General features: G+C 69.9%; 109 protein-coding genes and 5 tRNA genes (1 of these 114 running past the window's edge). 56 read left to right on the plus strand and 58 right to left on the minus strand.

Translation table 11 applies throughout. The features are described from left to right. The 6 genes from FJ694_RS08680 to clpB form a co-directional block, all read left to right on the plus strand. Positions 1-805 (plus strand): hypothetical protein (locus FJ694_RS08680; RefSeq protein ID WP_157266160.1); only part of this gene is annotated, 805 nt, incomplete at its 5' end. A 427-nt stretch (positions 806-1,232) separates the two neighbouring features. Next, on the plus strand, positions 1,233-3,068 hold the full coding sequence (locus tag FJ694_RS08685; RefSeq protein ID WP_157266162.1) for a serine/threonine-protein kinase: 1,836 nt from the start codon (positions 1,233-1,235) through the stop codon (positions 3,066-3,068). A 73-nt stretch (positions 3,069-3,141) separates the two neighbouring features. Next, positions 3,142-3,636 carry a molybdenum cofactor biosynthesis protein MoaE gene (locus FJ694_RS08690; protein WP_157266164.1) on the plus strand — a complete coding sequence of 165 codons (495 nt, stop codon included), beginning with the start codon at positions 3,142-3,144 and terminating at the stop codon, positions 3,634-3,636. A gap of 89 nt (positions 3,637-3,725) precedes the next feature. Continuing rightward, a complete protein-coding gene (locus FJ694_RS08695; RefSeq protein WP_198320775.1) occupies positions 3,726-4,223 on the plus strand; it encodes a flavin reductase family protein in 498 nt (165 codons plus the stop codon). A gap of 51 nt (positions 4,224-4,274) precedes the next feature. Then, on the plus strand, positions 4,275-5,537 hold the full coding sequence (locus FJ694_RS08700) for an acyl-CoA dehydrogenase family protein (protein WP_157266166.1): 1,263 nt from the start codon (positions 4,275-4,277) through the stop codon (positions 5,535-5,537). A 134-nt stretch (positions 5,538-5,671) separates the two neighbouring features. Next, on the plus strand, positions 5,672-8,266 hold the full coding sequence (gene clpB, locus FJ694_RS08705; protein WP_157266168.1) for an ATP-dependent chaperone ClpB: 2,595 nt from the start codon (positions 5,672-5,674) through the stop codon (positions 8,264-8,266). A gap of 57 nt (positions 8,267-8,323) precedes the next feature. Here clpB and FJ694_RS08710 read toward each other — a convergent pair whose 3' ends face one another. Beyond that, positions 8,324-8,755, minus strand: a complete 432-nt coding sequence (locus tag FJ694_RS08710) for a DUF29 domain-containing protein (protein WP_157266170.1) — start codon at positions 8,753-8,755, stop codon at positions 8,324-8,326. 214 nt (positions 8,756-8,969) lie between these two features. Here FJ694_RS08710 and nadB point away from each other — a divergent pair, with 214 nt between their 5' ends. The 4 genes from nadB (at position 8,970) to FJ694_RS08730 (ending at position 12,254) form a co-directional block, all read left to right on the plus strand. Beyond that, positions 8,970-10,580, plus strand: coding sequence for an L-aspartate oxidase (gene nadB / locus FJ694_RS08715; protein WP_157266172.1), 1,611 nt, complete (start codon positions 8,970-8,972; stop codon positions 10,578-10,580). A gap of 14 nt (positions 10,581-10,594) precedes the next feature. Then, on the plus strand, positions 10,595-10,945 hold the full coding sequence (locus FJ694_RS08720; protein ID WP_157266174.1) for a hypothetical protein: 351 nt from the start codon (positions 10,595-10,597) through the stop codon (positions 10,943-10,945). Between the two features lie 639 nt (positions 10,946-11,584). Continuing rightward, positions 11,585-11,923: a hypothetical protein gene (locus FJ694_RS08725; RefSeq protein ID WP_157266176.1), complete on the plus strand. Its 339-nt coding sequence runs from the start codon at positions 11,585-11,587 to the stop codon at positions 11,921-11,923. Between the two features lie 28 nt (positions 11,924-11,951). Next, a complete protein-coding gene (locus FJ694_RS08730) occupies positions 11,952-12,254 on the plus strand; it encodes a hypothetical protein (protein WP_157266178.1) in 303 nt (100 codons plus the stop codon). Positions 12,255-12,555: 301 nt separating this feature from the next. On the opposite strand, the gene FJ694_RS08735 is transcribed toward FJ694_RS08730, so the two are convergent. The 4 genes from FJ694_RS08735 to nadA all read right to left on the minus strand — a co-directional run bounded on the left by FJ694_RS08735 (position 12,556) and on the right by nadA (position 15,223). Further along, positions 12,556-13,212, minus strand: coding sequence for a two pore domain potassium channel family protein (locus FJ694_RS08735; protein WP_157266180.1), 657 nt, complete (start codon positions 13,210-13,212; stop codon positions 12,556-12,558). A 73-nt stretch (positions 13,213-13,285) separates the two neighbouring features. Then, positions 13,286-13,708 carry a type II toxin-antitoxin system VapC family toxin gene (locus tag FJ694_RS08740; protein ID WP_157266182.1) on the minus strand — a complete coding sequence of 141 codons (423 nt, stop codon included), beginning with the start codon at positions 13,706-13,708 and terminating at the stop codon, positions 13,286-13,288. 5 nt (positions 13,709-13,713) lie between these two features. After that, positions 13,714-13,971, minus strand: coding sequence for a type II toxin-antitoxin system Phd/YefM family antitoxin (locus tag FJ694_RS08745; RefSeq protein ID WP_157266184.1), 258 nt, complete (start codon positions 13,969-13,971; stop codon positions 13,714-13,716). 136 nt (positions 13,972-14,107) lie between these two features. Further along, positions 14,108-15,223, minus strand: coding sequence for a quinolinate synthase NadA (gene nadA, locus FJ694_RS08750; protein ID WP_157266186.1), 1,116 nt, complete (start codon positions 15,221-15,223; stop codon positions 14,108-14,110). Between the two features lie 148 nt (positions 15,224-15,371). Between nadA and FJ694_RS08755 the strand changes: the two genes are divergently transcribed. Both FJ694_RS08755 and FJ694_RS08760 read left to right on the plus strand, forming a co-directional pair. Next, a complete protein-coding gene (locus FJ694_RS08755; protein ID WP_157266188.1) occupies positions 15,372-16,652 on the plus strand; it encodes an MFS transporter in 1,281 nt (426 codons plus the stop codon). After that, entirely contained in the window at positions 16,649-18,364 is a 1,716-nt protein-coding gene (locus FJ694_RS08760) for a thiamine pyrophosphate-binding protein (RefSeq protein WP_157266190.1), read from the plus strand. The genes FJ694_RS08755 and FJ694_RS08760 overlap by 4 nt, the downstream gene beginning before the upstream one ends. Before the next feature lie 83 nt (positions 18,365-18,447). Here the strand turns inward: FJ694_RS08760 and FJ694_RS08765 are convergent, their stop codons facing one another. Then, positions 18,448-18,816, minus strand: coding sequence for a hypothetical protein (locus tag FJ694_RS08765; protein ID WP_157266192.1), 369 nt, complete (start codon positions 18,814-18,816; stop codon positions 18,448-18,450). Positions 18,817-18,983: 167 nt separating this feature from the next. Between FJ694_RS08765 and rraA the strand changes: the two genes are divergently transcribed. The 3 genes from rraA to soxZ all read left to right on the plus strand — a co-directional run bounded on the left by rraA (position 18,984) and on the right by soxZ (position 20,159). Next, positions 18,984-19,493 (plus strand): ribonuclease E activity regulator RraA, encoded by a 510-nt coding sequence (rraA, locus tag FJ694_RS08770; RefSeq protein ID WP_157266194.1) that lies wholly within the window; start codon positions 18,984-18,986, stop codon positions 19,491-19,493. Between the two features lie 58 nt (positions 19,494-19,551). After that, positions 19,552-19,628 (plus strand) — tRNA-Pro (locus tag FJ694_RS08775). 222 nt (positions 19,629-19,850) lie between these two features. Then, on the plus strand, positions 19,851-20,159 hold the full coding sequence (gene soxZ / locus FJ694_RS08780; RefSeq protein WP_157266196.1) for a thiosulfate oxidation carrier complex protein SoxZ: 309 nt from the start codon (positions 19,851-19,853) through the stop codon (positions 20,157-20,159). A 22-nt stretch (positions 20,160-20,181) separates the two neighbouring features. Here soxZ and FJ694_RS08785 read toward each other — a convergent pair whose 3' ends face one another. The 3 genes from FJ694_RS08785 to FJ694_RS08795 form a co-directional block, all read right to left on the minus strand. After that, positions 20,182-21,795: an MFS transporter gene (locus FJ694_RS08785; protein ID WP_232539960.1), complete on the minus strand. Its 1,614-nt coding sequence runs from the start codon at positions 21,793-21,795 to the stop codon at positions 20,182-20,184. Between the two features lie 329 nt (positions 21,796-22,124). Then, positions 22,125-22,201 (minus strand) — tRNA-Arg (locus tag FJ694_RS08790). A 120-nt stretch (positions 22,202-22,321) separates the two neighbouring features. Beyond that, on the minus strand, positions 22,322-23,014 hold the full coding sequence (locus tag FJ694_RS08795; protein WP_157266200.1) for a glutathione binding-like protein: 693 nt from the start codon (positions 23,012-23,014) through the stop codon (positions 22,322-22,324). 49 nt (positions 23,015-23,063) lie between these two features. Between FJ694_RS08795 and FJ694_RS08800 the strand changes: the two genes are divergently transcribed. Together FJ694_RS08800 and FJ694_RS08805 are read left to right on the plus strand one after the other, a co-directional pair. Next, positions 23,064-23,792 (plus strand): hypothetical protein, encoded by a 729-nt coding sequence (locus tag FJ694_RS08800; RefSeq protein WP_157266202.1) that lies wholly within the window; start codon positions 23,064-23,066, stop codon positions 23,790-23,792. An 89-nt stretch (positions 23,793-23,881) separates the two neighbouring features. After that, positions 23,882-24,919 carry a hypothetical protein gene (locus FJ694_RS08805; RefSeq protein WP_157266204.1) on the plus strand — a complete coding sequence of 346 codons (1,038 nt, stop codon included), beginning with the start codon at positions 23,882-23,884 and terminating at the stop codon, positions 24,917-24,919. A 33-nt stretch (positions 24,920-24,952) separates the two neighbouring features. On the opposite strand, the gene FJ694_RS08810 is transcribed toward FJ694_RS08805, so the two are convergent. The 5 genes from FJ694_RS08810 to lptF are packed head-to-tail and all read right to left on the minus strand — an operon-like array spanning position 24,953 to position 29,745. Further along, complete coding sequence (locus FJ694_RS08810) at positions 24,953-26,131, minus strand: pyridoxal phosphate-dependent aminotransferase (RefSeq protein WP_157266206.1); 1,179 nt, start codon at positions 26,129-26,131, stop codon at positions 24,953-24,955. Positions 26,132-26,175: 44 nt separating this feature from the next. Beyond that, complete coding sequence (locus tag FJ694_RS08815) at positions 26,176-27,120, minus strand: CysB family HTH-type transcriptional regulator (protein WP_157266208.1); 945 nt, start codon at positions 27,118-27,120, stop codon at positions 26,176-26,178. Further along, the gene (locus FJ694_RS08820) at positions 27,117-27,527 is read right to left on the minus strand and encodes a sirohydrochlorin chelatase (RefSeq protein ID WP_157266210.1); all 411 of its coding nucleotides are present in this window, start codon (positions 27,525-27,527) and stop codon (positions 27,117-27,119) included. Before FJ694_RS08820 ends, FJ694_RS08815 begins: the two co-directional genes overlap by 4 nt. Then, on the minus strand, positions 27,524-28,639 hold the full coding sequence (gene lptG, locus FJ694_RS08825; RefSeq protein WP_157266212.1) for an LPS export ABC transporter permease LptG: 1,116 nt from the start codon (positions 28,637-28,639) through the stop codon (positions 27,524-27,526). The genes FJ694_RS08820 and lptG overlap by 4 nt, the downstream gene beginning before the upstream one ends. Further along, the gene (gene lptF / locus FJ694_RS08830) at positions 28,636-29,745 is read right to left on the minus strand and encodes an LPS export ABC transporter permease LptF (protein ID WP_157266214.1); all 1,110 of its coding nucleotides are present in this window, start codon (positions 29,743-29,745) and stop codon (positions 28,636-28,638) included. The genes lptG and lptF overlap by 4 nt, the downstream gene beginning before the upstream one ends. Before the next feature lie 27 nt (positions 29,746-29,772). On the opposite strand from lptF, the gene FJ694_RS08835 reads away from it, so the two are divergent. The 5 genes from FJ694_RS08835 to FJ694_RS08855 all read left to right on the plus strand — a co-directional run bounded on the left by FJ694_RS08835 (position 29,773) and on the right by FJ694_RS08855 (position 34,950). After that, positions 29,773-31,248, plus strand: a complete 1,476-nt coding sequence (locus FJ694_RS08835) for a leucyl aminopeptidase (protein ID WP_157266216.1) — start codon at positions 29,773-29,775, stop codon at positions 31,246-31,248. A gap of 47 nt (positions 31,249-31,295) precedes the next feature. Then, positions 31,296-31,736, plus strand: coding sequence for a DNA polymerase III subunit chi (locus FJ694_RS08840; protein ID WP_232539961.1), 441 nt, complete (start codon positions 31,296-31,298; stop codon positions 31,734-31,736). Positions 31,737-31,882: 146 nt separating this feature from the next. Continuing rightward, positions 31,883-33,025 (plus strand): branched-chain amino acid ABC transporter substrate-binding protein, encoded by a 1,143-nt coding sequence (locus tag FJ694_RS08845; protein WP_157266218.1) that lies wholly within the window; start codon positions 31,883-31,885, stop codon positions 33,023-33,025. A 140-nt stretch (positions 33,026-33,165) separates the two neighbouring features. Further along, a complete protein-coding gene (locus tag FJ694_RS08850; protein ID WP_157266220.1) occupies positions 33,166-33,480 on the plus strand; it encodes a hypothetical protein in 315 nt (104 codons plus the stop codon). Positions 33,481-33,576: 96 nt separating this feature from the next. After that, positions 33,577-34,950 (plus strand): hypothetical protein, encoded by a 1,374-nt coding sequence (locus FJ694_RS08855; RefSeq protein WP_232539962.1) that lies wholly within the window; start codon positions 33,577-33,579, stop codon positions 34,948-34,950. On the opposite strand, the gene FJ694_RS08860 is transcribed toward FJ694_RS08855, so the two are convergent. The 6 genes from FJ694_RS08860 to aptA are packed head-to-tail and all read right to left on the minus strand — an operon-like array spanning position 34,947 to position 42,795. Further along, entirely contained in the window at positions 34,947-36,293 is a 1,347-nt protein-coding gene (locus FJ694_RS08860) for a glutamine synthetase family protein (protein ID WP_157266222.1), read from the minus strand. The two genes, FJ694_RS08855 and FJ694_RS08860, sit on opposite strands and share 4 nt — an antisense overlap. Continuing rightward, positions 36,290-37,795 (minus strand): aldehyde dehydrogenase, encoded by a 1,506-nt coding sequence (locus FJ694_RS08865; RefSeq protein WP_157266223.1) that lies wholly within the window; start codon positions 37,793-37,795, stop codon positions 36,290-36,292. Before FJ694_RS08865 ends, FJ694_RS08860 begins: the two co-directional genes overlap by 4 nt. A gap of 52 nt (positions 37,796-37,847) precedes the next feature. After that, positions 37,848-39,281: an aspartate aminotransferase family protein gene (locus tag FJ694_RS08870; protein ID WP_157266225.1), complete on the minus strand. Its 1,434-nt coding sequence runs from the start codon at positions 39,279-39,281 to the stop codon at positions 37,848-37,850. Positions 39,282-39,310: 29 nt separating this feature from the next. After that, positions 39,311-40,678: a glutamine synthetase family protein gene (locus tag FJ694_RS08875; RefSeq protein WP_157266226.1), complete on the minus strand. Its 1,368-nt coding sequence runs from the start codon at positions 40,676-40,678 to the stop codon at positions 39,311-39,313. 3 nt (positions 40,679-40,681) lie between these two features. Further along, the gene (locus FJ694_RS08880) at positions 40,682-41,461 is read right to left on the minus strand and encodes a gamma-glutamyl-gamma-aminobutyrate hydrolase family protein (RefSeq protein WP_157266227.1); all 780 of its coding nucleotides are present in this window, start codon (positions 41,459-41,461) and stop codon (positions 40,682-40,684) included. Beyond that, positions 41,458-42,795, minus strand: coding sequence for an omega-aminotransferase AptA (aptA, locus tag FJ694_RS08885; protein WP_157266228.1), 1,338 nt, complete (start codon positions 42,793-42,795; stop codon positions 41,458-41,460). Before aptA ends, FJ694_RS08880 begins: the two co-directional genes overlap by 4 nt. Before the next feature lie 300 nt (positions 42,796-43,095). Between aptA and FJ694_RS08890 the strand changes: the two genes are divergently transcribed. The 9 genes from FJ694_RS08890 (at position 43,096) to FJ694_RS08930 (ending at position 51,854) form a co-directional block, all read left to right on the plus strand. After that, a complete protein-coding gene (locus tag FJ694_RS08890; protein ID WP_157266229.1) occupies positions 43,096-44,127 on the plus strand; it encodes an AAA family ATPase in 1,032 nt (343 codons plus the stop codon). A gap of 44 nt (positions 44,128-44,171) precedes the next feature. Beyond that, positions 44,172-45,032, plus strand: a complete 861-nt coding sequence (locus FJ694_RS08895) for a DUF58 domain-containing protein (protein WP_157266230.1) — start codon at positions 44,172-44,174, stop codon at positions 45,030-45,032. Next, on the plus strand, positions 44,995-45,951 hold the full coding sequence (locus tag FJ694_RS08900) for a nonribosomal peptide synthetase MxaA (protein ID WP_157266231.1): 957 nt from the start codon (positions 44,995-44,997) through the stop codon (positions 45,949-45,951). The genes FJ694_RS08895 and FJ694_RS08900 overlap by 38 nt, the downstream gene beginning before the upstream one ends. Beyond that, positions 45,948-46,976, plus strand: coding sequence for a vWA domain-containing protein (locus FJ694_RS08905; protein ID WP_157266232.1), 1,029 nt, complete (start codon positions 45,948-45,950; stop codon positions 46,974-46,976). The genes FJ694_RS08900 and FJ694_RS08905 overlap by 4 nt, the downstream gene beginning before the upstream one ends. Next, positions 46,973-47,539: an MxaK protein gene (locus tag FJ694_RS08910; RefSeq protein ID WP_157266233.1), complete on the plus strand. Its 567-nt coding sequence runs from the start codon at positions 46,973-46,975 to the stop codon at positions 47,537-47,539. The genes FJ694_RS08905 and FJ694_RS08910 overlap by 4 nt, the downstream gene beginning before the upstream one ends. Beyond that, positions 47,536-48,540, plus strand: coding sequence for a vWA domain-containing protein (locus tag FJ694_RS08915; protein WP_157266234.1), 1,005 nt, complete (start codon positions 47,536-47,538; stop codon positions 48,538-48,540). The genes FJ694_RS08910 and FJ694_RS08915 overlap by 4 nt, the downstream gene beginning before the upstream one ends. Before the next feature lie 320 nt (positions 48,541-48,860). Beyond that, the gene (gene aceA / locus FJ694_RS08920; RefSeq protein ID WP_157266235.1) at positions 48,861-50,177 is read left to right on the plus strand and encodes an isocitrate lyase; all 1,317 of its coding nucleotides are present in this window, start codon (positions 48,861-48,863) and stop codon (positions 50,175-50,177) included. A gap of 239 nt (positions 50,178-50,416) precedes the next feature. After that, positions 50,417-51,328, plus strand: a complete 912-nt coding sequence (locus FJ694_RS08925) for an alpha/beta hydrolase (protein WP_157266306.1) — start codon at positions 50,417-50,419, stop codon at positions 51,326-51,328. A gap of 40 nt (positions 51,329-51,368) precedes the next feature. Further along, positions 51,369-51,854 (plus strand): GNAT family N-acetyltransferase, encoded by a 486-nt coding sequence (locus FJ694_RS08930; RefSeq protein ID WP_157266236.1) that lies wholly within the window; start codon positions 51,369-51,371, stop codon positions 51,852-51,854. A 15-nt stretch (positions 51,855-51,869) separates the two neighbouring features. Here the strand turns inward: FJ694_RS08930 and FJ694_RS08935 are convergent, their stop codons facing one another. From FJ694_RS08935 to ygfZ, 3 genes are read right to left on the minus strand one after another with little or no spacing between them, the layout of a single operon-like run. Continuing rightward, positions 51,870-52,679: an NRDE family protein gene (locus tag FJ694_RS08935; protein WP_157266237.1), complete on the minus strand. Its 810-nt coding sequence runs from the start codon at positions 52,677-52,679 to the stop codon at positions 51,870-51,872. Then, positions 52,670-52,999: a DUF4936 family protein gene (locus FJ694_RS08940; protein WP_157266238.1), complete on the minus strand. Its 330-nt coding sequence runs from the start codon at positions 52,997-52,999 to the stop codon at positions 52,670-52,672. Before FJ694_RS08940 ends, FJ694_RS08935 begins: the two co-directional genes overlap by 10 nt. Next, a complete protein-coding gene (gene ygfZ / locus FJ694_RS08945) occupies positions 52,989-53,921 on the minus strand; it encodes a CAF17-like 4Fe-4S cluster assembly/insertion protein YgfZ (protein WP_157266239.1) in 933 nt (310 codons plus the stop codon). The genes FJ694_RS08940 and ygfZ overlap by 11 nt, the downstream gene beginning before the upstream one ends. Before the next feature lie 48 nt (positions 53,922-53,969). On the opposite strand from ygfZ, the gene mltG reads away from it, so the two are divergent. The 7 genes from mltG (at position 53,970) to FJ694_RS08980 (ending at position 59,769) form a co-directional block, all read left to right on the plus strand. Further along, entirely contained in the window at positions 53,970-54,983 is a 1,014-nt protein-coding gene (gene mltG / locus FJ694_RS08950) for an endolytic transglycosylase MltG (RefSeq protein WP_157266240.1), read from the plus strand. A gap of 23 nt (positions 54,984-55,006) precedes the next feature. After that, positions 55,007-55,618 carry a dTMP kinase gene (tmk, locus tag FJ694_RS08955; protein WP_157266241.1) on the plus strand — a complete coding sequence of 204 codons (612 nt, stop codon included), beginning with the start codon at positions 55,007-55,009 and terminating at the stop codon, positions 55,616-55,618. Continuing rightward, the gene (locus FJ694_RS08960; RefSeq protein ID WP_232539963.1) at positions 55,615-56,640 is read left to right on the plus strand and encodes a DNA polymerase III delta subunit-related protein; all 1,026 of its coding nucleotides are present in this window, start codon (positions 55,615-55,617) and stop codon (positions 56,638-56,640) included. The genes tmk and FJ694_RS08960 overlap by 4 nt, the downstream gene beginning before the upstream one ends. Beyond that, complete coding sequence (locus tag FJ694_RS08965; protein WP_157266242.1) at positions 56,640-57,011, plus strand: PilZ domain-containing protein; 372 nt, start codon at positions 56,640-56,642, stop codon at positions 57,009-57,011. The genes FJ694_RS08960 and FJ694_RS08965 overlap by 1 nt, the downstream gene beginning before the upstream one ends. Positions 57,012-57,058: 47 nt before the next feature. Beyond that, positions 57,059-57,844 (plus strand): TatD family hydrolase, encoded by a 786-nt coding sequence (locus FJ694_RS08970; RefSeq protein ID WP_157266243.1) that lies wholly within the window; start codon positions 57,059-57,061, stop codon positions 57,842-57,844. Positions 57,845-57,867: 23 nt separating this feature from the next. Further along, the gene (locus FJ694_RS08975) at positions 57,868-58,527 is read left to right on the plus strand and encodes an ankyrin repeat domain-containing protein (protein ID WP_232539964.1); all 660 of its coding nucleotides are present in this window, start codon (positions 57,868-57,870) and stop codon (positions 58,525-58,527) included. 222 nt (positions 58,528-58,749) lie between these two features. Then, complete coding sequence (locus tag FJ694_RS08980) at positions 58,750-59,769, plus strand: DUF72 domain-containing protein (RefSeq protein ID WP_157266244.1); 1,020 nt, start codon at positions 58,750-58,752, stop codon at positions 59,767-59,769. Positions 59,770-59,913: 144 nt separating this feature from the next. Here the strand turns inward: FJ694_RS08980 and FJ694_RS08985 are convergent. The 6 genes from FJ694_RS08985 to cysS form a co-directional block, all read right to left on the minus strand. After that, a tRNA-Ser gene (locus FJ694_RS08985) sits at positions 59,914-60,006 on the minus strand. Positions 60,007-60,081: 75 nt separating this feature from the next. Next, positions 60,082-61,359, minus strand: a complete 1,278-nt coding sequence (locus tag FJ694_RS08990) for an aspartate kinase (protein WP_157266245.1) — start codon at positions 61,357-61,359, stop codon at positions 60,082-60,084. Positions 61,360-61,418: 59 nt separating this feature from the next. Then, positions 61,419-62,750 carry a tRNA lysidine(34) synthetase TilS gene (tilS, locus tag FJ694_RS08995; RefSeq protein ID WP_157266246.1) on the minus strand — a complete coding sequence of 444 codons (1,332 nt, stop codon included), beginning with the start codon at positions 62,748-62,750 and terminating at the stop codon, positions 61,419-61,421. After that, positions 62,719-63,690 carry an acetyl-CoA carboxylase carboxyltransferase subunit alpha gene (locus tag FJ694_RS09000; protein ID WP_157266247.1) on the minus strand — a complete coding sequence of 324 codons (972 nt, stop codon included), beginning with the start codon at positions 63,688-63,690 and terminating at the stop codon, positions 62,719-62,721. Before FJ694_RS09000 ends, tilS begins: the two co-directional genes overlap by 32 nt. Positions 63,691-63,719: 29 nt before the next feature. Further along, on the minus strand, positions 63,720-64,370 hold the full coding sequence (locus FJ694_RS09005; protein WP_157266248.1) for a DNA-3-methyladenine glycosylase family protein: 651 nt from the start codon (positions 64,368-64,370) through the stop codon (positions 63,720-63,722). Further along, positions 64,371-65,750 (minus strand): cysteine--tRNA ligase, encoded by a 1,380-nt coding sequence (gene cysS, locus FJ694_RS09010; protein ID WP_157266309.1) that lies wholly within the window; start codon positions 65,748-65,750, stop codon positions 64,371-64,373. 185 nt (positions 65,751-65,935) lie between these two features. Between cysS and FJ694_RS09015 the strand changes: the two genes are divergently transcribed. From FJ694_RS09015 to FJ694_RS09030, 4 genes are all read left to right on the plus strand, one after another. Beyond that, positions 65,936-66,454, plus strand: a complete 519-nt coding sequence (locus tag FJ694_RS09015) for a peptidylprolyl isomerase (protein ID WP_375140205.1) — start codon at positions 65,936-65,938, stop codon at positions 66,452-66,454. 2 nt (positions 66,455-66,456) lie between these two features. Next, positions 66,457-66,957 (plus strand): peptidylprolyl isomerase, encoded by a 501-nt coding sequence (locus tag FJ694_RS09020; protein WP_157266250.1) that lies wholly within the window; start codon positions 66,457-66,459, stop codon positions 66,955-66,957. Between the two features lie 77 nt (positions 66,958-67,034). Next, a complete protein-coding gene (locus FJ694_RS09025) occupies positions 67,035-67,754 on the plus strand; it encodes a UDP-2,3-diacylglucosamine diphosphatase (protein ID WP_375140206.1) in 720 nt (239 codons plus the stop codon). Between the two features lie 4 nt (positions 67,755-67,758). Then, positions 67,759-68,556 (plus strand): M90 family metallopeptidase, encoded by a 798-nt coding sequence (locus FJ694_RS09030; protein WP_157266251.1) that lies wholly within the window; start codon positions 67,759-67,761, stop codon positions 68,554-68,556. Positions 68,557-68,570: 14 nt separating this feature from the next. Here FJ694_RS09030 and clpA read toward each other — a convergent pair whose 3' ends face one another. Next, positions 68,571-70,877 (minus strand): ATP-dependent Clp protease ATP-binding subunit ClpA, encoded by a 2,307-nt coding sequence (clpA, locus tag FJ694_RS09035; RefSeq protein WP_157266252.1) that lies wholly within the window; start codon positions 70,875-70,877, stop codon positions 68,571-68,573. Further along, the gene (gene clpS, locus FJ694_RS09040; RefSeq protein ID WP_157266253.1) at positions 70,874-71,224 is read right to left on the minus strand and encodes an ATP-dependent Clp protease adapter ClpS; all 351 of its coding nucleotides are present in this window, start codon (positions 71,222-71,224) and stop codon (positions 70,874-70,876) included. The genes clpA and clpS overlap by 4 nt, the downstream gene beginning before the upstream one ends. A gap of 190 nt (positions 71,225-71,414) precedes the next feature. Here clpS and FJ694_RS09045 point away from each other — a divergent pair, with 190 nt between their 5' ends. The 3 genes from FJ694_RS09045 (at position 71,415) to FJ694_RS09055 (ending at position 73,337) form a co-directional block, all read left to right on the plus strand. Then, positions 71,415-71,657, plus strand: a complete 243-nt coding sequence (locus FJ694_RS09045; protein WP_157266254.1) for a cold-shock protein — start codon at positions 71,415-71,417, stop codon at positions 71,655-71,657. 172 nt (positions 71,658-71,829) lie between these two features. After that, the gene (aat, locus tag FJ694_RS09050) at positions 71,830-72,600 is read left to right on the plus strand and encodes a leucyl/phenylalanyl-tRNA--protein transferase (RefSeq protein ID WP_157266255.1); all 771 of its coding nucleotides are present in this window, start codon (positions 71,830-71,832) and stop codon (positions 72,598-72,600) included. Further along, on the plus strand, positions 72,597-73,337 hold the full coding sequence (locus tag FJ694_RS09055) for an arginyltransferase (RefSeq protein WP_157266256.1): 741 nt from the start codon (positions 72,597-72,599) through the stop codon (positions 73,335-73,337). The genes aat and FJ694_RS09055 overlap by 4 nt, the downstream gene beginning before the upstream one ends. 156 nt (positions 73,338-73,493) lie before the next feature. Here FJ694_RS09055 and FJ694_RS09060 read toward each other — a convergent pair whose 3' ends face one another. From FJ694_RS09060 to FJ694_RS09095, 8 genes are all read right to left on the minus strand, one after another. Then, on the minus strand, positions 73,494-74,108 hold the full coding sequence (locus FJ694_RS09060; RefSeq protein WP_157266257.1) for a LysE family translocator: 615 nt from the start codon (positions 74,106-74,108) through the stop codon (positions 73,494-73,496). 44 nt (positions 74,109-74,152) lie between these two features. Then, entirely contained in the window at positions 74,153-74,596 is a 444-nt protein-coding gene (locus tag FJ694_RS09065; protein ID WP_157266258.1) for a MaoC family dehydratase, read from the minus strand. Continuing rightward, positions 74,593-76,140, minus strand: a complete 1,548-nt coding sequence (locus FJ694_RS09070; RefSeq protein ID WP_157266259.1) for a 3-hydroxyacyl-CoA dehydrogenase — start codon at positions 76,138-76,140, stop codon at positions 74,593-74,595. The genes FJ694_RS09065 and FJ694_RS09070 overlap by 4 nt, the downstream gene beginning before the upstream one ends. A 21-nt stretch (positions 76,141-76,161) precedes the next feature. Then, positions 76,162-76,941 carry an enoyl-CoA hydratase-related protein gene (locus FJ694_RS09075; protein ID WP_157266260.1) on the minus strand — a complete coding sequence of 260 codons (780 nt, stop codon included), beginning with the start codon at positions 76,939-76,941 and terminating at the stop codon, positions 76,162-76,164. Position 76,942: 1 nt separating this feature from the next. Then, a complete protein-coding gene (gene boxA / locus FJ694_RS09080; protein ID WP_157266261.1) occupies positions 76,943-78,184 on the minus strand; it encodes a benzoyl-CoA 2,3-epoxidase subunit BoxA in 1,242 nt (413 codons plus the stop codon). Positions 78,185-78,198: 14 nt separating this feature from the next. Next, on the minus strand, positions 78,199-79,638 hold the full coding sequence (boxB, locus tag FJ694_RS09085; RefSeq protein WP_157266262.1) for a benzoyl-CoA 2,3-epoxidase subunit BoxB: 1,440 nt from the start codon (positions 79,636-79,638) through the stop codon (positions 78,199-78,201). A gap of 160 nt (positions 79,639-79,798) precedes the next feature. Further along, positions 79,799-81,469, minus strand: coding sequence for a 2,3-epoxybenzoyl-CoA dihydrolase (boxC, locus tag FJ694_RS09090; protein WP_157266263.1), 1,671 nt, complete (start codon positions 81,467-81,469; stop codon positions 79,799-79,801). Positions 81,470-81,619: 150 nt separating this feature from the next. Continuing rightward, positions 81,620-82,522 (minus strand): helix-turn-helix transcriptional regulator, encoded by a 903-nt coding sequence (locus tag FJ694_RS09095; protein WP_157266264.1) that lies wholly within the window; start codon positions 82,520-82,522, stop codon positions 81,620-81,622. A gap of 132 nt (positions 82,523-82,654) precedes the next feature. Between FJ694_RS09095 and FJ694_RS09100 the strand changes: the two genes are divergently transcribed. From FJ694_RS09100 to FJ694_RS09135, 8 genes are all read left to right on the plus strand, one after another. Further along, entirely contained in the window at positions 82,655-83,155 is a 501-nt protein-coding gene (locus FJ694_RS09100; protein ID WP_157266265.1) for a 4-hydroxylaminobenzoate lyase, read from the plus strand. Positions 83,156-83,247: 92 nt separating this feature from the next. Further along, positions 83,248-84,816 (plus strand): benzoate-CoA ligase family protein, encoded by a 1,569-nt coding sequence (locus tag FJ694_RS09105; protein WP_157266266.1) that lies wholly within the window; start codon positions 83,248-83,250, stop codon positions 84,814-84,816. After that, on the plus strand, positions 84,813-85,634 hold the full coding sequence (locus FJ694_RS09110) for an alpha/beta fold hydrolase (protein ID WP_157266267.1): 822 nt from the start codon (positions 84,813-84,815) through the stop codon (positions 85,632-85,634). Before FJ694_RS09105 ends, FJ694_RS09110 begins: the two co-directional genes overlap by 4 nt. Then, complete coding sequence (locus tag FJ694_RS09115) at positions 85,631-86,797, plus strand: ABC transporter substrate-binding protein (protein WP_157266268.1); 1,167 nt, start codon at positions 85,631-85,633, stop codon at positions 86,795-86,797. The genes FJ694_RS09110 and FJ694_RS09115 overlap by 4 nt, the downstream gene beginning before the upstream one ends. Positions 86,798-86,892: 95 nt before the next feature. Continuing rightward, positions 86,893-87,774, plus strand: a complete 882-nt coding sequence (locus FJ694_RS09120; protein ID WP_157266269.1) for a branched-chain amino acid ABC transporter permease — start codon at positions 86,893-86,895, stop codon at positions 87,772-87,774. Positions 87,775-87,790: 16 nt separating this feature from the next. Then, complete coding sequence (locus FJ694_RS09125; protein ID WP_157266270.1) at positions 87,791-88,813, plus strand: branched-chain amino acid ABC transporter permease; 1,023 nt, start codon at positions 87,791-87,793, stop codon at positions 88,811-88,813. Next, a complete protein-coding gene (locus FJ694_RS09130; protein WP_232539965.1) occupies positions 88,810-89,586 on the plus strand; it encodes an ABC transporter ATP-binding protein in 777 nt (258 codons plus the stop codon). The genes FJ694_RS09125 and FJ694_RS09130 overlap by 4 nt, the downstream gene beginning before the upstream one ends. Continuing rightward, complete coding sequence (locus FJ694_RS09135) at positions 89,586-90,314, plus strand: ABC transporter ATP-binding protein (RefSeq protein ID WP_157266271.1); 729 nt, start codon at positions 89,586-89,588, stop codon at positions 90,312-90,314. Before FJ694_RS09130 ends, FJ694_RS09135 begins: the two co-directional genes overlap by 1 nt. A 14-nt stretch (positions 90,315-90,328) precedes the next feature. Here the strand turns inward: FJ694_RS09135 and FJ694_RS09140 are convergent, their stop codons facing one another. The 5 genes from FJ694_RS09140 to FJ694_RS09160 form a co-directional block, all read right to left on the minus strand. Further along, positions 90,329-90,742, minus strand: a complete 414-nt coding sequence (locus FJ694_RS09140) for a putative toxin-antitoxin system toxin component, PIN family (RefSeq protein WP_157266272.1) — start codon at positions 90,740-90,742, stop codon at positions 90,329-90,331. Beyond that, on the minus strand, positions 90,742-91,014 hold the full coding sequence (locus FJ694_RS09145) for a type II toxin-antitoxin system prevent-host-death family antitoxin (protein ID WP_157266273.1): 273 nt from the start codon (positions 91,012-91,014) through the stop codon (positions 90,742-90,744). The genes FJ694_RS09140 and FJ694_RS09145 overlap by 1 nt, the downstream gene beginning before the upstream one ends. 53 nt (positions 91,015-91,067) lie before the next feature. After that, entirely contained in the window at positions 91,068-92,222 is a 1,155-nt protein-coding gene (locus FJ694_RS09150; protein WP_157266274.1) for a PepSY-associated TM helix domain-containing protein, read from the minus strand. Next, positions 92,222-94,294, minus strand: a complete 2,073-nt coding sequence (locus FJ694_RS09155; protein WP_157266275.1) for a TonB-dependent receptor — start codon at positions 94,292-94,294, stop codon at positions 92,222-92,224. The genes FJ694_RS09150 and FJ694_RS09155 overlap by 1 nt, the downstream gene beginning before the upstream one ends. 189 nt (positions 94,295-94,483) lie before the next feature. Further along, complete coding sequence (locus tag FJ694_RS09160; protein ID WP_157266276.1) at positions 94,484-95,014, minus strand: hypothetical protein; 531 nt, start codon at positions 95,012-95,014, stop codon at positions 94,484-94,486. 503 nt (positions 95,015-95,517) lie between these two features. Between FJ694_RS09160 and FJ694_RS09165 the strand changes: the two genes are divergently transcribed. After that, positions 95,518-96,666: a mechanosensitive ion channel family protein gene (locus FJ694_RS09165; protein ID WP_157266277.1), complete on the plus strand. Its 1,149-nt coding sequence runs from the start codon at positions 95,518-95,520 to the stop codon at positions 96,664-96,666. Between the two features lie 176 nt (positions 96,667-96,842). Next, positions 96,843-97,628, plus strand: a complete 786-nt coding sequence (locus FJ694_RS09170) for a DNA/RNA non-specific endonuclease (protein WP_157266278.1) — start codon at positions 96,843-96,845, stop codon at positions 97,626-97,628. A gap of 9 nt (positions 97,629-97,637) precedes the next feature. On the opposite strand, the gene hppD is transcribed toward FJ694_RS09170, so the two are convergent. From hppD to FJ694_RS09195, 5 genes are all read right to left on the minus strand, one after another. Then, a complete protein-coding gene (hppD, locus tag FJ694_RS09175) occupies positions 97,638-98,729 on the minus strand; it encodes a 4-hydroxyphenylpyruvate dioxygenase (RefSeq protein ID WP_157266279.1) in 1,092 nt (363 codons plus the stop codon). An 11-nt stretch (positions 98,730-98,740) separates the two neighbouring features. Continuing rightward, entirely contained in the window at positions 98,741-99,973 is a 1,233-nt protein-coding gene (locus FJ694_RS09180) for a Glu/Leu/Phe/Val dehydrogenase dimerization domain-containing protein (protein WP_157266280.1), read from the minus strand. A gap of 41 nt (positions 99,974-100,014) precedes the next feature. Further along, positions 100,015-100,809, minus strand: coding sequence for an ABC transporter ATP-binding protein (locus FJ694_RS09185; protein WP_157266281.1), 795 nt, complete (start codon positions 100,807-100,809; stop codon positions 100,015-100,017). Continuing rightward, complete coding sequence (locus FJ694_RS09190) at positions 100,809-101,750, minus strand: ABC transporter permease (protein ID WP_157266282.1); 942 nt, start codon at positions 101,748-101,750, stop codon at positions 100,809-100,811. The genes FJ694_RS09185 and FJ694_RS09190 overlap by 1 nt, the downstream gene beginning before the upstream one ends. Before the next feature lie 241 nt (positions 101,751-101,991). Next, the gene (locus FJ694_RS09195) at positions 101,992-102,993 is read right to left on the minus strand and encodes an ABC transporter substrate-binding protein (protein WP_157266283.1); all 1,002 of its coding nucleotides are present in this window, start codon (positions 102,991-102,993) and stop codon (positions 101,992-101,994) included. Between the two features lie 174 nt (positions 102,994-103,167). On the opposite strand from FJ694_RS09195, the gene FJ694_RS09200 reads away from it, so the two are divergent. After that, positions 103,168-103,641: an Lrp/AsnC family transcriptional regulator gene (locus FJ694_RS09200; RefSeq protein ID WP_157266284.1), complete on the plus strand. Its 474-nt coding sequence runs from the start codon at positions 103,168-103,170 to the stop codon at positions 103,639-103,641. Between the two features lie 157 nt (positions 103,642-103,798). Here the strand turns inward: FJ694_RS09200 and FJ694_RS09205 are convergent. The 9 genes from FJ694_RS09205 to infC form a co-directional block, all read right to left on the minus strand. Beyond that, positions 103,799-103,875 (minus strand) — tRNA-Pro (locus FJ694_RS09205). Between the two features lie 223 nt (positions 103,876-104,098). After that, positions 104,099-104,175, minus strand: a tRNA-Pro gene (locus tag FJ694_RS09210). Between the two features lie 32 nt (positions 104,176-104,207). Continuing rightward, positions 104,208-104,711: a MerR family transcriptional regulator gene (locus FJ694_RS09215; protein WP_157266285.1), complete on the minus strand. Its 504-nt coding sequence runs from the start codon at positions 104,709-104,711 to the stop codon at positions 104,208-104,210. 91 nt (positions 104,712-104,802) lie between these two features. Beyond that, positions 104,803-105,165 carry an integration host factor subunit alpha gene (locus FJ694_RS09220; protein WP_157266286.1) on the minus strand — a complete coding sequence of 121 codons (363 nt, stop codon included), beginning with the start codon at positions 105,163-105,165 and terminating at the stop codon, positions 104,803-104,805. 21 nt (positions 105,166-105,186) lie between these two features. After that, positions 105,187-107,610, minus strand: coding sequence for a phenylalanine--tRNA ligase subunit beta (pheT, locus tag FJ694_RS09225; RefSeq protein ID WP_157266287.1), 2,424 nt, complete (start codon positions 107,608-107,610; stop codon positions 105,187-105,189). Between the two features lie 15 nt (positions 107,611-107,625). Beyond that, on the minus strand, positions 107,626-108,669 hold the full coding sequence (pheS, locus tag FJ694_RS09230) for a phenylalanine--tRNA ligase subunit alpha (protein WP_157266288.1): 1,044 nt from the start codon (positions 108,667-108,669) through the stop codon (positions 107,626-107,628). A gap of 137 nt (positions 108,670-108,806) precedes the next feature. After that, a complete protein-coding gene (gene rplT / locus FJ694_RS09235) occupies positions 108,807-109,163 on the minus strand; it encodes a 50S ribosomal protein L20 (RefSeq protein ID WP_157266289.1) in 357 nt (118 codons plus the stop codon). A 25-nt stretch (positions 109,164-109,188) separates the two neighbouring features. Next, entirely contained in the window at positions 109,189-109,392 is a 204-nt protein-coding gene (rpmI, locus tag FJ694_RS09240; RefSeq protein WP_157266290.1) for a 50S ribosomal protein L35, read from the minus strand. 168 nt (positions 109,393-109,560) lie between these two features. Then, positions 109,561-110,090 carry the 3' portion of a translation initiation factor IF-3 gene (infC, locus tag FJ694_RS09245; protein ID WP_157266315.1) on the minus strand. Its footprint extends 19 nt past the window's final position, so only the last 530 of its 549 coding nucleotides appear in the window; the start codon falls outside the window, past its right edge; it ends in the stop codon at positions 109,561-109,563.

Consider the following 110,090-nt stretch of genomic DNA (forward strand, 5'->3'; position numbering starts at 1 on the left):
CGCCGCGGGGCGGGCGGAGGCGGGCGCGGCGGCGGCGGCCGGGCCGGCCGGCTTCGCGCCGGCCTTTGCTGCGGCGGGCGCGATGGCGATGCCCCACCCGCGCGATGCCTTCACGCTGCCGGCGCTGCCGCGCCGCGGAGGCGATCACCTGCGCCCGATGCTGCTGGGGCTGCTGCTGGGCCTGGCCTGCGCCGCCACCGGCTGGTGGGTGCGCGGCCTGTGGCTCCAGGAACAGGAGCGCCACCGGGTGGACCAGCTGCTCGCCGGCGCCGCCGTCCCGTCATCCAGCGTGTTGCCGGGCTGGAGCGTGGACACGGCGGTGCCACTGTCCGGGCCGGATGCCGGTGCGGAGCCCGTGCAGCCGCAGCCGGCAGTGGCGCAGGCCGAGCCGGTGGTTGAAGCCTCGGCGCTGCCGCCGGAGCCTCCCGCCGTGCCCGCCGCGGCCGAGCCGCAACCACCGGTGGCGGTGGCCAGCACCGCGGCGCCGGCGGCCGCGGTCGCGGTGGCGGCGGTATCGGCCGCGACAGCCGCGACGGCTGCGCCAAACCAGGCCGCGGCGCGGCCCGCGCGTGCCGAGGCCGCACCGCGCCGCGGCGGAGCGGGATCGCGGCCCGTGGCTGCCGCCGCCAGCCCGGCCCGTCCTGCTGGCGCGCTGCGCGTGGGCGCCGGCGCGCCGCGCGCCGCCTGCAGCGCCCACGCCAAGTACGCGCTGCTGCAGTGCATGCAGCAGCAGTGCAGCCAGGCGGCCTGGCGACGCCACCCACAGTGCCAGCGGCTGATGCGCAACAACGAGATCAGCTCCTGAGGCGCGGACGCGCGCAGGAAAGGTCGAACGGGGCGTCGGCCGGGAGCTGATGCGGCAAGCCTGCTGCTTCTTCATCCCTGCGCAGGCGCGTTGATGTCCGGGGAAGACTCGACGCATCGCATCCCGTCAGCCACGATGCTTCGCACCCCAATCCGTCATCCCGGCTTCCGCCGGAATGACGAAACAGTGGGCGGGATGCCCGTGCTGTCGGGATGGCGGGATGCCGGTCGTTCCCCGCTTTCCCCAGCCAGCCCCGTGCGCCTTCGCGGAAATGACGGGCCGAGATGCGCGGCATCCCGACCGTCCGGCGGCGGGAAGCGGGCACCAGGGGCGGCACGGTCGCTGACCCCGGGAGCCTTCCGGCCCAGCCGCATCCTGACACCACTTGCAACCCCCGACCCCCGGCCGTGGCGGCCATAGTCGGGCCATGACCCCCTTTTCGAGCGAGGACCTGCCGTCCCCGGCGCCGGTGCGCGCGGTCGGCACGGTGCTGGCGGGCTGCCGTATCGAGGCCGTGCTGCACGCCGGGCCGGTGTGCACCGTCTACCAGGCCGGCGACGCGGTGGGCGCCGCCCGCCTGGCGCTCAAGGAGTACGCCCCGGCTGCCTTGTGCGTGCGCGACGCAGACGGCACGCCGCGCCTGCGCGACCCCGACGACGCGGCGGCCCGCGCCGCCTTCGAGACCGGCCGCGCCGCCTGCCTGGAGGAGCTGCGGCTGCTGTCGCGGTTGCGCCTGCCGGGCCTGGTGACCGTGCTGCAGGCCAGCGAGACCGAGGGCAGCCTGTGCGGCGTGATGCCGCTGCTGCCCGGCGTGACGCTGGACCGGCTGCCCCCGGCGCGCAGCGACGACGAAGTGCGCGAGCTGCTGCTGGCGCTGCTGGAGCCGCTGGCGCAGCTGCATGCCGCCGGCCTGGTGCACGGCGGCCTGCACGCGCGGCAACTGGTGTGGGCGCCCGGCCAGCGCCCGGTGCTGCTGGGCTTTCAATCCGCCGCGCGGGCATTGCGGCAGGCCGATGCCTTCCTGGATGCCGCGCCCGAAGTGCGCCCCGAGGGCGCGCACCTGCCGCGCGGACCCTGGACCGACCTGCACGCGCTGGCCTGCACCGTGCTGCGCCACACCACCAGCGGAGCCTGGGATGGCTCCACCACCACCGCCGCCGACGTGGCCCTGGCGCTGGAGCGCGCGCTGCCCGCGCCGGGCGGGCGCACGCGCCAGCGGCTGGTGCAGGCGCTGCAGGCCTGCCTGCGGCCGTCGCCCACCGAGCGGCCGGCCGGCGCGGTGGCGCTGCGCGCGCTGCTGGGCGACGCGCCCACGGCGGCGCCCTCGGTGCAGCCTCCGCACCCCGCCTTGCGCCGCACCGAGGCCGCGGCGGGATCCGCAGCGGCGGGCCTGGGCCCGGCTGCGGGCGCGCCGGCCCGGCCCGGCGCGGGCCGCGCGGCGCAGGCGCCACCGTCATCCGCTGCGGCGGGCATGCCGGCTTCCGGCCAGGACCCGGCACTGGCCGAGCGGCCCGGCGCCGCGGACGAGACCGCCGCGCCACGGGCGCCGCCGGCGCCCGTCGGCGCCCGGGACGTTGGCCGCGACCCGTTCCCGGCCGAGGCGCCCGACCGCCTGCCGGCGCTGTCCCGGCCGCGCGCCGGGCTGCGCGCCGCGCTGCTGGGCCTGCCGCTGCTGGCGCTGCTGGGCTATGGGGCGTGGTGGCTGCAGGAGCGCTGGCAGGCCGGGCAGGAGCAGGAGCGCGTCGGCCGGCTGCTGGCCCAGGCGGCCAGCCCGGCTTCCGCGCCCGCGCCGGTGCCGCCGCGGCAGCTGCCAATGCCGCCGGTCGAGGTGCTGCCCGATCCGCAAGCGCCGCGCGTGGCGCGGCCCGAGGCGCCGGCGCCGGGTGGCCTGGCCGGCGCGAGGCCGCCTGCGACGCTGCTGGGTGCGGGTGCGGGTGCGGGTGCGGGCACGGGCACGGGCACGGGCACGGCCGAGGTCGGGCCCGACGGTGCCGCGCCCGCCGTGGCGCCGCCCTCGGTCACCGGCCTGGGCGCGGCGACGCCTTCCGCGGCTCCGGAAGCGCCGGCCACGCCGCCCGCGCGGCAGCCGAAGGCAGCATCCCGCTCCGATGCGCCGCCGCCACCGGCGGCCGCGGCCGCGCCGGCCACGCCGCTGGCGGCCTGCGTCGCGCAGCCGAAATCGGTGCTGGAGCGCTGCATGCGCCAGCAGTGCGCGCGGCCGGCGTGGCGCGGCCACGTGCAGTGCGAGCGCTGGCTGGAGTGAGGCCGCGCGCCAGCCCGCCGCGGGCCGCAACCCCCTTCGGAGGGCCCCCCGAAGGCGGTGCGACAATTCCCGGATGAGCAGCCCGTCCTCCCCCCGCGTCCTGATCCAGACCGATGACTTCGACCTCGGCGCCGAGGTGCAGCGCCTGCGCGAGGGCGACGCCGGCGTGGGCGCGGTGGTCAGCTTCGTGGGCACGGTGCGCGAGCGCAGCGATGGCGCCGGCGTGAGCCTGATGGAGCTGGAGCACTACCCCGGCATGACCGAGAGCGCCATCGAGGCCATGATCGACGCGGCCCTGGAGCGCTTCGACATCCGCGCCGCGCGGGTGATCCACCGCGTCGGGGCGCTCAAGCCGCTGGACCAGATCGTGTTCGTGGCCGTCACGTCCGCGCACCGCGGCCAGGCCTTCCAGGCCTGCGAGTTCCTGATGGACTACCTCAAGACCCAGGCCCCGTTCTGGAAGAAGGAGCACACGCCGCAGGGCGCGCGCTGGGTCGATGCGCGCGTGACCGACGACGAGGCGCTGGCGCGCTGGGGCATCGCCGCGGGCAACGCGGCGTCGGCCTGAGGACGGTGGTTGCACGCGTGACTTCCCCTACCGCTTCCGCGCCTGCCACACCGGCCGCCGAGCTGCCGGGCACGCCGCTGCAGGCCGAGCTGCAGGGCGCCGTGGACATCACGCCGCAGGCGCTGCGCGGCGCGCTGGGCCGCTTCGCCACCGGCGTGACGCTCATCACCTGCGTGGACGCCGACGGCGCGCGCGTGGGGCTGACGGCCAATTCCTTCAGCGCGCTGTCGCTGGAGCCGCCGCTGGTGCTGTGGTCGCTGCGCCGCGCCAGCGCGAGTCTTGCGGCCTTCGAGCACAGCAGCCACTTCGCCATCAACGTGCTGGCGGAGGGGCAGATCGGGCTGTCGCGGCGCTTTGCCAGCGGCAAGGAGCCCGACAAGTTCGGTGAAGGCCTGTGGAGCGCGGGCCTGGGCGGCGTGCCGGTGCTGGCCGGCTGCACGGCGGTGTTCGAGTGCGAGCGCGTGTCGGCGCAGGTGGCGGGCGACCACGTGCTCTTCATCGGCCGCGTGCTGCGCCTGGCCGACGCGGCGCTGCCGCCGCTGCTGTTCCACGGCGGGCGCTACCACCTGCTGGGCGAGATTCTTTGATGCGGATGCCGCGCGCCGCTCGCAGGGCCGGGCGCGGCGTGGAGGGCATGCATGGACGGGATTTGCGGCGCGGCTGACGCGCACATCGCGGGCGACGCCTCGCGCCTCACCGCCGCGCAGCGCGCCTGGGTGGCGCGCGCGGCCGATCTGGGCCCGCGCTTCGCCGCGCGCGCGGCGGTGCACGACGCGCAGGCCAGCTTCCCCCGGGAAAACTTCGCCGAGCTGCACGACGCCGGGCTGCTGGGGCTGGCGGTGACCACGGCGCGCGGCGGGCAGGGCGCCGACCTGCTGGGCTGCGCGCTGGTGGCGGCGGAGCTCGGCCGCTGGTGCGGCGCCACGGCGCTGTGCTTCAGCCTGCACGTCAGCACCACGCTGTGGAGCGGCTTTGTGGCCGAGTCGCTGGCCATGACCGGCGCGCAGCGCGACGCGCACGAGGCGGCGCGGGCGCGGCACGAGGCCGGCATCGTGGAGGGCGGCCAGCTCTGGGCGCAGACCTTCTCCGAGGGTGGCGCGGCGGACGTGGGCAAGGCGCCCTGGTCCACGCAGGCGCGGCGCGTGGACGGCGGCTACCTGGTCAGCGGGCGCAAGGTGTTCGCCTCGATGGCCGGCGAGGCCGACTTCCACGGCCTGCTGTGCACGCTGCAGCGCCCGGCCGCGACGCAGGCCGACGCGCTGTTCCTGGCCGTGCCGCGCGAGGCGCCGGGCCTGCGCGTGAGCGGCGAGTGGAACCCGCTGGGCATGCGCGGCACGGTCAGCCGCACGCTGGAGTTCCACGACGTGTTCGTGCCGGAGGCCGACCGGCTGCTGCCCGAAGGGCTGTATGCCCAAGCCGCGGCGCGCTGGCCGGCGATGTTCCTGATGAACAGCCCGGCCTACCTCGGCATCGCGCAGGCGGCGCACGACTTCACCGTGTGCTGGTTGCGCGGCGAGGTGCCGGGGCTCACGTCGGTGCAGCGGCGCATGTACCCGACCAAGCAGTTCGCCGTGGCGCAGATGCGGCTGAAGCTGGAGCAGATGCGCGCGCTGCTGTTCGACGCGCTCTCCGGTGCCGGGCCGGACCCGGACCGGCACGCCCGGCTGCGGCTGCTGGCGGCGCAGCACACGGTGGTGGAGCAGGCGGCGGAGATTTGCCAGCTGGCGCTGCGCACCTGCGGCGGCCAGGCGCTCACGCGCGCGCTGCCGCTGGAGCGGCTGCTGCGCGACGCGCGCTGCGGCGCGGTGATGCTGCCGTGGACGGCCGAGCTGTGCCTCGACCAGCTCGGCCGCGACAGCCTGTACTGGGCGGGCGAAAGCGAAGAAGAGATCGACGGGTAGGCGGCGCGCCGCGCCTGCCGGCATGGCGCCTGCCGCTCGTCCCGGCGCAAGGGCGCATCGCGTAAAGCCCTTCTGGCGCCCTTGAAATCGGGGGCCGCCGCCCAAACTCGATGCGCAACGGAGGATCGACATCCATGCGACTCGACAAGCTCACCACCGCTTTCCAGCAAGCCCTGGCCGAGGCCCAGAGCCTCGCCGTCACCAACGACAACCCGTACATCGAGCCCGCGCACCTGCTCGCGGCCATGCTGGCGCAGCCCGACGGCCCGAAGGCGCTGCTGGACCGCGCCGGCGCCAACACCGCCGGCCTCAAGACCGCCATGGACACGGCGGTGCGCAACCTGCCGCAGGTGCAGGGCGGCGGCGGCCAGGTGCAGCCCGGGCGCGACATCGTCTCGCTGCTGCAGGCCGCGGAGAAGGAAGCCAGCAAGCGCGGCGACCAGTTCATCGCGAGTGAAATGTTCCTGCTGGCGCTGTCCGACTCCAAGACCGACCTCGGCGCCGTGGTGCGCGGCCACGGCCTGACGCGCAAGGCGCTCGAAGCCGCCATCGAGGCGGTGCGCGGCGGCGCCAAGGTGGACTCGGCCGAGGCCGAAGGGCAGCGCGAGGCGCTCAAGAAGTACACGCTCGACCTGACCGAGCGTGCGCGCCAGGGCAAGCTCGACCCGGTGATCGGCCGCGACGACGAGATCCGCCGCGCCATCCAGGTGCTGCAGCGCCGCAGCAAGAACAACCCGGTGCTCATCGGCGAGCCCGGCGTGGGCAAGACCGCCATCGTCGAGGGGCTGGCGCAGCGCATCGTCAACGGCGAGGTGCCCGAGACCCTGAAGGACAAGCGCGTGCTGGTGCTGGACATGGCGGGCCTGCTGGCCGGCGCCAAGTACCGCGGCGAGTTCGAGGAGCGGCTCAAGGCCGTGCTCAAGGAGGTCTCGCAGGACGAGGGCCGCATCATCCTGTTCATCGACGAGCTGCACACGATGGTGGGCGCGGGCAAGGCTGAGGGCGCCATCGACGCCGGCAACATGCTCAAGCCGGCGCTGGCGCGCGGCGAGCTGCACTGCATCGGCGCCACCACGCTCGACGAGTACCGCAAGTACATCGAGAAGGACGCCGCGCTGGAGCGCCGCTTCCAGAAGGTGCTGGTGGAGGAGCCGTCGGTCGAGGCCACCATCGCCATCCTGCGCGGCCTGCAGGAGAAGTACGAGGTGCACCACGGCGTGGAGATCACCGACCCGGCCATCGTGGCCGCGGCCGAGCTCTCCAACCGCTACATCACCGACCGCTTCCTGCCCGACAAGGCGATCGACCTGATCGACGAGGCCGCGGCCAAGATCAAGATCGAGATCGACTCCAAGCCCGAGGCCATGGACCGGCTCGACCGCCGGCTCATCCAGCTCAAGATCGAGCGCGAGGCGGTCAAGAAGGAGAAGGACGAGGCCTCGCAGCGCCGCCTGGGGCTGATCGAGGACGAGATCGCGCGCCTGGAGCGCGAGTACGCCGACCTCGACGAGCTGTGGAAGAGCGAGAAGGCCACCGCGCAAGGGTCGGCCCAGGTCAAGGAGGAGATCGACAAGATCCGCTTCCAGATCGAGGAGCTCAAGCGCAAGGGCGACTTCAACAAGGTGGCGGAGCTGCAGTACGGCAAGCTGCCCGAGCTGGAGAAGCGGCTGAAGGAAGCGCAGGCCAAGGAGGCCGGCAAGGCCGCCGGCACCGGGCCGCAGCTGCTGCGCACCATGGTCGGCGCCGAGGAGATCGCCGACGTGGTGTCGCGCGCCACGGGCATCCCGGTGTCCAAGCTGATGCAGGGCGAGCGCGACAAGCTGCTGCAGATGGAGGACAAGCTGCACGAGCGCGTGGTGGGCCAGGACGAGGCCATCCGCGCCGTGGCCGACGCCATCCGGCGCTCGCGCGCCGGCCTGTCGGACCCGAACCGGCCGCTGGGCAGCTTCCTGTTCCTGGGCCCCACCGGCGTGGGCAAGACCGAGCTGTGCAAGGCGCTGGCGACGTTCCTGTTCGACAGCGCGGACCACATGGTGCGCATCGACATGAGCGAGTTCATGGAGAAGCACTCGGTGAGCCGGCTCATCGGCGCGCCGCCGGGCTACGTGGGCTATGACGAGGGCGGCTACCTGACGGAGGCCGTGCGCCGCAAGCCCTACAGCGTGATCCTGCTCGACGAGGTGGAGAAGGCGCACCCGGACGTGTTCAACGTGCTGCTGCAGGTGCTCGACGACGGCAGGCTGACCGACGGCCAGGGCCGCACGGTGGACTTCAAGAACGCCGTGATCGTGATGACCAGCAACCTGGGCTCGCACCTGATCATGCAGATGGCGGGGCAGGATGCCGGGCTGATCCGCGAGGCGGTGTGGGACGAGGTCAAGTCGCACTTCCGGCCCGAGTTCCTGAACCGCATCGACGAGACGGTGGTGTTCCATGCGCTGGACCAGAAGCACATCGAGTCGATCGCCAGGATCCAGCTGCGCGTGCTGGAGCAGCGGCTGGAGAAGATGGAGATGAAGCTCGACGTCTCGCCGGCGGCGCTGGCCGAGATCGCCAAGGTGGGGTTCGACCCGGTGTTCGGCGCGCGGCCGCTCAAGCGCGCGATCCAGCAGCGCATCGAGAACCCGGTGGCCAAGCTGATCCTGGAAGGCCGCTTCGGGCCGAAGGACGTGATCCCGGTGGACGTGAGCGAGGCCGGGGATTTCAGCTTCGGGCGGACGGTGCACTGACAACCAGGCACCGACACAGACAGGCCGGCCGGCGGGGTGACCCGCCGGCCGGCTTTTTCATTGCGGGAGCCAGCCCTCGGCGAGCACTTCGTCCTGCCAGGACCAGGGGCAGTTTTCAGGGAAGGCGTCCAGGCCGGTTTCCTGTTGGGCGAAGCGCACGGCATCCACCCACATTTCGTCCTGCCAATCCGGGTCGCTAAGCATGGGGCGCAAGCTGGGTGTTTTGTCCAGCCGCCGCTGGATGAGCCGCCGCTGGTCCCGGATGGTGCGCAGCCAGCTATTGCCGCGCCGCTGGGGCTGGTAGGCCCATTTCAGAAGGTGCGAAAGCAGCAGCGCCATGCGGCTGGCCAGTTCGTTTTGCTCACTCTTGCCCACGTCTTCGATCTCGTCAGCAATGCGCTCGATGTCCAGCAGGTCAAAGCGGCCTGCCCGCAGCAACTGCGCCTGTTCGTTGGCCCAAGCCACGATGTCCTTGTCGTAGGACTTCACAACACATCTCCTTTGCTGGAGGGGTCAGCGTACACCAGCGAACGCAAGCCCCTGAATGAAGAGGCTGCCGCTCCCGTTACGAGCGGCGAAGGCGGGTGCCGCAAGGCCGTGACCGGCGTTGCATCTGCACTCGGCATGACGTGTGGGTTGTGCTAACGGGCCTGCCCCGGCCGGTTCGTAGAATCGACCCTCCCTGCAATACCCGTTTCGTGTGATGAACCCCAATTTCGATGCCTCGTCGTCCGCCCCTGTAGTCATCGTGGGCGCCGGCCTGGCGGGCCTGTCGGTGGCGCTGCACCTGGCGGCCACGCGGCCGGTGGTGGTGCTGGCCAAGCGCGACGTGCACGAGGCGGCCACGGCCTGGGCGCAGGGCGGCATCGTCGGCGTGCTGGGCAAGGACGACAGCATCGAGAGCCACGTGCACGACACGCAGGAGGCCGGCGCCGGCCTGGTGGACGAGCACACCGCGCGCTTCATCGCCGAGAACAGCGCCCGCGCCATCGAGTGGCTGGTGGAGCAGGGCGTGCCCTTCACGCCCGACTCCGAAGGGCCGCTGGGCCTGCACCTGACGCGCGAGGGCGGCCACGCGGTGCGGCGCATCGCGCACGCGGCCGACGCCACGGGGCAGGCCATCCACGACGCACTGCTGGCGCAGATCCGGCGCCATCCCAACATCACGCTGCGCGAGCGCTGGATGGCGCTGGACCTGGTGACCTCGCGGCACCTCAAGCGCGACGAGCCCACCCGCTGCTACGGCATCTACGCCCTGGACATCGACGCCCAGCGCGTGGAGACGCTGGCGGCTTCGGCCATCGTGCTGGCCACCGGCGGCGTGGGCAAGGTGTACCGCTACACCAGCAACCCCGAGACGGCCACCGGCGACGGCATCGCCATGGCGTGGCGGGCCGGCTGCCGGGTGGGGAACATGGAGTTCATCCAGTTTCACCCGACCTGCCTGTACCACCCGCAGGACCGCACCTTCCTGATCACGGAGGCGCTGCGCGGCGAGGGCGGCCACCTGAAGCTGCCCGACGGCACGCGCTTCATGGCGGCGCACGACGCGCGGCTGGAACTGGCGCCGCGCGACGTGGTGGCGCGCGCCATCGACTTCGAGATGAAGAAGCATGGCCTGGACCATGTCTGGCTGGACGCGACGCACCTGGGCGCCGATTTCCTCAAGGAGCATTTCCCGACCATCCACGCCCGGCTCCTCAGCCTGGGCATCGACATCACCAGGCAGCCGATTCCCGTGGTGCCCGCGGCGCACTACACCTGCGGCGGCGTGGTGACCGACCTGGAAGGCCGCACCGACATTCCCGGCTTGTATGCCGTGGGTGAGACCACGTACACGGGTTTGCACGGCGCGAACCGGCTGGCGAGCAATTCGCTGCTGGAATGCGTGGTGGTGGGGCGCACCTGCGCCGAGCGCATCGAGCAGGACGCGCCCAAGGACGTGCCGCAATTGCCGGCCTGGGACGAGAGCAAGGTGGACAACGCCGACGAGCAGGTCGTGATCAGCCACAACTGGGACGAATTGCGGCTGGTGATGTGGAATTACGTCGGCATCGTGCGCACGAATAAACGGCTGGAGCGGGCGCTGCACCGCATCCACTTATTGCGCCAGGAAATCGACGAGTATTACGCGCATTTCCGGGTGTCGCGCGATTTGCTGGAGCTTCGCAATCTCGTGGAGTGCGCGGAACTCATCGTCCGCTCCGCGCTGAAGCGGCATGAGTCGCGCGGGCTACATTTCTCGCGGGATTATCCTTATACGCTGCCGGTGAGCTTTCCTACGGTGTTGATTGGGGATCATCGGACAAAGTGAAGGGTGCGCCAGGCATGGCTACGCGTCAAAAAGTCGCCGAAGTATTGATTGGGCTTGGGCGCGCAGCATCTTTCCTGGTTCTGGTGTTTTATCCCGGCTTGCTGATTGCCGGCGTGATGTCGCTGGGTGCGGGTTATGGCGGGTTGGTGCAATGCTATCGCAGTGTATTTGGCGCCTTTATTTGCACCGGGTTGATTTACCCTGTGTTGTACTTTGCGGGATATTGGGCTTCCAAGGCATTGATGGCAAGGCAACGGTATGTCGAGGCCGTTGTGTCGGTGTGGGGCATCTTTCTGGTATTCATGACGCTGCTGTTTGCGTCAGAGGTCGGCGACTCGTTGCTACGGAATTTGTTGAGAGGGTGAAAATCCTGTCTCATGGCCGAGAAATTGCCTGATTCAAAGGCCACTCATGCGTGAGCGAGCAAGGCCCGGATGGCACCGGCCAGCGCGGCACTCCGGTATTCGTGGATTCCGGCTTTCGCCGGAATGACGGGCCGGGGTGCGAGGCGTCGTGGCTGACGGGTTGCCAATATTTATGTTTTTGAGTGGCGAGATTGCGCGATGCGGATTGGGAATTCGGGGAACACGCGCTGTGGTTTGGGGGAAACGGCACATTGATTGCAATGCGCGCGCAACAACGCAGCCCGTGAGAATCAATGTCGTCATGCCCGCGCACGCGGGCATCCAAGTTTGGCCGTCCGGCAGGACGGCGGCTTTGCCCCATGAGCAAATGCTCGCGCGGGCCCCGGCAGGCCGGCCTGGCGGCCGGTGAAAGCATGGATGCCCGCGTGCGCGGGCATGACGAAGCAGAGGGCGGAGCAACTTGGCGGCGGAATGCCGACCCATCATCCTTCTCTCCGGACAGCTGCGAGTTCCAACCTGAATGACGGCGTTTTCATTGACGGCCGACAGGGTTCTCAAGCGGTTAGAGCAAGTCCTCTGGCATCCCAAGACGGAGGGACGCTACATTGCCAACACGAGTTGCCCACCGGTCGAATCACCATGGCTCAAAGGAAACCCCGCTTCAACCCGATTGCCCGCAACCTGTCGGCGTCCCTGCCTGCCGTGGATGTCGTCTGGTACACGCGGGAGGAATGGGGCAAGGTCAAGGCCAGCGCCGTGGACGCTGAGGTGTTTGAAGCCACTTACGACGAATGGCTGGCCATGGCGGAGGAGGCGGTCCAGGAATGGAAAATCGCAGGCCTGAACATTGAGAAAGTGCTTGTGAAGGCCGACGAGTTCGCTGCCTGGTGCATCGTGCACGGCAAGCCGAACAATGGGGCGTCACGCTCGGAATTCGTGGTCCAGCAAAGTCAGAAGCGGGCGTCACCGCAGGCTTGACGGCATTCGTCAACAAGAGTTTGAGCCGGTGGAACTGGCCCTCATCGTCATCCTCGGCGGCCTGTCCTGGTGGCTGATGCGCCCGCTGCGGGACTGGTACGTGGTGGAAATCCGCCGCGGGATGGAATGCGCCGGCCGGCAGGTATTCACGCAAATGGAAGCCGCCGAGCAGTCCTGGGTCGAATCCATTCAGGTCCTGCGCCAGGGTGACGATGTTTGCGAGATATCCCTTTGGCACATCGAGGCGCGCAGCCGCCGGCAGGCCTTGAGCGGAAAGTTGCCTGAAGGGCGAGAAGCGGTACTGCTGAAACGGGAAATTACTCAGAACTGATTTGCCATGGCGCCGCTGGCTTGGCGGACAGATTCCCTTGTCCCTGGTATTGAGAATGCCGGCGCACGTCCGTTGCTTGCGGCCACCCACTCAAGGTGTGTCTGTATCCGTTCCGGCCGTGTGAGCCGTGTGCCCGTGCCCAGGCCTGTGTCCCAGGCTGTGCCTGTGGTGTATCCGTGGTGTATTCGGGCTGTGTCTGTATCTGTGTCACGTGTCTCGCGCCCTGTGACGCTGTGTCAAATCCTGATAGACACACGCTGCCCCGTGTCTCGCGCCCCGGGGTTTCCAGCCGATCCGCAAATCATTTCCTCGGCATGATCGTGAACCCGATCAGCCGCGCCACCACGGTGGCCAGATAAAGCACCCCGGTCATCATTTCCACACTGGCAATGGCGCGCGCATGCGCCGACACGGCGACCACGTTGCCCATGCCGGTGCTAGAGAGCAGCGCGAAACTCAGGTGGTTCAATTCCGACCAGGTTCTGGCGACCGAGCCCGGGTCGGTCGAAAAGGCATGCGGCTGCAGCGACTGCACCAGCACGAACAGGTGCGTGAAGGCCCAGGCGAACAGGGTGAAGGTGGCGGCCGCGGCGAATAGCTCATCGCTGGTGGTACGGTAATCCGCCATCATGTAGGCGATCAGGCTGCCGGCGGCGTAGAAATAGAAGATGGCTTCCAGCGCGGAGGACCAGGGCAGCAAGTGGGGCATGTCCAGGGTCATCTGCAATATCAGCAGCACGACCGCCGGCGCGCCGATGAGCAAGCTCACGCCCGTGAGCCCCGGCGTGCGCCGCACCATGCGCGTGGTCAAAATCAGCACGAAAATGCCGAATATGTTGACGATGGCGTGGCTGTAGCGGGATTCCTCGATGAAGGGCGCGAGCAATATCCCCAATATCTGGACGATCAGCAGTATGGCGGAGGGGTGACGGCGGGTGCGGACCAGGAAGCGTTTCATCACGTGTCGCTTTCCATGAGTTCGCCGAAATGCGAACCAACGATCGACATGCCGTGCAGTTGAAACCCGCGTTTCACGGCGTGTCGCCGGCAGCAACCTGGAAGGGGTTGAGCAACGGTAGGCCGAAGCCGGAGAAGTCGGCAATATTGCGGGTCACGATCGTCAGTCCATGAATCTGTGCCGTGGCCGCGATCATGGCGTCTTCGTACAGCGTATCGGAGCGCCGGTGCATCAATCGCGCCCAAGCCCGGAATGCGGTGCCGTCCATGGGCAGGACGTTGTAGGACGCCGAAATACGTTCAAGCCAGTTCTCCAGGACGGCCGCCTTGACCGGGTCTTGCGTGCGCGTCTTCTCGATTCCGGCCTGGATTTCACCCAGAGTCACGGCAGAAAGGTGCAGGGCGCTGTCTGGCGTGGCTTGAACCCAGGCAACGACCGCACCATGGGGCTTTGGCTTTCGAAGTTCGGACACGACGTTGGTGTCGAGCAGGTACATGCCGATTACTCCGCCGGTTCCACCGGCCGTCGGCGCGCCATGCCGCGGGCGGGCAATTCAAGATCCGCTCGTCCTTCGTCCGACAACAGCAACTCCTTGAGCGACGGACGCGCCGCTGCTTGGAGCCGCCGCCATTCCTCTACTGGAACCAGCACGGCGGCTTCCGCTCCGCGCTTGGTCACCATCTGAGGCCCTTCAGTGATGCACGCTTCCAGGAATTCGCTGAAGCGAGCCTTGGCGTCTTGAACCGGCCATGAGTGCATGTTCAGCTCCTTCTGACTAGTGAGCTGACCAGTTTACCGGGCCTGCTGTTCTGCTTGTTCCGGGGACTTTCCAACGCAAAACGCCCGGATCGGCAAGCCGACCCGGGCGTTCGTCACGGCGCAAGACGCTGAACTGTCAGGCCGCCCCGATGTTCTTGACAAAGCCCCCGCGCTGCGGCTGTGCCAGCGCGTGCGGGTTCTTCGCCACGAAATCCAGCATGCGCTCGATGCAGCCCGCGGCCTGGGAGCGCACCGGCTCCGGCACGTGGATCTCACCCGTGCCTTTTTCCAGGCAGTCGATCACGCCCTGCAGCGCGTTCATCGCCATCCACGGGCAGTGCGCGCAGCTCTTGCAGGTGGCGCTGTTGCCGGCGGTGGGCGCTTCCAGCAGCGTCTTGGTGGGGGCGAGCTGGCGCATGCGGTGCAGGATGCCGTTGTCGGTGGCGACGATGAAGGTCTGCTCCGCCCCCTCCAGCACCGCCTTCAGCAGCTGCGAGGTGCTGCCCACCACGTCGGCCAGCGCCACCACGCTCTTGGGCGACTCGGGGTGCACCAGCACCACGGCGTCCGGGTGCTCCTGCTTCAGCAGTTCCAGCTCGATGCCCTTGAACTCGTCGTGCACGATGCACTCGCCGCTCCACATCAGCATGTCGGCGCCGGTCTGCTCCTGGATGTACCGCCCAAGGTGCCGGTCCGGCGCCCACAGGATCTTCTCGCCCTGGCTCTTCAGGTGCTCGACGATCGCCAGCGCGCAGGAGCTGGTCACCATCCAGTCGGCGCGCGCCTTCACCGCGGCGCTGGTGTTGGCATAGACCACCACCTTGCGGTCCGGGTGCGCGTCGCAGAAGCGGGCGAAGTCGTCGGGCGGGCAGCCCAGGTCGAGCGAGCAGGTGGCGTCCAGGTCGGGCATCAGCACGCGCTTGTCCGGCGAGAGGATCTTGGCGCTCTCGCCCATGAAGCGCACGCCGGCGACGACCAGCGTCTTGCTCGCGTGGTCGCGGCCGAAGCGGGCCATCTCCAGCGAGTCGGCGACGCAGCCGCCGGTCTCCAGCGCCAGGTCCTGGAGATCGCCGTCCACGTAGTAGTGCGCCACCAGCACGGCGTCGTGCGCCTTGAGCAGCTCGGCCACGCGCGCCTTGCGCTCCTGGCGCTGCGCGGGCGTCAACGCTTCGGGCACCTTGGCCCAGGCATGGGCGACGCAGCTCGCGCCGCTGGCGTCCTGGCGGGTGTAGTCGAAAAGCACCTGGTCCATGGATCTACTCTGCAGTCTCGGGCGCGCGGCCCAGGGTTCGGGGATTGAAATTCGGGGGGCGATGGTAGCCCACGCTGCGGGACGCCACGTCCGCGCGGGAAGCCGTCCCCGCCGACGGGCGCGCTTTGGCGCCGATACCATCCCATAAATGAATTCCATAAGCTCCGAAGTCAAGGTGGCACCGCCTTCGGCGCAGCGCCACAGCGACGTGCGCACCATTTCCCTGGTCGGCCTGGCGCACGGCAGCTCGCATTTCTGCCACCTGCTGCTGCCGCCGCTGTTCCCCTTCTTCATCCGGGACTTCGGCCTCACCTACGCCGAGCTGGGCCTGGCGGTGACGCTGTTCTTCGCCATCTCGGGCATCGGGCAGGCGCTCTCGGGCTTCGTGGTGGACCGCGTCGGCGCGCGGCCCATCCTGTTCGCCGCGCTGGGCTGCTTCATCGCCTCGGCACTGACCGCGGCCTCGGCCCAGGGCTACGCCGGGCTGCTGGTGGCGGCGGCGCTCGCCGGCCTGGGCAACGCGCCGTTCCACCCGGTGGACTTCACGATCCTGAACAAGCGCGTCTCCTCGCCCAGGCTGGGCCACGCCTTCTCGGTGCACGGCATCAGCGGCAACCTGGGCTGGGCCACGGCGCCGGTGTTCCTGCTGGGCCTGACCGAGCTGACCGGCTCCTGGCGCTGGGCCCAGGTCGGCGCCGCGGCGGTGGTCGCGTGCGTGATGGGGCTGTTGTGGTGGCAGCGCGAGGCCATCGACGACCGCCTCGGCGCCTGGAGCCACGAGAAGGCGGCGGCCAAGCCCGGCGCGGCGCCGGTCAAGGAAGAGCACCCGCTGGCCTTCCTGAAGCTGCCCTCGGTGTGGCTGTGCTTCTCGTTCTTCTTCTGGTCCACCTGCGCGCTGAGCGCGATCCAGAGCTTCGCCAGCCCGGCGCTGCACGAGATGACGGGGCTGCCGCTGTCCAGGACGGCGCTGGTGGTCACGGGCTTCATGCTGTCCGGGGCGCTGGGCATGGTCATCGGCGGCTTCCTGGTGGCGCGCGTGGAGCGGCTGGAGAAGACGATCGCCTTCTGCCTGGTGGTGGCCGCGGCCATGCTGGCGCTGGTCAGCACGGGCATGGTTCAGGGCTATGCCGCGCTGGCGCTGGTGGCCGCCGCCGGCCTGGGCGTAGGCCTGGCCGGACCCTCGCGCGACATGCTCATCAAGCGCGCCGCGCCGCCCGGCGCGACGGGGCGGGTCTACGGCACGGTCTATTCCGGGCTGGACCTCGGCTTCACGCTGGCCGCGCCGGTGTTCGGCTGGCTGATGGACCACCACATGCACGCCGCGGTGTTCCAGGGCGCGTCGCTGGCGCTGCTGGCCGGGGTGGCCTCGGCCGCGGCAGTGGGCGTGCGCATCGCGCCGCGGCGCGCCGCCACGGGGGCGGCGGCGTGAGCGCGGCGGCGCGTCCGGGCGGCCACCTGCTGGTCGAGGCACTGATCGCGCAGGGCGTGGACACCGTCTTCGGCGTGCCGGGCGAGAGCTTTCTCGCGGCGCTGGACGGCTTCCACGAGCACGGCGACGCGATCCGCTTCATTGCCTGCCGCCACGAGGGCGGGGCGGCCTTCATGGCCGAGGCGCAAGGCAAGCTGACCGGGCGGCCGGGCGTGTGCTTCGTGACACGCGGCCCCGGCGCCAGCAATGCCGCCATCGGCGTGCACACCGCATTCCAGGACAGCACGCCGCTGCTGCTGCTCATCGGCCAGGTGGCGCGGGACCAGCGCGACCGCGAGGCCTTCCAGGAGCTGGACTACCGCCAGGTGTTCGGCCCCGGCACGCTGGGCATGGCCAAGTGGGTCGCGGAAGTCGAGGACGCGGACCGGCTGCCTGAATACATTGCCCGCGCATTCCACGTCGCGATGCAGGGGCGGCCCGGCCCGGTGGTGCTGGCGCTGCCGGAGGACGTGCTCAGCGGCCCCGCCAGCGCCCCGGTGCTGCCGCGCGTGAAGCCGGCCGAGGCCTGGCCCGCGCCGGGCGCCTTGCGCGACCTGCGTGCGCTGCTGGTGCGGGCGCAGCGGCCGCTGGTGATTGCCGGGGGCAGCGGCTGGACGGCGGAGTCGGCGCTGGCGCTGCAGCGCTTCGCCGAGAACTGGAAATTGCCGGTGGGCTGCGCCTTCCGGTTCCAGGACACCTTTGACAACCGGCATCCGAACTACGCCGGCGACGTGGGCATCGGCATCAACCCGCGGCTGGCGCAGCGCGTGCGCGACGCGGACCTGCTCATTGCCGTGGGCCCGCGCCTGGGCGAGATGACCACCGGCGGCTACGCGCTGATCGAGGCGCCGCGGCCGCGGCAGCAGCTCGTGCACCTGCACCCGGGCGCGGAGGAGCTGGGCCGCGTCTATGCGGCGGACCTGCTGCTGCAGTGCTCGCTGGCGGCCGCGGGCAAGGCGCTGGAGGCGCTGACCGCGCCGCCGCAGGTGCCGTGGGAGGCCTGGACCGCGTCGGCGCGCGCCGATTACGAGGCGAACCGGGTGCCGCACGCGGTGGAGCCGCTGGACATGGCGCAGGTGGTGCTGGCCATCGAGCGGCTGGCGCCGGAAGACAGCCTGTTCACCAACGGCGCGGGCAACTACAGCGGCTGGCTGCACCGCTACCTGCGCTATCGCGGGCTGCACGAACATGGCCGCACCCAGCTCGCACCCACGGCCGGCGCGATGGGCTATGGCCTGCCGGCGGCGGTGGCGGCGGCGCTGCTGTATCCGCAGCGCACGGCCATCAACCTGGCCGGCGACGGCGACTTCCTGATGACCGGCCAGGAGCTGGCCACGGCCGTGGCCCATGGCGCGAACCGGGGCGCCGGGCGGCTGGTCAGCATCGTGGTGGACAACGGCACCTACGGCACGATCCGCATGCACCAGGAGCGGCACTACCCGGGGCGCGTCAGCGGCAGCGACCTGTTCAATCCCGATTTCGCCGCGCTGGCGCGCAGCTACGGCTGGCGCGCGGCGCGCGTGGAGCGCACGGCCGAGTTCGAGCCGGCGTTTGCCGAGGCGCTGTCGGAAGGCCCGCCGATGCTGCTGCACCTCAGGCTCGACACCGAGGTCAGCACCAGCCGGGCAACGCTGGCGCAGATCCGGGACGCGGCGCTCAAGGCCCGGGGCTGAGCCCCATGCACCATGAAAAACGGCCGCTCGCGCGGCCGTTCTGAGCTTCTCCGGCCGGGGCGGCCGGTGTCAGCGGGGGAGGCTTATTCCTCGCGGCGTTGCTGCTGGGAACGGTCCTGTTGTTGGGAGCGGTCCTGTTGCGAGCCCGACTGCTGCCCACGCTGGCTGGACTGGTCCTGCTGCCCCTGGCGCTGGCTGGACTGGTCCTGCTGGCCGCTGCGCTGGCCGCCTTGCGTCTGCGCCTGCTGGCCGCCCTGGGTGGACTGGTCCATCTGGCCCTTGCCGCTTTGCTGCTGGCTGCCCTGCTGGCCGCCCTGCAATCCGGACTGCGATTGCTGACCCGACTGGCCCGACTGGCTCTGCTGCCCTTGGCGCTGGCCCTGCTGGCCTTGCTGGCCCTGCTGGTTGCCTTGCTGGTTCTGCTGGCTCTGGTTGCGGTCTTGGCTGGTCATGTCGACTCCTTATCAGTCATCGGCCGGCGAGATTGCCGACGAGGAGCTTTCGGCAAGCGGAATGCCCGCGAACGCGGGGCATGCGCGGCCGTCCCGGCACTCGACTCCAGGATGGCACCCCCATGCTAGGCTGCCCCGCAACCTGACCAGCCCCGGGAGGAGCCCCGATGAACGACCCTGAAAAGACCTACGTCACCTGCGACATCTGCGACGAGCTCAAGGCCCAGGCCGGCAGCGACGCGCTGCGCGTGCTGCCGCCGGTGTTCCGCGATTTCGGCGCTCGCACCGCCTTCGCCGGCGAGGTCGTGACGGTGAAGTGCTTCGAGGACAACACGCTGGTCAAGGCCGCCTGCGACAGCCCGGGCCACGGCCGGGTGCTGGTGGTGGACGGCGGTGGCTCGCTGCGCCGCGCGCTGCTGGGCGGCAACCTGGGCCGCGCCGCGGAGAAGAACGGCTGGGCCGGGGTGCTCATCGACGGCTGCGTGCGCGACGTGGCCGAGCTCGGCACCTACGCCCTGGGCATCCGCGCGCTGGCCGCCATGCCGCTGCCCACCGAGAAGCGCAACGAGGGCCAGCGCGACGTGCCGGTGACGATCCAGGGCGTGCCGGTGCGCCCGGGCGACTGGCTCGTGGCCGACGCCGACGGCACGCTGATCCTGGGCCAGCGCCCGCGCTGAGGCCTGCACGCCGCCGCGGCCGCGAAAGCGCCGCGCGCCCGGCTACAATGTCCCTCTTCGGGGTGTAGCGCAGCCTGGTAGCGCAACTGCTTTGGGAGCAGTGGGTCGGATGTTCGAATCATCTCACCCCGACCACAATTTCCTCAATCAAATCAATGCCTTGGCAAACTTTCCGCAAAAAGTTTCCAAGGCATTTTGATTTTCCGGGCATGCCGTTTTCACGGCCCCTCGGCCCGCACCAAAGTGGGATGGACGAGTTGCTCGACGGGCGGCGTGGCGCGTTGCGCAGCGGTGCGAAGTGCGCGTGATTCAGGGCGGCTGCGCCGCCTGAAGCCGCGAACCGGAACGGAAGACGCCGTGGGACAACCCAGCCGCATGCGCGCCGTCGAGAACGCCGGCGTGGTCGGTCTGCGCCTGCTGATGAGCCACGTCATGGAAAGCGGCCAGCGCCGTGACGCGTCCGGCGCGCTGGTGCCGGCGCACCACGTCGAGCGCGTCGAGGTCGAGTGCGGCGGCCGCCCGGTGCTGCAGGCGCGGCTGGGGCCCTCGGTGTCGCGCGACCCCTACCTGCAGCTGCGCTTTCGCGGCGCGAAGGGCGAGCGCGTGGTGGTGCGCTGGGTGGACAACCGCGGCGACACGCGCAGCGACGAAGGGGTGGTCGGCTGAAGCCGGCCCCCGGATCCGCCGCTCAATCCGGCAGCGTCTCGCCCACGTAGCGCCTCACGCGCGGCGGCTGGTCGCCGCGGTGGAAGGCCATGCGGCGCGCGCGCAGCTGCATGTCGGCGGCGGTGATGCGGTCGATGCGGCGCTGATGCTCGACCCAGGACTCGTCCACGAAGTACTCGACGTGGCGGCGCGGGTCGGTGCTGTCGTGCAGCAGGCCCCAGCTCAGGGCGCCCTGGCGCAGCCGGGCGCGACGGCTGTCGCGCATGACGAGGGCGAACTCGGCGGCATCCTTCTCGTCCACGAAGTACTCGATGGTCACCATCACCGGGCCGGCTTCGGGCGGGATCTCGAAGGCCGGCGGCGGGTCGATGGTGATGGCATGCGGCGTCAGGTCCTCGGGCGGCAGCGCCTCCAGGCGCTGGCGGCGCAGCAGCAGCACCATCAGCACGGCCGTGGCGGCCGCCGCCAGCAGCGCGGTGCGCACGCTGGAGTGGCTGGCGACGTAGCCCCACAGCGCCGCGCCCACCGCGTTGCCGGCCATCAGGAACATCTGGTAGATCGACATGCCGCGCGCGCGCACCCAGTTGGGCAGCGTCATCTGCGCGGTGATGGTCAGCGAGTTGGCCACCGAGATCCACGCCGCGCCGGCCAGCACCATGGTCGGCGCCGCCACCCACACGTTGGGCGCCAGCGCCACGCCCACCATGGCCGCGGCGTTGATGAGCGTGCCGTACTCGACGAGCTGGTCGCGGTCCCAGCGCGCGCGCAGCTGCGGCAGCGCCAGCGCCGCGGCGATGGCGCCCGCGCCCATGCACGCCAGCAGCAGCGTGAAGGTGCCCGCGCCGCCGCCTTCCAGGCGCTGCGCCAGCAGCGGCAGCAGCGCGATCAGCGCCGTGGCCTGCAGGAAGAACACGAACACGCGCACCAGCACGATGCGCATGCCCGGCGACTGGCGCACGTGCTGCACGCCCACGCGCATGGCGCCCACGAAGCGCTCGCCCGGCAGCGCGGAGTGGCGCGGCTCATAGCGCCAGCGCCACACCAGCACGCTGGCCACCAGCGACAGCACGGCATTCAGCGCGAACACCCAGGCGCTGCCCAGGCTGGCGATGATCGCGCCCGCGGCGATGGGCCCGGCGATGCGCGAGGCGTTCATGGCCACGCCGTTGAGCGCCAGCGCCGCGCTGAGCTCGCGCTTGCCCACCAGCTCCGGCACGATCGCGGCGAACACCGGCCAGCGCATGGCCAGCCCGATGCCGTTGACGAACACCAGCACCAGCAGCAGCGGCGCCGACAGCATCCCGGCCAGCGACACCGCGGCCAGCACCAGGCCCACGGCCGCCACCCAGAGCTGCGTGAACATGAACCAGCGGCGGCGGTTGACGATGTCGGCCAGCGCGCCGCTGGGCAGGCCCAGCAGGAACACCGGCAGCGTCGAGGCCGACTGCACCAGCGCCACCATGGCCGGATCGGTGGACAGCGTGGTCATGACCCAGGCCGCGGCCACGTCGTTCATCCACATGCACACGTTGGCCGTGAGCCAGGCGCTCCACAGCATGCGGAACACGGGGATGCGGAAGGGAGCCAGGGCGCCGGAAGGGGCGGCGTCGGAGGGAGCGGGGGGAGCGGAAGACATGGACTGCGACCAGATCGGTATCCTGCTCACTGTACGCATCCACAGTGAGCAAAACGATGGGATACGCTCGCAAGGAAGACCTGTACCGCGCTCAGATCGCCCGCTGGATACGGATCAAGATCAAGGCTATCGAGTACAAGGGCGGTGTTTGCAGGCACTGCGGCGGCCGGTTTCCTTATCCGGCCATGCAATTCCATCACCGAAATCCTGGCGAGAAGGATGTGAACTGGAACAAGCTGCGACTTCGGGCCTGGGGCCGAATCACAGCCGAACTCGACAAATGCGACCTGCTGTGCGCCAACTGTCACGCCATCGTCCACTCTGCCGAGTGGCCCGTCCGGCAGGACTCGAACCTGCAACCCCCGGCTTAGAAGGCCGGTGCACTATCCGGTTGTGCTACGGACGGATGGAAGGTTTCGCCGGGACACCATGACTTGCGGTTGGGCGGCTTGAACTGCCGAAGCCGTGCATGGCAAGCGAAGTCCTGGATTGTAAGCAGTGGCAGCGCAGTCTCGGTTGCACGCTGTCAATGCTTGGCGTATTGCGTGGCGCCGAAGAGCGTCTCGCGCGCCTTGTCGTCCATCTGCGGCTTGCGCCGGTCGGCCAGCACCTCGACGCCGCGCTGCACCGCAGGGCGGGCGGCGATCTCGTCGAACCAGCCCTTGAGGTGGGGATAGTCGTTCCAGTCGATGCCCTGGTTCTTCCACGAGCGCAGCCACGGGAAGACGGCGATGTCGGCGATCGTGTACTCGTCGCCGGCGATGTAGCGGTGCCGCGCGATCTGGCGGTCCATCACACCGTAGAGGCGCCTGGCCTCGTTGGTGTAGCGGTTGACCGCGTATTCGATCTTCTCCGGCGCGTAGATGCGGAAGTGGTGCGCCTGGCCCAGCATCGGGCCCACGCCGCCCATCTGGAACATCAGCCACTGCAGCGTCTCGTACTTGCCGCGCACGTCCTGCGGCAGGAACTTGCCGGTCTTGCCGGCCAGGTACAGCAGGATGGCACCGGACTCGAACAGCGACATGGGTTGGCCGTCCGGGCCGTCCGGATCGACGATGGCCGGGATCTTGTTGTTGGGGCTGATGGCGAGGAACTCGGGGCCGAACTGGTCGCCTGCGCCGATGTCCACGGCATGCGCGCGGTAGGGCAGGCCGCACTCTTCGAGCATGACGTGGACCTTGTGGCCGTTGGGCGTGGGCCACGAATACACTTCGATCATCTCTGCTGTCTCCTCGCGTCACCGGGCGCCCCATTGTGCGCCAGCCCTCATGCTCGACGCCTTCAAGCAATGGTTCTCACGCCGCGCCGGCTTGCCGGGCGAGCGCGCCCTGGCCGACTGGGCGCAGGCGCAGGGACACCACTTCAAGCGCAGCCGCGACGCCGACGGCTTCATCGTCGAGGCGCAGGACCGCGCCTGGCGGCTTGAATGGGGCCCGTCGCAGCGGCGCTACATCCAGGGCCAGGAGCTGCGGCTGCGGGCCAACCTCACGGGTGCCACCGGGCTGCAGTTGCTGGTGCTCACGCGCGGCCTGCTGGAGCGGCTGGAAAGGGAAGTGTTCGAGCAGTACACGCAGGGGCTGCAGACGCGCGTGGACCTGGCCACGCCCGACGAGATGCGCTGGCTGGTGCTGCATCCGAAGCTGCAGTCGTCGGAGCTGCAGGCGCTGCGCGGGCACTTCGGCGCCGTGGGCCAGCCGCTGCCGGCGCTGGCAAGCTGGGTCGGCGGAGCGCTGGCGCCGGCGCTCACGGAACTGGTCGCCGCGCGCGACACGCCACCGCCGCCGTTGATGCTCATCGTGCAGCGCGAGCGGCTGACGCTGCGCACCGCGCTGCCCCGGGCCGAGCCCGAAGCCGTCGCGGCGCGGCTGGGGCTGTTCGAGACGGCGCGCCGCGAGGCGCAGCGCGTGGCCTCGCAATGGGGACAGCCGGGCACGGAAGACCCGGCCTCCACGCTCTGGCCGCACTCGGCCGACGGTCCCGACACCCCCGCGCGCTGAAGGCCGACTCGCAACGCTGACTCCCGCCTTTCATCGGGGAACCCCGTGCTAGAGTGGGTTTTCGTCTGCGGACTTGCCCGGAGGGAGGGATGTCCAGAAACATGCTGTTGCTGAGCTTGGCCGCCGCTTGCTGCATGGCTGTGGCCGTGCCCAGGAGCGAAGCTGCCGGCGCAGCCTCGGCCGAGGCCGAGGAAGCCGCCGAAGCGGCCCCGGGCCAGGCCACCGGAAAACTCCAGCAGCGCCTGCGCAGCCTGGAAGAACGCGTGCTGCAGTTGCAGCAACAGTCGCGGCTGGACCAGGAAGCCCTGGAGCAGGGCCGGCGCCGCCAGGCCGAGCTCGAAGTCGCCTCGCATGCCTTGCCCTGGTTGCTGGGGCTGCTGGTGGCGCTGGCGGCGGTCGCCGTCGGGCTGGCGTGGCGCGTGCAGGCCCTGTCGCAAAAGCGCCGCGACGTGTGGTGGGACACCTCCGCGCCGCTGGAGCTCGACGCGCCGCGCGAGGAGGTCGAGGCGCCCGTCACCGCCGCGGTCGTGTTCAACGAGCCTGCGCAGCCCGACCCGGCGCGGCGCGTGGCGATGCCGCTGGTTTCGGCCGTGCTGCCGGTGGACGAGCAGATCGCGCTGTCGCTGCAGGTGGCGCGGCTGCTTGCGCAGGCGCAGGACGACAAGGCCATCGAGCTGCTGCAGTCGCGCCTGGAGGCCGGTGCCCGCACCCCGTGGCTGCTGCTCAAGCTGCTCATGCTCTACCAGCGCAGCGGCCAGCGCGCCGCTTTCGACCGGCTGGCGCGCCAAGTGGCGGTGCGCTTCAGCTGTACCGTGCCGGTGTGGGATGCGCCGCCGTCGCCCGGGCTCGAAGGCGAGCCGCAACTGCTGCAGCAGCTGCAGCAGGCGTGGGAGTCGCCGGTGGATGCCCTGCAGATGCTGGGTCGGTTGCTGCTGCAACCACGTGCGCTGCCGTCGCTGGCGGCCTGCGAGGACCTGCTGCTGCTGTACCGCGTCGCCCATGAGCGGCACCGACAGGAACTCTCCGCCGAGATCGACCTGCCGCTGCCGCTGGCGCCCGACGAGGGCCGGCCGGCGCAACCGCTGCCCGCCGTGTCGGGTCGCGTCGCGCTGCAGCCCGCGCCCTGACCCTCAGTGGGCCGGCGCTGAGTCAGCGCCGGCTCAGAGCCGGGCCAGGCGCTGCAGCGCCAGTTGCAGCGTCTCGTCCTTCTTGGCGAAACAGAAGCGCACCACGCGCTGCTCGAAGCCCTCGGCATAGAAGGCCGACAGCGGGATTGCCGCCACGCCGACCTCCGTGGTCAGGAAGCGGCAGAACTCCGCTTCGGGCAGGTCGCTCAAGCCTGAGTAGTCCACGCACTGGAAGTAGCTGCCCTCGGTCTGCAGCGGGCGCAGCTTCGTGGCGCGCAGGCCCTCGCGGAACAGGTCGCGCTTGCGCTGGTAGAAGGCACCGAGCTCCAGGTACGGCGCCGGATCGGCCATGTAGCGCGCCAGCCCGTGCTGCATCGGCGTGTTGACCGTGAAGACGTTGAACTGGTGCACCTTGCGGAATTCCGCCGTGAGCGGCGCGGGCGCGGCCACGAAGCCGACCTTCCAGCCCGTGACGTGGTAGGTCTTTCCGAAGCTGGAGACGATGAAGGCACGTGCCGCGAGCTCGGGCACGGCCGCCGCGCTCACGTGCGCGCGATCGTCATAGACCATGTGCTCGTAGACCTCATCGCTCAGCAGCAGCGTGTCGGTCGGGCGCAGCAGCTCGGCCAGCCGCTGCATCTCCTCGCGCGTCCAGACGCTGGCGCCGGGGTTGTGCGGCGTGTTGATGATCAGCAGCCGCGTGCGCGGCGTCAGCGCCGCGGCGATCTTGTCGAAGTCCGGCCGGAAGCTGCCCGGCGTCAGCGGCACGCGCACCACGGTGCCGCCGGCGAGCTCGATGTTGGGCCCGTAGCTGTCGTAGCAGGGCTCCAGCACGATCACCTCGTCGCCCGGATGCACGCAGCACAGGATGGCGGTGAGGATGGCCTGCGTGGCGCCGGCGGTGACGGTGATCTCGCCGTCCGCGTCGTAGCGGCCGCCGTAGAGCGCGGCGATCTTGGCCGCGATGGCCTGGCGCAGCGCCGGCACGCCGGCCATGGGCGGGTACTGGTTGAGCCCGGCGCGCATGGCGTCGGTGACGGCGTCCACCAGGCGTGGGTCGCCCTCGAAGTCCGGAAAGCCCTGGCCCAGGTTCACTGCGCCGCGCTCCTGCGCCAGCGCCGACATCACGGTGAAGATGGTGGTGCCGACTTGCGGCAGCCGGCTGCGCAGCGCCGGCGTGCGCGGCGCTGCGCTCGGGGAAGGGTTCTGCATGGGAGCGGCTTCCAGTGAAGGGGAGGGGTCGGGCAGCGCGGCGCTCAGAGGTCGTAGTCCTCGCCGTCGCCGGCCATGGCGCGGCCGATGAGGCTGCGCGTGAGCCGGTCCGACAGCAGCTCGGCGAAGGTGAAGACGAAGTTGCGCAGGTAAGCGCCGCGCTTGAAAGCCACGCGCGAGACGTTCATGCCGAAGAGGTGGCCGGCCGGGCGCGCCACGAGGTCGCCGCCGGGCGGGTCGTCGCGCACCGCCATCTCCGCCAGGATGCCCACGCCCAGCCCCAGCCGCACGTAGGTCTTGATCACGTCGGAGTCGATGGCTTCCAGCACGATCTCGGGATGCAGCCGCCGCTGCGCGAAGGCCTGGTCGATGCGCTTGCGCCCGGTGAAGGCCGGCTGGTAGGACACCAGCGGCTCGCGCGCGAGCTGCTCCAGCGTCGGACGCTCCACGCTGGCCAGCGGATGCGAGGCCGGCACCACGATCACGTGCTGCCATTCGTAGCAGGGCAGCGTCACCAGGTCACCGAACTCGGAGAGCGACTCGGTGGCCAGCCCGATGTCGGCGCTGTCGTCGAGCAGCATCTGCGCCACCTGCTCGGGCGTGCCCTGGTGCAGGCTGACGCTGACCTTGGGATGGCGCTTGCGCAGCAGCGCCACCGGCTCGGGCAGAACGTAGCGCGCCTGGGTGTGCGTGGTGGCGATCGACAGCCGCCCCGCGTCCTGCTTGCCGAACTCCTCGCCGATGCGCTTGAGGTTGCCTACCTCGCGCAGGATGATCTCCACCGACTGCAGCACCTGCTGCCCGGGCTCGGTAATGCGCTTCAGCCGCTTGCCGTGGCGGGCGAAGATGTCCACGCCCAGTTCCTCCTCGAGCTCCAGGATGGCCTTGCTGATGCCCGGCTGCGAGGTATGCAGCGCCTTGGCGGTCTCGGTGAGGTTGAGGCCGCGACGCACGGCCTCCTGGACGAAGCGGAACTGGTGCAGGTTCACGGCTGGCTCGCCTCCGGGTCTGGGTCCGACAGCAGGGCCAGCGCAGCGCCGGCCATGGCCTGCACCACGGCGGGCAGTTCGCCCACGGCCGGGTGCAGCTCGAAGCGCACGCCCGCATGCTCGGCGCGCAGGGCGTCGAGCAGCCGCGGCAGGTCCTTGCGCACGTGGCCGCCGGCGCCCAGGAACAGCGGCAGCACCTCCACACGGGTGCAGCCCTCGGCCACCAGCTGCGCCGCCGCAGGCGCGATGCCGGGCTGCATGAACTCCAGGAAAGCCAGCCGCAGCGGCGTCCGCGGACGTTGCGCACGCACCGACTGGGCCACGGCTTCGAAGGGCCGCGCCCACTCGGGGTCGCGCGCGCCGTGGGCAAACAGCAGCAGGCCGCGGATGTCGGCGTCGTCGTTCATCGGTAACGTACCAGCCAGGTGAAGGCCGCCAGTGACAGCAGCAGGTAGAAGATGCTGGGCGCCGCGGCGGTGAGCCAGGGCGTCCAGTCGCGCAGCAGGCCGAGGTGTCCGGCCACGTTGTTGAGCAGCACGAAGCTGATGCCGAGCATGATGCCGCCGAAGACCTTGTAGCTGAGCCCGCCGGCGCGGGCATGCAGGTAGGCGAAAGGCAGCGCCAGCGCCACCATCACCAGGCAGGCGAACGGGTACAGCGCCTTGCGCCAGAAGCGAATGGCATGGCGCTGCGCCGCCTGCTCCTGCGTGGACAGGTGGGCCGTGTAGCGCCACAGCTCCAGCGTGCTCATGGTGTCGATGGGCAGCACCGCGGCAGCCACCACCGCCGGGTCCAGCGTGCTGCTCCAGCGCAGCTCGGACAGCTGTTGCACCTGCACCCGGACCTGCGCGGCCGGGGCGTCGGCCGCCGGCCACACGGTGCGCTGCACGTCCTGCAGCGTCCAGGTGTCCGACTGGTCGATGCGCGCGCGCGCCGCGGCAATGCGCTCCAGCAGCCGGCCCTGCGCGTCGAACTCGAAGATGCGCACGCCCTGCAGCGTGCCGTCGGACCCCAGGCGCTGCACGTTGAGCGAGATCTGGTGCGGCCCCTGCGGCGTGCTGCGGCGCTCGCGCAGCCACGCGCCGGTGCTGCCGAGGCTGCGCCCGCCGCTGGCCAGCGACTTCACGAGCACGCTCTGGCGCTCTGCGGCCGGCGCGATGAAGTCGCCCACCACGAAGGTGAACGCGGCAAAGGCCACGCCCAGCAGCACCAGCAGCGACAGTGCCCGCCCCGGCCCGAGGCCGCCGGTGCGCAGGATCGTGAACTCGCTGGACTGCGCCAGCCGCGCCATCGAGAAGATCGTGCCGATCAGCACCGCGATGGGCAGCAGCTCGTAGAGATGCCCGGGCATCTGCAGCAGCGTTGACAGCAGCGCCATCCCCAGCGTGTAGCCGTGGCGGCCCACGTCCTCGAGCTCCTCGACGAAGTCGATGAAGAAGAAAAGCGCCAGGAACGCCAGCGCCACGAACGAAACCGCCACGACGATGTCGCGGTAGAGCAGCCGCCGCACCGTCTTCATGAGCGTTGTCCTGAGCGACGGCCGAACAGGCGCAGCATCGGCGCGGTGTGGCCCTTCTCGCGCCACCACAGCAGCGCCAGCGCCAGCGCCGCCACGCTGCCGTGCAGGCCCAGCAGCGCGCCGAGCAGGGTGGTGCGGCCGCTGCCGACCCAGGCCTGCGAGAGGTTGATGAGGTTGTAGTACACGACGAAGCCGAGCAGCGCGAAGAGCAGGTTCCAGTTGCTGGCGCGACGCGGGTTGGCCGCCGACAGCCCGATGCCCAGCAGCACCAGGTTGCCCGCGCCCAGCAGCAGCCCGAAGCGCCAGGACAGCTCGGCCTGCTGGCGCGGCCAGGGCTGGCGCAACAGCTCGATGGTGCGCTGCGTCCTGGGCGAGCGCTCCTGGGCCTTGCCGGCCGCCTGCTCGTCCACCGTCACCCGGTAGCTGTCGAAGCGCGAGAGCGAGAGCTCGCCGGTCTCGCGGTTGGTCTCGTTGCGCTGCCCATCCTGCAGCACGAGCACGCGGCGCTGCTCTTCGTTCTCGACATGGCCGCTGTGCGCCGCCACCACGGTTTCGTGCCGGGCATCGTTGGACAGCACGAACACGTTACGCGCGCGCGTGGCGTCGTTGTCCGCATCGCGCTCGACGAAGAACACCCGGCTGCCGTCGCGCGACACCTGGAACATGCCCGGCGCCACGCGCGAGAGGTCGCTGCGCTGCTGGTAGCGTTCGCGCAGCTCGGCGCTCTGGCGGTTGCCCCAAGGCCACACCACCAGCACCAGCAGCCCGATCACCAGCAGCATCGGCCAGCTCGTCACCAGCACCGGGCGCACGAAGCGCGACAGCCCCACGCCGCTGGCGAACCAGATCGTCATTTCGCTGTCGCGGTACATGCGTCCCAGCGTGGATACCACCGCAATGAACAGCGACAGCGCCAGCATCGTGGGCAGGTGGCCCAGGGCCGTGTAGCCCAGCAGCAGCACCACGTCCTGGGGCGCCACCGAGCCCCCGGCGGCAAGCCCCAGGGTGCGGATCAGCATCATGGTCAGCACGATGGTCAGGATCACGACCAGCGTCGCGCCGAAGCTGCGCGCCAACTCTCGGCGCACGGTGGTATGGAATAACATCAGGCAATCAACGAACTTGCCGTCATTATGGACTTGCGTTCCCTCGTTCCCGGCGCTGCCGGAATGGCCGGTGTGGCCGCCGATGCATTGGTGCTGGTGGTGGCCGGCAGCGAGCCGCAGGCACTGGAGCCGGCGCTGGCGGGGCTGCTGGCCGAGAGCGTGAAAGCCGGCGATTTCGAGTTCAAGCCCGGGCGCAGCCTGTACCTGCACCGGCCTGCCGGGCTGAAGGCGCCGCGCCTGGTGCTGGCCGCTGCGGCCGATGCCTCGCCCAAGGCTTTCAAGACCGCGCTGGCCACGGCTCTGTCCGGCCTCAAATCCCTGGGCGTGCGCCACGCCGCCGTGGCGCTGGCCGCGCCTGCCGCGGCCGATGGCGTGCCGGCTCTCGACGACCGTCATGCCGAGGCGCTGGCCGCGGCCGTGGCCGATGCCACCTACGTCTACCGCCACACCAAGCCCAGCGCGCCCGAAGGCGCCAAGCTGCAGCGCGTGACGCTGCTGTGCGACAAGGCCAACGCCAGCGTGGTCAAGCGGGGCCTGGCGCGCGGCCAGGGCATCGCCGACGGCGTGACGCTGGCACGCGAGTGTGCCAACCGCCCGGGCAACTTCTGCACGCCCACCTTCCTGGCCGAGCAGGCGCAGGCGCTGGGGGCGCAGTACGGCTTCAAGATCGAGGTGCTGGGCCGCAAGGAGGTCGAGAAGCTCGGCATGGGCGCCTTCATCGGCGTGGCCCAGGGCTCGGAGGAGCCGCTGCGCTTCATCGTGCTGCGCTACGAAGGCGCGCCGCGCACGTCCGCGCCGCTGGTGCTCGTGGGCAAGGGCATCACCTTCGACAGCGGCGGCATCTCCATCAAGCCCGCGGCCGAGATGGACGAGATGAAGTACGACATGGGCGGTGCCGCCAGCGTGCTGGGTACCTTCAAGGCGCTGGGCGAGATCAAGCCCAAGGTCAACGTGGTCGGGCTCATCGCCGCCTGCGAGAACCTGCCCAGCGGTCGTGCCACCAAGCCCGGCGACGTGCTGCGCTCGATGTCGGGCCAGACCATCGAGGTGCTCAACACCGACGCCGAAGGGCGCCTGGTGCTGTGCGACGCGCTGACCTATGCCGAGCGCTTCAAGCCCGCGGCGGTGGTGGACATCGCCACGCTCACCGGTGCCTGCGTCATCGCCCTGGGCGCGCAGCGCTCGGGCCTCTTCAGCCCCGACGAGGAACTGGCCGCCCGGCTGCTGCAGGCCGGCGAGGCCGCGCTCGACCCGGCCTGGCGCATGCCCATGGACGACGAGTACGACGAGGCGCTCAAAAGCAACTTCGCCGACGTGGCCAACGTCGGCCCGCGCGGCGGCGGCGCCATCACGGCCGCGATGTTCCTCAAGCGCTTCACCAAGGCCTACCGCTGGGCGCACCTGGACATCGCCGGCACGGCCTGGAAGGGTGGCGCGGCCAAGGGCGCCACCGGCCGCCCGGTGCCGCTGCTCACGCATTTCGTGCTGGCCCACGCGCGTTGAGCGCCGTCCTCAGCACAAGCGCGCCGCGTGCAAGGGAAGGCCGGGCCATGGCGCTGACGGAAGTGGCATTCCACACCGGTGTGGACGACAGGATCGGCTACTGCTGCCGGCTCCTGCGCAAGGGCTACCGGCAGCAGGCGCGCATGGTGGTCGCAGGTGATCCTGAGGCGCTGGCACGGCTGGACCAGGCGCTGTGGGTCTTCGACGAGCGCTCCTTCATTCCGCACCGCCGCCTGCGTGCGGGTGAGGCCGTGCCCGCAGCGCTCAAGCGCACGCCGATCTGGCTGATCGAGCCCGGTGCCGAGCCGCCGCAGTTGGGCGTGCTGCTGAACCTGGGGCCCGAGGTGGTGCCGGGCTTCGAGCGCTACCAGCGTCTGATAGAAGTGGTGGGTTTGGACGAGGCCGACCGCGGCGCCGCGCGCCGGCGCTGGCGCGCCTACGAGGCGCAGGGACTGCGCATCACTCACCACGCCCAGGAGGGCGGTTAAGCGTTTTTTGGTGGCGCTGCCGATCCTGGTTTGTGCTGAGTCTGAGAATCGCTTTGCTGTCAACCGTCACCCTCCTTATTTGCGTTATCGTTATTCCTGCTGAAACTGTTACCGGTTTCTTTTTTTAACCCCCTCGGAGATACCGAATGCGATTCCAGATCAACGCCGCTCTTGCCGCTGCCGCGGTGCTGTTTGCCGGTGGCGTCAGCGCCCAGGAACTGGTGGTCAGGATCGGCCATGTGGGCCCGACCAGCGGTCCGATTGCCCACCTGGGCAAGGACAACGAAATGGGCGCGCGCATGGCGGTGGACGAGCTCAACGCCAAGGGCGTGACCATCGGCGGCAAGAAGGCCAGGTTCGAGCTGCTGGCCGAGGACGACGCGGCCGATCCGAAGCAGGGCACCGCCGCGGCGCAGAAGCTGGTGGACAGCAAGGTTCTGGGCGTGGTGGGTCACCTCAACTCGGGCACCACCATCCCGGCTTCCAAGATCTACAGCGACGCCGGCATCCCGCAGATCAGCCCCTCGGCCACCAACCCGAAGTACACCAAGCAGGGCTTCAAGACCACGTTCCGCGTCGTGGCCAACGACGAGCACCTGGGCGGCACGCTGGGCAAGTACGCCGTGACGCAGCTCAAGGGCAAGAGCATCGCCGTCATCGACGACCGCACCGCCTATGGCCAGGGCGTGGCCGACGAGTTCGAGAAGGGCGTCAAGTCCGCCGGCGGCAAGACCGTGGGCCGCGAGTTCACCAACGACAAGGCCACGGACTTCACCGCCATCCTGACCAGCATCAAGGCCAAGAAGCCCGACATCGTCTTCTTCGGCGGCATGGACGCCGTGGCCGGCCCGATGCTGCGCCAGATGAAGCAACTGGGCATCAACGCCAAGCTCATGGGCGGCGACGGCATCTGCACCGGCGAGTTGCCCAAGCTGGCCGCGGGCTCCATGGCCGACGAGCAGGTGGTGTGCGCCGAGGCCGGTGGCGTCGAAGGCGAGCAGAAGGCCGGCATGGACAAGTTCAAGGCCGACTTCAAGAAGAAGTTCAACGCCGACGTGCAGATCTACGCGCCCTACGTGTACGACGCCGTGATGGTGATGGCCGATGCCATGGTCAAGGCCGGCTCGCCCGAGCCGGCCAAGTACCTGCCGGTGCTGGCCAAGACCAACGGCTACAAGGGCGTGACGGGCACGATCGCCTTCGACGAGAAGGGCGACATCAAGAACGGCGCCCTGACCATGTACACCTACAAGGGCGGCAACCGCCAGCAGATCGCCGTGGTGCGCTGATCCCGGCAGCATCCCCCGCGACCGAAAGCGCCCGCAGCCGCGGGCGCTTTTTCTTTGCGGCATGGACCTTGCCGGAAACGCGGTTGCAGGCCGTGGAACGCCGTGAAAGCATCGGTGCAGCCGTTGGCCGGGGGGATTCCATGGCTTTGCGCACCTTGCTCTACCGCTACTTCTTCTTCGGCTGGCTGTTCCGCGACGCCAGCAGCGGCACCGCGCTGGAACGCGCCGCCGCCTGGCGTCACAACCGCAGCCAGGCGCGCTGGCTGCCGACCTACATGCGGCGCTGGTGCTTTTGCGGGCTGCTGCTGTATGGCCTGGGCGTGGTGGCGGAAAGCGTGCTGGGCGCGCCGCTGCTGTCCTCGCTGTTCTACGTCACCGGGCTGATGAGCGTGCCGGGCAATGCCGTGATGGCCGCCGCCTGGATCGGCTTCAAGGCCTTGTCGGGACCTTTCTGAACCTGAATGGCCCGGTGGCGGGCAGGATGCGCTGCCGTGCCGTCTCCAACATCTCCAATCTCCCCGCCGTCTCCGCTTTCACTCTCGATTGACGCGTTGCTGCGTGCCGCACTGCAACAGGCACCGCGCCGCTACCGCATGCCGCCGCTGCCCGCCGACGCCGGCGCCGCCGAGGCGGCCGGCCCGGAAGCCGTGATCGCCTTCACCTTGGCCGCGGCTGACGCTGGCACGGTGCCCGCCGATGATGGCGTCGCGCGCCTGTTCACCTCGGCGCTGGCCGCGCTGATCCGCTCGGCGCTGGACCCGCTCGATGGCGACCCCACTTTCCAGGCGCAAGTGCTTGCAGCCGGGGACGCTCGCGTGGCCGAGTACTTGCACCTGGCCGCGCAGGCCACGGGCGACGCCCGCACGGTGCGCGCTGCCGTCAATGCCTGGGCCCATCCCGGCAAGCTGCAGGGGCAACCGCCCGGTGCCCGGCCCGATGCGCTGGCGCCACTGCACCGCCTCGCCGCATCCGGCGCCTGGACAACGCTGCAGCAGGCACTCGATGACCTGCTGGCCGAGGGCTGGCTCGAAGACGGCCCCCTGCGCGATGCGCTGTCGGCGCTGCGGGACAGCCCGGCGCTGGCACGGCTGGCTCAAGCCGAGGCCTTGCTCGCGCTGGACGGCGTGCAGCGCTACCGGGCCCTGTGCGAGCGTGCCGGCCCCTCGGCCGGCAGCGCCGCGGCGGCGCAGCAGGGCCGGGCTTCGGCGCGCCTGGGTGCGGCGGCTGAAAGATCGACGGTGCAGGCACTGCTTGCGATGGCCGAGCTGATCCATCGTGCCGCCCCGGCGCTGCCTCGGCTCCACGTCGCGCAGGGGCTGCTCACGCCGCGCGGCTTTCCGGGGGTGAACGGGCGGGCCAAGGACGAGTGGGACGTGGCCCTGCTGCGCGAGGTCGGCCCGGACGGCGCCCGGGACGTCATGCTGCTGCTGGAAGTCAAGGCCGCGCCCGCGGCCGCCGCGTCCGACTACCCGCGCCTGCTGCGTGGCCTGCAGCGGCTGGCGCTGGCGCAGACGCAGGAGCGCTATGCCTTCGCCTGCGTTGGCGGCGAGACGCTGCTGCGCGGCGCCTCGCTGCGCGAGCTGGCGCCGCAGGGCGACGCGCTGCCGCCGCAAGTCCTCTACGCCTGCACGGCGCCGGCCGAGCCGCGCACGCCGCTGCTCAATCCCGTGGCCCGGGCGATGCTGCTGGCCGAGCCCGCGTGCATCGCTTTCGCCGCGAAGCTGGCCCGTGGCGCCGCGCCGCAGCCCGCCGAACTGGCCGCCTTGTGGGAAGAACTGCCGCGCGAGCCGCGCCTGCGCCCGGTGCTGCGCCAGTACGACACGGCCCGACGCGCGCGCGAGGCCATGCTGCATCCGGATGAGCTGCTCGCCGCCGCCGCCGTCGCGCTGCTGCCGCAGGCGCGGCAGCCCGAGCCGCTGCCCTAGAAGGCGTCCGCGTAGCGCTGCAGCTCCCAGGCGCTCACGTGCCGGGTGTACTCGGCCCATTCCTGGCGTTTCAGCCGCGCGAACTCGCGCACCAGCGCCGGGCTCAGCGCCTTGACCAGCACCTCGTCGGTCTCCAGCGCGTCCAAGGCCTGCGCCAGGCTGTGCGGCAGGGTGCGCAGGCCCAGCTCGGCCAGCGCCTGCGGCGCAGCGTCGAGCAGGTCGATGTCCACGTCCGGGCCGGGATCGAGGCGCCGCTCGATGCCGTCCAGGCCCGCCGCCACCAGCCCGGCGAGCATCAGGTACGGGTTGGCGCTGGCGTCGGGCAGCCGCCACTCGAAGCGCCCGTGCAGCGTGCGCACCAGCGCCGTGCGGTTGTCCACTCCCTGCGCCACGTACTTCGGGGCATAGCCCGGGCCGGAGAGGGTGGAGCGCAGACGCTTGTACGAGTTCACCGTGGGCGCGGCCAGCGCGCACAGCGCCTCGCTGTGCGCCAGCACGCCGCCGACGAAATGCCGGCCCAGCGCCGACAGCGGCCGGGTGCGGTCCACCGCGCCGTCGGGCAGGTGCGGCGTGAACAGGCTCACCGCGTCCACGCCTTCGCCTTCCCACAGCGACACGTGCACGTGCATGTCGCTGCCGGCCTGGTCGGCGAAGGGCTTGGGCATGAGCGAGAACAGCATGCCGTGCTGCTGCGCGATGGCATGCGCCGCCTGCTTGAACAGCATGTGCTGGTCGGCACAGGACAGCGCATCGGTGTGGCCGAAGTTGACCTCGTACTGCCCGGGCGCCTCGGCATGCTCCAGCTGCATCACGTCCAGCCCGCAATGCTCCAGCGCCTGGCGCAGCTCGTGCAGGTAGCCGGCCTGGCGCGGCAGCGTCTTGAGGTCGTAGCTGGGCTGGTCCAGCCGCTCCAGCGCGTCGGCGGGCACGAAGCTCCCGCCCTCGCGGCGCAGCAGGAAGAACTCCGGCTCCAGCCCGACGCGCACGGTCCAGCCCTGGTCGCGCAGCGGCGCCAGCGCGCGGCGCAGCGCCTGGCGCGGATCGGCGTCGAAGGGCTCGCCGGCCACGAAGCCGTCGGCCACGATGCGCGCCACGCCTGGCAGCCAGGGCAGGGCGACGATCGAGCTGGCCTGCCCGCGCGCGTGGTAGCGCGCCCGGGCGCCCGTGCGCGGCAGCGCGCTGCCCCAGACCGCCGGGCCGGCGAAGCCGGCCCCGTCGGTGAGCACGTCGTCCAGGTGCGCCAGCGGCACGAACTTGCCGCGCGCCGCGCCGTGCAGGTCGGCGAACTGCACCAGCAGCGTGTGGATGCCCTGCTTCTTCAGCCGCTCGCGCAGGTCTCTCATGGGTTCGCTCCGTCGATGCGCAGCCAGGTGGTCTTGAGCTCGGTGTACTTGTCGAAGGCGTGCAGGGATTTGTCCCGCCCGTTGCCGCTTTGCTTGAAGCCGCCGAAGGGCACGGTGATGTCGTCCTCGTCGTACTGGTTGACGTGCACGGTGCCGGCGCGCAGCGCGCGCGCCACGCGGTGCGCGCGGCTGAGGTGGTCGCTCCAGACGCTGGCCTGCAGCCCGTAGCTCGTGGCGTTGGCGATGCGCACGGCCTCCGTTTCGTCGCGAAAGCGCAGCACCGCCTGCACCGGCCCGAAGATCTCCTCCTGCGCGATGCGCATGCCGCCGTCCACGCCGTCGAAGAGCGTGGGCTCGACGTAATGGCCGCCGCTGTCCGGCCGCGCCTGGCGCCCGCCGGCCAGCAGCCGCGCGCCCTCCGACTGCCCGGACTCGATGTAGCCCAGCACCGTGCGCAGCTGCACGTCGTCCACGATCGCGCCCATGGTCGTGCCCGGCTGCAGCGGGTCGCCCGGTGCCCAGCGCGGCAGCTGCGCCGCCAGCAGCTCGACGAAGCGCTCGGCAATGTCGGCATGCACCAGCACGCGCGAGGGCGCGTTGCAGCTCTCGCCCTGGTTGAAGTACATGCTGCCCGCCGCGGTGGCGGCGGCGCGCGCCAGGTCGCCGCAGTCGGGAAAGACGATGAAGGCCGACTTGCCGCCCAGCTCGTTGAACACGCGCTTCAAATTGCTGCGCCCGGCGTACTCCAGCATGCGTCGGCCGGTGCGGGTCGAGCCGGTGAAGCCGATGGCGTCCACGTCCATGTGCAGCGCCAGCGCCTCGCCGGCCTCGCAGCCGTAGCCCGGCACGACGTTGAACACCCCCGGCGGAAGCCCGGCCTCCAGCGCCAGCTCGGCCAGCCGCAGCGCGGTGAAGGGCGACTTCTCGCTGGGCTTGAGCACCAGCGAGTTGCCCATGGCCAGCGCCGGCGCGATCTTCCAGGCCGCCATGATCATCGGGTAGTTCCAGGGCACGATCGCCCCGACCACGCCGACGGGCTCGCGCGTGATCAGCGCCAGCGCCGTCTCGGCCGTCGGCGCCACCTCGTCGTAGCGTTTATCAAGTGCCTCGGCGTACCAGGCGATGCAGCGCGCGGTGGCGGGCACGTCCACGCTGAGCGCAGCGCCGATGGGCTTGCCCATGTCCAGCGTTTCCAGCAGCGCCAGCTCCTCGCGCGCGGCCAGCACCTTCTCGGCGAAGCGCTGCAACACCTTCTTGCGCGCCGCGGGCGGCTGGGCGGCCCAGCGCCGGTCCTCGAAGGCGGTGCGCGCGGCATGCACCGCCGCGTCGATGTCCGGCGCGCGCCCGCGCGCCACCGCGCCCAGCAGCCGGCCATCCACGGGCGATGATTTGTCATAACACACGCTGTCTGCGGCATCGACGCGCCGGCCGTCGATGACGCAGCGACCGTCGGGCCGCAGGTCGGCGGCGCGCGCATGCCAGTCGGGAGCGGGGCGGTTCATGCGGCAATCCTCGTGAGCAAGGGTGCGGGAAAGCGCCGTGCCGGCAGCCAGGTCAGAGCCAGCCCTCGCGCCGCGCGTCGGCCAGCGTCAGGTCCAGGCAGCGCAGGATCAGCGCGCCCATCTCGTCGAGCTGCGCGCGGGTGATGACCAGCGGCGGCGCGACGATCATGCGCTGCCCCACGGCGCGCATGATCAGCCCGTTGGCGAAGCAGTGGCCGCGGCAGACCATGGCGATGTCCACCTCCGGCGCGAAAGGCTCGTTCGTGGCCTGGTCCTTCACCAGCGTCAGCGCGCCCATCAGCCCGCAGCTCTGGACTTCGCCCACCAGCGGATGCTCCTGCAGCCGGCGGTAGATCGCCGCCAGGTACGGGCCGGTGTCGTCGCGCACGCGCTCGACCAGGCCGAGCTGGCGCACCAGGCCCAGGTTGGCCACGCCCACGGCGCAGGCTACCGGGTGGCCGGAGTAGGTGTAGCCGTGCGCGAACTCGCCCCCGCGCTCGATGAGCGCCTGCGCCACGCGCTCGCCCACCAGCACGCCGCCCAGCGGCACGTAGCCGCTGGTCACGCCCTTGGCGAAGGTGATCAGGTCGGGCCGGCTGCCGAAGCGCTCGCAGCCGAACCAGTGGCCGGTGCGGCCGAAACCGGTGATGACCTCGTCGCTGACCAGCAGGACGCCGTAGCGGTCGCAGATGCGCTGGACCTCGGGCCAGTAGGTCTCCGACGGCACGATCACGCCGCCCGCGCCCTGCACCGGCTCGCCGATGAAGGCCGCCACGTTCTCGGCGCCGATCTCCAGGATCTTGTCCTCCAGCCACTTTGCCGCCTGCAGCCCGAAGTCCTCGCGCGACAGCCCCAGCGCGCGGCCATGCTCCCACCAGTGCGGCTGGTCGATGTGCACGATGCCGGGAATCGGCAAGCCCCCCTGCTCGTGCATGCCCGGCATGCCGCCCAGCGAGGCGCCGGCCATGGTCGAGCCGTGGTAGCCGTTCCAGCGGCTGATGATCACCTGGCGCTGCGGTTGCCCCATCACCGCCCAGTAGCGCCGCACCATGCGCACCACCGTGTCGTTGCTCTCCGAGCCGGAGCTGGCGAAGAACACGTGCTGGAACTGCGGCGGCGACAGCTCGGCCAGCAGCTCGGCGAGCTCGATGGCCGGCGGCGTGCTGGTCTGGAAGAAGGCGTTGTAGAAGGGCAGCTCCTGCAGCTGGCGGGTGGCCGCGTCGATGAGCGGCTGCTGCCCGTAGCCCACGTTCACGCACCACAGCCCGGACATGGCGTCCAGGATGCGGTGCCCTTCGCTGTCCCAGAGGTAGATGCCTTCGCCGCGGGTGACGATGCGCGCGCCGCGCGCGGCCAGCGCTTTGAAGTCGGTGAAGGGATGCAGGAAATGGGCCGCGTCGGCGGCCTGCCAGTCCCGGGTGCTGCGGCCGCGGAACGTCGGCCCGGCCGAGGCGTCGGTGGCAGTGGCGGCGTTGGTGACGGTCATGGGCGCTCCTCCGTGTTGTAGGTGTGGCTTCAGACGTGCAGCAGCAGGTGCTCGCGCTCCCAGGGCGAGATCACCTTCATGAATTCCGCGAACTCGGTTTCCTTGACCTCGGTGTAGACGGTGACGAAGGACTCGCCCAGCACCTCGGCCAGCGCCCCTTCGGCGCGCAGCTTCTCCAGCGCCTCGCCCAGGCTGCGCGGCAGCGCGTACTCGCCGAGATACGCATCGCCCTTGCATTCGGGCGAGGGCTCGATGCGGTTCTTGAGGCCCAGCCAGCCGCAGGCCAGCGTGGCCGCCAGCGCCACGTAGGGGTTGGCGTCGGCGCCGACGACGCGGTTTTCGACGCGCCGCGCCGCCGGCGGCGCCACCGGCGAGCGGATGCCCACGGTGCGGTTGTCGGTGCCCCACTGGATGTTGATGGGCGCGGCCGTGAAGCGCGCCAGGCGCCGGTAGCTGTTGACGTAGGGCGCGAACAGCGCCATTGCCGCCGGGATGTAGCGCTGCAGCCCGCCGATGTACCAGTAGAACTCGCGGCTGGGCGTGCCGTCGGGATTGCTGAAGATGTTCTGGCCCGTCTCCTTGCGCAGCACGCTCTGGTGGATGTGCATGGCGCTGCCGGGTTCGCCGGCGATGGGCTTGGCCATGAAGGTGGCGAACATGTCGTGGCGCATGGCCGCCTCGCGCACCGTGCGCTTGAAGAAGAACACTTCGTCGGCCAGCCCCAGCGGATGGGCGTGGAAGAAGTTGATCTCCATCTGGCCCGCGCCGATCTCGTGGATCAGCGTGTCCACGTTGAGCTCCATCTTCTCGCAGTAGTCGTAGACGTCCTCGAACAGCGGGTCGAACTCGTTGACCGCGTCGATCGAATAGGCCTGGCGCGAGGTCTCGGCGCGGCCGCTGCGCCCGATGGGCGGCTTCAGCGGCATGTCCGGGTCGGTGTTGCGCGCCACGAGGTAGAACTCCAGTTCCGGCGCCACCACCGGCTCCAGCCCGGCGTCGCTGTAGAGCTCGCACACCCGGCGCAGCACCGAGCGCGGCGCGAAGGGCACCAGCCGCCCGTCGCGGTCGAAGCAGTCGTGGATGACCTGCGCGGTCGGGTCGGTGGCCCAGGGCACGATGCGCACCGTGGCCGGGTCCGGGCGCAGGTGCATGTCGCGGTCGGTGGGGGTGATGACGTCGTAGTAGGGGCCTTCCTCCGGGAACTCGCCCGTCACCCCCATCGCCACCACGATTTCCGGGAGCCGCATCCCGCGGTCCTCGGTGAACTTCTCGCGCGGCAGGATCTTTCCCCTTGCCACGCCGGTGAGGTCAGGGACCAGGCACTCGATCTCGGTGACGCGGTGCTGGTCCAGCCAGTGTTCCAGGTCGCTGTACGTGAACGCTCTTCTTTCGACCATAGGCTATTCCTCCTGTCTGTCGTAGCGGCGCACCGCGCGCTGCGCGCAGGCGAGTCCGAAAGCCCGCAGCAGCTGCATCGACACCGGGTTGTCCCGGGCGCGCCACTCCGGATGCCATTGCACGCCCAGCGCGAATTCCATGCCAGGCACCGAAAAGGCTTCGATCAGTCCGTCCGGCGCCCGCGCTTCCACGCGCAGCCCTGGCGCGAGCCGGTTCACCGCCTGGCCGTGCACCGAGTTGACGCGGAAGCGCTCCTCGCGCACCACCGCCGCCAGCAGCCCGCCGGGCTCGACGCGCACCTCGTGCGCCGGGGCGTACTGCGCCTGTGCCGTCTCGCCCTGGCCGCGGTGGTCGAGGTGGCCGGGCAGCGTCTGCACCGCCTGGTGCAAGCTGCCGCCCAGCGCCACGTTGAGCTCCTGCGCGCCGCGGCAGATGGCCAGCAGCGGCAGCCGCCGCGCCAGCAGCTTCGGAATGAAGGGCAGCGTCCAGGCGTCGCGCGCCGCGTCCAGCGGTAGCGCCGCGTCGCGCACCGCCTCGCCGAAATGGCTCGGGTGCACGTTGGACGGCGAGCCGGTGAGCAGCACGCCGTCGGCCAGACCCAGCAGGGCGTCGAGCTCGCCGGCCGAGGCGTCGGGCACCACCAGCGGCAGCGCGCCGGCCAGCCGCACGGCGGCCACGTACTTGGCCCCGGCCACGTGGAAGGGGTGCTCGCCCAGCACCCGGTTGCATGCCGGCACGAGCACGACCGGCGGGCGGGTTTTGAGAGGGGTATCGGCAGTCATGCCGCGCGGCGCAGGGCGCCGGCCAGCGTGTCCACGATGCGGTCGATGTGGGCCTTCTCGATGATGAGCGGCGGCGACAGCGCGATGGTGTCGCCCGTGGTGCGGATCAGCACGCCTTGCTCCCAGCAGTCCAGGAACACGCCGAAGGCGCGCTTGGCCGGCGCGTCGGGCAGCGGCGCCAGCTCGATGCCGCCGACCAGCCCGACGTTGCGCACGTCCACCACGTGCGGCATGTCCTTGAGCGAATGCAGCGCGCGCCCGAAATACTCGTGCAGCTCGGAAGCGCGGGTCAGCAGCCGTTCTTCCTCGTAGGTTTGCAGCGTGGCCAGCGCGGCGGCGCAGGCCAGCGGGTGCGCTGAGTACGTGTAGCCGTGCGGGAACTCGATCAGCTGCTCGGGCCCGTGCATGAAGGCGTCGTGGATGGCGCGTTTCGCGAACACCGCGCCCATGGGCACGCAGCCGTTGGTCAGGCCCTTGGCCACCGTCATCAGGTCGGGCGTGACGCCGAAGGTCTGCGCTCCGAAGGGGTTGCCGGTGCGGCCGAAGCCGGTGATGACCTCGTCGAAGATGAGCAGGATGCCGTGCTTGTCGCAGATCTCGCGCAGCCGCTGCAGGTAGCCCACGGGCGGCAGCAGCACGCCGGTGGAGCCGGCCACGGGCTCGACGATCACCGCCGCGATGGTGCTCGGGTCGTGCAGCGCGCACAGCCGCTCCAGGTCGTCGGCCAGCTCCGCGCCGTGCGCGGGCTGCCCGAAGCTGAAGGCATTGCGCGCCGGGTCGTGGGTGTGGCGCAGGTGGTCCACGCCGGAGAGCAGCGTGCCGAACAGCTTCCGGTTGCCGACGATCCCGCCCACCGAGATGCCACCGAAGTTCACGCCGTGATAGCCGCGCTCGCGGCCGATGAGCCGGGTGCGGCTGCCCTCGCCGCGCACGCGGTGGTAGGCCAGCGCCATCTTCAACGCCGTCTCCACCGACTCCGAGCCGGAGTTGGTGAAGAACACCCGGTCCAGCCCGGGCGGCGTCAGCTTCACGAGCTCCTCGGCCAGCTCGAAGGCCTGCGGATGGCCCATCTGGAAGGGCGGGGCGTAGTCGAGCGTGGCGGCCTGCTCGGCGATGGCCTTGACGATGCGCGGCCGCGCATGGCCGGCATTGACGCACCACAGCCCGGCCACGCCGTCGAGCACCTGCCGGCCTTCGGGCGTCCAGTAGTGCATCCCTTCGGCGCGGGCCAGCATGCGCGGCGCCTGCTTGAACTGCCGGTTGGCGGTGAAGGGCATCCAGTGGGCGTCGAGCGACGCGCTGGCGAGGGTGTCGGTGGTGCGGTCGATGGTCATGGGCTTCTCAACGAACGTGCGCGGCGCGCGCAGCCGCGGGCCGTTCCAGTCTAGTCCCGGGCCCGACGGTGCCGCTGGCGGGTGGTCGCTTCGGGCTTGGTCGCACCGGGGCCGCCCCGCACAGCCGCGCGCCCTTGCGGCAAGCTGGCAGGTTTGATGGTGGGCCTGTGGCGTGACGCACAGCTTGCGCCTGCTCAAGCGCTTACCCTGACCCGGCCGCGGCCCCACGGTGCCGGTTGCGCGGGAATCCGCGGGCGCCGAGGCGTTCAAGGCAGTCGAAGAACGAACGAGGAGACGGCGATGGCGGTGGACGCGGGCTGGCTGGCGGCGCAGCGCGAGCTGGCGCTGGCGATCGAGCGCGAGGTCGGCCGCGTGGTGGTGGGCCAGGCGCGCGCCATCCGGCTGGTCAACACGGCCGTGTTCGCGCGCGGCCACGTGCTGCTGCAGGGCGACGTGGGCGTGGGCAAGACCACGCTGCTGCGCGCCTTCGCGCGCGTGCTGGGCGGCGCCTTCGCGCGGGTGGAGGGCAGCATCGACCTGATGCCGGCGGACCTCGTCTACCACACCCACATCGCCGCCGACGGCCGCCCGGCCGTGGACCCGGGCCCGCTGATCGCGCACGGCGAGGATTTGTCCGTGTTCTTCTTCAACGAGATCAACCGCGCCCGCCCGCAGGTGCACTCGCTGCTGCTGCGCGCCATGGCCGAGCGCAGCCTCTCGGCCTTCAACCGCGAGTTCCGCTTGCCGCATTTGCTGGTGTTCGCCGACCGCAACCGCGTTGAGCGCGAGGAAACCTTCGAGCTGGCCGTGGCGGCGCGCGACCGCTTCCTGATGGAAGTCACGCTCGACACGCCCGCAGGTGACGACGACCGCGCCGCGCTGGTGTTCGACCCGCGCTTCCACGACACCGACGCGCTGGTGGACACGTTGCCCGCGGCGCTGGTGCCGCACCGCGAGCTGGGCGCGCTGTCGGCCGCCCTCCAGAACCACATACAGGCTGCGCCCGCGCTGCAGCGCTACGCGCTGGCGCTGTGGCGCGCCACCGAGCGGCCGGCGGACGCCGGCGTGCGGCTGGCGCAGGCGCTGGAGCTGGACGTGTCGCAGCTGGTGCTCGCCGGCGCCAGCCCGCGCGGCATGAGCATGCTGCTGCGCGCCGCGCGCGTGGCGGCCTGGCTCGACGGGCGTGGCCATCTCGTCCCGGAAGACATCCAGGCGGTGTTCGAGGCCGTCCTGGGCCACCGGCTGGTGCTGCAGCCGGTGTACGAGCTGCGCCGCGCGGCGCTGGTGCCGGCGCTCACGGCCGCCATCCTGCAGGCCGTGCCGGCGCCCTGAATCGACCTGAGCCGTCCCGAAGCGCCATGGACGCCGCAGAGCCCGTGAATCCCCTGGAAAGCGTGCCGGCCGAGTTTTTCTACCGGCTGCCCGGCCCGGCCCAGGGGCAGCGCCCGGGCAGCCACCGCGCGGCGGGCGGGGAGGGCGGGCTGGAGTTCCGCGGCCATGCCGACTGGCTGCACGCGCCGGACGCGCGCCGGCTCGACATCCGCGCCACGCTGCGCGACCCCTTCCAGCGCTGGCAGGTGCGGCTGCACAGCCCGCCGCGCGCGCAGACCGTCTGGCTCGTCGCCGACGTCTCCGGCTCCCTGGCCTTCGGCGCGCCGCGGCGCAAGCTCGACGTGCTGGCCGACTTCGCCGCGTCGCTGGCCTGGAGCGCCTGGCGCGCGGGCGACGCCTTCGGCTGCGCCGCCTGCGACGACCGGCTGCGCGAGGACCTGTTTCACGCGCCGGCGCGCCAGGCCGGGCGGGCGCTGGCACTGGCAGCCCGGCTGCGCGCGCTGCACCCGGTCGGCCAGGGCAGCCGCGCGCTGCCGTCCGCGGCGCAGTGGCTGGGCCGCGCCCGCGCGCTGGTCTTCCTGGCCTCGGACTTCCACGTGCCGCTCGACGAGCTGCGGCAGTGGCTGGATGCCTTTGCCGCGCACTGGCTGGTGCCGGTGGTGCTGTGGGACGCCCGGGAGTTCGATCCGCAAGCCACCCCGGGCCTGCTGCCGCTGGTGGACGCCGAAAGCGGCGGCCGGCGCCTGCTGTGGTGGCGCCCGTCCCTGCGTGAGCGCTTCATCCGCTCCGGACAGGAGCGGCGCGCGGCGCTGCAGGCCTGCTTTGCCCAGGCGCGGCTGCGGCCGCTGTTCATCGAGGGGACCTTCGATGCCGATGCCGTCACGCGCCACTTCCTGCAAGGCTGAGGCGCCGCTGCCGTGGCTGCTTGGGCTGGCGCTGCTGGCCGCCACCGCGCCCGCGGCGGCCCAGGCGGCGCCGGTGGTGCAGTGGCGCGAGGACGCGCCGCGCACCTACGGCCACCAGATCGGCGACCTGGTGGAGCGCCGCGCCGCGGTCCGCGTGCCGCCGGGGCTGCGGCTGGATGCCGCCTCGCTGCCGGTGCCGCGCCCGGGTGCCTCGGTCGAGCTGCGCGAGGCCTGCTGGGAAGCGCCGCCCTGGTGGCGGCCCGGCGGCGAATCGACGCTGCTGCTGCGCTACCAGGTGCTGCGCTCGCCACCGGAGCCGGCGCTGCTGGAGCTGCCGCCGGTGCTGCTGCGCTTCGAAGGTGGAGAGCGTCCGCAGCAGCTGCGCCTGGACGGCGTGCCGATCCTGGTGTCGCCGCTGGTGCCGGAACCGGCGCCCGAGCGCCGCGGCTTCGGCGCGCTGCAGCCGGACGTGCCGCCGCCGCTGATCGACACGCAGGCGCTTGGGACCCGGCTGGCCCTGGAAAGCGGGACCGCGCTGGCATTGCTGGGCGTGCTGGCCTGGCGGCGCCTCGTCGTGCCGCGCCGCCGCGGCCTGCCGCCGTTTGAAGAAGCCTGGCAAGGGCTGCGCCGCCTGCCCGATACGCCTCAGGACGCGGCGGCCTGGCGCCAGGGCCTGACGCTGCTGCACCGGGCGCTGGACCGTAGCGCCGGGCAGCGGCTGTTCGCGCCCGGACTGGACGCCTTTCTCCTGCGCCGCCCGGAACTCGCACCGCTGCACGCGGACCTGGAGCGCTTCTTCGAGCAGTCCCGCGCAGCCTTCTTCGCACCCGGCGACACGCCGGCCGGCGACCTCGCCTGGCTGAAAGCGCTGTGCCGCCGGGCACGCGACCTGGACGCCGCCCGGAGCCGCGCGCCATGAGCCTGGCCCTGGCGCAACCGCTGTGGCTGCTGCTGTTGCCGCTGGCGCTGCTGCCATGGCGGCGGCCGGGCGAGCGGCCCGTGCTGCACGGCGCGCTGGCGCTGCTGCCGCCGGACCGCGCCGGGGACATCGTGGCGCTGCTGTTGCGCGTGCTGGGCTCGGTGGCGATCGCCGCGCCGGTGCTGGCGCTGGCCGGGCTGTCGCAGGGGGAACGCGTGGTGCAGCGCGTGGGCCGCGGCGCCGAGATCGTGCTGCTGCTGGATCGCAGCGGCAGCATGGACCAGGGTTTCGGCGGCAACCGCAATGGCGGCGGCGAGGGCGCGCGCAACGGCGGTCTCACGGGCGAAGGCGGCCGCGGCCGGCCCAAGCGCCAGGTGGCGCGCGAGGTGCTGTCAAATTTCGTGGCGCAGCGCCCGCAGGACCGCTTCGCGCTGGTCGCCTTCAGCACCCTGCCCATGCCGGTGCTCGGATTCACCACGCGAACCGAGGCGTTGCAGGCCGCCATTGCCGCCGGCAGCCTCGGCCGCGGCCTGGGCGAAACCGACATCGGGCAGGCGGTGATGGCGGGGCTCGACCAGTTCGCGCAGCGCCCCTATGCCGGTGCGCGCATCCTGCTGCTGGTTTCCGACGGCGGCGACCACGTCGAGCCGGCACTGGGCGAACGCATCGTGCAGCGCATGCGCCGCGAGCGGGTGCTGCTGTACTGGCTGTACCTGCGCTCCTCCGGCAGTCCGGGGCTGCTGCCGCCGCCGGGCAGCGATCCGGACGCCGGGTCGAACGTGCCGGAGGTGTTCCTGCACCGCTTCCTCGGCACGCTGGGCGCGCAGTACCAGGCCTACGAGGTCGGCGACCCGGCGGCGCTGCAGCGTGCCGTGGCCGACGTGGGGCGCCAGGCCGACCTGCCCAGCGCTTTCGAGGAGCGGCTGCCGCCGCGCCCGCTGGACACGGCCTGCCTGGCGGTGGCGCTGGGCGCGGCTTTGCTGCTTTGGGGGGCGCAATGCGCGCAGCGGATGCGGTGGGCATGAGGTCCGTGCTGCGGCGGTGGGCGCTGCCGCTGTTGCTCGCCGGGATGCTGCTGGCGCTGGCGCTGGATGCCGCGGCGCTGTGGCGCGCCCTGGGTTGGAACCGGGCCATCGAACAGGGCAGCGTCATCGCCGCGGCCGGGCCGCGCGCAATGGAAGATCCGGACAGCCTCCCGGCCGAAGTGCGCTTCGCCATGGCCGCCGAGCGCGCGGCCGGCGGGCAGGGCGACGCGGCGCTGGACGGCTGGCGCGCCCTGCAGGCCGAGCCCACGCCGCTGGGCCGGGCCGCGCGCTTCAATGCCGCGAGTGAACTGCTGCGCCAGGCCGAGCGGCTGCGTGCCGGGCAGCAGCCCGGGCAGGCCATCGCCCTGGTCGAGCTGGCCAAGGAGAGCCTGCGCGAGCTGCTGCGCCAGGAGCCCGGCCACTGGGCCGCGCGCTACAACCTGGAGCGCGCGCAGCGGCTGCAGCCCGACGCCGACGAGGCCGAAGCTGCGCCGGCCGCGCCGCCGCGCGATGCCGAGCGCGCGGCGACGACCATGCGCGGCGTGGGCCAGGGCCTGCCGTGAAAGGCGTGTCCGGGCTGAGGGCCCTGTCCGTGTGGGAACGCGTGCGCCGCCTGCTGCCCGGATCCGGCCGCCGCGCCTTGCCCGCCGCGGTGCTGCTGCTGGCCCTGGCCTTGAACAACGTACACGTTTCTCTCGTGCGGCCTCAGCTCGCGACCGTGGTGGTGCTCGACGTCACGCAGAGCATGGACGTCATCGACGTGCGGCTCGACGGTCGCCCGGTTTCGCGCTTGGCGCTGGCGCGGTCGGCGCTGCACGAGGCGCTGGGGCGGCTGCCCTGCGGCTCGCGCATCGGGCTGGGCACGTTCACCGAGCACCGCAGCGTGCTGCTGCTGGCGCCGCTTGAGGTGTGCGCGAACCTGCAGGAGCTGCGCGGGGCGCTCGCGCGCATCGACGGCCGCATGGCCTGGAGCGGCAACAGCGAGGTGGCCAAGGGCCTCAACGGCGCGCTGCGCCTGGCGCGCGCGCTGCCGGACGAGCCGGGGCTGGTGTTCGTCACCGACGGCCACGAGGCGCCGCCGCTCAATCCGCGCTACCGCCCGCCCATGGACCGCGAGGCGCAGGACGCCAGGGGCTGGCTGGTCGGGGTGGGCGGCGCGGCGCTGTCGCCCATCCCGCGCAGCGACCCGGAAGGGCGGCCGCTGGGCTTCTGGGGGGCGGCGGAGGTGCTGCAGGCCGATCCCTACAGCCGCGGGCGCAGCGGCAGTGTCGAAGGGGAGCAGATGGTGGAGGACGCCGCCCGTGCGCCGCCGCCCGACCTAGGCGCCACGCCCGGGCGCGAGCACCTGTCCTCGCTGCGCGAGCCCTACCTGCAGCGGCTGGCGCAGGAGACCGGGTTGCGCTACGCGCGGCTGGACGGCGCCGACGCGCTGGCGGCGCTGCTGCGCGACCCGGCGCTGGCGCAGCCGCGTCGGCAGGCCGTGTCGTTGCGGCCGCTACTGGCACTGCTGGCGCTGGCGCTGCTCGCGTCGCGGTACCTGGGCCGGCATCGGCCTGAAGGTTGAGCCCGTGCCGGTCTGGTGCGCCGGCGACGCTGCTCGAACACGGTATGGCCGAGCCCATCGCAGCGGGCAGGGCAGACGCCTTCGCACGGTGAAAAACGGCATTTCGCATCGTGAAGTGGAGCCTTGATGCAATGCAGCAATTCTTCCCATTACAGAAAATGGCTTATCGCATTGCGAGATGAAGAGCGCAAGTTGTTGATTTGTTTGGAGAAAAAATGTTGTCTTATATAAGACATAAGTCATGGGACTGACCGCTTTTGCCTTTAGGCTTTAGCCATCGATTCGCCACTTTTGTTTCCCCCCAAGCAAGGAGAAAGAAGATGACCAAGCTGACCCGTGAACAGCAGATCGCCGCCCTGGAGAAGGACTGGGTCGAGAACCCGCGCTGGAAGCTCGTGAAGCGCGGCTACAGCGCTGCCGACGTGGTGCGCCTGCGCGGCAGCATGCAGCCCGAGTACACGCTGGCGCAGGAAGGCGCGCGCAAGCTGTGGGAGAAGGTCAACGGTGGCGCCAAGAAGGGCTACGTCAACGCCTTCGGCGCGATCACCGCCGGCCAAGCGATGCAGCAGGCCAAGGCCGGCCTGGAGGCCGTGTACCTGTCGGGCTGGCAGGTCGCCGCCGATGGCAACACCTCCGAGACCATGTACCCCGACCAGTCGCTGTACGCGTACGACTCGGTGCCGACGATGGTTCGCCGCATCAACAACACCTTCAAGCGTGCCGACGAGATCCAGTGGTCGCGCGGCATCAACCCGGGCGACGAGAACTTCGTCGACTACTTCCTGCCCATCGTGGCGGATGCTGAAGCCGGCTTCGGCGGCGTGCTCAACGCCTTCGAGCTGATGAAGAACATGATCGCCGCGGGTGCCGCCGGCGTGCACTTCGAGGACCAGCTCGCCGCCGTCAAGAAGTGCGGCCACATGGGTGGCAAGGTGCTGGTGCCGACGCAGGAAGCGGTCGAGAAGCTGATCGCCGCGCGCTTCGCCGCCGACGTGATGGGCGTGCCCACCATCGTGCTGGCGCGCACCGACGCCGAGGCCGCCAACCTGATCACGAGCGACCACGACGCCAACGACAAGCCGTTCCTGACCGGCGAGCGCACCCAGGAAGGCTTCTACCGCGTCAAGAACGGCCTGGAGCAGGCCATCAGCCGCGGCGTGGCCTACGCGCCCTACGCCGACCTGGTGTGGTGCGAGACCGGCGTGCCCGACATCGGCTTCGCCCGCGAGTTCGCGCAGGCCGTGCATGCCGCCTGCCCGGGCAAGCTGCTGAGCTACAACTGCTCGCCCTCGTTCAACTGGAGGAAGAACCTGGACGACAAGCAGATCGCCTCGTTCCAGGAAGAGCTGTCGGCGCTGGGCTACAAGTACCAGTTCATCACGCTGGCGGGCATCCACATCAACTGGTTCAACACCTTCCAGTTCGCCCACGCCTACGCCCGCGGCGAAGGCATGAAGCACTACGTCAACATGGTCCAGGAGCCGGAGTTCCAGGCGCGCGAGCAGGGCTACACCTTCGTGTCGCACCAGCAGGAAGTGGGCGCGGGCTACTTCGACGACGTGACCACCGTGATCCAGGGCGGCTCCTCCAGCGTCAAGGCGCTGACCGGTTCCACCGAGGAAGAGCAGTTCCATTGATTCACTGAACCGCTTGGGGTGTGGACGGCCGGCGCACCAGGGCCGGCCCTTCAGTGAGTCCATGCGGCGGTGACCGCCACCGCATGCCGCCCGACGGTCCTACCCGGACCGTCGGGCTTTTTGCTTTCCGGGGCGCCTGCGGCGGCAGGGCAGGGCGCGCGGGCATACTCGCCGCCCGTCGCTTTTCCCTGGCTTTCCCGGACGGTTCCCGCTTGAGCTCACACCTTTTGACGCCGCAGATGGCCGGCCTGCTCTCGCGCATCTCGCGCGTGAAGACCGCGCCGCTGCACACCATGTCCCCGGCCGAGGCGCGCGCGGCCTACACGCTGCGCGCCGAGGTGCTGGACCCGCCGCGCGCGCCGCTGGCGCGGGTGCAGGACTTCACGATCCCCGCCGCCGACGGCACGCCGCTGCCGGCGCGCCTCTATGCCCCGTCGCACGAGCGGCTGCCGCTGCTGCTGTACCTGCACGGCGGCGGCTTCGTCATCGGCAACCTGGAGACGCACGACAGCCTGTGCCGGCAGCTCAGCGCTCGCAGCGGCGGGGCGGTGGTAGCGCTGGACTACCGGCTCGCGCCCGAGCACCGCTTCCCGACCGCGGTGGACGACGCCTGGGCGGCCATGCACTGGCTAGCCGCGCATGCCGGCACCGCGCTCGGCCTCGACGCCTCGCGCCTGGCCGTGGGCGGCGACAGTGCCGGGGGCACGCTCTCGGCCGCGTGCGCGCTGCATGCGCGCGACGTGGGGTTGCGGCTGGCGCTGCAGCTGCTGATCACGCCCGGCACCACGGCGCATGCCGACACGCCCAGCCACAAGCTCTTCGCCAACGGCTTCGTGCTGGACGCGGCGGCCATCGCCTGGTTCTTCGACCACTACATCGACCATCGGCATCGCCGCGACTGGCGCTTCGCGCCGCTGGAGGCGGAAGTGGACGACGTGGCGCCGGCCTGCCTGATCCTGGCCGAGTGCGACCCGCTGGTGGACGAGGGCCTGGCCTATGCCGACAAGCTGCGCGCCGCCGGCGTGCCGGTCAAGCTGGAGCTCTATCGCGGGCTCACGCACGACTTCATCAAGATGGGCCGGGCCATTCCGCAGGCCAGGGAAGCGCAGCAGGCCGCAGCCGAGGCGCTGCGCGAGGCCTGGGGCCTTTGAGGCCGGAAAACAGTGTCCAAGTTGCCTTGAAACAACGTACATGAATATCCCTGAACAGATTTTCCCTTCGGACCCAACACGGCTCCGCACCGGCAGCTGGCAGGAGCTGGGGCCTGCGGCGCAGTCGGTACGCCACGCCGTGTTCGTCGAGGAGCAGCGCATCCCGGCCGAGCTGGAGCGCGACCCGGCGGATGCCGGCTGCCTGCACGCCGTCGCCTTCGATGCGCAAGGGCGGCCCGTCGGCACCGGCCGGCTGCTGCCGCAGCCCGGCGGGGTGCTGAAGCTCGGCCGGCTGGCGGTGCTGAAAGCCTGGCGCGGCCGCGGCGTGGGCCAGGCGCTGCTGCGGGCGTTGCTGGACGCGGCCCGCGCCCAGGGCGCGCGCGAGGTGATGCTGCATGCGCAGCAGTCGGCGGCCAGCTTCTACCTGCCGGCGGGATTCGAGGCGCGGGGCGAGGAGTTCATGGAAGCGGGCATCCCGCACATCGAGATGGCACTGGCGCTGCGGCCGGGGCAGGGCGACGCCTGATCCGGGACTTCGGCTTCAGGGCGCGGCGCAGGCGTCCGCCACGTTCAGCGCGGCCGGTACGGCCGGCCAGCGCGGCAACCGCACGCGGGTTCGGAAGGGTTCCCGCGCGTGCGTCAGCTCGACCACCGTCAGCCGGCCGCCCGCGCGCTCGCGCACCAGCACCGTCGAGCAGCGCGTGGCGTAGTGCGGCTCGCTGATGAACACGGGAGACAAGTAGCGCTCCACCTCCAGCGCCACGCCGGTGCTGGGCAGGTGCTCGTCCGGGGCGCGGGTGCGGTCGGCCAGCGCCAGCAGCAGGTCGTCGATCAGCGCGTCGGCGCCGTCGTGGCGGCGCAGGGCGTCGTGCAGGGACTGCTTGAGCCGCTCGGTCTTGGGCCAGGGCGTGTCCAGCGCGGCGTTGGACAGGCCGTGGATGCCGGGCGGCAGCGCATGCGGCGCGGGGTGGTCGGTGCCGGTCCAGAAGAACTCGCCACTGGTGAGATCGGCGGCGATCAGGTTGAAGGGGTTGTGGCCGGCGGCCGTCAGCGCGGCGCAGAAGCCGGCGGCGTCGGCCCCGCCGTGCAGCCATTGCGGGACGATCTCGCCGCGCGAGGGCGCGTCCGGCCGCACCGCGCCGGGCCGGCGCATGTTGGTGAGCATGGCCAGGCGGCCGGCGGGCGTGAGACCCATCCAGGTGCCGCCGGCGCGCAGGTCGCGGCCGGCGAGGGTGCCGTCGCTCCAGCGGTGCAGCTCGGCGGCGGGTCGATCCAGGAACTCGTCGCGATTCGCGGCGATGACGAGGTCGAAGCGCGGGTGGGCGTCCCGCGCCAGCGCGATCAGGCACATGCTTCGAAGACTTCCACGTGGCGCGGGCCGGCGAGCCACGGTGCCAGGAGCGCGTCGGCCGCCTGCGCGATGCGCTCCTGCAATGCGGCGTCGATGCCGCCGGGAGACTCGTAGATCTCCATCAGCGTGCGCTGGCCGGTGGCCGGATCGGCCTCCGGGCGCTGCAGCAGGGTGCCGCGCAGGCCGGGATGGGATTGCGCCAGCCCTGCCTGCAAGGTGCGCACGGTGCGGACGCAGGCGTCCAGGTCCGGTGCGGCGACGCGGTAATACACGAACAGCTGGCGCCCGCCCGGGGCGCCGGGGGCGGTGTCAGGCGGCATCCAGCGGCACGTCGTAGGGCAGCGCCGCGCGCTGCAGCGCCGGGCCGTCGGGGCTGCGCAGGTGCAGCGAGGCGGCGTCCAGCGCCGCGAGCTTGAGCTCCACCAGCGCCGCGGTGCGGCCCTGCAGCGTGGCGGCGTCCACGACCCTGCCGGAGGGCTGCGACGGGTCGTCGCCGGCGGCGAACACTTCCTGGCCCGGGGCGGCCTCGGCCTGCGCGTCGAACAGGAAGGCGCGGCGCTTGGTGGTGCCGCGGTACTGGCTGCGCGCCACGACTTCCTGGCCGGGATAGCAGCCCTTCTTGAAGTTCACGCCTTCGAGCAGCTCCAGGTTCACCATCTGCGGCACGAACTGCTCGACGGTAGCGGCGGTCACGCGCGGCAGGGCGCTCTTCACTTCCAGCCAGCGCCAGGCCTCTTCGGACAGCGCGGGCAGCTCCGGCGCCTGGGCGGCGGCCAGCAGCCAGCGCGGCACGCCGTCCACGTCGGGCAGGCGGATCGCTTCCGCGTCGCGCACGCGCGCGCGCTGCCAGGTCTGGGTCGGTGCGGCCTCGCCCAGCCAGGCGGCGGCGCTCGCGCCGGCCAGGCCGTACAGGCGCAGGTCGGCGGCCTCGGCGAGCTTGCACTTGGCGCGCAGCACGAACATGGACAGGCGCTTCACGGTCGGGGCCAGCACGTCGGCGCTGCAGGCCAGCAGCACCTCGTCCGGGGCGGGGCGCCAGATGATGAAGCTGGCCAGGAGCCGGCCCTTGGCGCTGCAGTAGCCGGCCAGGCGCGCGGCGGCGGCGTCGAGGGATTTCACGTCCTGCGTGAGCTGGCCGTGCAGGAAAGTCGCGGCATCCTCGCCGCTCGCACGCACCAGGCCCCAGTGCGTCAAAGGCGCGGCGCCGTCGAAGGAACCTGCCTGAATGAGGGTGTCGGTCATCCGGCCATTATGATCAGCGGCTTTGCCCGGGGCGGTACTGGTGTGGTGATGAAGCGGATCTTGCTGGCCCTCGCGCTGCTGCTGGCCGTGGCCGGATTGGGTGCGGCGGGCACGGTGTGGTGGTGGCTGCAGCGGCCGCTGCCGCTGGCCTTGCCTTCGGTGGAACTGTCCATCGAGCCGGGCACCGCGCCGCGCCGGGTGGCCGAGGAGTGGGTCTACGCCGGTGTGCAGACGAATCCGCAATTCCTCTATCACTGGTTCCGCTGGTCCGGCCAGGACCGGCAGATCCGCGCCGGCAGCTACGAGGTCGAACGCGGCGTCACCCCGCGCCAGCTGCTCGACAAGATGGTGCGCGGCGACGAAGCGCTGGAGAGCGTGCGCTTCATCGAGGGCTGGACCTTCAGGCAGGTGCGTGCCGAGCTGGCCCGCGCCAATGCGCTGAAACCCGCCACGGCTGCGCTCAGCGACGCGGAGCTGATGGCCGCGCTGGGCCTGCCGGGCGTGGCGCCGGAAGGGCGCTTCTTTCCGGACACCTACGCCTACAGCCGCGGCGTGAGCGACCTGACGGTGCTCAAGCGCGCGCAGGCGGCGATGCAGCGGCGGCTCGAAGCGGTCTGGGCCGAGCGCCCGGCCGACACGCCGCTGCGCCGCATCGACGACCTGCTGACGCTGGCCTCCATCGTCGAGAAGGAGACGGGGCGGGAGTCCGACCGGCCCAAGGTGGCGGCGGTGTTCCTGAACCGGCTGCGCGTGGGCATGCCGCTGCAGACCGACCCGACCGTGATCTACGGCCTGGGAGAGCGCTTCGACGGCAACCTGCGCAAGCACCACCTGCTCGAAGACACGCCCTTCAACACCTACACCCGGCCCGGGCTGCCGCCCACGCCGATCGCGATGCCGGGCCTGGCCTCGCTGCGCGCGGTGGTCAAGCCGGACTCAACCAGGGCGCTGTACTTCGTCGCGCGCGGCGACGGCAGCAGCGTCTTCAGCGACAACCTCGCGGACCATAACCGCGCGGTCAACCAGTACCAGCGCGCGCCCCGCGGCGCGAGCGCGCCCTGACACTTCCTTCATCCGAGTCCCACGTGAATCCTGCTTTCATCACCTTCGAAGGCATCGACGGCGCCGGCAAGAGCTCGCACATCGAGGCGCTGGCCCAGTGGCTGCGCGCACGCGGCCGCGAGGTGCAGCTCACGCGCGAGCCCGGTGGCACGGCGCTGGCCGAGCGGCTGCGCGAGCTGCTGCTGCACGAGGCCATGGACCCGCTCACCGAGAGCCTGCTGGTGTTCGCCGCGCGCCGCGACCACCTGCGCCAGTGCATCGAGCCGGCCCTGGCGTGCGGCGCCACGGTGCTGTGCGACCGCTTCACGGACGCCACCTTCGCCTACCAGGGCGGCGGGCGCGGCTTCAACCTGGACGTGCTGGGCCGGCTGGAGAGCTGGGTACAGGAAGGGCGCCAGCCCGACGTCACCCTCTGGTTCGACCTGCCGCCGGACGTCGCGGCGCAGCGCCGCGCCGCGGCGCGGGCGGCGGACCGCTTCGAGAGCGAGGACGAGCGCTTCTTCAGTCGCGTGCGCGCTGGCTATGCGGCGCGCGCGGCCGCGGCGCCGGGGCGTTTCATCCAGATTGACGCGGATCAGCCGCGCGAGGCGGTGTGGGCGCAGATCGAGCGTTCGCTCCTGGAGCGCGGCTGGTGAGCGCGCCGTCGCTGCCCTGGCTGGACGCGCCGCTGCAGCGGGCCCTGCAGCAGCGCGCGCATGCGCTGCTGATTCACGGCCCGGCGGGGGTCGGGCAGTACGAGTTCGGCTTCGCGCTGGCCAGGGCGCTGCTGTGCGAGGCGGGCGAGGGCACGCAGCGGCCTTGCGGTCGCTGCACCGCCTGCCACCTGATGGACACGCACGGGCACCCGGACTTCAAGCTGCTGCTGCCCGAAGCGCTGCGCGAGCCGCTGGGCTGGCAGGACGAGGAAGCGCGCAAGAAGGATGCGAAGCCCAGCAAGTGGATCCGCATCGAGGACGTGCGCCAGGCCATCGACTGGACGCACCAGAGCCTGTCGCGCGGCATGGCCAAGGTGCTGCTGATCCACCCGGCCACCGCCATGCAGGAGGCCAGCGCCAACGCGCTGCTCAAGACGCTGGAGGAGCCTGCGCCGCAGGTGCGGCTGCTGCTGACCGCCACCGACCCGGAGCTGCTGCTGCCCACCATCCGCAGCCGCTGCCAGCGCCTGGCGCTGCCGTTGCCGCCGCGCGAGGCCGCGCTGGAATGGCTGCGCGAGCGTGGCCTGGCCCAGCCGGCGGTGCTGCTGGACGCCGCGGGCGGACGGCCGCTGGAGGCGCAGGCGCTGGCGGGCGAGGGCATCGACGCGGCCGCCTGGACCGCGCTGCCGCAGCGGCTGCGCCAGGGCGACGCCACGGCCGTGGCGCAGTGGCCGCTGCCGCGGCTGCTGGAGACGCTCTTGAAACTGTGTCACGACCTGATGGCGGTGGCCGCCGGCGGGGCGCCGCGTTACTTCCCCGCCGACTCGCTGCTGCCCGGCGCGGCTTTGCCGGCACTGGCTCAATGGTCGCGGGAGCTGACGCAGCTCTCGCGCCATGACGAGCACCCGTGGAATGCGTCGCTGCTGGCGGAGTCGCTGGTGGCGCAGGTTGCGGCGCTGTGGCCGGCAGCCAAGTCCGGGACCGGCGCCGGCCGCGCCCGCGTCACTACACTCGGTCGGTGATGAACACCACACCTGCTTCCGACCCGGGCGCGTCGCAGCCGACGCGGGTGCAACTCTCGTTCGAGGACCAGGCGGCGCTGTATGGCGCCTACATCCCGCTGTTCGGCGAGGGTGGCCTGTTCGTTGCCACGCCGCGCGAGCACCGGCTGGGCGATGCCTTCGAGCTGGTCCTGGCATTGCCGGGCGAGAGCGAGCTCCTGGCCGTGTCGGGCAAGGTGGCCTGGATCACGCCGGCGCACGCGCCGGGTGGGCGTCCGCAGGGCGTGGGCGTGGCCTTCGCGGGCGACGTGGCCTCGCGCGCTCTCAAGGCGCGCATCGAGGACATCCTCGGCGCCACGCTGGCCTCGGCGCGGCCGACGCAGGTTTTCTGACCTTCTGATTCCTTCGCCGGGCGTGCCCGGCTTGCCGGTTGATTGCGATGTACGTCGATTCCCACTGCCACCTGAGTTTTCCCGAGCTGCAGGCGCGGCTGCCCGAGATCCGCGCCGCCATGGCGGCCGCCCAGGTCGATCGTGCGCTGTGCATCTGCACCACGCTGGAGGAGTTCGAATCCGTGCACGCGCTGGCGATGGCGCACGACAACTTCTGGGCCAGCGTGGGCGTGCACCCGGACAACGAGGACGTGCTGGAGCCCAGCGTCGGCACGCTGTGCGAGTGGGCGGCGCGGCCGCGCGTGGTGGGCATCGGCGAGACGGGACTCGATTACTACCGTCTCAATGGGCGAACCGTCGAGGACATGGAATGGCAGCGCGAGCGCTTTCGGGTGCACATCCGCGCGGCGCGCGCCACCCATAAGCCGCTGATCATCCACACCCGCAGCGCCAGCGACGACACGCTGGCGATCCTGCGCGAGGAGGGCGGCGAGCAGGCCGGCGGCGTCTTTCACTGCTTCACCGAGACCGCGGCCGTGGCGCGCGCGGCGCTGGACCTGGGTTTTCACGTCTCGTTCTCCGGCATCCTGACGTTTCGCAACGCGGCGGACCTGCGCGAGGTCGCCAGGTTCGTGCCGATGGACCGGCTGCTGATCGAGACCGACAGCCCGTACCTGGCGCCCGTGCCGTACCGAGGCAAGGTCAACCAGCCGGCCTACGTGCCGCATGTCGCGGCGCAGCTGGCCGAGCTGCGGGGCTGCAGCGCCGAGGACATCGGCCGCGCCACCAGTGCCAATTTCGAGCGGCTGTTCAAGGTGACGGAGGCGGCGTGAGCCAGGCGCTTCGAAAGGTCCGTTTGGCGGAACCAGGTGCTGGCCGGCGCCGTTGCCTGGGTGCCGGACTCGCTGCCGGCCTGTGGCTGCTGGCCGGCCCGGCGCGGGCCGGCATCTACGAAGATTTCTTCAAGGCGGTCGAGCGCGACGACGGGCTGACCGTCGCGCGGCTGCTCAAGCGCGGCTTCGACCCGAACTCCCGGGACGAGCATGGGCAGCCGGCGCTGACGCTGGCGTTCAAGGAGGATGCGCTCAAGGCCGCCGAGGCGCTGTGGGCGCATCCGCAACTCGACCTGGAGGCGACCAACAGCGCCGATGAGACGCCGCTGATGATGGCGGCGCTGCGCGGTCACGTGGCCTGGATGCAGCGGCTGCTGCAGCGCGGCGCGCGCGTGCACCGCGAGGGCTGGGCGCCGATCCACTATGCGGCGACCTGTCCGGAGCCCGAGCCGGTGGAAGTCATGCTCAAGGCCGGCGCGCCGGTGAATGCGCTCAGCACGAACGGCAGCACGCCGCTGATGATGGCCGCCGGCTACGGCGCCATCGACGCCGCGAGATTTCTGTTGCGCCACGGTGCTGACGCCAAGGCACGCAATCAGCGGCAACTCACGGCGGCGGATTTCGCGCGCACGGCAGGGCGGGACGGTCTGGCGGCAGAGCTGGACGCGGCGGCGCGGCGCTGAGTCGCTGCTGGATCGAAGCGGGAGCAAGGATGGGATGAGGCTGGATCTCCTGGCCTCGCCGTGTCCAGGTCGTTGCGCCTCAATGCGTATTATGTGAAATCAGATGGAGAGGATGCTCTGCTCTTTCCGGATGTGACCTGTCCTGAAGTTGGCTGGTCCCGGGTCTGGGCCTCTTTCCTGCCGTGAACGCGGCATGTGTGTTTCGGTTGCTAGGCTTGGCTCATGAAGCATTCGGCCTCCACGCTCCAGCCCCTGTTGTTCGACGACGTGCCGTTGCCGCCAAAGGCAACGGTCCAGCCGGCGGTGCCCGACGCCGAGTGGCTGGCCTTGTCGCAGCAGCTCGACGCGCGCTGGGGTGGCCGGCTGCGGCTGGGGACCTCGTCGTGGAATTTCAGCGGCTGGTCCGGGCTGGTGTGGGCGCAGGCCTATCCGGAGGCGCGGCTGTCGCGCGAAGGCCTCCCGGCCTATGCGGCGCATCCGCTGCTGCGTACCGTGAGCCTGGACCGGGCCTTCTACCGGCCACTGGAAGCGGCCGCTTTCGCGGCGCTGGCGGCGCAGGTGCCGGCGGACTTCCGCTTCGTCGTCAAGGCGGCATCGGTGGTCAGCGACGCCGTGCAGCGTGATGGCGGCGGCCGCGCCGAGCGCAGTAATCCGCTGTTCCTCGATCCGCAAGTGTCCCTGGAGCAATGCCTGCGGCCCGCCATCGAGGGCTTGAAGGACAAGCTGGGCGTGCTGGTGTTCCAGCTCTCGCCGCTGCCGGCCGCATGGCTGCACGATCCGCGGCGGCTGCAGGCGCAACTGGAGCGGCTATGGCAGACGCTGTTGCCCGAATTGCCGGCGGGCAGCCGCCTGGCGCTGGAACTGCGTGACCCGGAGCTGCTGCAGCCCTGGCTGGCGGCACAGCTGAAGGCTTTCGGGGTGCGCTATTGCCTGGGACTGCACGACCGCATGCCGGCCATCGAGCAGCAGCTACCGATGCTGCGAGCCACCTGGCCCGGTGACCTGGTCTGCCGCTGGAACCTGCAACTCGGCCAGAGCTATGCGAGTGCCAAGGACCGGTGGGCGCCTTTCGACAAGCTCGTTGCGCCGGACCTGCCGACGCGCCAGGCGCTGGTGCGCGTGCTGGCTGGCACGCTGGGCGCCGGTCATGGCGCCTACGTCACCATCAACAACAAGGCCGAGGGCTGCGCGCCCTGCTCCGTGCTGGAGCTGGCCCGTGCGCTGGCAGCCGTGCCGTCTTGAGCTCGATTCGTTGACTTGAATTGAAGCGCCCTGCCCGCAGCGGATCTGGCGCGGCGCCGGCGCAGGCTTCATGGCCAGCACTGATTCGAGCCTCAAAAGCAAAAAGACCGAAGGCCCTTTCGGATCCTTCGGTCTTTTGCGTCTTGGCGGAGTCGGAGGGATTCGAACCCTCGATGCAGGTTTTGCCCGCATACTCCCTTAGCAGGGGAGCACCTTCGGCCACTCGGTCACGACTCCAGCGAAGCTCAGATTCTAGCAAGGTTTTTTTGCCGTTTCCAGCGCCTTGCGAATCTTTTTTTATCAGATTTCTTGTCAGGCCGCGGCGGCGGGTTCCTGGTCCAGTTCGAAGGCACGGTGCAGCGCGCGCACGGCGAGCTCCATGTACTTCTCATCGATCACCACGCTGGTCTTGATCTCGCTGGTCGTGATCATCTGGATGTTGATACCCTCGTCGCTGAGCGCGCGGAACATCTTGCTGGCCACGCCGGCATGGCTGCGCATGCCGATGCCCACGATGCTGACCTTGCAGATCTTGGTGTCACCCATGATCTGCGCCGCGCCGGTCTGGGGTACGACCTGGCTTTGCAGCAGGTCCACCGTGCGCTGGTAATCGTTGCGGTGCACGGTGAAGGAGAAGTCGGTCTTCCCGTCGTGCGACACGTTCTGGATGATCACGTCGACGTCGATGTTGGCCTCGGCCACGGCGCCCAGGATCTGGTAAGCGATGCCGGGCTTGTCGGGCACGCCCATGACGGTGATCTTGGCCTCGTCGCGGTTGAACGCGATGCCGGAGACAACGGCTTGTTCCATCTTTTCGTCTTCCTCGAAGGTGATCAGGGTGCCGGAGCTGGCTTCCTCTTCGATATCAATATCCCAGGGCGTGAAGCTGGAGAGCACGCGCAGCGGCACGCGGTACTTGCCGGCGAACTCCACCGAGCGGATCTGCAGCACCTTGGAGCCCAGGCTCGCCATCTCCAGCATCTCTTCGAAGCTGACGGTGGAAAGCCGCCGCGCTTCGGCCACGACGCGCGGGTCGGTGGTGTAGACGCCGTCGACGTCCGTGTAGATCAGGCACTCGTCAGCCTTGAGCGCCGCCGCTACCGCCACTGCAGAGGTGTCGGAGCCGCCACGGCCCAACGTCGTGATGTGACCGTCAGAGTCGATGCCCTGGAAGCCGGTGATGATCACCACGCGGCCCGCAGCCAGATCGGCACGCACGCGCGCGTCGTCGATGCTCTGGATGCGCGCCTTGGTGTAGGCCGAGTCGGTCTGCACCGGCACTTGCCAGCCGGTGTAGCTGATGGCCTCGCAGCCTTCGGCCTGCAGCGCGATGGCCAGCAGGCCCACCGACACCTGCTCGCCAGTAGCGGCGATCATGTCGAGCTCGCGCAGCAGCGCCGAGGTGCTCTGCTTGGGCGAGAGCTCCTTGGCCAGGCCCAGCAGCCGGTTGGTTTCGCCGCTCATCGCGGAAGGGACGACCACCATCTGGTGGCCGGCGCGTGCCCACTTGGCCACGCGCTTGGCGACGTTGCGGATGCGCTCGGTAGAGCCCATCGACGTACCGCCGTACTTGTGAACGATCAATGCCATGGTGTGTGAAACAGGCCCGGGTTTGCCGCGAGGCTCCAGCGGCCCGCGAACCCGGGATTCTAGCCGGGCGTATCGGGCACCCATTCCAGGGCGAGTTGCGGCGTGCCCGGCGGCGCCTGGTGGCGCGCGTCGATGCCCAATCCGGGCACGAACAGCAATTGCTCGCCCCGCCACAACAGTGGCCCACCACGCCGCCATGCGGGCACGCCCAGGGCTTGGTACTGCTTCTTGAGGCTGCGCGGCATGCCGCGCGTGCTCAGCTGGAACTGCTCGCCGCCGCTGCGCGCGCGCGGCTCGCAGCCGCGCAGTTGCGCAGGCGCCACACCGCCTTCGTCCACGGCCCGGACCTGCAGGCTGCCGCCCCAGGCGTCGAGACGATGGCAGCCGGGCTCATCCAGTAGCGGCAAGGTGCACGGCACCTGGCCGGTCGCCACGCCAGGATCTGGGCGCGGTTCACAGCGCAACCGGCCGCGGTAGCGCAGTAGCACATGCCCGCCGGCCGGCCATCGTGCGGGTGCTTTGCCGGGCAGTTCGTCAACGAGGCGTTCGACCAGCGATTGCGCCGGCCCGCGGCTCGTGCGCAGGCGCAGCCAATGTCGCAGCAGGTTCGCCCGCCGCGACGGTGACAGGGCCGCCAGTGCCTCCAGGCACAGCTCATCACCCTGCTCCACGCGAGCCAGGTCCAGTGCCGCCAGGTCGTCCAAACATTCGCGCGCCTGCTGCGCCTGACGCGCCGCCGCGGCCAGCGCCGGCTCGGCCTGCTCAAAAGCCGAGCACAGCGCCGGCATCACCGCGTGGCGCAGCCGGTTGCGGGCAAAGCCGTGGTCGTCGTTGCTCGGGTCCTGCACGAAGGTCAGACCGTGGGTCTGCACATAGGCCTCGATGGCTTCACGCGGCTTGTCCAGCCAGGGTCGCACCCAGAGGATGCCGTCGCGCAACGCCTGCTGCGGCATAGCCGCCAGCCCCGCCACGCCGCCGCCGCGCAGGGCTTGCAAGATGAAGGTTTCAGCTTGGTCGCGGCGGTGATGCGCCAGGAGCACCAGGCGCGTCCCGCCGGCGCGTGCCATGCGTGTCAGCGCCGTGTAGCGCTCGCGCCGGGCCCAGGCCTCGACGCTGTCGCCGCGTCCAGGCCGGCCGTCGAGGTGGCACCAGTCGAATTGCACTGGCAGCCCCAGCGCCGCCCAGTCGCGGCACTGGCGCTGCAGCCGCTCGACCCATCCGTCGGCCTCGGGCAGCAGTCCGTGGTGCACGTGCAGCGCAAGCACGCGCAAGCCCTGCGCGCGGGCGGCGCGGGCCGTGGCGTGCAGCAGCGCGGTGGAGTCGCGGCCGCCGCTGGCGGCGACGGCGACGCAGGGGACGTCAGCGCTCGGTGGTGTCGGCGAAGCGTCCATAGGACTGCAACCGCTCGTAGCGACGCTGCAGCAGTTCGCGCGGCTTGAGGTCCACCACCTGGCGCAGCGCGTCGTTGAGCGCGCGCTTGAGCGTGGCAGCCATGTGGCGCGGGTCGCGATGCGCGCCGCCCACGGGCTCGCTGACGATCTTGTCGATCAGCCCCAGCGCCTTGAGCCGGTGCGCCGTGATGCCCAGCGCCTCGGCGGCGTCGGAGGCGCGCTCGGCCGTCTTCCACAGGATCGAGGCGCAACCCTCCGGCGAGATCACGGAGTAGACCGAGAACTGCAGCATCAGCACCTGGTCGGCCACGCTGATGGCCAGTGCGCCGCCGGAGCCGCCTTCGCCGATGATCGTGGTGACGATCGGCACCTCCAGCTGCGCCATTTCGAAGATGTTGCGGCCGATGGCCTCGGACTGGCCGCGCTCCTCGGCGCCAATGCCCGGATACGCGCCCGGCGTGTCCACGAAGGTGAACACCGGCAGCCCGAACTTTTCGGCCAGCTTCATCAGCCGCAGCGCCTTGCGGTAGCCCTCGGGGCGGCTCATGCCGAAGTTGCGCGCGGCGCGCTCCTTGGTGTCGCGGCCTTTCTGGTGGCCGAGCACCATGCAGGCCTGGCCGTTGAAACGCGCCAGGCCGCCGACGATCGACTGGTCGTCGGCGTAATGCCGGTCGCCATGCAGTTCCTGGAAGTCGCTGAAGATTTCGTTGATGTAGTCGAGCGTGTAGGGACGCTGCGGGTGGCGGGCGATCTGCGTGACCTGCCACGGCGAGAGGTTGGCGTAGATGTCCTTGGTCAGCTGCAGGCTCTTCTTCTGCAGCCGCTCGATTTCCTCGGAGATGTCCACGGCGGACTCGGTCTGCACGTAGCGCAGTTCTTCGATCTTGCCTTCCAGCTCGGCAACGGACTGTTCGAATTCGAGGAAGTGTTTCTTGCTCATGAAAGGTTTTCCTTGCCGGAGAGCGTCAATCAGTATTCAACGGGCACGGGGTCGAGGCTGCGCCACAGGTACCAGGTGGCCACCGAGCGGTACGGCGTCCAGGCATCGCCCACTTCGCGCGCTTCCGCCCGGGATACCGGCTCGCCGCTGAAATAGTTGAGGCTGATGCCGCGCAGCAGTCCCACGTCGTCCAGCGGCAGCACGTTCGGGCGCATCAGGTGGAAGATCAGGAACATCTCGGCCGTCCAGCGACCGATGCCGCGCACGGCCACCAGTTCCTCGATGATGGCCTCGTCGTCCATCTGTTGCCACTGGCGCACGTGCACCGTGCCGTTGCTGAAGTGCGTGGCCAGGTCGCGCAGGTATTCCACCTTGCGTGCCGACAGGCCGGCCTCCCGCATGGCGGGCACCTCCAGAGCCAGTACCGCTGCAGGCTGCAGCCGCGTGGCGCGGCCGCCGGCCACGACTGCAAAGCGTTCCCACACCGCCTGCGCCGCGCGCACCGAGATCTGTTGCCCGACGATGGAGCGCGCCAGCGTGGTGAAGGCGTCGCCGCGGCACTGCAGCCGCGCCTCGCCAAATTGCGGGATGAGCTTGCGCATCACCCGGTCGCGCTTGGCGAGGTGCTTACAGGCCTCGTCCCAATAGGCGGGCGTGACCACGGCGGCCGGACGCACCATTCAGGCTTTCACCCAGGTCGTGCCCTGCGGCGAGTCCTGCAGCACGATGCCACGCTCGGCCAGGTCGCGGCGGATGGCGTCCGCCGCGGCGAAGTCGCGCGCCTTCTTGGCCGCTGCGCGCTCGCCGATCAAACGTTCGATCTCGGCCTCGTCGAGCGTGCCGCCGCCCTGCAGGAACGCACGTGGCGGCTGCTGCAGCAGCCCCAGCGTGGCGCCCAGCGCCTTGAGCAGAGCCGCCGCTTCGGCCGAACGGCTGCGGTTGACCTCGCCGGCCAGCTCGAACAGCACCGCCACGGCGCCGGGCGTGTTGAAATCCTCGTCCATCGCGGCACGGAAAGCCGCGGCCTGGGGCTGCGTCCAGTCGATACGCTCCAGCGCCGGTACGTCCCCCACGCTGGACAACGCGGTGTAGAGCCGGCGCAGCGCCTGGCGGGCGTCTTCGAGGTTGGCGTCGCTGAAATTGAACGGGCTGCGGTAGTGCGTGCGCAGCATGAAGAAGCGCACCGTCTCGCCGTCAAAGCTCTTGAGGACGTCGCGGATGGTGAAAAAGTTGCCCAGCGACTTCGACATCTTCTCGTTGTCCACGTTCAGGAAGCCGTTGTGCATCCAGACGTTGACAAAGGGCTGACCGGTAGCGCCCTCGCTTTGCGCAATCTCGTTCTCGTGATGCGGGAACTGCAGGTCCATGCCGCCGCCGTGGATGTCGAAGTGCTCGCCGAGCAGCGCGCAGCTCATAGCCGAGCACTCGATGTGCCAACCTGGGCGGCCGGGGCCGAAGTCGCTGTCGTACTTGGCATCGGCCGGCTCTTCCGGCTTGGCGGCCTTCCACAGCACGAAGTCCAGCGGGTCTTCCTTGCCTTCGAGCACTGCCACGCGCTCGCCGGCGCGCAGCTCGTCCAGGGACTTGCCCGAGAGCTTGCCGTAGCCGGGGAACTTGCGCACCGCGAAGTTGACGTCGCCGCCGGGGGCACGGTAGGCCAGGCCCTTGGCCTCCAGCTGCCCGATCATGTGCAGCATCTGCGGCACGTATTCGGTGGCGCGCGGCTCGTGCGTCGGTGGCTCGATGCCGATGGCGCCGATGTCCTGGCGCATGGCGGCGATCATCTCGTCGGTGAGCTGGCGGATCGTGATGCCGCGCTCCAGCGCGCGGCGGATGATCTTGTCGTCGATGTCGGTGATGTTGCGCACGTAAGTCACGTCGAACCCGCTGGCGCGCAGCCAGCGGCTCACGACATCGAAGGCCATCATCATGCGCGCGTGCCCGACGTGGCACAGGTCATAGATGGTCATGCCACACACGTACATGCGCACGCGGCGGGGTTCGATGGGCGTGAAGGGCTCAACCTGTCGGGTGAGCGTGTTGTAGATGCGAAGGGTCATCGACGGGAGGGCGACAGCAGGCGCCAAGGAGAGAACGCTCCTGGCACAACCCGCCCGGCAGGCGCCGGCCGGGAAACGGGCGCCGGGGGCTTCAGTAGAATGGGTCAGTATAGCCAAGGACACGCCCCACCCCCATGAGACGACTCTCCGCCCTCGCCGCTCTGGTCACTGCTTCTACCCTATGCATGACCTTGCCGGCCGCATGGGCCCAGAAGGTGAAGCTGCAGACCACGATGGGTGACATCGTGATCGAGCTGACGCCGGAGAAGGCGCCCAAGACGGTGGACAACTTTCTGCAGTACGTGCGCGCCGGCCACTACGACGGCACGGTCTTCCACCGTGTCATTCCGAGCTTCATGATCCAGGGTGGCGGCATGCAGCCCGACCTGAAGGAAAAGCCCACCCGCGCGCCCATCCCGCTGGAAAGCCGCAACGGCCTGTCCAATGTGCGCGGCAGCGTCGCCATGGCACGGACCATGGTGCCCGACTCGGCCACGGCGCAGTTCTTCATCAACACCGTGGACAACACGTTCCTCGATCAGGCCAACTCCCGGGACGGCCACGGCTACGCCGTGTTCGGCAAGGTGGTGTCGGGCATGGAGGTCGTGGACAAGATCCGGCAGGTGCCCACGGGCAACAAGGGCCCGCATGCAGACGTGCCGCTGCAGCCCGTGCTCATCAACAAAGCAACCGTAGAGAAGTGAACATGACCAAGACCGTCGAAATGACCACCAACGCCGGCACGATCCGCATCGAGCTCGACGACGCCAAGGCGCCCGCCACGGTGGAAAATTTTCTGAGCTACGTGCGCGCGGGCCACTACGACGGCACCGTGTTCCACCGCGTCATCCCCAACTTCATGATTCAGGGCGGCGGTTTCGAGCCCGGCATGAAGCAGAAGCCCACCGGCGCGCCGATCAGCAACGAGAGCGCCAATGGCCTGCGCAATGAGAAGTACACGATCGCCATGGCACGCACCAGCGCACCGCATTCGGCTACGGCACAGTTCTTCATCAACACCAAGGGCAATCGCTTCCTGGACAAGGACAGCTCGCAGGACGGGTGGGGCTACGCCGTGTTCGGCAAGGTCGTCTCGGGCACCGAGGTCGTGGACGCCATCGAACGCGTGGCCACAGGCAACCGCGGCGGCCATGGCGACGTGCCGGTGCAGGACGTCGTCATCGAGCGCGTGACCGAGGTCGCCTGATCAACGCGGGCACCATCGCGGCCGCCGGCGCGCTGCCGGCGCCGCAGGTCCTCACCGCCCCGGCGCACTGGGACTGCATCGACTTCGTCAGCGACCTGCATCTGGACGCAACGCGCCCGCGAACCTTCCAGGCGTGGATTGACTATCTCGCCGCGACGCCGGCGCAGGCGCTGTTCATCCTGGGAGACCTGTTCGAAGCCTGGGTGGGGGACGATTGCGCATCCCAGCCTGGCTTCGAGGCAAATGCCATCCGGGCGCTGCGTGAGGCGTCCCGGCAGCGCTGGATCGGTTTCATGCCAGGCAACCGGGACTTCCTGCTGGGCTCCGAGTTGCTGGGCGCCTGTGGCGTGGCGCTGCTCGACGATCCGACTGTGCTCCAGGCCCATGGCCGCCGCGTGCTGCTGTCGCATGGCGACCAGTTGTGCCTAGCCGACGTCGAGTACCTGCACTTTCGCGCCCAGGTCCGCCAGCCCGCTTGGCAGGCCGATTTCCTGACCCGCTCCTTGAGAGAACGGTTGGATCTGGCCCGGGCCATGCGCCACGCCAGCCGCCAGCATCAGAGCGACCCGGTTGTTTGGGCCGATGTCGATCCGGCAGCGGCGCTAGCTTGGATGCGCGAGACTCAGTGCAGCGACCTGGTGCATGGTCACACGCATCGCCCGGGACGGCATGAGCTGGCGCCTGGTTTGCAACGCCTGGTGTTGAGCGATTGGGAAGTCGACGGGCCGGGAGATGCCCGGGCCCAGGCGCTGCGATTGAGCCGCACCGGCTTCGAACCCATGAATTTGGGCGTTTGAAGACGTGCTCGGCTGGCTTCGTCAATCGCTGCAGCAGCGGCGGGAAGCGCGTGCCCTAGAGCGCCGCCCTATTCCGGATACCCTGTGGCAACTCACACTCCGGCGATTCCCCTTTCTGTCCCTACGCAGCGATGCCGACCTGCTGGCGCTGCGGCGGCTGTGCAGCCTGTTCCTGGACAGCAAGGAGTTTCACGGCGTTGATGGGTTCGAGTTGCGCAACGACATTGTCGTGGCCGTGGCTGCGCAGGCCTGCCTGCCGGTGCTCAAGCTTGGCATCTCCTGCTACGAAGGATTTGTGGGCATCGTCATGCATGCCGACTCGGTAGTGGCGCCACGAGAGCTTCGCGACGAGGCCGGCGTGGTTCATGTATACGACGAGGTTTTGGCCGGTGAAGCAGTCGGGGGCGGGCCTGTGATGCTCAGTTGGAACGATGTCTACGGCACAGCGCCAGCAGCACAAGGCCAGCCAGCCTACAACGTCGTCATCCACGAATTTGCTCATGTACTGGATATGCGTGACGGCGTCGCCGATGGCGTGCCGTTGCTGCCAGATGCTCAGACCCAGGTTCGCTGGCGCGACGTGTTTGAGCCGGAGTTCAAACAGTTCTGCCGTTGGGTGGATCGCGGCGTGGAAACCGCCATTGACCCTTACGGCTGCGAAGGTCCGGAAGAGTTTTTCGCCGTGGCTAGTGAGGCCTTTTTCGTCACGCCACTGGCGCTAAAAGAACAACAGCCGGCGATGTACCGGCTGTTGATGTCGTACTACCTGCAGGACCCAGCGGACCACGCCCACCGGGGCTGAATTTCAACGCATCGTCAGGAGGTCGTAGCCGGTTCGGCCCGCGGCCGGTCGCTCTTGCGCGGCTCGATCTGCAACTGCACCTCTTCCTTATCGTCGAGGTCTACGGTCAAGCGACCGCCCTCGACGAGTCGGCCAAAGAGCAGTTCGTCAGCCAGGGCGCGGCGGATCATGTCCTGGATCAGGCGCTGCATCGGGCGCGCGCCCATGAGCGGATCGAAGCCCTTCTTCGCCAAGTGTTTACGGAGGGAGTCGGTAAAAGTGACTTCCACCTTCTTCTCGGCGAGTTGACTCTCCAACTGCAACAGGAACTTGTCCACCACACGCAGGATGATTTCCTCGTCCAGGGCGCGGAAACTGACTGTGGCATCCAAGCGGTTGCGGAACTCAGGCGTAAACAGGCGCTTGATGTCGGCCATCTCGTCGCCGCTTTCGCGCCGGGTTGTGAAGCCGATGGTTGCCTTGTTCATCGTCTCGGCACCCGCATTGGTCGTCATGATGATGATGACGTTGCGGAAATCCGCCTTGCGCCCATTGTTGTCGGTCAGCGTGCCATGGTCCATGACCTGCAACAGCACGTTGAAGACGTCAGGATGCGCCTTCTCAATCTCGTCGAGCAGCAGCACCGCGTGCGGCTTCTGGGTCACAGCCTCGGTCAGGAGACCGCCCTGATCAAAACCGACATAGCCTGGAGGCGCGCCAATGAGGCGGCTCACCGCATGGCGCTCCATGTATTCGGACATGTCAAAGCGAATCAGCTCGATGCCCAGGATGAACGCAAGCTGCTTGGCTACCTCAGTTTTGCCCACGCCGGTCGGACCGCTGAATAGGAACGAGCCGATCGGCTTGTCGGGTTTACCCAGGCCGGAGCGTGCCATTTTGATGGCCGCAGCCAGCGCATCAATGGCTGGGTCCTGGCCGAACACCACGCTCTTGAGATCACGATCCAGTGTCTTGAGCTTGCTACGATCGTCGCTCGACACCGAAGCCGGCGGGATGCGGGCGATCTTGGAGACGATCTCTTCTACCTCAGTGCGCGTGATTGTCTTCTTCTGCTTACTCTTGGGCAGGATTCGCTGCGCTGCGCCGGCCTCGTCAATCACGTCAATGGCCTTATCAGGCAGGTGCCGGTCATTGATGTACTTTGCCGATAACTCTGCAGCCGCCTGCAGGGCACCCAACGCGTACTTCACGCTGTGGTGTTCCTCGAAACGGGACTTCAGGCCCTTGAGGATTTCCACCGTCTGTTCCACCGACGGCTCGACCACGTCCACCTTCTGGAAACGCCGCGACAGCGCCGCATCCTTCTCGAAGATGCCGCGGTACTCGCTAAAGGTGGTGGCGCCGATGCACTTCATTGCCCCGGAACTCAGCGCCGGCTTGAGCAGGTTGCTGGCATCTAGAGTACCGCCCGACGCGGCGCCCGCACCGATCAGGGTATGGATTTCGTCGATGAACAGGATGGCGTGCGGCTGGTCCTTGAGTTGCTTGAGCACGCCCTTGAGCCGCTGTTCAAAGTCGCCGCGATACTTGGTACCTGCCAGGAGTGCACCCATGTCAAGCGCGTATACCGTCGAGCTCGCCAGCACCTCCGGTACATCACCCTGCGTAATGCGCCACGCTAGGCCTTCGGCGATGGCGGTCTTGCCGACGCCGGCTTCGCCAACCAACAGCGGATTGTTCTTGCGGCGCCGGCACAGCACCTGGATGACCCGCTCGACTTCGCCTTCCCGGCCGATAAGGGGATCAATCTTGCCAGCGCTGGCCAGCGCATTCAGGTTCTGCGTGAACTGATCCAGCGGGGAGCCCTTGCCCTCGCCGGCCTCTTCCTTTTCCGATTCGTTGCTACTGCTGTTGTCGTTGGAACGGGTCGGCTCAGGTGGATCTGACTTCTTGATCCCGTGTGCGATGAAGTTAACCACGTCCAGTCGTGTCACGCCCTGCTGGTGGAGGTAGTACACCGCGTGCGAGTCCTTTTCGCCAAAAATGGCGACGAGCACGTTGGCTCCGGTAACTTCCTTCTTGCCGCTGCCCGTGCTTTGCACATGCATGATGGCCCGCTGGATCACGCGCTGGAAGCCTAGCGTGGGCTGAGTATCGACCTCGTCTGTACCGCCTACCGTCGGCGTGTTCTCCTTGATGAACGCCGAGAGGCTCTTGCGCAGGTCATCGATGTTGGCGGCGCAGGCACGCAGCACTTCAGCTGCAGAAGGGTTGTCGAGCAATGCCATGAGCAGGTGCTCTACGGTGATGAATTCATGCCGCTGCTGGCGCGCTTCCACGAACGCCATGTGCAGGCTAACTTCCAGTTCTTGCGCGATCATGCGGCCTCCATAATGCACTGCAACGGGTGACCAGAGCGGCGTGCCGCTGCCAGTACGAGTTCAACCTTGGTAGCCGCTACGTCTTTGGTGTAAACACCACAAACGGCCCGACCTTCATGGTGGATCTTCAACATGAGGTGCGTGGCGGTCTCCAGGTCGCGCTTGAAGTACTCCTGTAACACCATCACCACGAACTCCATTGGGGTGTAGTCGTCGTTGAGCAAGACGACTTGGTACAAGCGAGGCGGACGGGTGCGCGCCGTCTTGCGCTCCGCCACCACGGCGCCGTCGTCGCGCCCAGGTACAACAGGGGCTCGTGAAGGGAGCTTGGGAGGTTCCGAGGGCATGGTTTCATTCTATCGACTTGGTCTGCATTGGCATCTGCTACGGATATTGCACTTGCCGCGATGGCCGCAAGGACAGGATGCCCATTGGATGTGTCAATTTGTATGAAGATGGTGACGTTGCTCATTGACACGAGCGGAATGCCCCTAACAAAATCTGCTGCACCGCAGCAAAAAACTTGGAGGGAAGAAGATGGCTATCGGTACTGTCAAGTGGTTCAATGACGCCAAGGGTTTCGGGTTCATTCAACCTGCAGATGGTGGAGCAGACGTGTTCGCGCACTTCTCTGCCATCCAGATGGAGGGCTTCCGTACGCTCAAGCAAGGCAGTCGCGTGAGCTTCGAAATCGTCAAGGGCCCAAAGGGCGAGCTGGCTCAAAACATCCGTGCCATCGACTCGCCCGCATCGGCCGTAAGCAACACGGACCTAGGCTGAACTTGTCTAGTGCAGCCTTTCGAGGCGGCGGTCGCTTCGAAGGGTGAACTCCTGCAGTTCCTCATTACTTGGTTCTCAACTGGAACGGGCATCGTGTCGTAGACACCATGTCCGGACAGTCGGGAATTTCTGATCTTTTCCGTTCGCCTGTGCAGCAGGGATCATCTTCCTCATGAGCCCGCCGCTGCCTTGGCTGGAAGACGAATGCACGCCGTTGCCAGCGCCGACCAAGGCGCTGGGAATTGACTCGCATGCGCCTGGGCTGCTGGCTGCGGGCGGCCAACTCACGCTCCGGCGATTGTGCGAGGCCTATCGCAACGGCGTCTTTCCGTGGTTTTCTCAAGGACAGCCCGTGCTGTGGTGGTCGCCGGACCCGCGCATGGTGTTGCCCGCTACCGAATTCCGCCTGCACCGTTCGCTGCGCAAGACGCTGCAGCGCTTCATCGCAGCGCCGGATTGCGAAGTTCGCATCGACACCGCTTTCAGTGACGTGTTGAACGCGTGCGCCAACAGTCCTCGCGAGGGGCAGGACGGCACCTGGATCGTGCCCGACATGCAACGCGCCTACACCGCTTGGCATGGCGCAGGCTGCGTGCACAGCTTCGAAACCTGGATTGATGGCGAGCTTGCTGGCGGGCTCTACGGCGTTGCGCTGGGCCGAATGTTCTTCGGCGAATCGATGTTCTCGCGCCGCACGGACGCTTCCAAGATCGCGCTTGCGGCACTGGTGTGCTTTTGCCGGGTGCAGGGCATCAGGCTTATCGATTGCCAACAGAACACGTCGCATCTGGCTTCGCTGGGTGCGCACGAGATGCCGCGCGCCGAGTTTCTGCGCCACGTGGCGAACACCGTGGATGCCGAACCCGTGCGGGACTGGACCTATCATGAAACGATGTGGACGCAGCTGGGCCTGCGTCCGACGCTTCGAGGTGCTCGCGCGTGACCGCTCCCAAGGAACTTCCCCTCGCGTCGCTGCAGTTCTATGCCACGGCGCCCTACCCTTGCAGTTACCTGCCGAGCCGGCTGGCCCGCTCCCAGGTCGCAACGCCCAGCCACCTCATCCATGCCGACGCCTATTCCGAACTGGTGGCGCGCGGCTTCCGGCGCAGCGGGCTGTTCACCTACCGGCCTTACTGCGATGGCTGCCGCTCCTGCGTGCCGCTGCGGGTGCCGGTCCGCGAGTTCACACCCTCGCGCAGCCAGCGCCGCGCCTGGAAGGCCCATCAGGGCCTGGTGGCGCGCGTGCTGCGCCTGTGTTTCCTGCCCGAACACTACCAGCTCTACCTGCGCTACCAGTCCGGACGACACAGTGGCGGTGGCATGGACCACGACAGCGTGGACCAGTACACCCAGTTCCTGCTCCAGAGCCGCGTCAACTCGCGTCTGGTGGAATTCCGTGAACCCAGCGAATCTGGCCTGGGCGCCCTGAAGATGGTGTCGATCCTCGACGTGCTCAGTGACGGCCTGTCCGCCGTCTATACCTTCTACGAGCCCGACGACAGCGCCAGTTACGGTACCTACAACATCCTCTGGCAGATCGAGCAGACCCGCTTGCTGCGCCTGCCCTACCTTTACCTGGGCTACTGGATCGCTTCCAGTAACAAGATGGCCTACAAGGCCCAGTTCCGCCCGCACGAACTGCTGGTCGACGGACGCTGGCAGTCAGGTTCCGACAGCTGATTGCTTCTGGGTCCAAGTTCGACGTTGGGATGTCTTTTTTGTTTTACAGCCATGTATGTTGTTTAAATTGAAGCATGTCCGCGTCTCGGGTCTGTCACAGCTCCATACCCACAGCGCTGCTTGGCATCCGTCACCAGGCGGCCGGGGCCGTGCCCTTTACACCCGCAGCATCCACGCAGCCGTGGCCACCAGCACCAGCGCCATGGCACGGTTGAACCACAGCAGGCGCCGCCCTTGCGCCAGCCAGCGCCGCAGCACGGAACCCACGAGCGCATAGCTGAAGTTGCTGCTCCAGGCGAACACCACCATCACCACGCACACGATGGCCAAGCGCTGCCCCGGATTGGTCGCGGGCAACCCATGGGCGCTCGTCACCCAGCCGCCGGCCAGCGCCAGGGCCAGCATCCAGGCCTTGATGTTGAGGAACTGCAGTCCCACGCCCTGCCAGAAGCCGACGTCCAGACGCCGCTCGTCCGCCTGCCCCAGTTGTGCCGAGTGCGACAGCTTCCAGGCCAGCCACAGCAGGTAGGCAATGCCACCCGCCTTGACCGCGCCCCGCGCCGCCGGCACCGCCAGCAGCAGCCCGCCCAGGCCCAGTCCGCACAGCAGCATCAGCAGTGTCCAGCCCACCGGGACGGCGGACACGAACACCAGCGCGCGGCGCAGCCCGAAGTTCACGGCCAGCGCGGTGGACAGCGTGGTGTTCGGCCCGGGCGTGAAGCTCATGGCCGTGGCCAGCGTCAGCAGGGCCACGAATTCATCTGCACTCATCCGGTGCAGTCTATCGGGCGATCACGGCCTGCCGTCCGGCGCCCTCACCTGGTCGCCGCAAGGTTGAACAGGCTCGTCGCCTCCAGCTCCAGCGCCTGGCGTCCATCCTCATGCAGCAGTTCCCAGCGCCAGCGCAGCACGCCCAGGTCCGGCTTGCTCTGCGAACGCCGCACCTCCAGCACCGTGGCTTCCAGCCGCATGGGCTCGCCCGGCCGCACCGGGTTCGGCCACTTGACGTAGGCAATGCCCGGCGAGGCAAAGCTTTCCGACCCGTCCAGCGCCGCCACGCAGGCCAGGCGCATGGCCAGGCCACAGGTCTGCCAGCCGCTGGCAATGAGCCCCTTAAAGGGCCCGCGCTCGGCGGCGGCCGGATCGGTATGGAACCACTGCGGATCCCAGGCTCGCGCGAACTCGACGATCTCCGCCTCGCTCAGCGCCACGGGCCCCGCCGTGATGCGCTGCCCCGCGTGGAACTCCGCGAACTTCAAGCGCCACCCCCGATGCATTCCACCTCGTGCGTGCCCTGCCCCCAGGCGCGCAGGCGCAGTCCCGGGCTGACGCGGTAGCGTTCACCGCGGTAGTGCGCGTCCAGCGCATCGAGCAGCGCGATCACCGCCGCTGCGTCCCAGCCGCGCAGCCACTCGAAGGGCCCTTTCGGATAGTTCACGCCCAGCTTCATCGCCGCATCCGCCCCGGCTTCGTCGCACACGCCCTGGTGCACGGCGTCGGCCGCCTCGTTGATGAGCATGGCGATGGTGCGGGCCACCACCAGCCCCGGGGCATCCGCCAAGCGCTGCGCGGAAAAGCCCAGCGCCCGCAGCCAGCGCGGCGCCGCCTTGACCCAACCGGCCGAGGCTTGCACCGCCGGCGCCCACGCCAGCACCGCGCCCGGCTCGGCCGCCAGCGGCAGGTCGAACACCGCCACCTCCGACACCTCGCCCGCGCCCACCTGCGACGCGGGCCGCCCGTCGGTCAGCCGCAGCTGCGCGCCGTCGATTTCCAGTCCGACCCAGTCGCTGTCCGGGACCGGCTCGAAGCCGCGCCCCGCCGCCGCCAGCGCCGCGCCGATGCGCCGCGCCACCGCGCCGCGCCCGTGCAGGCTCAGGAGGGTCGCCGCCGGCAGCTCCACCGGCTCGAAGGCCGGCAACGCGGGTTTCACCGCCCCTTCGGCGTAGTCGTAGAAGCCGCGCCCCGACTTGCGGCCGAGCAGCCCGCCATCGACCAGCTCACGCTGCACCAGCGAGGGCACGAAGCGCTTGTCGAAGAAATTGGCCTCGAACACCGACTGCGTGACGGAGAAGTTGGTGTCGTGCCCGATGAGGTCCATCAGCTCGCACGGCCCCATCCTGAAACCCGCCGCGCGCAGGCAGGCGTCCAGCAGCGCCGGCTCGGCGGCCCGCTCCTGCAGCAGCGCCAGCGTCTCGGCGTAGTACGGCCGCGCGATGCGGTTGACGATGAAACCCGGCGTCGAGCGCGCGTGCACCGGCACCTTGCCCCAGCGCTTCGACAGCTCGAAGATGGCCTGCGCCACGGCCGGCTCGGTCTGCAGCCCGGACACCACCTCGACCAGCTTCATCAGCGGCACCGGGTTGAAGAAGTGCATGCCCACCAGCCGCCCGGGCCGCTGCAGCCCGTTGGCAATGGCCGTGACGGAAATGGACGAGGTGTTGGTCGCCAGCACGCAGTCCGCACCGACGATGCCTTCGAGCTGCCGGAACAGCGCGCGCTTCGCATCGAGCTTCTCGACCACTGCCTCCACCACCAGCCGCGCCGTGGCGGCGGCGTCGAGCGAGGCCACCGGCTCGATGCGCGCCAGCGCCTGCCTCACCGCCTCGCCCGTCAGCTTGCCCCTGGCCACCAGCGCCTCCAGGCTGGCGGCGAGCTGGTCCCGGGCCTGCGCCGCCGCGCCCTCGCGCAGGTCGAACAGAAACACCCGGTGCCCGGCCTGTGCCGCCACCTGCGCGATGCCCGCGCCCATGATCCCCGCGCCCACCACCAGCAGCGGCGCGTCCTGCAGCGAATCGACGTTCATGCCCTGACTTTCATGCTGTCTTCACTCCTTCGGCATCCAGTGCGGCGGGCGCTTGGCCAGGAAGGCATCGAAACCCTCGCGCGCCTCGGCCGTGGCGCGCACGCGCGCGATGGTCTGCGCCGTGAGCTCGCGCACGTCCTCCGTAATCGGCCCGACCTGGAGCTGTGCGAACAGCCGCTTGATCTCGCCCTGGGCCTGCGGCCCGCCCACCAGCAGCTCGGCCGACACGGCGTCCACGGCGCTGTCGAGCCCGTCCAGCGGCACCACCTTCTGCACCAAGCCGATGTCCAGCGCCTCCTGCGCGCCGATGCGGCTGGTGGTCAGCGCCAGCCGCAGTGCCTGGCGCTTGCCCACGGCGTTGACCACGTACGGCCCGATCACGGCGGGCAGGATGCCGAACCTGGCCTCGCTCACCGCGAACTTCGCATCCTCCCCGGCGACGGCGATGTCGCAGGCACAGGCCAAGCCCACGCCGCCGCCCAGCGCCACGCCCTGGACGCGCGCGATGGTCGGCTTCGGGCACTGCTGGATGGCGGCGAGCATGCCGGCAAAGCGGCGCGCGTCCTGCAGGTTCCACGCCTGCGTGGCGGCGCTGGCGCGCTGCATCCACTGCAGGTCGGCCCCCGCGCTGAAGGCCTTGCCCGCACCTTCCAGCACGATCACCCGCACGGCCGCGTCCCCGGACAGCTGCGTGAAAGCCTCGTGCAGCGCCGCGATCATGCTTTCGTCGAAAGCGTTGAACACCTCCGGCCGGTTCATGCGCACGCGCGCCACGGCACCGCGCTCGACGACGACGCTCATGTCAGTAGGTCTCCAGGTGCAGCCGGCCTTCGCGCTTGAGCTGCTGGTGCAGCGCCGGCCAGTCCAGCTCGTGGCGCTGCGCCACCTCGCGCAGCACCTCCAGCACGCCCGCCTCCATGCCCTTCAGGCCGCAGACGTAGAAATAGGTGTTCGGGTCCCGCAGCAACGCGGCCAGGTCGGCGGCGCGCTCGCGCATTGAATCCTGTACGTAGCGTCGCGGCTGCCCGGGCGTGCGCGAGAAGGCGAAGTTGATGTCGATGAAGTCCTTGGGCAGGTTCATCAGCGGACCGAAGTACGGCAGCTCCTGCTGCGTGCGCGCGCCGAAGAAGAGCATCAGCTTTCCGCCCTCTCCCTTGCCGCGGCGGCGGCGGCGGCGCTCGGTCATGGCGCGCATCGGCGCGCTGCCGGTGCCGGTGCAGATCATCACCAGGTGGCTGCCGGCATGGTTGGGCATCAGGAAGCTGGCGCCGAAGGGGCCGATCACCTGCACCGTGTCGCCCTTCTTCAGGTCGCACAGGTAGTTCGAGGCCACGCCGCGCACCGGCCGGCCCTGGTGGTCCTCGGTGACGCGCTTCACCGTGAGGGACACGTTGTTGTAGCCGGGGCGCTCGCCGTCGCGCGGGCTGGCGATGGAGTACTGGCGCGCGTGGTGCGGCCGCCCGTTGGCGTCCACGCCCGGCGGCAGGATGCCCAGCGACTGCCCTTCCAGCACCGGGAACGGTTGCGGGCCGAAGTCCAGCACGATGTGGTGCGTGTCGCTGTCGGTGCCCAGCTCCGTGACGCGGTAGTTGCCCGCCACGGTGGCCGTCACCGGGTTCTTGTGCCCATAGAGGTTGACGTAGGGATGCGACGCCGACCACGGCGGCACCTGCGCGCCGTTGACCGCGTCGGACAGCGGGCTTTCGACCGCGGCCTGCGCCTGCACCTGCGGCCCCGCCGCCTCGGCCGCGGTATCGGTGACCAGTCCCAGCGCCTTCTCTCCGGGCAGCTCTTCCCAGCCGAACTGCTCCTCCAGCGAGTACGCCTCCAGCCGCAGCACCGTGCGCCAGTTGTCGATGGCGCCGGTCGGGCACGGCGGCACGCAGGCCATGCACGCGTTGCACTTGCCCGCGTCCACGACGTAGTTCGTGCCGTCGTGCGTGATGGCGTCGATCGGGCAGGTCTCTTCGCAGGTGTTGCAGCGGATGCAGATCTCGGGGTCGATCAGGTGCTGCTTGAGCACCTCGGGCAGCGGGGCGTTCACGGTCGGTTCCGCCTTCAGTTGAAGCGCACGTACTCGAAGTCGATGGGCCGGCGGTTGATGCCCATGACCGGCGGCGCGATCCAGTTGGCGAACTTGCCGGGATCGACCACCCGGCCCATCAGCGAGGCGACGAAGGCACGGTCCTCGGCGCTGGGCAGCCAGTTCTTCTCCTGCGCCGCCCATTCCTCGCCGCTGACCACGCGCCCATCCGGCGTGACGTTGGCGCCGGCGAGCGAGCCGATCCTGCGGTTGAAGGCCTTGTGCGGCGCCACCAGCCGGAACGGGATGCCGGCCTTCTCGATGACCTTGTTCCAGCGGTTCACGCCGCCGATCGAGTCCTTGATGTAGTCGTCGCGCAGCACCTCGTTGAGCGCGTTGAGCATCGGCACCTCGCGCTCGACCAGCTGGCCGCCGGACCCGTTCTTCTCCACGCCCAGCACCTTGTAGGTGCGGCCGTGCAGCCGGTGGTCGTCCTCGCGCTTGGTCTCCTCGAACCGGCCCTTCAACCCCGAGTTGTAGAAGATGGCCGCGTTGCTCGACTCGTCGGCGCCGAACAGGTCGATGGTCACGCTGAAGTGGAAGTTCAGGTAGCGCTGGATCGTCGGCAGGTCGATCACGCCGGCGGCGCGGATCTTCGCCGGGTCGTCGGTCTTGAGCTGGTTCATCACCTCGCAGGTGCGGGCGATCACGCGCGACACGCCGGACTCGCCCACGAACATGTGGTGCGCTTCTTCCGTCAGCATGAACTTGGTCGTGCGCGCCAGCGGGTCGAAGCCGCTTTCAGCCAGCGCGCACAGCTGGAACTTGCCGTCGCGGTCGGTGAAGTACGTGAACATGTAGAACGACAGCCAGTCCGGGGTCTTCTCGTTGAAGGCGCCCAGGATGCGCGGGTTGTCGGCATCGCCCGAATGCCGCTCCAGCATCGCGTCGGCCTCCTCGCGACCGTCGCGGCCGAAGTACTTGTGCAGCAGGTACACCATGGCCCAGAGGTGGCGGCCCTCCTCCACGTTGACCTGGAACAGGTTGCGCAGGTCGTACTGCGACGGCGCGGTGAGCCCCAGGTGGCGCTGCTGCTCCACGGAAGCGGGCTCGGTGTCGCCCTGCGTCACGATGATGCGGCGCAGGTTGGCGCGGTGCTCGCCGGGCACGTCCTGCCAGGCTGCCTCGCCCTTGTGCTCGCCGAAGTTGACCTGGCGGCCCGCCTCCTGCGGGTTCAGGAAGATGCCCCAGCGATAGTCCGGCATCTTCACGTGCCCGAACTGCGCCCAGCCCTGCGGATCGACGCTGACCGCCGTGCGCAGGTACACGTCGAAGTTCTGCGAGCCGTCCGGGCCCAGGTCGCTCCACCACTGCAGGTAGTTGGGCTGCCAGTGTTCGAGTGCGCGCTGCAGCGTCTTGTCCTCGGACAGGTTGACGTTGTTGGGGATCTTCTCGCTGTAGTTGATGGCGGACATGGCGGTGTCTCCTGAGATGTCGTGATCCGTATCCCGTTCGTCCCGAGGTATCGAAGAATGAACGGCCCTGACCGGTATGCAGCCAACCGAGCCTGTCGGATTCGGCCTTCGATACCTCAGTCCGAACGGACCAAGGTGCTGGGACTCATGGCGATGCTCCTCAAACGCGGTTCAGGTCGAACTGCGCCTTCTCGCCCTTGCCGTAGACCTTGAGCGCGCCCTTGTCGCCCACGGCGTTGGGGCGCTGGAAGATCCAGTTCTGCCAGGCGGTGAGCCGGCCGAAGACGCGCGTGATCATGGTCTCCGGGCCGTTGAAGCGCAGATTGGCCTCCATGCCCGTGAGTGCGTCGGGCGACATCGCGGCGCGCTCCTCGATGGCCAGGCGCACCTCGTCGGCCCAGTCGATGTCGTCGGGGTTCGACGTCACCAGCCCCAGCGCGAAGGCGGCGTCGGCGTCCAGCGGCTGCCCCAGTTGCGCGCGCACCGCCTCCAGCGCCGGCGCTTCGTCGTAGAAGCGGCGGCCCAGGCGCGACTGGTTCGTCGCCATCGGGAACAGGCCGAAATTGGATTCGGTGACGGTGAGCTTCGGCGCCGCCGCCTCGTCGTCCGGCAGCGCCAGCATGTAGCTGCGGTCCGCCGCCAGCGCCAGCTCCAGCAGCGGCCCGGCGAAGCACGAGCCCGGCTCGATCAGCGCGAACAGCGTGCGGGACGAGACGTCCAGCCGCGAGAACACCCGGCGCAGCAGCCCGGTGGTCTCGCGCACCAGCCAGTGGCCCTGGTTCGCCTGCAGCACCGCGTCGGCATCGAGCACGGCCTGCGTGTCACCGGCGGTCTTGAGCAGCCAGGTGCCGATCTCCGGCTCGTTGGTGCGCATGGACAGGATCGCGTCGTCGATTTCGCGCGCCACCTGCAGCGGCCACCAGGCCACGCCCGCGGCCTCGATGGCCGCCACGTCGGCCGGCTGCGCGCCTTCGGGCGCCTTGACGGTGAAGGTCGCGGCGCGCCGGGCGCGGTCGATCTCCACCGTGACGCAGCCGTAGCGCAGCGCGTCGGCCTCGATCACGCGCTGCAGCGGCGTGAGCTGCACGCCGCGGGCCTCGGCCGGACGGTCGCTCTGCTCAGCCAGCTGCCGCGCCCGCTCGTGCACGCGCTGCGCGAACTGCGCGGGCTTCACCACCTCGTCCACCAGGCGCCAGTCCTTGGCCTTCTTGCCGCGCACGCCCTCGGTGGTGGTGCAGAAGATGTCGGCCAGGTCGTGGCGCACCTTGCGCTTGTCGGTGACGCGCGTGAGTCCGCCCGTGCCTGGCAGCACGCCCAGCAGCGGCACCTCGGGCAGGCTCACCGCCGAGGAGCGGTCATCGACCAGGATGATCTCGTCGCAGGCCAGCGCCAGCTCGTAGCCGCCGCCGGCGCAGGCACCGTTCACAGCGGCAATGAACTTCAGCCCCGAATGGGCGCTGGAATCCTCCATGCCGTTGCGGGTCTCGTTGGTGAACTTGCAGAAGTTCACCTTCCAGGCATGGCTGGAGACGCCCAGCATGAAGATGTTGGCCCCGGAGCAGAAGATGCGCTCCCTGGCGCTGGTCACGATGACGCTGCGCACCTCCGGGTGCTCGAAGCGGATGCGGTTGAGCGCATCGTTGAGCTCGATATCGACCCCGAGGTCGTAGCTGTTGAGCTTGAGCTTGTAGCCCGGGCGCAGCCCGCCGTTCTCGTCGATGTCCAGCGTCAGCGTGGCAATGGCGCCCTCGGTGCGCAGCGACCAGTGCCGGTAGCGCGACGGCTCGGTCTGGTAGTCCACGCGGGCGGTGTTGTCGGCCACAGCAGTCATCTCGTCTCCTCGGCACTCCGTTTCCGGAAGTGCATCATCGTGCAGAACTGATGTTCGGCATGATAGTGCAGCAAACCAACAGGTCAACCCGCCAAAAGCACTTTAGTGCATGTCACCGGGAAAACACCGAGCAGCGGCTGATGTCCCCGCTCAAACGCCCGCGTGCTGGCGCAGCGACTGGCGCAGGCCGGCGAAGGCGTCGGACAGCGTCTTGCCGCTGGTATCGAAGCTGAGGTCGGCCTTGCCGTAGAACGCGGCGCGGCCTTCGAGGATGCGGCGCAGGTCCTCCATCGCCTCCCGGTTGCCGGCCATCGGGCGCAGATCGCCCTGCTCGACGACACGACTCATGTGCTCCTGCGGCGAGGCCTTGAGCCACACCGTGTAGCAGTGCGCCAGCAGCAGGTTGAGCGTGGCCGGGTCGGACACCAGACCGCCCGGCGTGGCGATGACGGCGTCCGGATAGAGCTGGATCGTCTCCTCCAGCGCGCGGCGCTCGTAGCGGCGGTAGGCGGTGGGGCCGAGCAGGTTGTGGATCTCGCCCAGCCCGCAGCCGGCCACGCGCTCGATCTCGCGGTTCAGCTCGACGAAAGGCACGTTCAGGTCGTCGGCCAGCAGCTGCCCCAGGCTCGACTTGCCCGCGCCGCGCAGCCCCACCAGCGCGATGCGCGCCGTGCGCGCGTCGGGCGGCCCGGCCTGGACGTACAACTCGCTCAGTGCCACCCGCGCGCGGCGCAGTTCCTCGTCGCTGCGCCCGCGCAGCAGCTCGCGGATCAGCAGCCACTCCGGGGCGTTCGCACTCTCCTCGCTGAGCAGGTCGGACAGCTCGCAGTCCAGCGCCCGCGCCACCTGGCGCAGCACCAGCACCGAGGCATTGCCCACGCCCAGCTCCAGGTTGGCGAGGTGCCGCTCCGACACGTCGCTGGCCAGCGCAAGCGCGCGCCGCGTCAGGCCCTTGCGTGCGCGCAGCGAGCGCACCCGCTCGCCCAGGGCCGCCAGGAAAGGGTCGCGCTGGACTTCCGTCCGTTCATGTTGGTCTTGGGTGGAGGCGTCCATGGCAGTCGGTGTTTACCCGGCTCATGCACTATATTGCTTGACCGGGCAATGGGGTGCCGCTAACTTTCAGCCATGCACTTTAGTTCAACAACCGGGGTTCGCCCGGAGACGGAACAAGCTCCCGCCGCTGCCATGCCGACCACGACGCCAGAAACCTTCCAGGACCTGATCGCCTCGCTCACGGCCACGCTCGAAGGCCAGCCCGTCGACGACCGCCTGGCCGAGCGGCTCAATGCCGAGCATCCGGCCGGCAGCCCGGTGTTCGAAGCGATCTTCGGGGCCTGCCGCGAGGCCATTGCCGCGGGCTGGATGTGCAGCCGCGAGAACGACGGCATCCGCTGGGGCCGTGTGGTGAAGCCCGGCGCCGCCACGCACGGCTTCTCGGTGGACGTGGTGGACATGCGCGACCTGGCCGGCCCGCACCACGTGCACCCCAACGGCGAGATCGACATGGTCATGCCCATCCAGGACGACGGCACGCCCGGCGGAGAGGCGCGCTTCGACGGCCAGGGCGCCGGCTGGAAGGTGTACCCGCCCGGCAGCGCGCACCGCCCTACCGTCAGCGGCGGCCGCGCCCTGGTGCTGTACCTGCTGCCGCAGGGCGCCATCGAGTTCAGCCGCGCCGCCGCGTAGGCGCACGGCGCGACAGCGCCGCCGGCACCGACGCGCCCGACAGAGGCGCCGGCCGGCGGCTCGATCCGGAGAACCTTTCGAGGAGACAAGCCATGGCCCACCCCGCGCCGCCCCCCGCGCGCTTCAACTTCGCGCAGCACCTGTTCGCGCGCAACGAAGGCCGCGGTGCCAAGGCCGCCTACGTCGATGACCACGGGACACTCGCGTATGTGGCGCTGGCGGACCAGGCGCGCCGCGTCGCCGCCGGCCTGGCCGCGCTGGGCCTGCGCCGCGAGGAGCGCGTGCTGCTGCTCATGCACGACGGCAACCACTGGCCCGTGGCCTTCCTGGGCTGCCTGTACGCGGGCGTGGTGCCGGTGGCCGTCAACACGCTGCTGACGGCCGACGACTACGCCTACATGCTGGCGCACAGCCGCGCGCAGGCCGCGCTGGTGTCCGGCGCGCTGCTGCCCACGCTGCAGTCGGCCATGGAGCGCGGCCCGCACGAGGTGAAGCAGCTGGTCGTGTCGCGCGGCAGCGCGCTGCCCGCGGGCGCGCACGACTTCGAGTCCTGGCTCACGGCGCAGGTCCCGGCCGCGAGATGCGCCGACACCGGTCCCGACGACATCGGCTTCTGGCTCTACTCCTCCGGCTCCACCGGCCGGCCCAAGGGCACCGTCCACACCCACGGCAACCTCTACTGGACGGCCGAGCTCTACGCGCAGCCCGTGCTGGGCCTGCGCGAGGACGACGTCTGCTTCTCCGCCGCCAAGCTGTTCTTCGCCTACGGCCTGGGCAACGCGCTGAGCTTCCCGCTGAGCGTGGGCGCCACCACCGTGCTGATGGCCGAGCGCCCGACGCCCGACGCCGTGTTCCGGCGCTGGACGCAGCAGCGCCCGACCGTGTTCTTCGGCGCGCCCACCGGCTATGCCGGCATGCTGGCCGCGCCGAACTGCCCCACGCGCGATCAGGTGGCGCTGCGGCTGTGCTCGTCGGCCGGCGAGGCGCTGCCGCGCGAGATCGGCGAGCGCTTCAAGGCCCGCTTCGGCGCCGACATCATCGACGGCATCGGCTCCACCGAGATGCTGCACATCTTCCTCTCCAACCGCCCCGGCGACGTGCGCTACGGCACCTCGGGCAAGCCGGTGGAGGGCTACGAGGTCGAGCTGCGCGACGATGCCGGCGCCGTCATCGAGGGCGCGGACCAGGTCGGCGACCTCTACATCCAGGGGCCCAGCGCCGCCCTGATGTACTGGTGCAACCGCGACAAGAGCCGCGACACCTTCCGCGGTGCCTGGACCAAGAGCGGCGACAAGTACTTCCGCGATGCCGAGGGCTACTACGTCTACGCCGGCCGCAGCGACGACATGCTCAAGGTCAGCGGCCAGTATGTTTCGCCGTTCGAGGTCGAGTCCACGCTGATGCAGCACCCCGCCGTGCTGGAAGCGGCCGTCATCGGCGTCAATGACGACAACGGGCTGACCCGCTGCAAGGCCTGCGTGGTGCTCAAGGACGCGCGCGACGCCGGCGAGGCCATGGCCAAGACGCTCAAGGAGTTCGTCAAGCGCCAGCTCGCGCCGCACAAGTACCCGCGCCAGATCACTTTCCTGCACGAGCTGCCCAAGACGGCCACCGGCAAGATCCAGAGGTTCAAGCTGCGCGAGCGGGAGGCGCAGCCATGACGGCGCAGCGCCCGGCCCACGGCTTCGCGCACATCCACGCCGCCGGGCGCGACCTGCGCATCGAGCTCGGCTGGGTCAACGACGCGGCGCCCGCCGATGCGCCGCTGATCGTGTTCCTGCACGAGGGCCTGGGCTCGCTGGCGATGTGGAAGGATTTTCCTCAGCAGCTGTGCGAGGCCGCCGGCGCGCGCGGGCTGGTGTATTCGCGCCCGGGCTACGGCCGCTCCACGCCGCGGCCTCACGGGGAGCGCTGGGGGCCGGACTTCATGCACGTCCAGGCGCAGCAGGTGCTGCCGGCGCTGCTGGACGCGCTGGGTGTGCAGGCGCCGTACTGGCTCTTCGGCCACAGCGACGGCGGCTCCATCGCGCTCATCCATGCCGCGGGCTTTGGGCAGCGCGTGGCCGGCGCCGTCGTGATGGCGCCGCACATCCTGGTCGAGGAATTCGGGCTGGCCAGCATCCGCGAGGCGCGCCGGGCCTACGTCGAGGGCGAACTGCGTGCGCGGCTGGGCAAATATCACGATGACGTCGATTCCGCCTTCTGGGGTTGGAACGGGATCTGGCTGGATGCGGAGTTCCCCCGCTGGACGATCCAGGCGCTGCTGCCGACCATCGCCTGCCCGGTGCTGGCGATCCAGGGTGTGGACGACCCTTACGGGACCATGGCGCAGATCGACGGCATCGCGCAGGCGGCACCGCAAACCCAGCTCCTGAAGCTGCCGGACTGCGGCCACTCGCCGCACCGCGACCAGCCCGAGGCCGTCACGGCCGCGACCCGGGCTTTCATACAACGACATTCCACGGAGACGACGCGATGAAGTACCCCCACACGCTGGCCGCGCTGGCCGCTGCTGCGCTGCTCGCCGCCCAGCCGGCTTTCGCCCAGGCACCGGCCAAGCTGAAGGTCGGCTTCATGCTGCCCTACACAGGCACCTTCGCCGCGCTGGGCAACGCCATCGAGAACGGCTTCCGGCTCTACGTGCAGGAACAGGGCGGCAAGCTCGGCGGGCGCGAGCTGGAGTTCGTGAAGGTGGACGACGAGTCCGACCCGTCCAAGGCCACCGACAACGTCAACAAGCTCATCAAGCGCGACCAGGTGGACGTGATCATCGGCACCGTGCACTCCGGCGTGGCCATGGCCATGGCCAAGGCCGCCAAGGAAAGCAACACGCTGCTGATCGTGCCCAACGCCGGCGCCGACGCCGTCACCGGCCCGATGTGCGCGCCCAACATCTTCCGCAGCAGCTTCTCCAACTGGCAGCCGGCCTACGCCATGGGCGAGGTCGCGGCCAAGAAGGGCCACAAGAAGGCCGTGACCATCACCTGGAAGTACGCCGCCGGCGACGAGTCGGTGGCGGGCTTCAAGGAGGCCTTCGAGAAGGGCGGCGGCCAGGTCGTCAAGCAGCTCACGCTGCCCTTCCCCAACGTCGAGTTCCAGGCGCTGCTCACCGAGATTGCCGCCACCAGGCCGGACGCGGTCTACACCTTCTTCGCCGGCGGCGGCGCGGTGAAGTTCGTCAAGGACTACGCCGCCGCGGGCCTGAACAAGAGCATCCCGCTCTACGGCGCCGGCTTCCTCACCGACGGCACGCTCGAAGCGCAGGGCGACGCCGCGCAGGGCCTGCTGACCACGCTGCACTATGCCGACGGCCTGGGCACTCCGCGCGACAACGCCTTCCGCCTGGCCTACGCCAAGACCTTCAAGCTCCAGCCCGACGTGTACGCGGTGCAGGGCTACGACGCGGCGCAGATGCTGGGCATCGGCCTGAACGCCGTGAAGGGCGACGTGAGCAAGAAGGCCGAGTTCGCCGCCGCGCTGAAGGCCGCCAAGATCGACAGCCCGCGCGGCACCTTCACCATCGCCAAGAACCACAACCCGGTGCAGGACTTCTACCTGCGCCAGGTCTCCGGCAAGGAGAACAAGAGCACCGGCATCGCCGTGAAGGCGCTGGCCGACCCGGGACGCGGCTGCAGGCTCTGAGCCTTTGCCCAGGGGCCCCGCGCGGGCCCTGTTTTTCGCTCTCACCGAAGTACCCGCCCGCGGCCGGCGCCGCGGGCTTTCCTGCAGGGGCCGCCATGGACGTCGCGACCTTCCTCATCCAGTGCCTGAACGCGGTCCAGTACGGGCTGCTGCTGTTCCTCGTGGCCTCGGGGCTCACGCTGATCTTCGGGATCATGGGCGTGATCAACCTGGCCCACGGCAGCTTCTACATGATCGGCGCCTACATGGCCTACGCGCTGGCGCCCTGGGTCAACACGCACCTGGGCGGCGGCTTCTTCACCACGCTGCTCGTCGGCCTCGTGCTCTCGGTGCTGCTGGGCTACGTGCTGGAGTGGGTGTTCTTCAGCTACCTCTACGAGCGCGAGCACCTGCAGCAGGTGCTCATGACCTACGGGCTCATCCTCGTGTTCGAGGAGCTGCGCTCCATCCTCGTGGGCAACGACGTGCATGGCGTGCAGCCGCCGGAGTGGCTTTCCGGCTCCATCCCGCTGGGCGGGCTGATGAGCTATCCCGTGTACCGGCTCTTCATCTCCGGCGTGTGCATCGCCGTGGCGCTGGCGATGTGGGCGCTGATCACGAGGACGCGGCTGGGCATGCGCATCCGCGCCGGCGCCAGCAACCGCGAGATGGCGCGCGCCATGGGCGTGAACATCCGGCTGCTCTACCGCATCGTCTTCGCCATCGGCGTGGCGCTGGCAGCACTCGCCGGGATGATCGCGGCGCCGGTGTCCAGCGTCTATCCGAACATGGGCGCGGGCGTGCTCATCATCTGCTTCGTGGTGGTGGTCATCGGAGGCATCGGCTCGATCAAGGGCGCGCTGGTGGCCGCCCTGCTGGTGGGCTTCGTGGACACCTTCGGCAAGGTGCTGCTGCCCGAGGCCGCGGGCCTGGCGGTGTACGTGCTGATGGCCGTGATGCTGCTGTGGAAGCCCGAAGGGCTGTTCAAGGCCGGCTGAAGTCGAGGAGGCAACCATGAACACGACCACGCTTTCGTCCTCGCTGCCCGTCGCGGCATCGGCCCCACCGGCGCGCGACGCCTGGCTCAAGGCGCTGCCGGTGCTGCTGGGCTTCGCCGCGCTGGCGCTGCTGCCGCTCGGGCTCACCGGCTTCTACGTCGAGCTGACGATGAAGATCATGATCCTGGCCCTCTTCGCGCTGAGCCTGGAGCTGCTCGTGGGCCAGACCGGGCTGGTGGCCTTCGGCCATGCCGGCTTCTTCGGCATCGGCGCCTACGTCGCGGTGCTGCTCACGCCGCAGTCGGGCGGCGCGTCGATCTGGACGCTGCTGCCCGCGGCCATGGGCGCGGCGGGGCTGTACGCGCTGGCCGTCGGGGCGCTGTCGCTGCGCACCAAGGGCGTGTACTTCATCATGATCACGCTGGCCTTCGCGCAGATGGCGTACTTCGTCTTCCACGACACGCCCATCGGCGGCGGCAGCGACGGCATCTACATCTACTTCAAGCCCGAGGTGGCGCTGTTCGGCATGCAGCTGCTCGACCTGGACGCCGGCGCCAACTTCTACTGGTTCGTGCTGGCCTGCCTGGTGGCTACCTTTGCCCTGCTGGCGCTGCTGCTGCGCAGCCGTTTCGGCCGGGCGCTGGCCGGCATCAAGGCCAACGAGCAGCGCATGCGCGCGGCGGGCTTCGCCACCTACCCGTACAAGCTCGCGGCCTTCGTGCTCTCGGCCATGCTCGCCGGCCTGGCGGGCTTCCTCTATGCGCTCAAGGACGGCTTCGTGAACCCGGAGATCCTGTCCTGGCACCAGAGCGGCGCGGTGCTGCTGATGATCATCCTGGGCGGCCTGGGCCACCTGCGCGGCGCGCTGCTGGGCGCCCTCGCCTTCACCTTGCTGCAGGAGCTCTACCAATCCGAAGCGGTGTTCGGCGCCTTTGCCAAGCACTGGCAGCTCTCGTTGGGCCTGACCATCATCGCCTTCGTCGCCCTGCTGCCGCACGGGCTCATCGGGCTGTTCCAGCGCAAGGGAGACCGGCCATGAGCGCCGTCATGAACGCATCCGCCGACACGCGCGCGCTGCTGGTCGCCACCGAGGTGTCGCGCCGCTTCGGCGGCCTGAAGGCCGTGGACGGCGTCTCGCTCACGCTGGAGCGCGGCATCCTGCACGCCGTCATCGGCACCAACGGGGCGGGCAAGTCCACGCTGATCAACCTGCTGTCCGGGGAGATCGCGCCCAGCGAGGGCCGCGTCACGCTCATGGGCCAGGACGCCACCGCGTGGAGCCAGCCCAGGCGCGCGCGCGCCGGGCTGGGGCGCTCCTACCAGCGCAACACCATCTTCCTGAACTTCACGGTGCGCGAGAACTGCCGCCTGGCGGCGCAGGCGCGCTGGCAGCGCGCGTGGGACTGGTGGACGCCGGCGCAGCGCTGCGCCAGGAGCCAGGCCGCGGCCGAGGACGCGCTGCGCAAGGCGGGGCTGTCGGCGCAGGCCGAGCGCATCGCCGGCGCGCTCTCGCACGGCCAGAAGCGCCAGCTGGAGATCGCCATGTGCCTGGCCGGCGCGCCGCAGGTGCTGCTGCTCGACGAGCCGCTCGCCGGCATGGGTGCGGAGGAAACCGAGCGCATGCTGGCGCTGCTGACCGAGCTCAAGGGCGAGCACGCCATCCTGCTGGTCGAGCACGACATGGACGCCGTCTTCCGCGTCGCCGACCGCATCACCGTGATGGTCAACGGCCGCGTGATTGCCAGCGACACGCCGGCGGCCGTGCGCGCCAACCGCGAAGTGCAGATCGCCTACCTCGGGGAGAGCCACTGATGGGCACCAACACGAGCGCCGACGTCCTGCTCGAAGCCGCCGAGCTGCATGCGCACTACGGCCAGAGCCACGTGCTGCAGGGCGTTTCCCTGCGCATCGCGCGTGGCGAGGCCGTGGGGCTGCTGGGCCGCAACGGCATGGGCAAGACCACGTTCATCCGCACGCTGCTGGGCCAGGTGAAGGCCAGCGGCGGCCGGGTCAGCGTCACCGGCCGGGACATGACCGGCCAGCCGACCGAGCGCATCGCGCGGCTGGGCATCGGCTACGTGCCCGAAGGCCGCGGCGTGTTCCCGAACCTGAGCGTGCGCGAGAACCTGGTGATGGCCGCGCGTCCGGGCCTGAAGGGCCAGCGCGACTGGACGCTGGAGCGGGTGCTGAAGACCTTCCCGCGCCTGGCCGAGCGGCTGGAGCACGGCGGCGGGCAATTGTCAGGGGGTGAACAGCAGATGATGGCCATCGGCCGCGCGCTGATGACCAACCCCGACCTGATGATCCTCGACGAGGCCACCGAAGGCCTGGCGCCGCTGGTGGTGGCCGAGATCTGGCGCGTCATCGGCCTGATCCGCGCCAGCGGCATCGCCTCGCTGGTGGTGGACCGCAACTTCCGCAAGGTGCTGGCGCACACCGACCGCTGCGTGGTGCTGGAAAAGGGCCGCGTGGTGCTGGAGGGGCCCTCCAGCGAGCTGGCGGCGGACGAGGGGGCGCTGCATCGGGTCCTGGGCGTCTGATTGCCTTGCGGCGCTCAGGCGCCGTGCCGCTCCCAGAACTGTGCGGGCGTGACGATGGGATACCGGCTCGACAGCGCCAGCAGGTCCTTGTCGCCGGTGATCAGGTAGTCCGCCCTCGCCGCCAGCAGCGTGAGCAGCACGGGCTGGTCCGCCGGATCGCGCAGATCCCCGTCCGGCTGGCCCATGGGCTCGACCACGTCGGCCAGGAACATGAAGCTGTCGGCGAGGTCACGAATTTCCGCAGGCGTCATTTGAATTCGGGGCAGGCGTGGCAGCACCCTGACCATCTCGTCCAGGATGTAGCGCGACAGCACCACCTCCAGGCCGCCCTGGCGCCAGGCGGTGACGATGCGTCCCGACACGCTGCCCGGATAGGCCAGCCCCGACACCAGCACGTTGGTGTCGAGCACGGCACGCAGGCCCGGCATCAGCGCTGCTGCCGCTCTGCCGCCACCGCGGCCTCGATCTCGGCCAGTCCTTCCTCAGCCGGCACCTCGGCGTAGGCCTCGGCGATCCGCTCGCTGAGGGCATCGAAGCGGGCACGCATGCGGCGAATGCGGGCAAAGAGCTCAGCGTCCACCAGGGCGGCCACCGGCTTGCCGTCCTTGTTGATGACGATGCTGTCGTTGCGGTACTGCACCTGGTTGAGCATCTCGCCCAGGTTCTGACGGAAGTTCACGGCGCTGACTTCGGTGATCATGCAAGCTCCAAGCCATATTGATCAATATGGTCATTATGCGACTTGGTGGCAGATCACTCATGGCCACATAGCCGACCACGGCTTCGTACCACCCCCGCCGCCCGCCGCTTGTGCCCCCACCGCATCACCCCCGTGACCGCCAGCGCCAGCGGCAGCAGCCCCGAGGCGAAGACGACGATGCGCCCCGCCAGCCCGAAGGCCTCGCCGCTGTGCAGCGGGTGCAGCCACTGGTTGAACTTGTCGGCACCGCGCAGCGCCGACGGCGCCCGCGCGGCCAGCACGTCGCCGCTGCGCGCGTCGGCCCACACCACGCCGGCCGGGAAGCGGTCGCCCGGCTCGCCGGGCCAGCGCACGCGCAGCCGGTAGGCGGCCGCTGGCTCGGCCGCGCCCGGCACGTCGATCCAGCGCGGCTGCGTCTGCGGAAAGCGCGCCTGCACCCGCGCCAGCACGGCGTCCACCGGCAGCCGTGCGCCGGCCGGGTCGGAGCGCGAGAGCGGCGTGCGCTGCGCCGCCGGCGCGCCCAGCAGGTTCACCCAGGGCGCATGCAGCTGCGGCCAGGCCAGCACGCTGCCCGTCACGCCCAGCACCAGGAGCAGCGGCAGCGCCAGCAGGCCGCTCCACTTGTGCAGGTCGTACACGCGCCGCGGCGCGCTCGCCTCGCGCTTGAAGGCCAGCGCCTGGCGCCAGCGCCCCGGCGCGGGCCACCACAGCCACAGCCCGCTGAGCAGCGACAGCGCCAGCGCCACGCCCACCAGCGCCACCGCGCAGCGCCCGGGCAGGTCCAGCAGCAGCGCGTAATGCAGGTCGTAGAGCCAGGTCATCGCCGTCTCGCCCCAGAAGCGGCTGGCCACGACTTCATGGGTGTTGGCGTCCACGCTCACCAGCAGCGGCGCGAAGGCATGGCCCTCGCGTTCCTGTGGCTTGAGGTAGCGGGCCGTCACCAGCGCCTGCCCCGGCGCCGGCAGCTCGATGCGCCAGCCGCCGCCGCGCTCGGGGTGCGCGGCCTGGAGCGCCTGGAACACCGCCTCGATGGACACGGGCCGCTCGGCCGGGCGCGGCGCCACGCGGGCGTCGAACCAGGGCTCGATCTCGACGTAGAACACCAGCACGCTGCCGCTGAGCCCCAGCAGCACGAGCCAGGCACCCAGGCCCAGCCCCAGCCAGCGGTGCAGCCGCAACCAGGCCGCGCGCAGCGCCCTGCGCGTCATCACAGGCTCGCGCTGAGCGCCACGAACAGCGCGCGCCGCATGCCGGGCGAGTGCAGCGACTGCGTGCCGTCCCACCACACGTACTCGCTGAAGCGGTTGGTGACGTTGCGCACCTGCGCCTCCAGGCGCCACCGGTCGCTGAAGGCCCAGGTCGCGCCGACGTTGAGCAGCGTGTAGCCGCCGAAGCGCCCGCGCGCGTTCTCGCGCTCGATGTAGTAGTCGCCCTGCCCTTGCGCCCAGGCCGAGAGCTTCAGCGCAGGCGTGGCGTTCCAGTCGATGCCGGCATTGAAGACGTGGCGCGGCACGTGGTCGATCTCCTTGCCGCGCGTGGCCGGCGCGGCCGGGTCCGGCTCGACGATGAGCGCCTCCTGCCGCGTCAGCGCAACCCAGGCCTGCACCGTGTCGGCCGGGCGCAGCGTGAGCTGCAGGTCCACGCCCTGGCGCCGTGTCCTGCCCAGGTTGTCCGAGTCGCCCGTGGGCGAGTTCAGGTTGCGCTTGACCTCGTCGGAGGCCGTCTGCGCCCAGCGCGCCAGGCGGCCTTCCAGCCACGGCGCGGGCTGGAACTTCCAGCCCAGCTCCCAGCCGTCGTTGATGGACGGGCGCAGGTCCGTCACGCGCGGGGGCACCTTGTAGGCGCCGGCACCCACGCCGAGCTGGAAGGTGCGGCCCCAGTTGGCATACAGCGCCTGGCCCGCCGCCGGCGTCCACACCATGCTGAGCTTGGGCTGGCGGATGGTGCCGTAGTCGTTGATCTGGTAACGCGCGCCGTTGAGGCCGTTGTCGAGGCGACCGCGCACGGTATCGACGCGCAACGCCGGCACCAGCTTCACGCTGGCCACCGGGCGCAGCACGCCCTGCACGTAGGCGCCGTAGGTGTCGAACGTGAAATCCTGGTCGCGGGTCTGGTTGGTGCGCACGCGGCCGGCGCTGAGCCAGCGGTCGCTGCGGTTGCGCTGCTGCTCGGTGTCGATGCCGCCTTCCAGCGCGAACTCGTGCAGCGCCTGCACCCTGGGTCGCCAGCTCAGCGAGGCGCGCGCGCCGCGGTGCGTCTCCTCGGCGATGCGCTCCTGCTGCGCCACGCCGGCCGAGAAGCGCACCCAGCGCGTGTCGTCGAAGCGGTTCAGGTACGCCAGCGCCTGCCAGCTCAGGTCGTGGGCGGCCGTGCCTTCGGCCTGCACGCCGAGCTGGTCGATGCGGCGCTCGCCGCCGTCGGTGGCGACGAAGGCATAACTGCGGCGCGGCGTCGCGCGGGCGTCGGCCGCGGTCAGGTAGCCCGGCTCGTCGGCGCGGTGCTCGAAGTGCCGCGCCGTCACGCCGGCGCGCCAGCCGCCGCCCTCGGCCGTGTAGAACCACTTGCCGGCCAGCGTGAACTTGCGGCTGTCGGCATGGTCGCGCCAGCCGTCGCCGGCCTTGTAGCCGAAGAAATAGTTCTGGGCCCAGGCGCCCTGCTCGATGCCCTGCGCGGCCTGCAGCTCGCGGCTGTTGAACGAGCCGGCCCCCACGCGGCCCAGGCTCTCGTTGCCGCCCTGGCGCGTGACCAGGCTGACGTTGCCGGCGATGTTGTGCAGCCCGTAGCGCGCGTCGTTGGTGCCGCGCACGGTCTCGATGGCCTGCAGCTCCAGCGGAAACACGGCGTCCAGGTAAGGCATGTTGCCGTCGTTGCTGTTCGACGGGATGCCGTCCACCAGCAGCTTCACGGCGTTGACCTCGCCCTCGCCGTTGAAGCCGCGCATCGAGACCTTGCCCGAGGTCGTGCCCTGGTTGTAGTTGGTGAGCAGGGTGCCCGGGCTGAGCTGGAACAGCTCCCAGGTGGACTGCGTGCTCTGGCCCTGCAGCGTCTCACCCTGCACCACGTCCACCGAGGTCAGCAGGCTGCGCGAGCGCAAGGGGCCCTGGCGCCGCTCGGTGACGGTGATGCGGCCCAGCTCCAGGCTGGATTCGCCGCCGGACACCGCGGCGGGCGCATCGGCTGCGTCAGGAGCGCCGGACTGCGCCAGCGCGGCGGCCGAGGACAGGGCGAGAAGCGCCAGCGCGACGGGCGTGCGCGCGGGGCGGAAGGGTCTGCGGTTCATGAATGGGCAGTGCGCGATGGAGCACGCGCGCGGCCCCTTTCTTCAGTCAGGGGCCACGGCGGGTGATCCAGGAATTCGGAGTCGTCCGGCGCCGCGTCGCACTGCGGCGCATCGCGGCGCAGCGGCGGACGGACGTGAGCGCGCCGGCACCGGCCCGCTCCAGGCGAGCGGACCGCGCGGCGCATCCAGTCAGGCGCGCAGCGGGGGCCCGTGCTTGAGGCGCGCGACCCAGAGCGCGCAGCTGTCCCGCGGCGCGGCGGCCGCGGCGGTCGGCAAGGCGGCGCCCTGCCAGGGCACGGCGGCCGGGATGGCCACCGCATCGAAGGGCGACAGGGCCAGCGCCGCGAGCGCGCCCAGCGCGCAGTGCTCGCCGTGGTGGGCGCCACCGCTGTCGGAGCCGTGATGGCCGGACCCGGCCTCCGGCGCCGCCGCCTGTGCCAGGGCGGCGTGGTGTTCATGGGCCTCGTGCCCGGCCGGCCCGGCATGGCCGCCGCCGTGGCCGCCATGGGCGCCGTGCGCATGGGTGGCCTTCGGCGCGGCCAGGGCCACGCCGTACACGCCGCACACCTCGGCCACCGGCACGCCGCGCAGCGCGGCCGCGGCGCTGGCCAGCAACGGCACGGCGGCCTTGAGCAGCAGCGCCAAGATGGCCAGGTGCACCAGCCAGCGCGCCTGGCCGCGGGCCTGGTGCGTTCGGTTGCTGCGCTGGGCCGGGTTCATGGGGCCCGATTGTCGGTGCGCGCGGGCACGTGCCGGCGCCGGCAATTCCACCGCATCGGTTGCGCGTGGATTCCGGCTATCGCCGGAATGACGGATCGGGGTGCGAGGCATCGCGGCTGACGGGATGCCTCGGGCTGAAACAAAAAAGGGCGGCAGCTTGCGCTGCGCGGACCGGGAAATGCGGCTTGCAGGGGGAGGAGTAGTCACCCGGCCCGCGGTTCGCCCTGAAAGGGGTTTGGTGACAGCACATGCTGCGCGACCACCGTTGCCCGAATGTTGCTCGCCCAGAATTAGGCGAGGCTTAGAGCAGCCGCGGCGTAGCCCCCAGCCCAGCGAAGGCGTCCGGGCCGCAGCGGTTTCGTCCCACGACCTGGACACGGCGGCCTACCCCGGGACGGGGTGGACCGGCATGGGCCAGCGCCTTGCTGCACCGCCGCAATCGCAGGCGTTGGAGCCGCGCCGTCGGCGCGGGCGCCCTGCGGATACACAAGGAGAAACCAGGCATGCAGGGCTGGGCTGACTTCGACGGGTTCACATCCACCACGTTCCTGGGCGTCTCGGCGCTGAACTGGGCCGCGGCGCTGGCCGCGGCGCTGGCGAGCTGGATCGCGATGCAGCTGGCGCTGAAGCTGCTGGCGCGCCGCGCCGCCGTGGTGGCGCAGCGCACCACCAACCGCGTGGACGATCTGCTGGTGGATCTGCTGCAGTGCACGAGCCGCGCACTGCTGGCGGTGACGGCGCTGCTGATCGGCCTGTCGATGCTCGACCTGCCCGCACGCTGGAGCACGCGCGTGAGCCAGCTCTGGTTCCTGACGCTGGCGCTGCAGTTCGGGCTGTGGGGCAACCGCGCCATCGTGCTGGGGCTGCGCCAGTACCGCGAGCGCCACGGCGACGGCGGCATGGCGCGGCCGGTGGACACCTCGGCCACGCTCATGTCCTGGGGGCTGCGCACGGTGCTGTGGGCGGTGGTGCTGCTGGCGATGCTGTCCAACCTGGGCGTGAACATCACGGCGCTGGTGGCCAGCCTGGGCGTGGGCGGCGTGGCCGTGGCACTGGCCGTGCAGAACGTGCTGGGCGACCTGTTCGCCTCGCTGTCCATCGCGGTGGACAAGCCCTTCGAGGTCGGCGACTTCATCACGCTCAGCGGCGTGGCCGGCACGGTGGAACAGGTGGGGCTCAAGACCACGCGCATCCGCGCGCTCAGCGGCGAGCAGGTCGTGATCTCCAACACCGAGCTGCTCAAGCAGACCATCAACAACTACAAGCGCATGGAGCAGCGGCGCATCGTGTTCAAGTTCGGCATCACCTACGACACCACGCCGGAGCAGGCCGAGGCCGTGCCGGACGTCGTCAGGCGCGCCGTCGAGGCCCAGGACATGACGCGCTTCGACCGGGCGCACTTCGTGGGCTTCGGCGACAGCTCGCTGGACTTCGAGGTCGTCTACTTCGTGCTGTCGGCGAACTACAACACCTACATGGACATCCAGCAGGGCATCAACCTGGCGCTGCTGCGCGAGTTCCGCAAGCTGGACGTGAGCTTCGCCTTCCCCACGCGCACGCTGCAGATGCCGGGGCTGGAAGCGCGGCTGGCGGCGCAGCCGCAGCCCGAGGAGCAGGCCGCGATGTTGCGGCCGCGGCGCGTGGTGCCTTGAGGGCCTCGAGACATTGAGACGCTGTTGAACGGCAGCCGCCGTCGCGGCGGCGCCACGCCGCCCTTGAAGGGGCGGCGGCCCCCTTAAGCTTCGGGACGTAGTCACCACCGCCTCCGAAGCAGCAGTAGCAGCAGCGCCCGCGCGGCGCTTTGCGGTGCCGTACCGGCCGCCTCTCGATGTCGTCGTTCCCCGCAGTCCTCCGCCCTTCCCTTTCCTCCTCCCCCCGCTCCTTCATCCCGCGATGGCTGCCGGCCCTGGGCCTGGCGCTGCTGGGCACGCTCGCGCAGGCGCAGGGTTTCAAGCAGTGCAAGGAACTCTTTCCGACGCCGCAGCCGCCGCGCGTGGCCGCCGCGCCGGCGCAGCCCACGCGGGAGCTGTGCTACGACGCCTTCGCCACGCTCTACTCCGGGCGCAGCAAGACGCCGGTGTTCACGGTGGAGCGGCTCACGCGCGAGCAGCTGCTCGATGCACGCGACGAGGAGCGGACGAACCGCTTCTTTCCTGACGCGCGGCTGCCTCGGGCGGAGCGCTCGACGCTGGACGACTACAAGGGCAGCGGCTTCGACCGCGGCCACATGGCCGCCGCGGCCAACATGCCCACGGCGCAGGCCATGGCGCAGTCCTTCTCGCTGGCCAACGTGGTGCCGCAAGCGCGGCTGAACAACCAGCGCACCTGGGCCGAGATCGAGAAGTCCACGCGCCGCTACGCGCTGCGCGCCAACGGGCCGGTGTACGTGTTCACCGGCCCGGTGTTCCGCGCACCGCAGCCGCAGACCATCGGCGACGGCGTGTGGGTGCCGACGCACCTGTACAAGCTGGTGTACGACGCCACCACGCGCCGCGCCTGGGCCTACTGGGTCGAGAACCGCGACGACGCACGCGTGACCCCGCCCATCAGCTACCAGGAGCTGGTGCAGCGCACGGGCATCGAGTTCCTGCCGGGCGTGCTGCCGGGGCCGTGAGGCCGGGCTTCAGGCCGGCGCGCCTTCCGCCTGCAGCACGCCGCGGCGGATCTGGTCGCGCTCCATCGACTCGAACAGCGCCTTGAAGTTGCCCTCGCCGAAGCCGTCGTCGCCCTTGCGCTGGATGAACTCGAAGAACACCGGGCCGAAGAGGGCCTGCGAGAAGATCTGCAGCAGCAGCCGCTTCTCGCCGCCCTGGGTGTTGCCGTCGAGCAGGATGCCGCGCGCCTGCAGCTCCGGCACCGGCTGGCCATGGCCGGGCAGCCGCTCGGACAGCATCTCGTAGTACACCTCGTTGGGCGCGGTCATGACCGGGATGCCGGCCAGCTGCAGCTTGTCCACCGAGTCGAAGATGTCGTCGGTGAGCAGCGCCACGTGCTGGATGCCCTCGCCGTTGAAGGCCATCAGGAACTCCTCGATCTGCCCGGCGCCCTGCTTCGATTCCTCGTTGAGCGGGATGCGGATCAGCCCGTCCGGCGCCGTCATGGCCTTCGAGGTCAGGCCGGTGTACTCGCCCTGGATGTCGAAGTAGCGGATCTCGCGGAAGTTGAAGAGCTTCTCGTAGAAGCCGGCCCAGTACGCCATGCGGCCGCGGTAGACGTTGTGCGTGAGGTGGTCGATGACCTTGAAGCCGAAGCCTTGCGGATGGCGCTCGACACCGGGCAGGAACTCGAAGTCGATGTCATAGATCGACTTGCCGTCCTCGAAGCGGTCGATGAGGTACAGCGGCGCGCCGCCGATGCCCTTGACCGCGGGCAGCCGCAGCTCCATCGGGCCGGTCGGGATGTCCACCGGCTGCGCGCCCAGCTCCAGCGCGCGGGCATAGGCCTTGTGCGAATCCCTGACCCGGAAGGCCAGGCCGCAGGCCGAGGGGCCGTGCTCGGCGGCGAAGTACGCGGCGACGCTCTTGGGCTCGTTGTTGACGATGAAGTTGATGTCGCCCTGGCGGTAGAGCAGCACGTCCTTGGAGCGGTGCCTGGCCACCAAGGTGAAACCCATCTTCTCGAAGATCGGCTCCAGCACGCCGGGCGTGGGCGAGGCGAACTCGACGAACTCGAAGCCCATCAGGCCCATCGGGTTGTCGAAAAGGTCCTTGTTCATGGTGACTCCCTTCAATTGCGAACGAGTTGGTCGAGCGTGAGCGCGTAGGCGGTGCGCGCCAGCCCGGTGGGTTCCGCCGAGCGCTCGCGGCAGCGCTGGAGTGCGTCGCCGATGGTGCGGGACACGTCCTCGAAGACGGCGGCGTCGGCGCCTTCGGCGGCCTCGCCCATCAGGTAGGCGAAGGCGCGCGCCATGCCGCAGTTGGCAATGAAGTCCGGGACCACGGCCACGCGGCCATCGGCATGCTCCTGGATCGGGCCGTAGAAGATCTCGCTGTCGGCAAAGGGCACGTTGGCGCCGCAGGCGATCACTTCCAGCCCGGCCGCCACCATCGCGTCCACCTGCTCGCGCGTCACCAGCCGCGAGGCGGCACAGGGCAGGAACACCTCCGCGCCCAGGCTCCAGATGCGGCGGTTCACTTCCTCGAACGGCAGCAGGCCGTCGGCGGCGAGCTGGTTGCCGCGCCGGTTCAGGAACAGCGTGCGCACCTCGTCGAGCGTGAAACCTTCGGGACGCAGCAGGCCGCCCTCGCGGTCGATGATGCCCACCAGCGTCGCGCCGGCCTGCGCCAGGTAGTACGCCGCGGCGGCGCCGACGTTGCCCCAGCCCTGCACGATGACGCGCTTGCCCTTCAGCTCACGGCCCCACAGCCGCTGCTGGTGCCGCACCGACTCGGCCACGCCCCAGCCGGTGATGAGGTCGGCCACCGTGTAGCGCCGCGCCGCGTCGGGCGTGTAGCGCGCGTCCTCGACCGCGTGCGAGACGCCGCGGCGCAATTGGCCCACACGGCGGATGCGCTCGCTCTCGCCCGGATTGAAGTGGCCATTGACCACGCCTTCCTGCGGATGCCACAGGCCGTGGCTCTCGGTGATGGGGATGACCTCGTGCACCTCGTCCACGTTGAGGTCGCCGCCGGTGCCGTAATAGCTCTTGAGCAGCGGCGCGACGGCCTTGTACCAGCGGCGCAGCACCTCCTCCTTGCGCGGGTCGGCCGGATCGAAGTCGATGCCGGACTTGGCGCCGCCGATGGCCGGGCCGGACACGGCGAACTTCACTTCCATGGTCTTGGCCAGGGATTCGACCTCGCGCCGGTCCAGGCCACGGCGCATGCGCGTGCCGCCGCCGGCAGCACCGCCACGCAGGCTGTTGATCACCACCCAGCCGCGCGCGGGCGTCTGGTCGTCATGCCACTCGAACACGATCTCGGGCGGCTTGTTCTCGAAGCGTTGCAGCAGGTCTTTCATGGGGGTCTCCGTCATTCGTTCAATGCGTCGGGTGCCGCGGCTCAGGCCAGCAGCAGCTTGTCGTCGTCGATGCGCTCGCCGCGGGTGCGCTCGAACAGGCGCAGCAGGTCGGGCACGTCCAGGCCCTCGCGCTGGGTGCCGGACACGTCCAGCACCACGCGGCCCTGGTGCAGCATCACGGTGCGATGCCCGTGGTCCAGCGCCTGGCGCATGCTGTGCGTGACCATCAGCGCGGTGAGCCGCTGCTCGTGGACGATGCGGTCGGTGAGCTCCATCACGAACGCGGCCGTGCGCGGGTCCAGCGCCGCGGTGTGCTCGTCGAGCAGCAGCAGCTTCGAGGGCTGCAGCGAGGCCATGAGCAGGCTCACCGCCTGGCGCTGGCCGCCGGAGAGCAGCCCCATGCGGTCGGCCAGCCGGTTCTCCAGGCCCAGGTTGAGCGTGCGCAGCTTCGCCCGGAACTCCTCGCGCAGGCTGCGGTTGAGCGTGAGCGAGAGGCCGCGCGCCGCGCCGCGCTTCCAGGCCAGCGCCATGTTCTCCTCGATGGTCAGCGCCTCGCAGGTGCCGGCCATCGGGTCCTGGAACACGCGCGCCACCAGCGCGCTGCGCTGCCAGGCGCTCAGCCGCGTCACGTCCTGGCCGGCGATCTCGATGCGGCCGCTGTCCACCAGCAGGTCGCCGCTGATGGCGTTCAGGAACGTGGACTTGCCCGCGCCGTTGGAGCCGATGACGGTGACGAACTGGCCGGCGGGGATCTCCAGGTCCAGCCCGCGCAGCGCGCGGTTCTCGATCGGCGTGCCGGGGTTGAAGGTGATTTCCAGTCGTTGCGCGCGCAGCATCACAGGGCCTCCTTGGCGGCGGTGGTCTTGGTCGGGGCGGCGCCTTGCGCCGGGCGCGGCAGCCGCTTGCCGAAGCGACGCTTCAGGCGCGGGCTGAGCAGCGCCAGCGCCACGAGCACGGCGGTGACGAGGTTGAGGTCCTGCGCCTGCAGGCCCAGGAAGTCGGCGTTGAGCGCGCCGGCGATGAAGAAGCGGTAGAGCACGGCACCCAGCACGCAGGCCAGCGTGGCCAGCACCAGGCCGCGGGCGGGCAGCAGCGTCTCGCCCACGATCACGGCGGCCAGGCCGATGACGATGGTGCCCACGCCCATGGAGATGTCGGCCCCGCCCTGGCTCTGCGCGAACAGGGCGCCTGCCAGTGCCACCAGCGCGTTGGACAGCGCCAGGCCGTAGATGGTGAAGCGGTCGGTGCTGATGCCCTGGGCGCGCGCCATGCGGGCGTTGCCGCCGGTGGCGCGCATGGCCAGGCCGGCTTCCGAGGCGAAGAACAGGTCGATCAGCCCCTTCACCGCCGCCACCACCGCCAGTAGCAGCAGCGGCTTGAAGACGTAGTCGGGCCAGTCGTTGAAGGCGAACAGGCTGAACAGCGTGGGCTCGGTGATCAGCGCCACGTTGGGCTTGCCCATCACGCGCAGGTTGATCGAGTACAGGGCGATCATCACCAGGATGCTGGCGAGCAGCTGCATGATGCGCAGTCCCACGTGCAGCCAGGCAGTGAGCGCGCCGGCGGCGGCGCCGGCAAGCACCGCCACGCCGGTGGCGGCCAGCGGGTGCCAGCCCGCGACGATCAGCGTCGCCGCCACGGCGCCGCCCAGCGGAAAGCTGCCGTCCACCGTGAGGTCGGGGAAGTTGATGACCCGGAAGGAGATGAACACGCCCAGCGCGACCAGGCCAAAGATGAGGCCGATCTCCAGGGCGCCCAGGGAGGCGATGAGGGACATGTCAAGCAGTTGGTAAGTTGGGATGTCGGACACCTGCCCAACCGTTCGTCCTGAGGTATCGAAGGACGAATCCGGCAGGCTGGGGCGGCACCCGGAAGTTGCTGGTATGCGAACCCGTTCGCACTGAGGTATCGAAGTGCGAATCCGGCAGGCTCTCTATGGCGGCGCCACGGCCTGGGCCGTTCATCCTTCGATACCTCAGGACGAACGGAATACGGGTTCGAGAAATGCTTGAGTCCTGTTACTTCTGCGCGACGACCACCTTGGCCGCCTTGAGCAGGTCCTCGGGCAGCGTCACGCCTTGCTTCTGCGCGGCCTCGGGGTTCACGTGCAGCTCGAAGCGCTGGCTGGTCTGCGCGGCGATGGCGCCGGGCTTCTCGCCGCCCAGGATGCGCACCACGATCTGCCCGGTCTGGCGGCCCAGCTCGTAGTAGTTCAGGCCCAGCGCGGCGACGGCGCCGCGCTTGACGGCGTCGGTATCGGCCGCAACCACCGGCAGCTTCGCCTGCTGCGCCACCTTGACGATGCCCTCGAAGGCGGACATCACGTTGTTGTCGGTGGGCGCGTAGATCACGTCGGCCTTGCCCGCGAGGCTCTGCGCGGCGCCGGGCACGTCCACCGTGCGCGGCGCGGCCGCCTCGACCAGGGTCAGGCCGGCGGCGGCGGTGGCCTTCTTGAGCGACTCGACGATGGCCACCGAGTTGGCCTCGCCCGGGTTGTAGATCACGCCCACCTTCCTGGCCTGCGGGCGCACGCGCTTGATGAGCTCGACGTGCTTGTCCAGCGGCGAGGCGTCGGACACGCCGGTGACGTTGCCGCCCGACGGCTCCCAGCCCTTGACCAGGCGCGCCGCGACGGGATCGGTGACGGCGGAGAACACGACCGGGATGTCGCGCGTGGCGGCCACCGCGGCCTGCGCCGACGGGGTGGCGATGGCGACGATGGCGTCGGGCCGGTCGCCCACGTACTTGCGCGCGATCTGCGCCGCGGTGCCGGTGTTGCCCTGCGCGCTCTGGTATTCGAAGGTCAGGTTCTTCCCCGGCTCGTAGCCGGCGGCCTTGAGCGCGTCGCGCACGCCGTCGCGCGCGGCGTCGAGCGCCGGGTGCTCGACGATGGCGGTGACGGCCACGCGCTTGGTCATGGTTGCGGCGGCAGCGGGGGTGTCGGCGGCCAGTGCGGCGCCAGGCAGCAGCGTGGCCAAGCTCAGGGTCGCCAGCGCGGCGCGGAAGAAACGTTGTTGCATGGGCGGTGTCTCCAGGGTGTCGCTCCGCTTAGGGCTCTCGGCCGGGTGCGGCAGTCGTTTCGAACAGGCGAAACTGTAGGGACGGCCCGGCGCAATTGCCTTGCATCAAGCGCCGGGGAATTCCCCGAAACGTGAGACACAATTTCCCCATGTGTCTAAGACGGAGAAATTTCCGTGCATGCGCTTGATCTGGATCGTGTCGACTGCCGCATCCTCGACCACCTGCAGGCCCATGGCCGGGCCTCGAACCTGGAGCTGGCGGAAGTCGCCGGGCTGTCGCCGGCCCAGGTGCACCGCCGGCACCGGCGGCTGGAGGAGGCAGGGCTGATCGCCGGCTACCACGCGCAGCTCGACGCGCGCCGGCTCGGGCTGACGGTGGTGGCCTTCATCCACATCGGCATGGAGAAGGGCCACCTGCGCGAGCTGCCCAGCTTCCAGGGCCTGGTGGCCGACCTGCCGCAGGTGCTGGAGTGCTACTCGGTGACGGGAGACTTCGACTACGTGCTGAAGGTCGTGGCGCGCGACCTCAAGGCGCTGTCCACCTTCCTGATGGACACGCTCATGCGGCTGCCCGGCGTCAACAGCGTGCGCTCCAGCGTGTGCCTGGACGAGATCAAGTGCACGGGGACGCTGCCGCTGCAGGGCTGAGCGCACCGGGAACAGCTGGTTTCGGGCGCAACGGGCTGGCAGCACGCATTTGATAAAGATGACAGGCAAGGCCCTGACCCGCGTCCCGGATGCTCACCTGTGCAACCCGGAAAACAAAAAGCCCGGTGTCTTGTGGACACCGGGCTTCGGTTTTCTTTGGTCGGGGTGGCGGGATTCGAACTCGCGACCCCTTGCACCCCATGCAAGTGCGCTACCAGGCTGCGCTACACCCCGACTGCTGAAGCCGCAGATTATAGCCCGCCGCGCGGGCCGATCTCCAGCCGCATGCATCTTTTGTTGAGGGCACAACGGCAAGGAAACTTCCCCCGCCCTTGCCTGACCCCAAAACGCCCTGCCGTCGTCATTCGCACGAAACGTGCACGACGCGACAAGCCCGCTTCGGCGCCCCAAAGCAAAAAGCCCGGTGTCTTGTGGACACCAGGCTTTGGCTGTTTCTTGGTCGGGGTGGCGGGATTCGAACTCGCGACCCCTTGCACCCCATGCAAGTGCGCTACCAGGCTGCGCTACACCCCGACTGCTGAAGCTGAAAGTATAGCACCAATCTGCTATTTCTGGTCAAGCAGTGCGCGAATCTGCAGGAGTTCAGCTCGCAGCTCTTCGAGCATGCCCGCCTCCATCGCGTCGGCGGCGACGAATCGCGGCAGCGGCGGTGCCCCGGCCCCGCTCATGCCTTGATCCGTCTCACCGCCCTCGGCGTCCGGGAGCTCGAAGGCCTCATCGCCCCCGGTTGCCACGGACGAGCCCTGGCCGGCCAGGGCTTGCGCCGCCGCGCGCAGCGCCGCACCGCGCGGAGACTCGTCGGCCAGGCGGTTGCGCGCGCCGTTGATGGTGAAGCCCTGCTCGTAGAGCAGGTCACGGATCCGCCGGATCAGCAGCACCTCGTGGTGCTGGTAGTAGCGCCGGTTGCCGCGGCGCTTCATGGGCTTGAGCTGCGAGAACTCCTGTTCCCAGTAGCGCAGCACGTAGGGCTTGACGCCGCAGAGCTCGCTGACCTCACCGATGGTGAAGTAGCGCTTGGCGGGGATCTCGGGCAGCGGCGTCTTGTCCATCGCGGCAGTTCAACGGGGGAACTTGCGCCGCCGCGCTTGCACGCGGCGGTGCCTGCGGCCCGAAACCACCTGGCCGCTCGTGGGCGGACGCTTACTCGGCGTCGTCCTGTGCGTCGGCATCGCCCTGCACCAGGCCCTTGAGCTTGTGGCTGGCGTGGAAGGTGACGACGTTGCGCGCGTTGATGGGAATGGTCTCGCCGGTGCGCGGGTTGCGCCCCGGGCGGGGCGCCTTGCGGCGGATGTTGAAGTTGCCGAAGCCCGAGAGCTTGACTTCCTGGCCCTGCACCAGCGCGCCGTGCAGGATGTCGAAGAAGGCCTCCACCATGTCCTTGGACTCGCGCTTGTTCAGGCCCAGCCGCTCGAACAGCAGCTCCGACAGCTCGGCCTTGGTCAGCGTGGGCGTCTCGATGCTGGGCAGCAGCACGGACTCGGGCGGATTGGTGATGTCGTTCATGGGTCTCCCTCCTCGGCCTTCTCAGCCGCGCAGCCGCACGCCCAGGCGCTGCTGCAGCCGCTGCAGCAGCGCGGCCACGGCGGCGTCGATGCGGTCGTCGGTGAGCGTCGCTTCCGGATCCAGCAGCTCCAGCCGCACCGCCAGGCTGCGCTCGCCAGCCTCGATGCCGGCCACCGCCGCCGTGGGCTTGTACAGGTCGAACAGCCGCGCCGACCGCACCAGCGCGCTGTCGTCGTCCAGGATCACGCTCATCAGCGCATCATGGCCGAGGTCCTCGCGGGCCACCAGCGCCACGTCGCGCACGGCGGACTGCTGGCGCGCGATGGGCTTGAACTCGGGCACCGGGCGGCGCAGCAGCGCGTCCAGGTCGATCTCAAACAGCACCGGCGCCTGCGGCAGCTCGTAGGCCTGGCGCCAGCGCGGATGCAGCTCGCCGATCCAGCCCACGGCCGCGCCGCCAAGCTCGATGCGGGCGCTGCGCCCCGGGTGCAGCGCCGGGTGCGCAGCCGGCACGAACGTCGGCTGCAGCGGCGCCAGCAGCGCTTCCACGTCGCCCTTGGCGTCGAAGAAGTCCACCGCGCGCTCGCGCTGGCCCCACTGCAACTCTTGCGCGCTGCCGAAGGCCAGGCCGGCCAGGCGCCGCGGCTGGCGCACGCCGGCGACGCTGGTGTCACTGTCAGGCACCGCGGCGTCGCGCTGGAACACGCGCCCGATCTCGAACACGCGCACGCGCGCGGCCTTGCGCGCTAGGTTGTAGCGCAGCACCTGCACCAGGCTGCCCAGCAGGCTGGAGCGCATCACCGCCAGCGGGGTGGCGATCGGGTTGAGCACGCGGATCGGGTCAGTGTTGCCGGCGAGCTCGGTCTCCCAGCGCTCCTCGACGAAGCTGAAGTTGATCGTCTCCTGGTAGTCCAGTGCCGCCATCAGGTGGCGCAGCGCGTGCGTGCTGCGCTGGCTCTCCGGGCGCACGTGCGCCGTGACCGGGGCGATCGGCGGCGTATCGGGCAGCTGGTTGAAGCCGATGACGCGGATCACTTCCTCGATCAGGTCTTCCTCGATCTGCAGGTCGAAGCGCCACGTGGGCGGCGTGACGGTGAGCGTGCCCTCGCCTTCGCTGAACTCCAGCCCCAGGCGGCGGAACACCTCGGCGCACTGCGCCTGCGTGACCGGCATGCCGATCACGCGCGCGGCGCGTGCGACGCGCAGCGTCACGGGCGCGCGCTCGGGCAGCCGCGTGACCTGGTCGTCCATCGGGCCGGGCTCGCCGCCGCAGATGTCCAGGATCAGCCGCGTCAGGTGCTCGATGTGCTCGACCGTCTGCGCCGGGTCCACGCCGCGCTCGAAGCGGTGGCCCGCGTCGGTGCTGAAGTTGTAGCGGCGCGAGCGCCCGGCCACGGCCTGCGGCCACCAGAAGGCGGCCTCGACGTAGACGTTGCGGGTGTCGTCGGACACGGCCGTGGCGTCGCCGCCCATGATGCCGGCCAGCGACTCCACCGCCTGCGCGTCGGCGATCACGCCGACCTGATCGTCGAGTTCGATGGTGCTGCCGTTGAGCAGCTTGAGCTGCTCGCCCTGGCGGCCCCAGCGCACGACCAGGTTGTCGTGGATCTTGTCGAGGTCGAAGATGTGGCTGGGCCGGCCCAGCTCGAACATCACGTAGTTCGAGATGTCCACCAGCGCGCTGACCGGGCGCTGACCGCAGCGCGCCAGGCGCTCGACCATCCACGCCGGCGTCTTGGCCTGCGGATTGATGCCGCGGATGACGCGACCGGAGAAGCGCCCGCACAGGTCGGCGGCTTCGATGCGCACCGGCAGACGCGCGTCGTTGGCCACGGCCGCCGGCTCGAAGCGCGGTGCCTTCAGCGGCGCGCCGGTGAGCGCGGACACCTCGCGCGCGATGCCGTACACGCTCAGGCAGTGCGCCAGGTTGGGCGTGAGCTTCAGCGTGAACAGCGTGTCGTCGAGGTTGAGCACCTCGCGCACGTCGGCGCCGACGGGCGTGTCGGCGGCCAGCTCCAGCAGGCCGCCGTGGTCCTCGGACAGCTGCAGCTCGCGCGCCGAGCACAGCATCCCCTGGCTCTCGACGCCGCGCAGCTTGCCCAGCTTGATCTCGAAGGGCTTGCCGTCTTCACCCGGCGGCAGCTGCGCGCCCACTAGCGCCAGCGGCACGCGGATGCCGGCGCGCGCGTTGGGCGCGCCGCAGACGATCTGCAGCGGGCCGTCCTTGGAATGCTCGCCGGCATCGACCTTGCACACGCGCAGGCGGTCGGCGTTGGGATGCTGGACGGCTTCGAGGATCTCGCCGACGACGATGCGGCTGAAGGCAGGTGCGGCCGGGCGCAGCTCTTCGACCTCCAGGCCGGCCATCGTCAGCGTGTCGGCCAGCTCGGCGGTGGTCAGCGGCGGGTTGCAGAACTCGCGCAGCCAGGACTCGGGAAATTGCATGGTCGATCTCAGCCTTTACTTGAACTGCGAGAGGAAGCGCAGGTCGCCGTCGAAGAACAGGCGCAGGTCGTTGACGCCATAGCGCAGCATGGTCAGCCGGTCCGGGCCCATGCCGAAGGCGAAGCCGATGTGCTCCTCCGGGTCGAGCCCGAAGTTGCGCACCACGTTCGGGTGCACCTGGCCCGAGCCGGCCACTTCCAGCCAGCGGCCCTTGAGCGGGCCGGCGCCGAAGGCGATGTCCACTTCGGCTGAGGGCTCGGTGAAGGGGAAGAAGGACGGGCGGAAGCGGATCTGCAGGTCGTCCGTCTCGAAGAAGTTGCGGAAGAAGTCGGCGAAGACCGCCTTCAGATCCTTGAAGCTGACGTTGCGGCCGATCCACAGGCCTTCGCACTGGTGGAACATCGGCGAGTGCGTGGCGTCGCTGTCCACGCGGTAGGTGCGGCCCGGCGCGATGACGCGGATCTCGGGCATCTCGCCGCCCTTGGCAGCGTGCGCCTTGACGTGCTGCACCGCGTGGCGCACCTGCATCGGGCTGGTGTGCGTGCGCAGCAGGTAGCCGCCGGCGGGGCCCTTCGCATCGACGTAGAAGGTGTCGTGCATTGAGCGCGCCGGGTGGTCGGCGGGCGTGTTCAGCGCGGTGAAGTTGAACCAGTCGTTCTCGATTTCCGGGCCGTCCGCCACGGCGAAGCCCATGGAGCCGAAGATGGCCTCGATGCGCTCCAGGGTGCGCGACACCGGGTGCAGCCCGCCGCTGCCGCGCTTGCGCCCGGGCAGCGTCACGTCCAGCGCCTCGGCCTGGAGCTGGCGCTCCAGCTCGGCGTCGGCCAGCGCCTGGCGCCGGGCATTGAGCGCGGCCTCGACCTGCTGTTTGAGAGCGTTGATCTCGGCGCCGCGGGCCTTCTTCTGCTCGGGCGGCAGCGCAGCCAGGCCTTTCATCAGTTCGGTCAGGCGGCCGGTCTTGCCGAGGTAGCGCGCCTTGGCGTTCTCCAGCTCGGCCGGCGTGGCGGCGGCGGCGAAGTCGGCACGCGCGGACGACACCAGGGGATCGAGGTCGTTCATGGGATGCGGGACGGGGCGATAAAAAAGGCCGGACACCAGGTGCCGGCCTTCGAAAGATGCGTCCGGCCCGTGAGGGGCCGGGGCGGCGCGCGGCGCGATGGCCGCTCAGGAAGCGGTCAGCACGCCACGGGCCTGACTCAGGCGAGCTGAGCCTTCACCTTCTCGACGATGCTGCCGAAGGCGGCCGGATCGTTGACGGCCATGTCGGCCAGGACCTTGCGGTCGAGGTCGATGTTGGCCTTCTTCAGGCCGGCCATGAACTTGCTGTAGGTCACGCCGAGCGAACGGGAAGCCGCGTTGATACGGGCAATCCACAGCTGGCGGAACACGCGCTTCTTGGCACGGCGGTCGCGATAGGCATATTGACCCGCCTTCATCACCGCCTGCTTGGCGATGCGGAAGACGTTCTTGCGGCGGCCGCGGAAGCCCTTGGCCAGGGCCAGGACCTTCTTGTGGCGAGCGCGGGCGGTTACACCACGTTTGACGCGAGGCATGGTTCTACTCCTTTAACCTTGAAGCTCAGAGGCCAGCGAAGGGCAGCATCGCAGCGATGTGGCCCATGTTGGTCTCATGCACGTTGACGGCGCCACGCAGGTGGCGCTTGTTCTTCGTGGTCTTCTTGGTGAGGATGTGGCGCTTGAACGCCTGACCGCGCTTTACGGTGCCACCCGGACGGACGCGAAAACGCTTCTTCGCGCTGCTCTTGGTCTTCATCTTGGGCATGACTGCTCCTTGTAAGTGACCCTTGCAGGCGACCGTGGAACAAGCTCCACGGTACTTGTCGGCCTGCAACGGCTTCTGTGTCTCGGCCACTGCGGAAAGCAGCAACCGGACTGTTGGCGCCACCGGCGGGTTGCCCCACTGGCAATGCCGAACTCTTGCGAACGGTGCTTACTTGCGCCGCGGCGCCAGCACCATGATCATCTGGCGGCCTTCGAGCTTGGGCATGTGCTCGACCACCGCCACGTCGGCCAACTCGTCGCGGATGCGCTCCAGCAGCCGCATGCCGATTTCCTGGTGCGTGATCTCGCGACCACGGAAACGCAGCGTGACCTTGCCCTTGTCGCCGTCTTCCGCGATGAAGCGGCGCAGGTTGCGCATCTTGATCGCGTAGTCGCCTTCGTCGGTACCGGGTCGGAACTTGACTTCCTTGACCTCGATGACCTTCTGCTTGGCCTTGGCCTCGGCCGCCTTCTTCTGTTCCTGGTACTTGAACTTGCCGTAGTCCATCAGGCGGCAGACCGGGGGATCCGCCGTGGCGGCGATTTCCACCAGATCGACGTCGGCCTCGCCGGCCATGCGCAACGCCTCCTGGATGCTCACGATGCCCAGCGGCTCGTTGTTGGGGCCGTTGAGACGAACCTGAGGCGCCATGATCTCCCGGTTCAGCCGGTGCTTGCGCTCAGCGTTCGGAGTGCGAC

It is taken from the genome of Azohydromonas aeria (genome assembly GCF_009760915.1).
GTDB lineage: Bacteria > Pseudomonadota > Gammaproteobacteria > Burkholderiales > Burkholderiaceae_C > Azohydromonas > Azohydromonas aeria.

Excerpts from the sequence above, each read along its gene's own strand:
- FJ694_RS08685 (WP_157266162.1), top strand. The coding sequence starts at position 1,233 with ATGACCCCCTTTTCGAGCGAGGACCTGCCGTCCCCGGCGCCGGTGCGC.
- FJ694_RS08690 (WP_157266164.1), top strand. The coding sequence starts at position 3,142 with ATGAGCAGCCCGTCCTCCCCCCGCGTCCTGATCCAGACCGATGACTTC.
- FJ694_RS08700 (WP_157266166.1), top strand. The coding sequence starts at position 4,275 with ATGGACGGGATTTGCGGCGCGGCTGACGCGCACATCGCGGGCGACGCC.
- clpB (WP_157266168.1), top strand. The coding sequence starts at position 5,672 with ATGCGACTCGACAAGCTCACCACCGCTTTCCAGCAAGCCCTGGCCGAG.
- nadB (WP_157266172.1), top strand. The coding sequence starts at position 8,970 with ATGAACCCCAATTTCGATGCCTCGTCGTCCGCCCCTGTAGTCATCGTG.
- FJ694_RS08720 (WP_157266174.1), top strand. The coding sequence starts at position 10,595 with ATGGCTACGCGTCAAAAAGTCGCCGAAGTATTGATTGGGCTTGGGCGC.
- FJ694_RS08725 (WP_157266176.1), top strand. The coding sequence starts at position 11,585 with ATGGCTCAAAGGAAACCCCGCTTCAACCCGATTGCCCGCAACCTGTCG.
- FJ694_RS08735 (WP_157266180.1), bottom strand. The coding sequence starts at position 13,212 with ATGAAACGCTTCCTGGTCCGCACCCGCCGTCACCCCTCCGCCATACTG.
- FJ694_RS08740 (WP_157266182.1), bottom strand. The coding sequence starts at position 13,708 with ATGTACCTGCTCGACACCAACGTCGTGTCCGAACTTCGAAAGCCAAAG.
- FJ694_RS08745 (WP_157266184.1), bottom strand. The coding sequence starts at position 13,971 with ATGCACTCATGGCCGGTTCAAGACGCCAAGGCTCGCTTCAGCGAATTC.
- nadA (WP_157266186.1), bottom strand. The coding sequence starts at position 15,223 with ATGGACCAGGTGCTTTTCGACTACACCCGCCAGGACGCCAGCGGCGCG.
- FJ694_RS08755 (WP_157266188.1), top strand. The coding sequence starts at position 15,372 with ATGAATTCCATAAGCTCCGAAGTCAAGGTGGCACCGCCTTCGGCGCAG.
- FJ694_RS08765 (WP_157266192.1), bottom strand. The coding sequence starts at position 18,816 with ATGACCAGCCAAGACCGCAACCAGAGCCAGCAGAACCAGCAAGGCAAC.
- rraA (WP_157266194.1), top strand. The coding sequence starts at position 18,984 with ATGAACGACCCTGAAAAGACCTACGTCACCTGCGACATCTGCGACGAG.
- FJ694_RS08785 (WP_232539960.1), bottom strand. The coding sequence starts at position 21,795 with ATGTCTTCCGCTCCCCCCGCTCCCTCCGACGCCGCCCCTTCCGGCGCC.
- FJ694_RS08795 (WP_157266200.1), bottom strand. The coding sequence starts at position 23,014 with ATGATCGAAGTGTATTCGTGGCCCACGCCCAACGGCCACAAGGTCCAC.
- FJ694_RS08800 (WP_157266202.1), top strand. The coding sequence starts at position 23,064 with ATGCTCGACGCCTTCAAGCAATGGTTCTCACGCCGCGCCGGCTTGCCG.
- FJ694_RS08805 (WP_157266204.1), top strand. The coding sequence starts at position 23,882 with ATGTCCAGAAACATGCTGTTGCTGAGCTTGGCCGCCGCTTGCTGCATG.
- FJ694_RS08810 (WP_157266206.1), bottom strand. The coding sequence starts at position 26,131 with ATGCAGAACCCTTCCCCGAGCGCAGCGCCGCGCACGCCGGCGCTGCGC.
- FJ694_RS08820 (WP_157266210.1), bottom strand. The coding sequence starts at position 27,527 with ATGAACGACGACGCCGACATCCGCGGCCTGCTGCTGTTTGCCCACGGC.
- lptG (WP_157266212.1), bottom strand. The coding sequence starts at position 28,639 with ATGAAGACGGTGCGGCGGCTGCTCTACCGCGACATCGTCGTGGCGGTT.
- lptF (WP_157266214.1), bottom strand. The coding sequence starts at position 29,745 with ATGTTATTCCATACCACCGTGCGCCGAGAGTTGGCGCGCAGCTTCGGC.
- FJ694_RS08835 (WP_157266216.1), top strand. The coding sequence starts at position 29,773 with ATGGACTTGCGTTCCCTCGTTCCCGGCGCTGCCGGAATGGCCGGTGTG.
- FJ694_RS08840 (WP_232539961.1), top strand. The coding sequence starts at position 31,296 with ATGGCGCTGACGGAAGTGGCATTCCACACCGGTGTGGACGACAGGATC.
- FJ694_RS08845 (WP_157266218.1), top strand. The coding sequence starts at position 31,883 with ATGCGATTCCAGATCAACGCCGCTCTTGCCGCTGCCGCGGTGCTGTTT.
- FJ694_RS08850 (WP_157266220.1), top strand. The coding sequence starts at position 33,166 with ATGGCTTTGCGCACCTTGCTCTACCGCTACTTCTTCTTCGGCTGGCTG.
- FJ694_RS08860 (WP_157266222.1), bottom strand. The coding sequence starts at position 36,293 with ATGAGAGACCTGCGCGAGCGGCTGAAGAAGCAGGGCATCCACACGCTG.
- FJ694_RS08865 (WP_157266223.1), bottom strand. The coding sequence starts at position 37,795 with ATGAACCGCCCCGCTCCCGACTGGCATGCGCGCGCCGCCGACCTGCGG.
- FJ694_RS08870 (WP_157266225.1), bottom strand. The coding sequence starts at position 39,281 with ATGACCGTCACCAACGCCGCCACTGCCACCGACGCCTCGGCCGGGCCG.
- FJ694_RS08875 (WP_157266226.1), bottom strand. The coding sequence starts at position 40,678 with ATGGTCGAAAGAAGAGCGTTCACGTACAGCGACCTGGAACACTGGCTG.
- FJ694_RS08880 (WP_157266227.1), bottom strand. The coding sequence starts at position 41,461 with ATGACTGCCGATACCCCTCTCAAAACCCGCCCGCCGGTCGTGCTCGTG.
- aptA (WP_157266228.1), bottom strand. The coding sequence starts at position 42,795 with ATGACCATCGACCGCACCACCGACACCCTCGCCAGCGCGTCGCTCGAC.
- FJ694_RS08890 (WP_157266229.1), top strand. The coding sequence starts at position 43,096 with ATGGCGGTGGACGCGGGCTGGCTGGCGGCGCAGCGCGAGCTGGCGCTG.
- FJ694_RS08900 (WP_157266231.1), top strand. The coding sequence starts at position 44,995 with ATGCCGATGCCGTCACGCGCCACTTCCTGCAAGGCTGAGGCGCCGCTG.
- FJ694_RS08905 (WP_157266232.1), top strand. The coding sequence starts at position 45,948 with ATGAGCCTGGCCCTGGCGCAACCGCTGTGGCTGCTGCTGTTGCCGCTG.
- FJ694_RS08910 (WP_157266233.1), top strand. The coding sequence starts at position 46,973 with ATGAGGTCCGTGCTGCGGCGGTGGGCGCTGCCGCTGTTGCTCGCCGGG.
- aceA (WP_157266235.1), top strand. The coding sequence starts at position 48,861 with ATGACCAAGCTGACCCGTGAACAGCAGATCGCCGCCCTGGAGAAGGAC.
- FJ694_RS08925 (WP_157266306.1), top strand. The coding sequence starts at position 50,417 with ATGGCCGGCCTGCTCTCGCGCATCTCGCGCGTGAAGACCGCGCCGCTG.
- FJ694_RS08930 (WP_157266236.1), top strand. The coding sequence starts at position 51,369 with ATGAATATCCCTGAACAGATTTTCCCTTCGGACCCAACACGGCTCCGC.
- FJ694_RS08935 (WP_157266237.1), bottom strand. The coding sequence starts at position 52,679 with ATGTGCCTGATCGCGCTGGCGCGGGACGCCCACCCGCGCTTCGACCTC.
- FJ694_RS08940 (WP_157266238.1), bottom strand. The coding sequence starts at position 52,999 with ATGCCGCCTGACACCGCCCCCGGCGCCCCGGGCGGGCGCCAGCTGTTC.
- ygfZ (WP_157266239.1), bottom strand. The coding sequence starts at position 53,921 with ATGACCGACACCCTCATTCAGGCAGGTTCCTTCGACGGCGCCGCGCCT.
- mltG (WP_157266240.1), top strand. The coding sequence starts at position 53,970 with ATGAAGCGGATCTTGCTGGCCCTCGCGCTGCTGCTGGCCGTGGCCGGA.
- FJ694_RS08965 (WP_157266242.1), top strand. The coding sequence starts at position 56,640 with ATGAACACCACACCTGCTTCCGACCCGGGCGCGTCGCAGCCGACGCGG.
- FJ694_RS08970 (WP_157266243.1), top strand. The coding sequence starts at position 57,059 with ATGTACGTCGATTCCCACTGCCACCTGAGTTTTCCCGAGCTGCAGGCG.
- FJ694_RS08980 (WP_157266244.1), top strand. The coding sequence starts at position 58,750 with ATGAAGCATTCGGCCTCCACGCTCCAGCCCCTGTTGTTCGACGACGTG.
- FJ694_RS08990 (WP_157266245.1), bottom strand. The coding sequence starts at position 61,359 with ATGGCATTGATCGTTCACAAGTACGGCGGTACGTCGATGGGCTCTACC.
- tilS (WP_157266246.1), bottom strand. The coding sequence starts at position 62,750 with ATGGACGCTTCGCCGACACCACCGAGCGCTGACGTCCCCTGCGTCGCC.
- FJ694_RS09000 (WP_157266247.1), bottom strand. The coding sequence starts at position 63,690 with ATGAGCAAGAAACACTTCCTCGAATTCGAACAGTCCGTTGCCGAGCTG.
- FJ694_RS09005 (WP_157266248.1), bottom strand. The coding sequence starts at position 64,370 with ATGGTGCGTCCGGCCGCCGTGGTCACGCCCGCCTATTGGGACGAGGCC.
- cysS (WP_157266309.1), bottom strand. The coding sequence starts at position 65,750 with ATGACCCTTCGCATCTACAACACGCTCACCCGACAGGTTGAGCCCTTC.
- FJ694_RS09015 (WP_375140205.1), top strand. The coding sequence starts at position 65,936 with ATGACCTTGCCGGCCGCATGGGCCCAGAAGGTGAAGCTGCAGACCACG.
- FJ694_RS09020 (WP_157266250.1), top strand. The coding sequence starts at position 66,457 with ATGACCAAGACCGTCGAAATGACCACCAACGCCGGCACGATCCGCATC.
- clpA (WP_157266252.1), bottom strand. The coding sequence starts at position 70,877 with ATGATCGCGCAAGAACTGGAAGTTAGCCTGCACATGGCGTTCGTGGAA.
- clpS (WP_157266253.1), bottom strand. The coding sequence starts at position 71,224 with ATGCCCTCGGAACCTCCCAAGCTCCCTTCACGAGCCCCTGTTGTACCT.
- FJ694_RS09045 (WP_157266254.1), top strand. The coding sequence starts at position 71,415 with ATGGCTATCGGTACTGTCAAGTGGTTCAATGACGCCAAGGGTTTCGGG.
- aat (WP_157266255.1), top strand. The coding sequence starts at position 71,830 with ATGAGCCCGCCGCTGCCTTGGCTGGAAGACGAATGCACGCCGTTGCCA.
- FJ694_RS09060 (WP_157266257.1), bottom strand. The coding sequence starts at position 74,108 with ATGAGTGCAGATGAATTCGTGGCCCTGCTGACGCTGGCCACGGCCATG.
- FJ694_RS09070 (WP_157266259.1), bottom strand. The coding sequence starts at position 76,140 with ATGAACGTCGATTCGCTGCAGGACGCGCCGCTGCTGGTGGTGGGCGCG.
- FJ694_RS09075 (WP_157266260.1), bottom strand. The coding sequence starts at position 76,941 with ATGAGCGTCGTCGTCGAGCGCGGTGCCGTGGCGCGCGTGCGCATGAAC.
- boxB (WP_157266262.1), bottom strand. The coding sequence starts at position 79,638 with ATGTCCGCCATCAACTACAGCGAGAAGATCCCCAACAACGTCAACCTG.
- boxC (WP_157266263.1), bottom strand. The coding sequence starts at position 81,469 with ATGACTGCTGTGGCCGACAACACCGCCCGCGTGGACTACCAGACCGAG.
- FJ694_RS09095 (WP_157266264.1), bottom strand. The coding sequence starts at position 82,522 with ATGGACGCCTCCACCCAAGACCAACATGAACGGACGGAAGTCCAGCGC.
- FJ694_RS09100 (WP_157266265.1), top strand. The coding sequence starts at position 82,655 with ATGCCGACCACGACGCCAGAAACCTTCCAGGACCTGATCGCCTCGCTC.
- FJ694_RS09105 (WP_157266266.1), top strand. The coding sequence starts at position 83,248 with ATGGCCCACCCCGCGCCGCCCCCCGCGCGCTTCAACTTCGCGCAGCAC.
- FJ694_RS09110 (WP_157266267.1), top strand. The coding sequence starts at position 84,813 with ATGACGGCGCAGCGCCCGGCCCACGGCTTCGCGCACATCCACGCCGCC.
- FJ694_RS09115 (WP_157266268.1), top strand. The coding sequence starts at position 85,631 with ATGAAGTACCCCCACACGCTGGCCGCGCTGGCCGCTGCTGCGCTGCTC.
- FJ694_RS09120 (WP_157266269.1), top strand. The coding sequence starts at position 86,893 with ATGGACGTCGCGACCTTCCTCATCCAGTGCCTGAACGCGGTCCAGTAC.
- FJ694_RS09125 (WP_157266270.1), top strand. The coding sequence starts at position 87,791 with ATGAACACGACCACGCTTTCGTCCTCGCTGCCCGTCGCGGCATCGGCC.
- FJ694_RS09130 (WP_232539965.1), top strand. The coding sequence starts at position 88,810 with ATGAGCGCCGTCATGAACGCATCCGCCGACACGCGCGCGCTGCTGGTC.
- FJ694_RS09135 (WP_157266271.1), top strand. The coding sequence starts at position 89,586 with ATGGGCACCAACACGAGCGCCGACGTCCTGCTCGAAGCCGCCGAGCTG.
- FJ694_RS09140 (WP_157266272.1), bottom strand. The coding sequence starts at position 90,742 with ATGCCGGGCCTGCGTGCCGTGCTCGACACCAACGTGCTGGTGTCGGGG.
- FJ694_RS09145 (WP_157266273.1), bottom strand. The coding sequence starts at position 91,014 with ATGATCACCGAAGTCAGCGCCGTGAACTTCCGTCAGAACCTGGGCGAG.
- FJ694_RS09150 (WP_157266274.1), bottom strand. The coding sequence starts at position 92,222 with ATGACGCGCAGGGCGCTGCGCGCGGCCTGGTTGCGGCTGCACCGCTGG.
- FJ694_RS09155 (WP_157266275.1), bottom strand. The coding sequence starts at position 94,294 with ATGAACCGCAGACCCTTCCGCCCCGCGCGCACGCCCGTCGCGCTGGCG.
- FJ694_RS09160 (WP_157266276.1), bottom strand. The coding sequence starts at position 95,014 with ATGAACCCGGCCCAGCGCAGCAACCGAACGCACCAGGCCCGCGGCCAG.
- FJ694_RS09165 (WP_157266277.1), top strand. The coding sequence starts at position 95,518 with ATGCAGGGCTGGGCTGACTTCGACGGGTTCACATCCACCACGTTCCTG.
- FJ694_RS09170 (WP_157266278.1), top strand. The coding sequence starts at position 96,843 with ATGTCGTCGTTCCCCGCAGTCCTCCGCCCTTCCCTTTCCTCCTCCCCC.
- hppD (WP_157266279.1), bottom strand. The coding sequence starts at position 98,729 with ATGAACAAGGACCTTTTCGACAACCCGATGGGCCTGATGGGCTTCGAG.
- FJ694_RS09180 (WP_157266280.1), bottom strand. The coding sequence starts at position 99,973 with ATGAAAGACCTGCTGCAACGCTTCGAGAACAAGCCGCCCGAGATCGTG.
- FJ694_RS09185 (WP_157266281.1), bottom strand. The coding sequence starts at position 100,809 with ATGCTGCGCGCGCAACGACTGGAAATCACCTTCAACCCCGGCACGCCG.
- FJ694_RS09190 (WP_157266282.1), bottom strand. The coding sequence starts at position 101,750 with ATGTCCCTCATCGCCTCCCTGGGCGCCCTGGAGATCGGCCTCATCTTT.
- FJ694_RS09195 (WP_157266283.1), bottom strand. The coding sequence starts at position 102,993 with ATGCAACAACGTTTCTTCCGCGCCGCGCTGGCGACCCTGAGCTTGGCC.
- FJ694_RS09215 (WP_157266285.1), bottom strand. The coding sequence starts at position 104,711 with ATGGACAAGACGCCGCTGCCCGAGATCCCCGCCAAGCGCTACTTCACC.
- FJ694_RS09220 (WP_157266286.1), bottom strand. The coding sequence starts at position 105,165 with ATGAACGACATCACCAATCCGCCCGAGTCCGTGCTGCTGCCCAGCATC.
- pheT (WP_157266287.1), bottom strand. The coding sequence starts at position 107,610 with ATGCAATTTCCCGAGTCCTGGCTGCGCGAGTTCTGCAACCCGCCGCTG.
- pheS (WP_157266288.1), bottom strand. The coding sequence starts at position 108,669 with ATGAACGACCTCGATCCCCTGGTGTCGTCCGCGCGTGCCGACTTCGCC.
- rplT (WP_157266289.1), bottom strand. The coding sequence starts at position 109,163 with ATGCCTCGCGTCAAACGTGGTGTAACCGCCCGCGCTCGCCACAAGAAG.
- rpmI (WP_157266290.1), bottom strand. The coding sequence starts at position 109,392 with ATGCCCAAGATGAAGACCAAGAGCAGCGCGAAGAAGCGTTTTCGCGTC.